The organism is Nocardia sp. NPDC051750, assembly GCF_044453135.1.
Lineage (GTDB): Bacteria > Actinomycetota > Actinomycetes > Mycobacteriales > Mycobacteriaceae > Nocardia.
The window spans coordinates 460304-574988 of the sequence record NZ_JBITCK010000006.1; the positions used below are offsets into that span (position 1 = coordinate 460304).

Annotated in this window: 102 protein-coding genes and 4 pseudogenes (1 of these 106 only partly in view); 56 read left to right on the forward strand and 50 right to left on the reverse strand. The window is 67.0% G+C overall.

Annotation, left to right across the window (positions count from 1 at the left end; genetic code table 11):
* On the reverse strand, positions 1–663 hold the 5' portion of the coding sequence (locus ACIA75_RS26920; RefSeq protein ID WP_397108716.1) for a TIGR03564 family F420-dependent LLM class oxidoreductase. The gene continues 249 nt to the left of window position 1, outside the view; the window shows 663 of its 912 coding nt (coding positions 1–663); the start codon lies at positions 661–663; the stop codon falls past the left edge of the window.
* A gap of 156 nt (positions 664–819) precedes the next feature.
* On the opposite strand from ACIA75_RS26920, the gene ACIA75_RS26925 reads away from it, so the two are divergent.
* From ACIA75_RS26925 to ACIA75_RS26960, 8 genes are all read left to right on the forward strand, one after another.
* On the forward strand, positions 820–1710 hold the full coding sequence (locus ACIA75_RS26925; RefSeq protein WP_397108718.1) for an alpha/beta fold hydrolase: 891 nt from the start codon (positions 820–822) through the stop codon (positions 1708–1710).
* Between the two features lie 317 nt (positions 1711–2027).
* Positions 2028–2915, forward strand: coding sequence for an alpha/beta fold hydrolase (locus ACIA75_RS26930; protein ID WP_397108720.1), 888 nt, complete (start codon positions 2028–2030; stop codon positions 2913–2915).
* 203 nt (positions 2916–3118) lie between these two features.
* A complete protein-coding gene (locus ACIA75_RS26935) occupies positions 3119–3454 on the forward strand; it encodes an Lsr2 family protein (protein ID WP_397108722.1) in 336 nt (111 codons plus the stop codon).
* Between the two features lie 249 nt (positions 3455–3703).
* On the forward strand, positions 3704–4771 hold the full coding sequence (locus ACIA75_RS26940) for an alpha/beta hydrolase (protein WP_397108725.1): 1068 nt from the start codon (positions 3704–3706) through the stop codon (positions 4769–4771).
* An 87-nt stretch (positions 4772–4858) separates the two neighbouring features.
* A complete protein-coding gene (locus tag ACIA75_RS26945) occupies positions 4859–5926 on the forward strand; it encodes a fused (3R)-hydroxyacyl-ACP dehydratase subunits HadA/HadB (RefSeq protein WP_397108727.1) in 1068 nt (355 codons plus the stop codon).
* A gap of 83 nt (positions 5927–6009) precedes the next feature.
* Positions 6010–6459, forward strand: a complete 450-nt coding sequence (locus ACIA75_RS26950; protein WP_397108730.1) for an SgcJ/EcaC family oxidoreductase — start codon at positions 6010–6012, stop codon at positions 6457–6459.
* Between the two features lie 72 nt (positions 6460–6531).
* Entirely contained in the window at positions 6532–6834 is a 303-nt protein-coding gene (locus tag ACIA75_RS26955) for a hypothetical protein (protein ID WP_397108732.1), read from the forward strand.
* A complete protein-coding gene (locus tag ACIA75_RS26960; protein ID WP_397108734.1) occupies positions 6824–7153 on the forward strand; it encodes a hypothetical protein in 330 nt (109 codons plus the stop codon). The genes ACIA75_RS26955 and ACIA75_RS26960 overlap by 11 nt, the downstream gene beginning before the upstream one ends.
* 10 nt (positions 7154–7163) lie before the next feature.
* On the opposite strand, the gene ACIA75_RS26965 is transcribed toward ACIA75_RS26960, so the two are convergent.
* Together ACIA75_RS26965 and ACIA75_RS26970 are read right to left on the reverse strand one after the other, a co-directional pair.
* Complete coding sequence (locus ACIA75_RS26965; RefSeq protein WP_397108737.1) at positions 7164–7295, reverse strand: hypothetical protein; 132 nt, start codon at positions 7293–7295, stop codon at positions 7164–7166.
* Positions 7296–7369: 74 nt separating this feature from the next.
* A complete protein-coding gene (locus tag ACIA75_RS26970) occupies positions 7370–7654 on the reverse strand; it encodes a hypothetical protein (RefSeq protein WP_397108739.1) in 285 nt (94 codons plus the stop codon).
* 387 nt (positions 7655–8041) lie between these two features.
* Here ACIA75_RS26970 and ACIA75_RS26975 point away from each other — a divergent pair, with 387 nt between their 5' ends.
* The 4 genes from ACIA75_RS26975 to ACIA75_RS26990 all read left to right on the forward strand — a co-directional run bounded on the left by ACIA75_RS26975 (position 8042) and on the right by ACIA75_RS26990 (position 14257).
* The gene (locus ACIA75_RS26975) at positions 8042–9823 is read left to right on the forward strand and encodes a thiamine pyrophosphate-requiring protein (protein WP_397108741.1); all 1782 of its coding nucleotides are present in this window, start codon (positions 8042–8044) and stop codon (positions 9821–9823) included.
* A gap of 406 nt (positions 9824–10229) precedes the next feature.
* Positions 10230–11492: a cytochrome P450 gene (locus tag ACIA75_RS26980; RefSeq protein ID WP_397108743.1), complete on the forward strand. Its 1263-nt coding sequence runs from the start codon at positions 10230–10232 to the stop codon at positions 11490–11492.
* A 169-nt stretch (positions 11493–11661) separates the two neighbouring features.
* Complete coding sequence (locus ACIA75_RS26985; RefSeq protein WP_397109112.1) at positions 11662–13011, forward strand: radical SAM protein; 1350 nt, start codon at positions 11662–11664, stop codon at positions 13009–13011.
* A 19-nt stretch (positions 13012–13030) separates the two neighbouring features.
* Positions 13031–14257 (forward strand): cytochrome P450, encoded by a 1227-nt coding sequence (locus tag ACIA75_RS26990; RefSeq protein WP_397108745.1) that lies wholly within the window; start codon positions 13031–13033, stop codon positions 14255–14257.
* 369 nt (positions 14258–14626) lie between these two features.
* On the opposite strand, the gene ACIA75_RS26995 is transcribed toward ACIA75_RS26990, so the two are convergent.
* From ACIA75_RS26995 to ACIA75_RS27015, 5 genes are all read right to left on the reverse strand, one after another.
* Complete coding sequence (locus tag ACIA75_RS26995; protein ID WP_397108748.1) at positions 14627–15823, reverse strand: zinc-dependent alcohol dehydrogenase; 1197 nt, start codon at positions 15821–15823, stop codon at positions 14627–14629.
* A gap of 115 nt (positions 15824–15938) precedes the next feature.
* Positions 15939–16169, reverse strand: coding sequence for a CsbD family protein (locus tag ACIA75_RS27000; protein WP_397108750.1), 231 nt, complete (start codon positions 16167–16169; stop codon positions 15939–15941).
* A 172-nt stretch (positions 16170–16341) separates the two neighbouring features.
* Entirely contained in the window at positions 16342–17214 is an 873-nt protein-coding gene (locus tag ACIA75_RS27005; RefSeq protein ID WP_397108752.1) for a sugar phosphate isomerase/epimerase family protein, read from the reverse strand.
* Positions 17211–18401 (reverse strand): dihydrodipicolinate synthase family protein, encoded by a 1191-nt coding sequence (locus ACIA75_RS27010; RefSeq protein WP_397108754.1) that lies wholly within the window; start codon positions 18399–18401, stop codon positions 17211–17213. The genes ACIA75_RS27005 and ACIA75_RS27010 overlap by 4 nt, the downstream gene beginning before the upstream one ends.
* On the reverse strand, positions 18398–19561 hold the full coding sequence (locus ACIA75_RS27015) for a Gfo/Idh/MocA family protein (RefSeq protein WP_397108756.1): 1164 nt from the start codon (positions 19559–19561) through the stop codon (positions 18398–18400). Before ACIA75_RS27015 ends, ACIA75_RS27010 begins: the two co-directional genes overlap by 4 nt.
* Positions 19562–19735: 174 nt before the next feature.
* On the opposite strand from ACIA75_RS27015, the gene ACIA75_RS27020 reads away from it, so the two are divergent.
* The 6 genes from ACIA75_RS27020 to ACIA75_RS27045 all read left to right on the forward strand — a co-directional run bounded on the left by ACIA75_RS27020 (position 19736) and on the right by ACIA75_RS27045 (position 25394).
* On the forward strand, positions 19736–20776 hold the full coding sequence (locus ACIA75_RS27020) for a LacI family DNA-binding transcriptional regulator (RefSeq protein ID WP_397108758.1): 1041 nt from the start codon (positions 19736–19738) through the stop codon (positions 20774–20776).
* 126 nt (positions 20777–20902) lie between these two features.
* A complete protein-coding gene (locus ACIA75_RS27025) occupies positions 20903–21775 on the forward strand; it encodes an ABC transporter permease (RefSeq protein ID WP_397108760.1) in 873 nt (290 codons plus the stop codon).
* 43 nt (positions 21776–21818) lie between these two features.
* Positions 21819–22859, forward strand: a complete 1041-nt coding sequence (locus tag ACIA75_RS27030; RefSeq protein WP_397108762.1) for an ABC transporter substrate-binding protein — start codon at positions 21819–21821, stop codon at positions 22857–22859.
* 17 nt (positions 22860–22876) lie between these two features.
* Positions 22877–23680 carry an ABC transporter ATP-binding protein gene (locus ACIA75_RS27035; protein ID WP_397108764.1) on the forward strand — a complete coding sequence of 268 codons (804 nt, stop codon included), beginning with the start codon at positions 22877–22879 and terminating at the stop codon, positions 23678–23680.
* Positions 23681–23721: 41 nt separating this feature from the next.
* Positions 23722–24879, forward strand: coding sequence for a glycerate kinase (locus ACIA75_RS27040; RefSeq protein WP_397108766.1), 1158 nt, complete (start codon positions 23722–23724; stop codon positions 24877–24879).
* Positions 24876–25394: a substrate-binding domain-containing protein gene (locus tag ACIA75_RS27045; RefSeq protein ID WP_397108768.1), complete on the forward strand. Its 519-nt coding sequence runs from the start codon at positions 24876–24878 to the stop codon at positions 25392–25394. The genes ACIA75_RS27040 and ACIA75_RS27045 overlap by 4 nt, the downstream gene beginning before the upstream one ends.
* 279 nt (positions 25395–25673) lie before the next feature.
* On the opposite strand, the gene ACIA75_RS27050 is transcribed toward ACIA75_RS27045, so the two are convergent.
* The 3 genes and pseudogenes from ACIA75_RS27050 to ACIA75_RS27060 form a co-directional block, all read right to left on the reverse strand.
* Positions 25674–26600, reverse strand: a complete 927-nt coding sequence (locus ACIA75_RS27050) for a siderophore-interacting protein (RefSeq protein WP_397108770.1) — start codon at positions 26598–26600, stop codon at positions 25674–25676.
* Positions 26601–26781: 181 nt separating this feature from the next.
* Positions 26782–27483: pseudogene (locus ACIA75_RS27055) on the reverse strand (mycofactocin-coupled SDR family oxidoreductase); the annotation flags it as partial.
* Between the two features lie 105 nt (positions 27484–27588).
* Positions 27589–28203 carry a TetR/AcrR family transcriptional regulator gene (locus tag ACIA75_RS27060; RefSeq protein ID WP_397108772.1) on the reverse strand — a complete coding sequence of 205 codons (615 nt, stop codon included), beginning with the start codon at positions 28201–28203 and terminating at the stop codon, positions 27589–27591.
* A gap of 223 nt (positions 28204–28426) precedes the next feature.
* Between ACIA75_RS27060 and ACIA75_RS27065 the strand changes: the two genes are divergently transcribed.
* A complete protein-coding gene (locus ACIA75_RS27065; protein ID WP_397108774.1) occupies positions 28427–29698 on the forward strand; it encodes a cytochrome P450 in 1272 nt (423 codons plus the stop codon).
* Between the two features lie 189 nt (positions 29699–29887).
* On the opposite strand, the gene ACIA75_RS27070 is transcribed toward ACIA75_RS27065, so the two are convergent.
* Positions 29888–30565 carry a TetR/AcrR family transcriptional regulator gene (locus ACIA75_RS27070; RefSeq protein ID WP_397108776.1) on the reverse strand — a complete coding sequence of 226 codons (678 nt, stop codon included), beginning with the start codon at positions 30563–30565 and terminating at the stop codon, positions 29888–29890.
* 110 nt (positions 30566–30675) lie between these two features.
* Between ACIA75_RS27070 and ACIA75_RS27075 the strand changes: the two genes are divergently transcribed.
* From ACIA75_RS27075 to ACIA75_RS27085, 3 genes and pseudogenes are all read left to right on the forward strand, one after another.
* Positions 30676–31398: a carboxymuconolactone decarboxylase family protein gene (locus ACIA75_RS27075; protein WP_397108778.1), complete on the forward strand. Its 723-nt coding sequence runs from the start codon at positions 30676–30678 to the stop codon at positions 31396–31398.
* 16 nt (positions 31399–31414) lie between these two features.
* Positions 31415–32245 carry a mycofactocin-coupled SDR family oxidoreductase gene (locus tag ACIA75_RS27080; RefSeq protein ID WP_397108780.1) on the forward strand — a complete coding sequence of 277 codons (831 nt, stop codon included), beginning with the start codon at positions 31415–31417 and terminating at the stop codon, positions 32243–32245.
* A gap of 103 nt (positions 32246–32348) precedes the next feature.
* Positions 32349–32876: pseudogene (locus tag ACIA75_RS27085) on the forward strand (aldehyde dehydrogenase family protein); the annotation flags it as partial.
* Positions 32877–32991: 115 nt separating this feature from the next.
* On the opposite strand, the gene ACIA75_RS27090 reads toward ACIA75_RS27085, so the two are convergent.
* Positions 32992–33378 (reverse strand): MmcQ/YjbR family DNA-binding protein, encoded by a 387-nt coding sequence (locus ACIA75_RS27090; protein WP_397108782.1) that lies wholly within the window; start codon positions 33376–33378, stop codon positions 32992–32994.
* Positions 33379–33594: 216 nt separating this feature from the next.
* Here ACIA75_RS27090 and ACIA75_RS27095 point away from each other — a divergent pair.
* A pseudogene (locus ACIA75_RS27095) lies at positions 33595–33693 on the forward strand (3-hydroxyacyl-CoA dehydrogenase); the annotation flags it as partial.
* 222 nt (positions 33694–33915) lie between these two features.
* On the forward strand, positions 33916–34290 hold the full coding sequence (locus tag ACIA75_RS27100) for a YciI family protein (RefSeq protein WP_397108784.1): 375 nt from the start codon (positions 33916–33918) through the stop codon (positions 34288–34290).
* Here ACIA75_RS27100 and ACIA75_RS27105 read toward each other — a convergent pair.
* Positions 34284–37100 carry an AAA family ATPase gene (locus ACIA75_RS27105; RefSeq protein WP_397108786.1) on the reverse strand — a complete coding sequence of 939 codons (2817 nt, stop codon included), beginning with the start codon at positions 37098–37100 and terminating at the stop codon, positions 34284–34286. The two genes, ACIA75_RS27100 and ACIA75_RS27105, sit on opposite strands and share 7 nt — an antisense overlap.
* Before the next feature lie 217 nt (positions 37101–37317).
* Entirely contained in the window at positions 37318–38088 is a 771-nt protein-coding gene (locus tag ACIA75_RS27110; RefSeq protein WP_397108788.1) for an SDR family NAD(P)-dependent oxidoreductase, read from the reverse strand.
* A 180-nt stretch (positions 38089–38268) separates the two neighbouring features.
* On the opposite strand from ACIA75_RS27110, the gene ACIA75_RS27115 reads away from it, so the two are divergent.
* Positions 38269–38781, forward strand: coding sequence for a VOC family protein (locus ACIA75_RS27115; RefSeq protein WP_397109114.1), 513 nt, complete (start codon positions 38269–38271; stop codon positions 38779–38781).
* Positions 38782–38805: 24 nt separating this feature from the next.
* Here ACIA75_RS27115 and ACIA75_RS27120 read toward each other — a convergent pair whose 3' ends face one another.
* The 4 genes from ACIA75_RS27120 to ACIA75_RS27135 all read right to left on the reverse strand — a co-directional run bounded on the left by ACIA75_RS27120 (position 38806) and on the right by ACIA75_RS27135 (position 43052).
* The gene (locus ACIA75_RS27120; protein WP_397108790.1) at positions 38806–39312 is read right to left on the reverse strand and encodes a hypothetical protein; all 507 of its coding nucleotides are present in this window, start codon (positions 39310–39312) and stop codon (positions 38806–38808) included.
* Between the two features lie 145 nt (positions 39313–39457).
* On the reverse strand, positions 39458–40315 hold the full coding sequence (locus ACIA75_RS27125; protein WP_397108792.1) for an ATP-binding cassette domain-containing protein: 858 nt from the start codon (positions 40313–40315) through the stop codon (positions 39458–39460).
* The gene (locus tag ACIA75_RS27130) at positions 40312–42114 is read right to left on the reverse strand and encodes a dipeptide/oligopeptide/nickel ABC transporter permease/ATP-binding protein (protein ID WP_397108794.1); all 1803 of its coding nucleotides are present in this window, start codon (positions 42112–42114) and stop codon (positions 40312–40314) included. Before ACIA75_RS27130 ends, ACIA75_RS27125 begins: the two co-directional genes overlap by 4 nt.
* Positions 42111–43052 (reverse strand): ABC transporter permease, encoded by a 942-nt coding sequence (locus ACIA75_RS27135; RefSeq protein WP_397108796.1) that lies wholly within the window; start codon positions 43050–43052, stop codon positions 42111–42113. Before ACIA75_RS27135 ends, ACIA75_RS27130 begins: the two co-directional genes overlap by 4 nt.
* A 643-nt stretch (positions 43053–43695) precedes the next feature.
* Between ACIA75_RS27135 and ACIA75_RS27140 the strand changes: the two genes are divergently transcribed.
* Both ACIA75_RS27140 and ACIA75_RS27145 read left to right on the forward strand, forming a co-directional pair.
* Complete coding sequence (locus ACIA75_RS27140; protein ID WP_397108798.1) at positions 43696–44388, forward strand: MspA family porin; 693 nt, start codon at positions 43696–43698, stop codon at positions 44386–44388.
* 62 nt (positions 44389–44450) lie between these two features.
* Positions 44451–45107 carry an MspA family porin gene (locus ACIA75_RS27145; protein ID WP_397108800.1) on the forward strand — a complete coding sequence of 219 codons (657 nt, stop codon included), beginning with the start codon at positions 44451–44453 and terminating at the stop codon, positions 45105–45107.
* 105 nt (positions 45108–45212) lie between these two features.
* Here the strand turns inward: ACIA75_RS27145 and ACIA75_RS27150 are convergent, their stop codons facing one another.
* Both ACIA75_RS27150 and uxaC read right to left on the reverse strand, forming a co-directional pair.
* Positions 45213–46505 carry a mannitol dehydrogenase family protein gene (locus ACIA75_RS27150; RefSeq protein WP_397109116.1) on the reverse strand — a complete coding sequence of 431 codons (1293 nt, stop codon included), beginning with the start codon at positions 46503–46505 and terminating at the stop codon, positions 45213–45215.
* A 32-nt stretch (positions 46506–46537) separates the two neighbouring features.
* Positions 46538–47962 carry a glucuronate isomerase gene (uxaC, locus tag ACIA75_RS27155; protein ID WP_397108802.1) on the reverse strand — a complete coding sequence of 475 codons (1425 nt, stop codon included), beginning with the start codon at positions 47960–47962 and terminating at the stop codon, positions 46538–46540.
* 183 nt (positions 47963–48145) lie between these two features.
* Between uxaC and ACIA75_RS27160 the strand changes: the two are divergent.
* Positions 48146–48655, forward strand: a pseudogene (locus ACIA75_RS27160) (lactate racemase domain-containing protein); the annotation flags it as partial.
* A 593-nt stretch (positions 48656–49248) separates the two neighbouring features.
* Here the strand turns inward: ACIA75_RS27160 and ACIA75_RS27165 are convergent.
* A complete protein-coding gene (locus ACIA75_RS27165; protein ID WP_397108804.1) occupies positions 49249–50334 on the reverse strand; it encodes a LacI family DNA-binding transcriptional regulator in 1086 nt (361 codons plus the stop codon).
* 223 nt (positions 50335–50557) lie between these two features.
* On the opposite strand from ACIA75_RS27165, the gene ACIA75_RS27170 reads away from it, so the two are divergent.
* Positions 50558–51163, forward strand: a complete 606-nt coding sequence (locus ACIA75_RS27170; protein WP_397108806.1) for a TetR/AcrR family transcriptional regulator — start codon at positions 50558–50560, stop codon at positions 51161–51163.
* 41 nt (positions 51164–51204) lie between these two features.
* Here the strand turns inward: ACIA75_RS27170 and ACIA75_RS27175 are convergent, their stop codons facing one another.
* Positions 51205–52203 carry a LacI family DNA-binding transcriptional regulator gene (locus ACIA75_RS27175; RefSeq protein ID WP_397108808.1) on the reverse strand — a complete coding sequence of 333 codons (999 nt, stop codon included), beginning with the start codon at positions 52201–52203 and terminating at the stop codon, positions 51205–51207.
* A 208-nt stretch (positions 52204–52411) separates the two neighbouring features.
* On the opposite strand from ACIA75_RS27175, the gene larE reads away from it, so the two are divergent.
* Positions 52412–53275: an ATP-dependent sacrificial sulfur transferase LarE gene (larE, locus tag ACIA75_RS27180; RefSeq protein WP_397108810.1), complete on the forward strand. Its 864-nt coding sequence runs from the start codon at positions 52412–52414 to the stop codon at positions 53273–53275.
* Complete coding sequence (gene larB, locus ACIA75_RS27185; RefSeq protein WP_397108813.1) at positions 53272–53949, forward strand: nickel pincer cofactor biosynthesis protein LarB; 678 nt, start codon at positions 53272–53274, stop codon at positions 53947–53949. The genes larE and larB overlap by 4 nt, the downstream gene beginning before the upstream one ends.
* Before the next feature lie 45 nt (positions 53950–53994).
* On the opposite strand, the gene larC is transcribed toward larB, so the two are convergent.
* From larC to uidA, 4 genes are all read right to left on the reverse strand, one after another.
* Positions 53995–55224 carry a nickel pincer cofactor biosynthesis protein LarC gene (gene larC, locus ACIA75_RS27190; RefSeq protein ID WP_397108815.1) on the reverse strand — a complete coding sequence of 410 codons (1230 nt, stop codon included), beginning with the start codon at positions 55222–55224 and terminating at the stop codon, positions 53995–53997.
* Positions 55221–55745 carry a gluconokinase gene (locus tag ACIA75_RS27195; protein WP_397108817.1) on the reverse strand — a complete coding sequence of 175 codons (525 nt, stop codon included), beginning with the start codon at positions 55743–55745 and terminating at the stop codon, positions 55221–55223. The genes larC and ACIA75_RS27195 overlap by 4 nt, the downstream gene beginning before the upstream one ends.
* Before the next feature lie 100 nt (positions 55746–55845).
* Positions 55846–57396, reverse strand: coding sequence for an ABC transporter substrate-binding protein (locus ACIA75_RS27200; RefSeq protein ID WP_397108819.1), 1551 nt, complete (start codon positions 57394–57396; stop codon positions 55846–55848).
* A 104-nt stretch (positions 57397–57500) separates the two neighbouring features.
* Complete coding sequence (uidA, locus tag ACIA75_RS27205) at positions 57501–59306, reverse strand: beta-glucuronidase (RefSeq protein ID WP_397108821.1); 1806 nt, start codon at positions 59304–59306, stop codon at positions 57501–57503.
* 131 nt (positions 59307–59437) lie between these two features.
* Here uidA and ACIA75_RS27210 point away from each other — a divergent pair, with 131 nt between their 5' ends.
* Entirely contained in the window at positions 59438–60061 is a 624-nt protein-coding gene (locus tag ACIA75_RS27210) for a TauD/TfdA dioxygenase family protein (protein WP_397108823.1), read from the forward strand.
* Here ACIA75_RS27210 and ACIA75_RS27215 read toward each other — a convergent pair.
* On the reverse strand, positions 60008–61201 hold the full coding sequence (locus ACIA75_RS27215) for a wax ester/triacylglycerol synthase family O-acyltransferase (protein WP_397108825.1): 1194 nt from the start codon (positions 61199–61201) through the stop codon (positions 60008–60010). The genes ACIA75_RS27210 and ACIA75_RS27215 overlap by 54 nt on opposite strands.
* A gap of 391 nt (positions 61202–61592) precedes the next feature.
* Here ACIA75_RS27215 and ACIA75_RS27220 point away from each other — a divergent pair, with 391 nt between their 5' ends.
* The 5 genes from ACIA75_RS27220 (at position 61593) to ACIA75_RS27240 (ending at position 67515) form a co-directional block, all read left to right on the forward strand.
* Positions 61593–62642 (forward strand): ABC transporter substrate-binding protein, encoded by a 1050-nt coding sequence (locus tag ACIA75_RS27220; RefSeq protein WP_397109118.1) that lies wholly within the window; start codon positions 61593–61595, stop codon positions 62640–62642.
* Between the two features lie 71 nt (positions 62643–62713).
* Complete coding sequence (locus tag ACIA75_RS27225) at positions 62714–63709, forward strand: FecCD family ABC transporter permease (protein WP_397109120.1); 996 nt, start codon at positions 62714–62716, stop codon at positions 63707–63709.
* Positions 63706–64491, forward strand: coding sequence for an ABC transporter ATP-binding protein (locus tag ACIA75_RS27230; RefSeq protein ID WP_397108827.1), 786 nt, complete (start codon positions 63706–63708; stop codon positions 64489–64491). The genes ACIA75_RS27225 and ACIA75_RS27230 overlap by 4 nt, the downstream gene beginning before the upstream one ends.
* A complete protein-coding gene (locus ACIA75_RS27235) occupies positions 64472–65806 on the forward strand; it encodes an MFS transporter (protein ID WP_397108829.1) in 1335 nt (444 codons plus the stop codon). The genes ACIA75_RS27230 and ACIA75_RS27235 overlap by 20 nt, the downstream gene beginning before the upstream one ends.
* Before the next feature lie 86 nt (positions 65807–65892).
* Complete coding sequence (locus tag ACIA75_RS27240; protein WP_397108831.1) at positions 65893–67515, forward strand: PQQ-binding-like beta-propeller repeat protein; 1623 nt, start codon at positions 65893–65895, stop codon at positions 67513–67515.
* 31 nt (positions 67516–67546) lie between these two features.
* Here ACIA75_RS27240 and ACIA75_RS27245 read toward each other — a convergent pair whose 3' ends face one another.
* From ACIA75_RS27245 to ACIA75_RS27265, 5 genes are all read right to left on the reverse strand, one after another.
* Positions 67547–68422 carry an SAM-dependent methyltransferase gene (locus ACIA75_RS27245; RefSeq protein ID WP_397108833.1) on the reverse strand — a complete coding sequence of 292 codons (876 nt, stop codon included), beginning with the start codon at positions 68420–68422 and terminating at the stop codon, positions 67547–67549.
* 144 nt (positions 68423–68566) lie between these two features.
* Entirely contained in the window at positions 68567–72751 is a 4185-nt protein-coding gene (locus tag ACIA75_RS27250) for a zeta toxin family protein (protein WP_397108835.1), read from the reverse strand.
* A 196-nt stretch (positions 72752–72947) separates the two neighbouring features.
* Positions 72948–73358, reverse strand: coding sequence for a YbaB/EbfC family nucleoid-associated protein (locus ACIA75_RS27255; RefSeq protein ID WP_397108838.1), 411 nt, complete (start codon positions 73356–73358; stop codon positions 72948–72950).
* A gap of 22 nt (positions 73359–73380) precedes the next feature.
* The gene (locus tag ACIA75_RS27260) at positions 73381–75075 is read right to left on the reverse strand and encodes a hypothetical protein (RefSeq protein ID WP_397108840.1); all 1695 of its coding nucleotides are present in this window, start codon (positions 75073–75075) and stop codon (positions 73381–73383) included.
* Between the two features lie 356 nt (positions 75076–75431).
* Positions 75432–76280 carry an SDR family oxidoreductase gene (locus tag ACIA75_RS27265; protein ID WP_397108842.1) on the reverse strand — a complete coding sequence of 283 codons (849 nt, stop codon included), beginning with the start codon at positions 76278–76280 and terminating at the stop codon, positions 75432–75434.
* A 129-nt stretch (positions 76281–76409) separates the two neighbouring features.
* On the opposite strand from ACIA75_RS27265, the gene ACIA75_RS27270 reads away from it, so the two are divergent.
* Complete coding sequence (locus tag ACIA75_RS27270) at positions 76410–76787, forward strand: winged helix-turn-helix transcriptional regulator (RefSeq protein ID WP_397108844.1); 378 nt, start codon at positions 76410–76412, stop codon at positions 76785–76787.
* A 154-nt stretch (positions 76788–76941) separates the two neighbouring features.
* Here ACIA75_RS27270 and ACIA75_RS27275 read toward each other — a convergent pair whose 3' ends face one another.
* The gene (locus ACIA75_RS27275) at positions 76942–77544 is read right to left on the reverse strand and encodes a TetR/AcrR family transcriptional regulator (RefSeq protein ID WP_397108846.1); all 603 of its coding nucleotides are present in this window, start codon (positions 77542–77544) and stop codon (positions 76942–76944) included.
* 221 nt (positions 77545–77765) lie between these two features.
* Between ACIA75_RS27275 and ACIA75_RS27280 the strand changes: the two genes are divergently transcribed.
* The 3 genes from ACIA75_RS27280 to ACIA75_RS27290 all read left to right on the forward strand — a co-directional run bounded on the left by ACIA75_RS27280 (position 77766) and on the right by ACIA75_RS27290 (position 80523).
* A complete protein-coding gene (locus ACIA75_RS27280; protein WP_397108848.1) occupies positions 77766–78479 on the forward strand; it encodes an SDR family oxidoreductase in 714 nt (237 codons plus the stop codon).
* A gap of 131 nt (positions 78480–78610) precedes the next feature.
* Positions 78611–79642 carry an NADP-dependent oxidoreductase gene (locus tag ACIA75_RS27285; protein ID WP_397108850.1) on the forward strand — a complete coding sequence of 344 codons (1032 nt, stop codon included), beginning with the start codon at positions 78611–78613 and terminating at the stop codon, positions 79640–79642.
* 23 nt (positions 79643–79665) lie between these two features.
* Positions 79666–80523: an alpha/beta fold hydrolase gene (locus ACIA75_RS27290; protein WP_397108852.1), complete on the forward strand. Its 858-nt coding sequence runs from the start codon at positions 79666–79668 to the stop codon at positions 80521–80523.
* Between the two features lie 79 nt (positions 80524–80602).
* Here ACIA75_RS27290 and ACIA75_RS27295 read toward each other — a convergent pair whose 3' ends face one another.
* Genes ACIA75_RS27295 through ACIA75_RS27305 form a run of 3 tightly spaced genes read right to left on the reverse strand, consistent with a single transcriptional unit; the run spans position 80603 to position 83577 of the window.
* The gene (locus tag ACIA75_RS27295) at positions 80603–81337 is read right to left on the reverse strand and encodes an SDR family oxidoreductase (RefSeq protein WP_397109122.1); all 735 of its coding nucleotides are present in this window, start codon (positions 81335–81337) and stop codon (positions 80603–80605) included.
* 11 nt (positions 81338–81348) lie between these two features.
* On the reverse strand, positions 81349–82371 hold the full coding sequence (locus tag ACIA75_RS27300; protein WP_397108854.1) for a phosphotransferase family protein: 1023 nt from the start codon (positions 82369–82371) through the stop codon (positions 81349–81351).
* Positions 82372–83577, reverse strand: coding sequence for an acyl-CoA dehydrogenase family protein (locus ACIA75_RS27305; protein WP_397108856.1), 1206 nt, complete (start codon positions 83575–83577; stop codon positions 82372–82374).
* A 159-nt stretch (positions 83578–83736) separates the two neighbouring features.
* Between ACIA75_RS27305 and ACIA75_RS27310 the strand changes: the two genes are divergently transcribed.
* The 4 genes from ACIA75_RS27310 (at position 83737) to ACIA75_RS27325 (ending at position 88484) form a co-directional block, all read left to right on the forward strand.
* On the forward strand, positions 83737–84624 hold the full coding sequence (locus ACIA75_RS27310; protein ID WP_397108858.1) for a TetR family transcriptional regulator: 888 nt from the start codon (positions 83737–83739) through the stop codon (positions 84622–84624).
* Between the two features lie 201 nt (positions 84625–84825).
* Positions 84826–86769, forward strand: coding sequence for a glycosyltransferase family 39 protein (locus ACIA75_RS27315; protein ID WP_397108860.1), 1944 nt, complete (start codon positions 84826–84828; stop codon positions 86767–86769).
* A gap of 681 nt (positions 86770–87450) precedes the next feature.
* Positions 87451–87987: a universal stress protein gene (locus tag ACIA75_RS27320; RefSeq protein WP_397108862.1), complete on the forward strand. Its 537-nt coding sequence runs from the start codon at positions 87451–87453 to the stop codon at positions 87985–87987.
* A 233-nt stretch (positions 87988–88220) separates the two neighbouring features.
* The gene (locus ACIA75_RS27325; protein ID WP_397108864.1) at positions 88221–88484 is read left to right on the forward strand and encodes an SHOCT domain-containing protein; all 264 of its coding nucleotides are present in this window, start codon (positions 88221–88223) and stop codon (positions 88482–88484) included.
* A gap of 162 nt (positions 88485–88646) precedes the next feature.
* On the opposite strand, the gene ACIA75_RS27330 is transcribed toward ACIA75_RS27325, so the two are convergent.
* The 4 genes from ACIA75_RS27330 to ACIA75_RS27345 form a co-directional block, all read right to left on the reverse strand.
* Complete coding sequence (locus ACIA75_RS27330; protein WP_397108866.1) at positions 88647–89069, reverse strand: DUF302 domain-containing protein; 423 nt, start codon at positions 89067–89069, stop codon at positions 88647–88649.
* Between the two features lie 4 nt (positions 89070–89073).
* The gene (locus ACIA75_RS27335; RefSeq protein ID WP_397108868.1) at positions 89074–89358 is read right to left on the reverse strand and encodes a DUF2892 domain-containing protein; all 285 of its coding nucleotides are present in this window, start codon (positions 89356–89358) and stop codon (positions 89074–89076) included.
* A gap of 43 nt (positions 89359–89401) precedes the next feature.
* Positions 89402–89668, reverse strand: coding sequence for a metal-sensitive transcriptional regulator (locus ACIA75_RS27340; protein WP_397108870.1), 267 nt, complete (start codon positions 89666–89668; stop codon positions 89402–89404).
* An 86-nt stretch (positions 89669–89754) separates the two neighbouring features.
* Positions 89755–91899 carry an MMPL family transporter gene (locus tag ACIA75_RS27345; protein ID WP_397109124.1) on the reverse strand — a complete coding sequence of 715 codons (2145 nt, stop codon included), beginning with the start codon at positions 91897–91899 and terminating at the stop codon, positions 89755–89757.
* 204 nt (positions 91900–92103) lie between these two features.
* Here ACIA75_RS27345 and ACIA75_RS27350 point away from each other — a divergent pair, with 204 nt between their 5' ends.
* The gene (locus tag ACIA75_RS27350) at positions 92104–92712 is read left to right on the forward strand and encodes a disulfide bond formation protein DsbA (RefSeq protein ID WP_397108872.1); all 609 of its coding nucleotides are present in this window, start codon (positions 92104–92106) and stop codon (positions 92710–92712) included.
* Here ACIA75_RS27350 and ACIA75_RS27355 read toward each other — a convergent pair.
* A complete protein-coding gene (locus ACIA75_RS27355) occupies positions 92670–94085 on the reverse strand; it encodes a wax ester/triacylglycerol synthase family O-acyltransferase (RefSeq protein WP_397108874.1) in 1416 nt (471 codons plus the stop codon). The genes ACIA75_RS27350 and ACIA75_RS27355 overlap by 43 nt on opposite strands.
* Before the next feature lie 88 nt (positions 94086–94173).
* Positions 94174–95556 (reverse strand): wax ester/triacylglycerol synthase domain-containing protein, encoded by a 1383-nt coding sequence (locus ACIA75_RS27360; RefSeq protein ID WP_397108876.1) that lies wholly within the window; start codon positions 95554–95556, stop codon positions 94174–94176.
* Between the two features lie 248 nt (positions 95557–95804).
* Here ACIA75_RS27360 and ACIA75_RS27365 point away from each other — a divergent pair, with 248 nt between their 5' ends.
* Entirely contained in the window at positions 95805–96731 is a 927-nt protein-coding gene (locus ACIA75_RS27365; protein ID WP_397108878.1) for a universal stress protein, read from the forward strand.
* Between the two features lie 39 nt (positions 96732–96770).
* Here the strand turns inward: ACIA75_RS27365 and ACIA75_RS27370 are convergent, their stop codons facing one another.
* The 4 genes from ACIA75_RS27370 to ACIA75_RS27385 all read right to left on the reverse strand — a co-directional run bounded on the left by ACIA75_RS27370 (position 96771) and on the right by ACIA75_RS27385 (position 100442).
* Positions 96771–97682 (reverse strand): universal stress protein, encoded by a 912-nt coding sequence (locus ACIA75_RS27370; protein ID WP_397108880.1) that lies wholly within the window; start codon positions 97680–97682, stop codon positions 96771–96773.
* Between the two features lie 17 nt (positions 97683–97699).
* Complete coding sequence (locus ACIA75_RS27375; RefSeq protein WP_397108882.1) at positions 97700–98587, reverse strand: universal stress protein; 888 nt, start codon at positions 98585–98587, stop codon at positions 97700–97702.
* Positions 98588–98644: 57 nt separating this feature from the next.
* Positions 98645–99622 carry an Acg family FMN-binding oxidoreductase gene (locus ACIA75_RS27380; protein ID WP_397108884.1) on the reverse strand — a complete coding sequence of 326 codons (978 nt, stop codon included), beginning with the start codon at positions 99620–99622 and terminating at the stop codon, positions 98645–98647.
* Positions 99623–99692: 70 nt separating this feature from the next.
* On the reverse strand, positions 99693–100442 hold the full coding sequence (locus ACIA75_RS27385) for an SDR family NAD(P)-dependent oxidoreductase (protein WP_397108886.1): 750 nt from the start codon (positions 100440–100442) through the stop codon (positions 99693–99695).
* A gap of 340 nt (positions 100443–100782) precedes the next feature.
* Here ACIA75_RS27385 and ACIA75_RS27390 point away from each other — a divergent pair, with 340 nt between their 5' ends.
* Positions 100783–101235 (forward strand): CBS domain-containing protein, encoded by a 453-nt coding sequence (locus ACIA75_RS27390; protein ID WP_397108888.1) that lies wholly within the window; start codon positions 100783–100785, stop codon positions 101233–101235.
* 13 nt (positions 101236–101248) lie between these two features.
* Here the strand turns inward: ACIA75_RS27390 and ACIA75_RS27395 are convergent, their stop codons facing one another.
* The gene (locus tag ACIA75_RS27395) at positions 101249–102781 is read right to left on the reverse strand and encodes an AAA family ATPase (protein WP_397108890.1); all 1533 of its coding nucleotides are present in this window, start codon (positions 102779–102781) and stop codon (positions 101249–101251) included.
* Positions 102778–105078, reverse strand: coding sequence for a phosphoenolpyruvate synthase (gene ppsA / locus ACIA75_RS27400; protein WP_397108892.1), 2301 nt, complete (start codon positions 105076–105078; stop codon positions 102778–102780). Before ppsA ends, ACIA75_RS27395 begins: the two co-directional genes overlap by 4 nt.
* Positions 105079–105418: 340 nt before the next feature.
* Here ppsA and ACIA75_RS27405 point away from each other — a divergent pair, with 340 nt between their 5' ends.
* The 8 genes from ACIA75_RS27405 to ACIA75_RS27440 all read left to right on the forward strand — a co-directional run bounded on the left by ACIA75_RS27405 (position 105419) and on the right by ACIA75_RS27440 (position 113986).
* Positions 105419–106372 (forward strand): 1-phosphofructokinase family hexose kinase, encoded by a 954-nt coding sequence (locus tag ACIA75_RS27405; protein ID WP_397108894.1) that lies wholly within the window; start codon positions 105419–105421, stop codon positions 106370–106372.
* A gap of 111 nt (positions 106373–106483) precedes the next feature.
* On the forward strand, positions 106484–107212 hold the full coding sequence (locus tag ACIA75_RS27410; protein ID WP_397108896.1) for a hypothetical protein: 729 nt from the start codon (positions 106484–106486) through the stop codon (positions 107210–107212).
* A 123-nt stretch (positions 107213–107335) separates the two neighbouring features.
* Complete coding sequence (locus ACIA75_RS27415) at positions 107336–108409, forward strand: CBS domain-containing protein (protein ID WP_397108898.1); 1074 nt, start codon at positions 107336–107338, stop codon at positions 108407–108409.
* Positions 108406–110196, forward strand: coding sequence for an acetate--CoA ligase (gene acsA / locus ACIA75_RS27420; RefSeq protein WP_397108900.1), 1791 nt, complete (start codon positions 108406–108408; stop codon positions 110194–110196). The genes ACIA75_RS27415 and acsA overlap by 4 nt, the downstream gene beginning before the upstream one ends.
* Before the next feature lie 2 nt (positions 110197–110198).
* Positions 110199–111197 (forward strand): pyruvate dehydrogenase (acetyl-transferring) E1 component subunit alpha, encoded by a 999-nt coding sequence (gene pdhA / locus ACIA75_RS27425; protein WP_397109126.1) that lies wholly within the window; start codon positions 110199–110201, stop codon positions 111195–111197.
* On the forward strand, positions 111194–112165 hold the full coding sequence (locus tag ACIA75_RS27430) for an alpha-ketoacid dehydrogenase subunit beta (RefSeq protein WP_397108902.1): 972 nt from the start codon (positions 111194–111196) through the stop codon (positions 112163–112165). Before pdhA ends, ACIA75_RS27430 begins: the two co-directional genes overlap by 4 nt.
* 1 nt (position 112166) lies before the next feature.
* Complete coding sequence (locus tag ACIA75_RS27435; protein ID WP_397108904.1) at positions 112167–113732, forward strand: dihydrolipoamide acetyltransferase family protein; 1566 nt, start codon at positions 112167–112169, stop codon at positions 113730–113732.
* Positions 113729–113986, forward strand: coding sequence for an acyl carrier protein (locus tag ACIA75_RS27440; protein WP_397108906.1), 258 nt, complete (start codon positions 113729–113731; stop codon positions 113984–113986). Before ACIA75_RS27435 ends, ACIA75_RS27440 begins: the two co-directional genes overlap by 4 nt.
* Positions 113987–114103: 117 nt before the next feature.
* Here ACIA75_RS27440 and ACIA75_RS27445 read toward each other — a convergent pair whose 3' ends face one another.
* Positions 114104–114568, reverse strand: a complete 465-nt coding sequence (locus ACIA75_RS27445; protein WP_397108908.1) for a flavodoxin domain-containing protein — start codon at positions 114566–114568, stop codon at positions 114104–114106.
* Positions 114569–114685 lie beyond the last annotated feature (117 nt).

Below are 114685 nucleotides of genomic sequence, written 5' to 3' on the forward strand. Positions count from 1 at the left end.
GACATCGTCGGTGACCAGTACGGGCAGCGCGCAGACGATCCGCGCCGCCGGCCGGCCCGCCTCCGCGGCCGCCGCGGCGATGGTCGGCGCGATATGGTCGCGGATCGTGGCCGGGCCGGTCATCCAGAGCACGGTCCCCTCGGTGCGACGCCCGGCCAGGCGCAACATCTGAGTGCCCATGGCCGCCAGCAGTACCGGAATCCGGCCCTTGTCGGGAATCCCGAGTTCCAGATTCCCGACAAGGGTTTCGCCCGTGTACGACACCGGCTGCCGCTGCAACAGCGGTTCGAGGATCGAGAGGTACTCACGCATATGGCGGGCGGGCCGTTCGAACCCGTACCCATACATGTTCTCGATGACGACGCGATGAGACAGCCCGACGCCGAGCGTCAGGCGGTCCGGACCCACCGCGAGCGCGGTGGTACGCGCCTGCTGGGCCAGCGCCCCCGGATGCCGCGGATAACTGGGCACCACGGCCGTTCCCAGTTCGATATCCGGCACCTGACTGCCCGCCACGGCGAGCGCCGTGAGCGCGTCGAAGCCGAAGATCTGCGACAGCCAGGCCGAATGGAACCCCTCGTCGGCGGTGCGCCGCAGTTCGCCGGTGAGCGTGCGCAGGGCATCGCTTCCGGATGGTTCACTGAGCAGAATGCCGATCCGCACGGCGGGCCTCCTGGTCGGTTGGTAGGACTGCTGGACCTCGATGGTTCCGGCCCGACCCTACCCCGCCACCGGGCCCGGAAACGTCCGCCGCGACGCGCCCGCCGACGCGCCCGTGACCTCCTCGACCCGCGAGCCCCGGAGGGGCATGCTGGGGCCATGGACGAGTTTGCGAGCTGGCGGTCGAACGGACAGCGTTTCACCCATCGCGGACACCAGATCTTCTGGCGGCCCGGCGGAACCGGTTCCTCGGGGGCCCTACTATGCCTGCACGGCTTCCCGACCGCGTCCTGGGATTGGCATCTGATCTGGCCGGATCTGTGCGACCGGTTCGCGCGGGTGCTGGCACCGGATCTGATCGGCTTCGGCTGGTCGGCCAAACCGCAGCATTACGAGTACACGATCATGGATCAGGCCGATCTCTGCGAACAGTTGCTGCGCGAACAGGGCATCGAACGATTCCACGTCCTGGCGCACGACTACGGCGACACCGTGGCTCAGGAACTGCTGGCCCGCGACGCCGAGCGCCATGCGGCGGGCGACCGGTCGCTGGTCATCGAATCGGTCTGCCTGCTCAACGGCGGGCTCTTCCCGGAAGCGCACCGGCCGCGGCCCATTCAACGCCTGCTCGCCGGTCCGCTCGGCCCACTGGTCGGCCGGTTCGGCAGCGAGGGGACCTTCGCCCACAGCCTGGCCGCCGTCTTCGGCCCCGAGAGCAAGCCGGACGCCGACGAGATGCACCGGTTCTGGCTGCTGTGGTGCAGTAAGCACGGAAAACGCAACGGTCACAAGCTGATGGGCTATATGGCGGAGCGACGGACCCATCGGGAACGCTGGGTGGGTGCCCTGGTCCGGCCCCAGGTGCCGGTCCGGGTCATCGACGGATTGCGCGACCCGGTGTCGGGGGCCCGGATGGTGCGCCGCTATCAGCAGCTGGTCGCCGAACCCGATGTGGTCGAACTGCCCGCCGTGGGTCACTACCCGCAACTCGAAGCGCCGCTGGACACCCTGAACGCATTCCACGAGTTCCACACGACGCGGGTCGGGTGACGCCGCCGGATACGTCTACCTGCGCGACTCCGCTGTCGTCACCGAAACGACGTGACCGGTCGGCCACGAGCGGATGGAACGTACGGCGCTGAGCTCATCGTCGGCACCGGGGCGCGGTTCGACGGGTACCGGCGGGAGCACTCGATCGGGTTCGGCCCGAGCGGTTCTCGGTGGCTCGCCCCACGGGCCGCGGCCCCCGCGGACTCTGCCGGCGAGCAATCACGGGTGCTACCGTCGCCGCTATCGGCGTGATATTTCCGGCGCCCGGGTGAGCCGCTCCGAGGCGGCCGGGGCACCGCAGCGTGAGGGGATGGCAGATGGTCGAGACGGAGTCCGTGTCCGGACCGGATCAGCACATCCAGGGGGTCTCGGAGTGGGTGACCACTCGCGACGGCCGCCGGTTGCACGCCATGGTCCTACCCGGTCCCCGGCCGGCCGAGGGGCCCGTCGTCGTGTTCGAGGCGGGCGCCGCGGCCACCCGCTCGTCCTGGGGTCTGGTGCAACCGGAGGTCGGCCGCTTCGCCCGCGCCGTGGTCTACGACCGCGCCGGCCTGGGTCGCAGTCCGGCCGACCCTGCGGGCCGCGGCCTGGACCGGATGGCCGGCGATCTCGTGGACGTCCTCGACCATTTCGGATCCGGTCCGTTCGTCCTGGCCGGGCACAGCGCCGGCGGAGTCATCATCCGGCTGGCCGCATCCCGCCGGCCGGACCGGATCGCCGGACTCGTCCTCGTCGACCCCACCGACGAGGCCGCCGACGTACTGTTCGGGTCCACTTTCCGGCGCGCGGAACGCGTGGTGATCGCGGTGAACGGTGTCCTCGCACGGCTGGGTCTGCTCCGCAGGTTCTTCGGCCGGATGCTCGACGCGGTCCCGGCCGACGTCCGTGCGGATATGGAACGTGAGGCGTTCACCACGGAGGTCGTCCGGACTCAGGCCGTCCAGGCCCGGACCTTCCTCGACGAGCTCGCCACCTGGCGCGAGACACCACCGGATCTCGGCGATATCCCGCTGACCGTCATCTCCGGCGGCCGCCCGGGCGACGGGATGAACGCCCGGGTCCGCGCCGTCGCCAATGCCTCACACGCCCGGCGTGCGGCCGTTCCCGGCGGCCGTCACGTCGTGGCCCACGACTCCGGCCATTATGTCCCGATCACCGAACCCGGAGTCGTGGTCGAGGAGATCCGGCGCTTGACCCAGCCCTGACCGCGGCGTATCGGTTCCCTCGGCGAGGGCCGTATCGGTCCGCTACCGGAAGGTTCGGCCGGCCACTACCCGGACCGGGCAGATCCCGGCACGCCCACGGTGACAGCGCCGCACGATCGACCGCTTGATACCACCGGTTCCGGTGCGCCGCTGGGAGATCGCTACGATAACGCGGATTATCTGCCCACCTTTCGGAGGACTGTATGGCGCGCAAGGTCATCGTTGAGCTGGTCGACGACTACGACGGAAAATCCCCGGCGGAGGAGACCGTCACCCTGGCTCTGGACGGTGTCACCTACGAGATAGATCTCTCGGCACGCAATGCCGGGAAACTGCGCGACATCGTCGAGGGCTGGGCGGCGCATGCGCGCAAGGTCGGCGGCCGGGCGACCAAGGGCAAGCGGCTCGATCGGGCCACCACCGACAGCCGCCAGACCCAGGCCATCCGGGATTGGGCCCGGCAGAACGGTATGGATGTATCGAACCGGGGCCGGATTTCCGCCGAGGTGACCGAGGCGTACAAGAAGGCTCACAACTGAGCCCGCGTTCCGGGTAGCGGCCACCGCGTACACCGATCGCGGATGAGCATCGGTCATAGGCGAGCTCGCCCGGACGGGTGATAGATCACAAAACGGTAACAGGGAACCCTCCGGCAGCGACACAGAGAACGGTATGCCGATGCCGTGGCAGGGCCACGCGATGTTCGGCACCGGTCGGAAAACACGCGGACGGCACCAGCCGACCACGTGCCCGGCCTGTTCGCACCGGACGAAAGGCCCTGTTCACTCATGCGATTGTCACCGGCGACGTTCGCCGCCCGCAGCCGCCGCAGATTCTGGCTCGCCACCGCCACGCTCGCCGTGATGATCCAGGCCGTCTCCCTGATCAGCGGCGGCGCCTCGACCGCACGGGCCGCCTTCGACCCCGCGGGGCTGGACATCTGGGTCCAGTCCAGCATGGGCGCGATCAAATCCCGCGTGTTCCGCGCCGCCGATGGCAACACATCGCGGGTGGTGTACGCGCTCGACGGTATGCGCGCCCGCGAAGACCTCAGCGGCTGGGAGATCGATACCGATATCGCCCGGGAATTCACCAAGTGGAACATCAACGTCGTGATGCCGGTCGGCGGGCAGTCCAGTTTCTACACCGACTGGAACGCACCCAGCACCTTCGCCGGAATTCCGCCGGGTTCCGGATCGGCGAACGGGTCGTCCTCGGGCTCGGCCTCCGGGTCCGGCGGGCTGCAGGTCATGTCCGCGGGCCCCGGCAAGTCCTATACCTACAAATGGGAGACCTTCCTGGCCCGGGAACTCCCCGCCGCGCTGCGCGACCAGCTGGGTTTCGCGACGCAGCGCAACGGCGTCTTCGGCCTGTCCATGGGCGGCAGTGCCGCGCTCACCCTGGCCGCGCAGTATCCGGACCGGTTCAGTTTCGCCGGTTCCTACTCGGGCTACCTGAACATCTCGGCGCCCGGAATGCGGGAGGCGATCCGGGTCGCCATGATCGACGCCGGTGGCTACAACGTGGATTCGATGGCCGCTCCGTGGGATCCGAAATGGTTGCGGATCGACCCGTTCGTCGCCGCTCCGCGCCTGATCGCGAACAACACCCGGCTCTGGGTCTCGGCGGCCAGCGGCCTGCCCACCGCGACCGACGGACCGACGGTGGGCACCGTCAACGGGATGGCCCTGGAGGCGCTGGCGCTGGTGAACACCCGGGCGTTCCAGGTCCGGATGGCGACCCTGGGCGCGGGCAATGTGCACTACGACTTCCCCGGCCACGGGATCCACGCCTGGAACAACTGGGCCGATCAGGCGCTGCGGATGCTGCCGGACCTCTCGGCGAATATCGGATGACGGCCTCCGGCGAATCCCCAGGCGGCGGCACTGCCTGCAGGGCACGTGCTCAGCACTGTCGAAAAACTAGCGGTAAGGTTTCCGGCCATGGGGTCTGACGAGGTAATCGCCTCCACGGGTGGCACTTTCGCCACCGCGGTGCTGGACGACGAACTCCCGGCGGGTTTGCGCTACCGCGCCCGCGACCACTACCTGGTCGGCCGGGAGAAGATCCGCGAATTCGCCCGCGCGGTCCAGGATTATCACCCGGTCCACTGGTCCGAGGACGCCGGTATCGATCACGGATACGACGGGCTCATCGCCCCGTTGACGTTCTTTTCGGTGCCGGGCTACCTGGCACAAGCCGAAATGTTCGATTCCGTGATGACCGGATACGACCTGAGCCGGATCATGCAGACGGACCAGGTCATCCGCTACCACAAGCCGATCCGCCCCGGCGATGCGCTGTCCTTCGAAATCCAGCTCGCATCGGTGCGGCGGGCGTTCGGTGGCGACCTCATGGACTTCGAGACCGTGGTCACCGATCAGCACGGCGCGCTGGTCCTCGTCTCGCGCACCGGCGTGGTGGGCCGCCCCGGCGGCGGGCCCGAGCTCGGTGATCTCGGCGCCGGTGTCCTCATGCACGGATTCCGGCCGGGCAGCGACCGGACCAGCTCGCTGCCACGCAGCAGCTCGGTCGCCGGCACCGCCGGTGAGCTACCCCCGGTACCCGGCACGGAGCTGCCGGTGAGTCGACACGTTCGCGCGTTCGGCACCGTCCGAGCCGGTGACGAGCTACCGCCCCGTTCGGTGCACCTCACGATCGGCGATCTGGTGAACTACGCCGGTGTGTCCGGCGATCCGAACCCGATCCACTGGAGCGCCGAGGTCGCCGGCACCGTCGACCTCGAGGCTCCCGTCGCACACGGGATGTTGTCGATCGGCACGGGCGCGGGTTTCGTCACCTCCTGGCTCGGCGATCCGGGTGCCGTCCGGGAATACGCGGTCCGGCTCACCAGTCCGGTGTACGTGACCCGGGAGGGCGCCGACATCGAGTTCACCGGCAGAGTGAAGGCCGCGGACCCGGTCAGCCGGACCGCGACGATCGCCCTCACCGCCCGGCACCAGGGACGCAGAATATTCGGCCGCGCCACGGCTGTCGTCCAGCTGCGCTGAATCCGCACCGTCCCGTCGGCTGTCGTCCGGCGCACACCGGGCGGCCTTGACCTCTACATATGTTCAGGTTCAAGACTGGTGTCATGAGCACGACAGCATACGAACCACCACTGGTCGAGGACACCACGGTCGACCACACCGGCGATATCGCCGCCATCGAACGATTGGTCGCCGATGTCGAGACCGGATACAACAACAACGATGCCGAACTGATGGTCAGCGGGTTCACCGCGAACGCGGTGGCCGGCAACGCGGTCGGCACGGTGATCACCGGACGAAATGCCCTGCTCGAGGCGAGCCGGCGCGGCCTCGCCGGATTCCTGAAGGACGAGTACGTGCGTTACGCGGTGACCGATATCGTCTTCCTCCGCGCGGACGTCGCGATCGCGCACAAGACCGCGCGGGCCACCACCGGCCGGGGCGACCTCATCGATCGAGATCCCGCGATGGTTGCCCTCTACGTACTCGTCCGGGAGAACGGACGCTGGTGGGTCGCCGCTCGCCATAACACACCGGTCCCCGCTGCCGACTGATCTCTCCTCCGCCCGGACCGGGCACCACCTCTGGGCCACGCGGGTAATACCGAGGTATTATCGTAGGAATCCGTGGAATACGGGCAGTACGAATGGTGGATCGGTGCGTACGAACTGCTCCACCGCAGCGACATCGAGCCCTGGGAAGTATTGGAGGTGCTGTATTCGCCGCGGCGGTGGCCCCGGGCAGCGACAAGCCGCGACGGACTACCCGCCGCAACCGTCTGGGGCCGAACGGACGACGGACGCGCCCTCATCGTGCTGCTGCGGTGGCTCCGCACCGACGCCCGGTGGCAGATCCTGCTGGCTGTACCGATGCGGCCCGCTCATATCGCCGAATACACCGCATGGGAGGCGACCCGAGATGATCGATAAAGAACCCGAACCCGGCTATCCGCGGTCACCCGACGCAGCCGAGGAATTCCTGAACACACTCACCTACCACGACGCCGCCCCACTTCCGCCGCTGCCGCCGACCAGCGACCACATCGAACAGGGCATGGTGGCCACGTCGTTCAAGTGGACTCCGGATATGCGCGACCGAGTCCGGCGCAAGGCCGCCGAACACGGCGTGACACCGTCCATCTTGATCCGCCAGTACATCGAGATGGGACTACTGGCGGAGCAACCCGAGCGCATGATCCCACTGGCCGACGCCGTGCGCGCCCTCACGAGCCTGCCGCATTCGGCCTGATACCCGCGCATCAGCCGGCGATCGCCACCCCCGGCACGCTGTCCGGCACCGGGCCGAGGGCACGCGGCGGTGCACTGAGCGCGTGCGCCGCACCGAGTCCGGCTCCGATACCCGCACCGATCGCAGCGAGCGGAGCCGCCATGAGAGCCGCGCCGTACGCGGCACCGACGGGTGCCGCGGGCGCTCGCCACCCGGAGTACCGGGTGGCGAGCAATATCAGGGAGCGGGCGGGGCAACGGTATTCGTGCAGAAGGGCTGACAAGGCCCCGGTGTCGGTGTCACCCGCGCCGGCCCGGTGTCGAAATCCGCCGTGCTGACCACAACCATCACCAGCAGCGCCACGCCCACAACCAGCCCGAAGATCAGCAGGGTGGGCCAGATCCAGGTCCGCATAGGCCTCTCCTTCACCACCGGCACCGGCACCATCGGGTCGGCCGGATCCACCAGACCTGTCGAATCCTCGGGGACCGGATCACGCTCGGGGCCGATATATTCGCCCATCACACACCACCTCCAATGGGTCTCCGGGGACGACTACCCGGATCAAGCGGTGATTCACGGCCGTTCCGAAATCGAAACACGATGCTGCGGCGAACTTCTCACTCACGGCGTAGGCCGACGCCTGCGCACCGATATGGCACTCGGCGGGTAGCGCGAATTCCGCAGGAGAATGCGAAACTCCCGTCGGGTGGGTCTCCACTGTGGTGCAGGAACATGCCGGGAGCGCGACCGTAGAGCTGCCGCAAGGTGGTCGCGTCACGCCGGTCGAGGATGAACAGCGATCGGGCGATGCCGGTCGGTTCGCCGCCCGTCCTGTCCTGGTTCAACAGGCCGCAACCGGGTAGGACGCCCGCGACGGCGCGTCGCCTACCAGAATCAGGAGGACTCATGTCGGTGCAGGTCGCGGATTACGTACTGCAACGTCTACGCGAATGGGGAGTCGAACAGGTGTTCGGTTACCCCGGCGACGGAATCAACGGCCTGGTGGCCGCCTTCGGGCGGGCCGGTAACGAACCCCGGTTCGTGCAGTCCCGCCACGAAGAGATGTCCGCGTTCCAAGCGACCGGCTTCGCCAAGTTCAGCGGCAGGGTGGGCGTGTGCACCGCGACCTCCGGTCCCGGCGCCATCCACCTGCTGAATGGCCTCTACGACGCCAAACTCGATCATGTGCCCGTGGTCGCCATCGTCGGCCAGACCGCACGCAGCGCGATGGGCGGCAATTACCAGCAGGAAGTCGACCTGCAATCCCTGTTCAAGGACGTCGCGGCCGATTATCTCGTCGAGGTGAACGTCGCGAGCCAGCTGCCCAATGCACTGGACCGGGCATTCCGCACCGCGATGACCCGGCGCTCCCCGACGGTGGTGATCATTCCCGCCGATCTACAGGAAGAGACGTACCTCCCGCCGGAACACGAGTTCAAACAGGTCCCGTCGAGTCCGCCCAGCAGCCAGCCCACCACCCTCACCCCGCCGCCGGCGGAACTCGAACGGGCCGCCGACGTGCTCAACCGCGGTTCCCGCGTTGCCGTGCTGATCGGGCAGGGCGCCCGCACCGCCGCCGCGGAGGTCGTCGAGGTCACGGAGCTCACCGGTGCCGGTATCGCCAAGGCGCTGCTGGGCAAAGACGTCCTCTCCGACGAACTCCCCTTCGTCACCGGAGCGATCGGGTTGCTCGGAACCCGGCCGAGTTACGAGATGATGCGGGACTGCGACACCCTGCTCATCGTCGGCTCCAACTTTCCCTACGCCCAGTTCCTTCCGGAGTTCGATCAGGCCCGGGCGGTGCAGATCGATATCGACGGCGCGCTGATCGGGATGCGCTACCCCACCGAGGTGAACCTGGTCGGCGACGCCGGAGCCACCTTGCGGCAACTGATCCCGCTGCTCCGGCGCCAACAGGACCGTTCCTGGCGCACCACGATCGAGGAGAACGTCGCCCGCTGGTGGGAGACGGTCGGGCACCAGGCGGCCCTGGAAGCGAAACCGATCAACCCCATGCGGGTCGTGACGGAACTGTCCGAACGTATCCCCGAGAACGCCATCGTCACCGCCGATTCCGGCTCGTCGACCAATTGGTATGCCCGCTGCCTGCGTTTCCGGGGTGAGATGCGCGGCTCACTCTCGGGCACCCTGGCCACGATGGGACCGGCCGTCCCGTATGCGATCGGCGCCAAGTTCGCCCATCCGGACCGGCCGGCCATCGCCCTCGTCGGTGACGGTGCCATGCAGATGAACGGCCTCGGCGAACTGATGACCATCGCGCGCTACCAGCACCTCTGGCAGGATCCGCGGCTTATCGTCTGCGTCTTCCACAACAACGATCTCAACCAGGTCACCTGGGAGCTGCGCGCCATGGGCGGCGCACCCAAATTCGAAGAGTCCCAGAGCCTTCCCGATGTACCCTACGCCGACCTGGCACACGAGATGGGACTGGAGGGTATCGCGATCGACCACCCCGACGATATCGCGGGTATGTGGGACCGCGCCCTGGCCATGCAGAGCCCCACCGTCCTGGATGTGCGCTGCGATCCGGAGGTCCCGCCGATCCCGCCGCACGCCGACTACGCACAGATCAAAGACCTGGGCAAATCCATCCTGCACGGCGACCCGGACGCCTGGCATCTCATGCTGCAGGGTGCGAAAACCAAAGCGCAGGAACTGCGTCCGTGAACGCTTTCACCGCATAACATCCTCAGTCGGCGCAGCGGCTCGCTCGGTGGCCGGCACCCCTGCCGCGGCGGCCACCGGTGCCGCAGCGTCGATTTCCGGCCCCGCTGGAATGTCCGGCACAAATCGGCGTCACCGGACTCGGTTCGGGAAATCCGCTCATCCAGGGCGCCGATGGGTCGCGGGCCCGAAACCCATGGCGGCTATTTCGGCGGAAATGTGACATTTAAAAGACCGGCGCCACCGACGATTTGCCCAGGCAGTGCCAGTGCAGCTCAGAGTGGCCGATCGCACTATGCTCTCGCTTGCGGCCGAACGGCCACACCAATACTCTTCCCACACAGAAGATGTCACAAATAGGACAACTTCTCGGATCTGTCGCTGTTGCATTTCATTGGAGTTCCCGGCATTGACCAAGTCCCTACCGTCGTCCGAAACCGGCACCGCCGGATGCCCGTTCTCCACGCCCGGCCCGACCGGCGCACCCCCTCGCGTTGCGCTGTACACCGAGGAATATGCCGCCGAACCGCAACGCGTCTTCGACCGGATGCGCAGCCGCCACAAGACCCTCGCACCGGTGGAGCTGGCCCCCGGCCTCCCGGCAACGCTGGTGATCGGCTACCACACCGCGATTCGTATCTTCAATGACCCCGAACACTTTCCGGCCGACGCGCGGTCGTGGGAGAAGTCCGTTCCCGCCGACCATCCGCTCATGCCCATGATGGGCTGGCGACCCAACGTGATGCGCAGCACCGGACCGGAACACGCACGCTATCGCCAGGCGATCACCGCCGCGCTCGACGGGGTCGACCTGTTCTCCATGCACCAGAACGTCGAAGCGGTGGCCACCCCGCTGATCAACGACTTCTGCATGGACGGCGAAGCCGAACTCATCGGCCAGTACGCCTTCCCACTGACCTTCCACGTGCTCAACGCCATCCTGGGTTGCCCACCGGATCTCGGACAGCACATAGCTGCCGGTATGGCTGCCATGTTCGAAGGCGGCGCCGCGGCCACCGACGCGGACGCCAGGATCAACGAAGCACTGTTCGAGCTGGTCGCGCTCAAGCGCGCCGAACCCGGCCGCGACATCACCTCCCGCCTGCTGGCTCACCCGGCGGGGCTGGAGGACTCGGAGATGGTGCACCAGCTGGCCGTGCTGTACGGGGCGGGAATAGAGCCGCTGACCAATCTGACGGTCAACACCCTGCTGCTCATGATCACCGACCCCCGGTTCACCGGCACATCGTCACCCGGTACGGCCCCGACGACCCAGGATGCGCTCAACGAGCTGCTGTATACCGACCCGCCGATGGCGAATTACTGCCTCAGCTACCCGAAGCAGCCGATCATGCTCGACGGTGTCTGGTTGCCTGCCGATCAGCCGGTAGTTATCGGCATGTCGGCCTGCAACAACGATCCGGCGATCCACTCGGGCCAATACACCGACAACAACGCGCATCTGGCCTGGGGTTCCGGCCCGCACACCTGCCCCGCCAGGTCGATCGGTTATATGGTCGCCCAGAACGCGATCGATCAGTTGCTCGACGCACTCCCCGAGATGCGCCTCGCCTGCCCGGTCGATCAACTGCGTTGGCGGCCAGGGCCTTTCCATCGCGCGCTCTCGGCGATGCCGGTGATGTTTCCGCCCTCTCCGCCACTCGGCCCGTGACCGCACCGCGGTGCGGCCGGACATGGCCGCACCGTGGGTGATTCATACCGTCGCGGGCACAGCGCGCCGCGACCTCACTGCACCGGTGTGTAGAATTCTCGCGCCGAATACCGTTGCGCCGGAATAATTCCTGACACCTTGGGCTGTGCAATGAAAAGCACCGGTGATCATGTGGGGGGATCGCGCCGTCACCGGTTCGATCGATAGAATCATTTCTAGCGCTAACGAGCCCAGTACCCCTAGACCGCTCCGTATCCGCATTCCCACCAACGACCTGCCGACCCACCGGTTCGGCAGCGCATCGGCAACACTGTCGGTTTCCGACATGTTCGTCTCGCCGGTGACCTTCAGCAGCGCGCACACCCTGCCGCATCGCACCGAGGAGTATGTCGTGTCTCAGCCCGTTTTTCTGGACGTCAGGCCCAGCAAGGAACGCATTTTAACCCGAGCAGTGGAACTCGCGCAAGAGGATCCGGCGTTGGCCGAACGTTTGATGCGCGTGAACGAAGAAGCCCGCGGTATTCGGACGGTGGAGGTCTGGGTCACCGACGCGTGCAACCTGCGCTGCAAGGGATGCTGGTTCTTCGAACACGATATGGACAAGCAGAGCATCGAGATTCGCGATCTGGACACGATCCGCGCGTTCGCCGAACACCTGCGCGATACCAAGAAGATCACCAGCACACTGCTGATCGGCGGTGAACCGGCACTCGTCCTGGATCGGGTCCGCGTGTTCGCGGAGACGATTCGCAATGTCACGGTGGTGACGAACGGGACACGGCCTATTCCCTACGACGGACTGGAAGACCTCGCCATCGCGGTGTCCCTGTGGGGCGGCGGACCGGTGGACGACGAGTTGCGTGGTCACGGGCCCAACGGCCGGCGGATCAGCGGGTTGTTCGGCAAAGCACTGCGCACCTATGCCGGCGACCCGCGTGCCACCTGGGTCTACACGCTCAGCGAGGCCGGGATGCCGTACCTCGAACAAACCGTCGAGGCCATCGCCGACAACGGCAACCAGATCAACTTCGGTTACTACAGCGACAACGGCACCGATCCCACGGCGCGCCTACGCAATGAAGAGCACGTGATCCGGGAAATGACCCGGATGCGAGAAACCTATCCCGATACCGTGATCGGAGACCCCTACTACTACCGCACCCTGGTCACCGGCCGCACACATTGGGGCACCTTCGGTGCGGAAACCTGCCCCAGCATCAGCAACGATCACCCGGCCCATGCCCAGCGCCTGACCGAGGGACACCCGATCGTCGGCCGCTTCAACGCCTACCGGACCGACCACAGTGTTCAGTACTGCGCCACCACCGGAGACTGCGACAACTGCCGGGACAGTCAGGCGGTATGGAGCTGGCTGCTGGTGAATATGCATCGCTTCCTCGGCGATCGCGACCAGCTCGACACCTGGGTGACGCTGGCCGAGAACTTCTACCGTCAGTACCACTGGTCCAGCTACCATCCGGCCCGGCAGGCACCCGCGGAATCGGCGGTCGGCGCCTAGCGTCGGGCGATACGCAACCATGGCAGCACTGTCTCTGGAGAAGGCGCGGCTCTTCTCGGATGTCCTTCGTGGTGACCCCGGTGCCCGGATCCTCTGGGCCCGGCCCGGGGCCGACCGGCATCGGCAATACGAGAAGGTCCGCGCCCGAGGCGCGCTGGCCACCAGCCGCCGCGGCCTGCTGTTCACCGCCTCCCATGCGCTGAGCCACCAGGTGCTCACCAGCAGCGACTTCGGACCGGCGCCCATCGGCGCGTCGGCCCGCCGCCGCAACGCGACCGGCGACACCACGCTCGTCCATCCGGTCGACGACTCCTTTCTGAAGCTGGAACCACCCCGGCACACGGAGCTGCGATCCCTCGCCGCTCCCACCTTCCACCGGCGCGAACTCACCGATCTCGGGCCCCGGATCGAGAAGATCGTCGAGCACCGCCTGAACGAGTTGCCCCGCGGCCGGGTCACCGACCTGATCACGAACTATGCCGAAGCCGTTCCCATGGCGATGATCTCGCACATTCTGGGCCTACCGGACACGGAGGCTCCGCGTTTCGCCGCCTGGGGAAACGTGCTCGCCTCGCTGCTGGACGGCGCCCGGACAGCGCAGGAACGGCAGCGTTCCCGTGCACTCGTCACCGAAATGACTGCGTATTTCAAGGACCGGCTGGACCACGTCGACCCGCAGAGTGCCGGACTCATCGCCGGTTTGGCACGCCAAGTCCCGGCACAGCTGTCCCTGCGTGAGGCCATCGCCACATGCAGCATGCTGCTGGTCGGCGGTTTCGGCACCACGACACATCTGCTCGGGAATGCCCTGCACACGCTGCTGCGGCACCCCGACCTCCGGCCGGCCGACGGCGATTACACCTCGGTGATCGAAGAATCCCTGCGTCACGACACCCCCGTCCAGTATGTTGTCCGGGTCGCGAAGACCGATACTCGGCTCGCCGAGCGGACCATCCCCGCAGGAACGCCGATCGTGCTGCTCCTCGCCGCCGCGAATCGTGATCCGGAAATCTTCACCGACCCGCACCTGTTCGATCCGCAACGCCGGGAACCGCATCGCCACCTGACCTTCAGCGCGGGGATCCATTTCTGTATCGGCGCCGCGCTGGCCCGTGCGGAAGCCGCTATCGCCGTCCAGCGCTTCTTCGAAAGGTATCCGAACGCCCACATCGCAGGAAAAGCCGCTCCCCTGCCTTCCCGCGCGCTTCACGGCTTGCGCCGGCTGCCCGTCGTCCTCGACCACTGATGTGAGGGTGGGACACCAAAAGCCGCAGGCCGCTGCCCATCCCTCGCGGAAATCCTTGCGCAGGATGTTGCCGTGGTTACTGAATTTGCTTGTTCGGCAATCATCCGTGAGCCATGACGGGCTCACCCTCGTGTACAGGCGAGCCCGCCCGCCACGGCGAGCCTGGTGGCACCTGTTCCACGATCCAGCAGCCGCCGGGTGCGTGGCGTCATGCGGAACGAGCCCAGGGTTCCTCCGACTCCCGAGCACGTGCCGTACCCGTCGGCGCCCGAGCGTTCGGCGGTTCGAGTGCACGGCCGCACCTGGGCGGCACAGGTCAGCGCACAACCGACAACCTCGCCGCGACCGGGCTTCCAGGACATACTGCAGTCACACGAGATGGGCAGCGGGGTCGAGGACCACCTTGACAGCTCCGTCGGACTTCTCCTGGAACATCTTGTAAGCCTCCGGGGCCGCAGTGAGCGGGAGCCGATGTGTGGCGAAGGAATCCACACCGAGCGGATCGTCGTCATCGAGCAGGGGCATGATGTCGTCGACCCATCGGGTGACGTTGGCTTGGCCCATACGCAGCTGGATCTGCTTGTCGAACAGCACCCGCATCGGCAGCGGATCGACCATCCCCCCGTACACGCCGATGAGAGATATCGTTCCGCCGCGACGGACGATGTCGATCGCGCTCCGGAAGGCCGCCAGCCGATCGATGGCAGCGGTGTCGCTGAGCTTTTCGGCCACGGCGTCGGGCAAGTGCGCGACGGATCGTTGTGCCATAGAGCCGAGCGGGGACCCGTGGGCTTCCATTCCGACAGCCTCGATCACCGCATCGGTTCCTCGGCCGTCGGTCCGGTCGCGGATGACGTCGCCCACCTTGTCCCCGACCTCGGCGAGGTCGATGGTCTCGATCCCCCGTGCTGCGACTCGGGCCAGTCGTTCGGGGACCAAGTCGACACCGATCACCCGAAAGCCTCGATGCGCCGCGACTCGGCACGCCATATCACCGATCGGGCCCAGCCCGAGTACGGTCACCGACCCGCCGGCCGGAACAGCGGCGTATTCCACCGCCTGCCACGCGGTGGGCAACACATCCGACAGATACAGGAATCGCTGGTCTTCCGGGCCATGCGGCACCTTGACGTGCGTGGCGTCGGCGTACGGCACCCGCAGGTATTCCGCTTGCCCGCCCGGCACTTGCCCGTAGAGCTTCGAGTAACCGAAAAGCGCCGCACCGCTACCCTGTTCCGAAACCTGCGTCGTCTCACACTGGGTCGGCAGGCCCTGCTCGCACATATAGCAACGGCCGCAACTGATCTGGAACGGTACGACCACCCGGTCACCTTCGCGCAGGGATTCCACCCCGCTTCCGACCTCTTCGACAATGCCGATCGGCTCGTGGCCCAGCACATCGCCCTTGCTCATATACGGGCCGAGTACTTCGTACAGATGCAGGTCGGACCCGCATATCCCCGATGACGTCACGCGAATGATCGCATCGGTGCTTGCCTCGAGCCGCGGATCGGGCACGGTCTCGACTCCGACATCGCGCCGGCCCTGCCATGTCACAGCCTTCATCGCGTATCTCTCTTCCGTCTCGCGGCGACCGCTCGACCCGGTCGGCCGGGCGGTTCCTGGATCTGGTCGGGCCTCGGCCACCGGAGACACCGGCGGCGATTCCTCACCTACGCCACTACCCGGGCAAAGGCTGCCCAATCAGCGCCGGCGCAATGCGGGCCTTCTCTGCTTCGGCTTCCTTCTGTGCGACCTCACGCTGCGATTCGCCCTTGTCCTGCTGAGCAATGCCTTCGTCACGCAGCTCGTTGTTGCCCAGGACGGTGCCGCCGACTTCCTTGGCTTTACCCTTCACGCCTTCGACAGCGCCTTCCAGTTCTTCCCGGGGGCCACTCTGCTTTTCGGCCACGATATCTACCTCCGAATGCTCGTTTGTTCGGGTGGACACCAGCCGCTTACCCGGGACCCCGAGCTTCAATCCGGGCACCCATGGGCGCGATATCGAGGTGCTCCGGCTCGCCGAGGAGCCTGCACCTGAAGAAGCCCTCCGGCGCTGGTCAGGATGGTTTTCGTGGTCCGGTTCAGTCGACGAGGGCGGGAAGGACCAGGTCGCGGTAGCGCTGCTTCATCGTCTCGATCACTGCGCGGCCGTCGCCGGCCCAGATATCCGCATTGAAGATCTCGACCTCGACGTCGCCGCGGTAGCCGGCGGCGCGGACCCATCGGCCGATGGCCGTGAAGTCGATCACGCCGTCACCCATCATGCCGCGGGACAGCAGTGGATCGGCGGTCATCGGGTTCAGCCAGTCACATACCTGGTACGAGCTGATCCGTCCGGCGGCGCCGGCCTGTGCGATCTGTTCTTCGAGGGCCGGATCCCACCAGATATGGAAGGTGTCGACCACGACGCCCACGACCTCGGCCGAATGCGGCTGCGCCATCGTCAATGCCTGGGCCAGTGTGGAAATCACGGCCCGGTCGGCACAGAACATGGGGTGCAGCGGTTCGAGGGCGAGCCGGATGCCACGCTCGGCCGCGTACGGGACCAGTAGTGCCAGCCGCTCGTCCACTCGCGCCCGCGCGCCGGCGAGGTCCCGGTCGGGCATACCGCCCACCACCATCACCAGTTCCCGCGTGCCCAGTGTCGCCGCGTCGTCGATGGCGCGGCGGTTGTCGTCGAGTGCCTCCCGCCCGTCGCCCGGCTCGGTCAGGAAGCCGCCGCGGCACAGACTGGAGACTCGCAACCCCGCATCGGCGACGATCTTGGCCGCGGCGGTGGCGCCGATTTCGTCGACCCGATCGCGCCACAGCCCGATCGCGCCCAGCCCCGCCCGGGCGGCACCGTCCACCGCCTCGGACAGGGTCCACCGCTTGGTCGTCGCCGTGTTCAGCGACAGCGACCGGAACGGATCGGCCGGATCGAAGGCACTCTGCTGTGCCGCAACAGAAGTCATGAAGTCAATCCGTTCAGTTCGAGGTACACCCGCATGCGGTGCGCGGCGAGTTCCGGGTCCGACAAGAGTCCGGCCTTGTCCGCGAGCCGGAATAATTCGGCGAGATGAGTCACGGAACGGCCCGTGGACAGCCCGCCCACCATGGAGAATCCCGATTGCTTGCCGTTGAGCCAGGACAAGAACGCGATACCGGTCTTGTAGTAGTACGTCGGTGCGGCGAAGATATGGCGTCCGAGTGCCTGTGTGGCGCCGAGGATATCCGACGCACGCGTCATATTGCCGTTGTCGATTTCCTGTAGCGCGGTGGACGCGGCGGGGTAGATCGCCGCGAAGATTCCGAGCAGTGCGTCCGAATGTCCTTGCGTATCACCGATGATCAGCTCCGGGTAGTTGAAATCGTCGCCCGTATACAACCGCACACCATCGGGCAATGCGCGGCGCAAGGCGATCTCGTGTGCCGCGTCGAGCAGTGAGACCTTCACTCCGTCGATCTTCGATCGATTGTTCTCGATGAGCGTGCGGAAGGTCTCGGTGGCGGTATCGATATCGGCGCTGCCCCAGTATCCGTGCAATGCGGGATCGAACATGGTGCCGAGCCAGTGCAGGATCACCGGCCGGTCCACGCCGGCCAGCAACTTCTCGTAGACGGATACGTAGTCGGCGGCCGATCGGGCGACCCGGACGAGCGCCCGCGAGGCCATCAGGATCACCTGAGCTCCGGCGTCGGTGACCACGTCGATCTGCTCACGATAGGCGTCGACGATCGTGGCGAGTCCGGCCGGCCCGGCGGGGAGTCCGGCGAGGTCGAGCTGATCGGTTCCGGCTCCGCAGGCCAGCCGGCCACCGGCCGATGCCGCCTCGGCGCCGGATCGCCGGATCAATTCCGCTGTCGCCTGCCAATCGAGGCCCATTCCACGCTGTGCGGTGTCCATGGCATCGGCGACACCGAGTCCGTAGGACCATAGTTCGTGCCGGTAGGCCAGTGTCGCGTCCCAATCGACGGCCGCGGGCGCACCCGGCGTATTGTCTGCCGTGGCACGCGGGATCACATGCGCGGCAGCGAAAGCCACACGCGAGGTGATCGGTCGCGTGGGCCGCGTCCACGCACCCGGAGCGCCGAGGACGTGCGGTTCGAGCCGGCCGTCGACGGGCAGTACGACCGACACGCCCGTGGATGCCGCGGTCACAGCGTGACCTCCGGGATCTCGATCCGGCGGCCTTCGGCGGAGCTGCGCAGGCCCAGTTCGGCCAGTTGCACACCGCGTGCGGCGGAGAGCATCCCGTAGCGGTGCGGTCGTCCGTTCACCACGTCGGTGAGGAACTCCTCCCACTGCAGCTTGAACCCGTTGTCCAGATCCGCGTTGGCCGGCACGTCCAACCACTGGTCACGGAACGGCTCGGTGACCGGGAGATCCGGATTCCAGACCGGTTTCGGAGTGTGCGAGCGATGCTGGGCGACACATTTGCGCAGACCCGCGACCGCAGATCCGTGCGTCCCGTCGATCTGGAACTCGACGAGCTCATCGCGGTACACGCGCACCGCCCACGACGAGTTGATCTGTGCGATAACCCCGTTTTCCATCTCGAAGATCCCGTAGGCGGCATCGTCGGCGGTGGCCGGATACGGCGTGCCCTGTTCGTCCCATCGCGTGGGGATATGGGTCGCCGCCTTCGCGGTCACCGCCTCGACCTTGCCGAGCAGGCCCTCGAGTACGTAGTTCCAGTGACAGAACATATCGACGACGATGCCGCCGCCGTCCTCGGCCCGGTAGTTCCAGCTGGGCCGCTGGGCGGGCTGACCGTCGCCCTCGAAGACCCAGTAGCCGAATTCGCCGCGCAGCGAGAGGATCCGGCCGAAGAAGCCTTCGTCGACGAGCCTGCGCAACTTCACCAGGCCGGGCAGGTAGAGCTTGTCGTGGACAACTCCCGCGGTGACGCCGGCGTTCGCGGCAACCCTGGCGAGTTCGACGGCCTCGGTCAGTGTTTCGGCGGTGGGTTTCTCGGTGAAGACGTGTTTACCCGCCTTCATCGCCGCGGCCAGCGCCTCGGCGCGGCGGGAGGTGACCTGCGCGTCGAAGTAGATGTCGATCGACGGATCGGCGATCACGGCGGCGGCATCGACGCTCCATTCGGCGACCCCGTGCCGTTCGGCGAGTTCGGCGAGCTTGGTGGCGTTGCGGCCGACCAGGATCGGCTCCACCTGAACACGGGTACCGTCCGGGAGTTGGAGCCCACCGCCGTCGCGGATCGGCAGGATGGATCGCACCAGGTGCTGTCGGTAGCCCATGCGTCCGGTCACGCCGTTCATGGCGATGCGGAGCGTGCGCTGCGGAGTGGAATCGGGCATGACTGGGTGCCTCTTCTGATGTGCGTGGCCGACGACCGTGAAATGGGTCGTGGAAGGTGCGGATCGACCCGCACCTGGCGAGTGGACGAGTCAGCGTCGGAATGCGCTTTCCAAGCTATGCTAGTCCCGAAGTCCGGTCAACCCCACGCGCACGAGAGAACGAGGCACGAAGCCATGGCGGCTGTGAGATTGCAAGATGTCGCGACCCGGGCGGGCGTCTCCCAGGCGACCGCGTCCCGGGTGCTCAACGGCTCGTCCCGCGTGCCCGGCGAAGGCGTCGCCGACCGGGTTCGCGCCGCCGCCGCCGAATTGGGATATGTGGCAAATGCCCAGGCCCAGGCCCTCGCGCGATCCTCGACCGGACTCATCGGACTCGTCGTGCACGATATCGCCGACCCCTACTTCTCCTCGATCGTGCAGGGCGTCCAGGCGGCGGCGCGCCGAGCCGGCAAACTCGTCCTGCTGTCCAGTACGCAACGCGATTTCGATATCGAACGCGAAGCCGTGAGCACCTTCATCTCACACCGCGCCGATGCGATCATCCTGGCGGGTTCGCGCCAGAGCGGGGATCTCGACCGCGATCTCGAGAAGGACTGTGCGCGGTATCTGGACAACAACGGCAAGGTGGTCGTCATCGGGCAACCGCTGCCGTTCGGCGCCGCCGTGGAACCCGAGAACCATGCGGCCTCTGCTCAACTGGCGCATGCCCTGCTCGAGCAGGGACACCGGGATTTCGCCGTGATCGGCGGTCCGGGCAATATCAGGACCGCTGTCGACCGGCGCAACGGCTTCGCCGAAGCTCTCGCGACGCAGGGAGTGACACCGCTGGTGGAGATCGCGGGCGATTTCTCCCGCGACGGTGGTTTCAGCGCCGCTCGCCGCCTCGCCGCCGCGCTGGATCTGCAGCCCGGACAGGCCGGCGGCATCGCGCCCTGCGTTTTCGCCGTCAGCGATGTGATGGCGATCGGCGCGATCGCGGCATGGCGTGAACTCGGCCTCACGGTGCCCGATGATGTCTGCGTCGCCGGGTTCGACGATATCCCGACGCTGCGCGACCATGTGCCCAGCCTGTCCACGGTGGCACTGTCGCTGGTCGAGATCGGCGAACGGGCCGTCACGCTCGCACTCGACGACTCGGCGACAGCCTCGCATGCCCACGAGTTCGTGCCCGGCCACGTGATCCTGCGCGACAGCAGCATTTTGCGACGAGCCTGACCTGGGACAACCCGAAACCCTTGACACTGTGCGCCCGATCACACTAGCCTCGGACCCAGCGTCGGAAAGCGCATTCCCGGCGGGTGTAGTGCGAACCCCGCTCCACTACTAGCTTTAGGACTCCAGATGGCGGTAGTCACGTCCGTCGAGGCCGGTTCCTCCGCACCGAAAGCGACGCAACCCGTTCGCACTCGGCGCCGGAAACTCCCATCCCTATCCACCCTGTGGTCGACCGTATGGCGGCCGCTCGCCCTGGTGGCGGTGCTCATCGTCGCCTGGTGGGCCGTCACCGAGTTCGAACTCGTCGAGCCATACATTCTGCCGTCGCCGGCGGATACCTGGCGCACCGCGGCCGACAACTCGGCATATCTGCTCCAGAACACCTGGGTCACCACCTACGAAACGGTGGTCGGCTTCGTTATCGCCGCGCTGATCGGCGAAGCCGTCGCGCTGGTGATGATCTACTCCCGCGGCGTCGAGCGCACGATGTACCCGCTCATCCTCTTCGCTCAGGTCATCCCCAAGATCGCGATCGCGCCGCTGTTCATCGTCTGGCTCGGGTTCGGCACCAGTCCCAAGATCCTCGTGGCCGTACTGATGGCCTTCTTCCCGATCGTCATCGCCGGTATGGCCGGGCTGCGCTCGGTCGATCCCGAAATACTCGAGCTCACCTCCACGATGGGCGCGAGCAACTGGAAGACGTTCGTGAAGGTGCGGTTTCCGGCATCACTGCCGCAGTTGATGTCCGGACTCAAAATCGCCGCCACCCTCGCGGTCACCGGCGCTGTCGTCGGTGAATTCGTCGGCGCGAACGAAGGGCTCGGCTACGTGATTCTGCAAGCCAACGGCAATATCGACACCGCGATGCTGTTCGCCGCCCTGATCATCATGTCCATGCTGGGCATCATCCTGTTCGCGATCATCGAAATCGCCGAACAGTTCCTCATTCCCTGGCACGCCTCGCGCCGCTCCACGGCTTCGGCCGTCGGCGCGGTATGAGCCTGTCGAACACCCCTATCAGTGCCACAGCTGGAGAACTCGCATGAAATTCCGAACTCGTACACTCACGACGATCGCCGCCGCCGCGGCCGCCTCGCTCCTGGTATTGACCGGCTGCGGGGGCGGAGGTAGCCAAGCGAAGGACCCCGGCACCGACGGGGAGACCACCGCGGTATCGCTGATGCTCAACTGGTACCCCTATGGTGAGCACGCTCCCTTCTACTACGGCGTGCAAGAGGGCATTTTCGCCAAACACGGCATAGATCTGACGATTTCGGCCGGCCAGGGCTCCACCAAGACCGCGCAGGCCACCGGTTCGAAGCAGACCGATTTCGGCTGGGCCGATACCCCGGCAGTCCTCAGCAATATCGACAAGGGCGTCAAGATCAAGAGCGTCGGCGTCTTCCTCCAGACCACGCCGTCGGCAGTGCAGGTATTCGCCGATTCGAATATCCGGACGCCGGCAGATCTGGCCGGTAAGACCATTGCCGTCTCCGCCGGCGACGCACCGACCACCACCTTCCCGGTCTATCTCGACAAAGCGGGTGTTCCGGCGGATCAGGTGACCCAGCAGAGCCTCGACTCCGCGGGCAAGATGTCGGCGATGCTCTCGGGTCGCGTCGACGGGCTCATCGGATTCGCGCACGACCAGGGCCCCACCATCGCGAACAAGAGCGGAAAAGAGGTCCGCTATCTGCGGTATTCCGATCAGGGCCTGAGCTTCTTCAGCAACGGCCTGATCGCGAACCAGGCCACCATCGAATCCTCGCCCGAGCTGGTACAGGCCATGGTGGATGCGACCAGCGAGGCCTTCGCCGCCGCGGTTGCGAAACCCGAGGCCGCGGTCGCGGCGATGGAAGGCAAGGATCCGCAACTGCCGCCGCAGGCGGTGCTGCTCGAGCAGTGGCAGCAGACCATCCCGCTCCTCAGCACCCCGGAGACCGCCGGTAAGGCGCCGGGCACCAATTCCGAAGCCGATTGGCGCGCCACCGTCGATGTCCTCAGCGGTGCCGGACTCCTCGACAAAGCCGAGGACCCGGCCAAGTACTGGGAGTCGACGTTCGCCCCCACCGGCAAGCCCTGACCGGAACAGGTGACGATATGAGCACACCCACCGACACTCTCGCCCGCACCGACACCGCCGTCGCGGTAGCCGATCTGAGCGTACGGTTCTCGTCCAAACGCGGCGAGGTCACCGCGCTCCACGAGGTAGGACTCCAGGTCCGCCGAGGCGAATTCGTCTCGATCGTGGGCCCGTCCGGCTGCGGCAAATCGACGCTGCTGAAGGTCGTCGCCGGCCTCACCGATCCGAGCGGGGGCAGCGTCGAACTCGGCGGCGCCCCCGTACGCGGGCCACAGCGCAATATCGGCTACGTATTCCAGCGCGCGGCACTGCTGGAATGGCGGACCGTCCGCAAAAACATCCTGCTCCAGGCCGAGATGCGCGGCATGAACAAACGGGCGGCCGAAGCCGAATGCGCGCGCCTCATCGAGATGACCGGGCTCACCGGATTCGAGAACGCCCTGCCGCACGAACTCTCCGGCGGTATGCAGCAACGGGTTTCGCTGTGCCGGGCCCTGTTGCACGAACCGGAAGTGCTGCTGATGGACGAGCCGTTCGGCGCACTGGACGCGCTCACCCGGGAACGGATGAATATCGAGCTGCACCGTATCTGGCGGGAAACGGGCACGACGGTCCTGCTGGTCACCCATTCGGTGGCCGAGGCCGTCTACCTCGCCAACCGGGTGGTCGTGATGAGCCCGCGGCCGGGCCGGATCGTCGAACTGCTCGACGTGGACCTGCCCGCGCACCGGGAGTACGCCACGACGATGGAGCAGCCGGAGTTCATCAGGGTCGCCAACCGGGTCCGGGAGCTGCTCGGCTCGGCGGCGCACGCGGACTGATATTCGATCCCCCGCCCACTCGCTGACAGGAAGACGACCGCGTGAAGGTTCTGGTTGCCCCGGACAAGTTCAAGGGAAGTCTCTCCGCATCCGAGGTGGCCGACCGGCTGGCGGAAGGTTTGGCGATGGCGGGGGTCGACAGTTACCGGATGCCGCTGGCCGACGGCGGTGACGGAAGCGTCGACGCCGCGGTCGCGGCGGGGTTCGTTCCGCATCCGGTGACGGTGGCGGGGGCGGCCGGAACCCCGAGCTACGGGCGGATCGCCGTCTCCCCCGGCACCGCGGTGGTCGAGGTCGCCAACACCTGCGGCCTCACCACCCTGCCGAGCGGTCGCCCGCTGCCGTTGGACGCGAGCAGCCTCGGTATGGGACAGGCAATCTCACAAGCGATGCGATTTCGGCCGCGCCGATTGGTCCTCGCCCTCGGCGGCAGCGCCGGCACCGACGGCGGAATGGGACTGCTGGCAGCCCTCGGCTACACCTTCGCCGATGCGAGCGGAAGGCGACTACGCGGGTGCGGACGCTCTCTGGGGCGAGTCCATACGGTCGACTCGTCGCGGGCCGTGAAGCTCACGGGCGTCGAGATCGTGGTCGCCGGCGATGTCACCAACCCCCTGCTCGGACCGCACGGTGCGGCGGCGGTGTACGGGCCACAGAAGGGGGCCACCGACGAAGAGGTCCGGTTTCTCGAGGCCGGGCTGAACAACCTCGTCCAAGCGTTCGCCCGCAGCGGCTACCCGGAGGCGACGACGGCCGCGGCGGCGGCCGGAGCGGGTAGCGCGGGTGGAATCGGCTTCGCCGCGCTACTCCTCGGCGCCGAAATTGTCTCGGGCGCCGACTACTTCCTCGATCTGCTCGGGTTCGATCGCCATCTACCCGGTTGCGACCTGGTGGTCACCGGGGAGGGAAGTATCGACGAGCAGACACCGAACGGCAAACTACCCACGGTGGTTGCCCGCCGCTCATATCCCGTTCCGATAGTCGCTGTTGCCGGTCGGAGCACCCTGCCCCCGAACCGGTGGGGCGCGGCAGGATTTACCCGTATTCATACCTTGGGCGACTACACCGACCGGGATACCGCCGACGACCCCGACCTGACCCGGCAGCTGCTGACCCGAATCGGCCGGCAGATCGGATATGCCGCGGCCTACGATCCCGACGTTGTCGTCGACAACGAGCAATCGCGTCTCGGCGGTTGATCAGGAGCGAACAGGGCGCCGACCATTCACTTCCGTCGAACGACCTGCTGATGGGAGCCGGCCGATGCTTCGGCTCCGGCGACGCCCGTGCCATCCGGCGCCGCGACGGATTCACCCGCGCTGTGGGCGAACTGCTACCGGACGAACCCGTCCGCATCGTCGACCTGCCGGACCGCGATATCTCGATGGACACCGGTGTCGACCTGCTCGACGCTGCCCTGGAACGCTTCCCGGAAGCGACAGCGATCATGTTCGCCACCGATGTCCTCGCCACCGGCGCCGTTCTCGCGGCACAGCGCCGTGGGATCGCCGTGCCGGATCGCCTGGCCATCACCGGGTTCGGCGATTTCGAGATGTCCCGGCATCTCAACCCGGCCCTCACGACAGTGAGCGTCGATGTCGGCACAATCGGCACCAAGGCCGCCGAACTGCTGCTGGCCCGGTTGGCCGGTACCGCGATCGAGTCGGCCACCGTAGACGTCGGCTACCGGATCGTCACCCGCGAAAGCGCCTGAGCACCAGCACCTCTCGTGACTGCGAGTGACCCCGGGCCGGCGGTGGGCGATGATATCGACGGCACAGAACGGCAACGATCGAAATCGGGCACTTGCAGGGCCTGCTAGACCTACTCGCCTCGGACATGAGGCTCCTGGGTGACAGCAGAAGGCGGCCCCGCAACCGATCGTGGGGCCGAAGCGGTGGCCTGGCCCGCCTGCTGACACAACGTCGAGATGGCGGTCGCCGGCGCGCCGTGCGAGACCTCCCCGCCGGGCCCGGGGTCATCGCCGCCGAGGTCAGCGCGAAACCGCCCGGGACCCGAGCACGAGATCATGACCGGCGTCGCCCAGGTCGATGGACTCGGCCAATGCCGGATCGCGGATATCGGCACCGGTAGTGGCAGCATGCCGGTAGGCGATCAGGTTCACGGAATCGTTCTCGGTGCTGGTGATCCCGCGTTTCCAGTAGGCCCGGGCGAGGAGGTCGGAGCGGTCGACTCCCCATACACCGACGGCATGCGCACGGATATCGCGAACCTGGGCCGCCTCGGCAGCGATCCAGACTTGGGTGCGGCGACCGCCGGCTATCGAGTCGGGGGTGTGGTCCAGGGTCCGGGTGATATCGGCGAGGTGGTGCAGTGTCAGATTCGGATGCGCCGGAACGAGTTCGATATCGGCAGGATGCGGAGTGGCGACGTAGACCGATACGGCACGGTCCGGGGCGAGACCGTCGAGGATGGCGGAGATGGCCGGGAGTGCGGTGCCGTCGCCGATCAGCACATGGTCGCGGATTCCGGCACCGACCGCCCATTCGGGTCGCATCCCGGACAGCGATACCGGGTCACCGGGGCGCGCGGCGGTGAGCCAGTCGATTCCCACGCCGTGGTCGTGCCGGGCCACATCCATGGTCAATCGGCGTGCCCGCGGATCGAATGCGCGGACGGTAAAGGCACGGAGCACCGGCTGCACGGTATCGGCGGGCCATTCCGGAATCCCGGACTCGCCGCGCACCGGTGTTGCCACCGCGGAATCCCGCGCAGGTGGCAGCATGAGTTTGAACGCGTCGGCCGGATGCGGGTCGTGATATTCGTCCAGATCCGGTCCTTCGAGGACGACGCGGGTGTAACCCGGGGTCAAGGGCTCGATCCCCGCGACGAACAACTCGAGCGACAACAACCGCCGGCCCTGTGACCGTTCCCAGATCCCGGCCTTGATCGACTCCACCGCACCCACCTCTCGACAATTAGGGTAGGTAACCCTAATTACCGATGGTAACGCAAACTCACGTGCACCTGCGAAACACACGAGGTGTCTCGCCGTTTTCACCTCGGCGTCGCGACGCCGACAGCAGTGGCCGGCGTCGCCACACCCCCGCGCAACTGCCCGGCAACAGGGCCACGGCTCGCTACTTCAGGAGACTTCCCGCGTCGACCGGTAGTGGAAGTCCGGTGATGTAGCGGGCTTCGTCGGAAGCGAGGAACAGTACCGCGTTGCTGATGTCCACCGGTTCCACCCAGCCCACCGGCAGGACGTGCATGAGCTGGGCAACGGGGGCGAAGTCGTCGGGGCCGGGGTTCTCCAGGTCCGGCCGGAACAGTTTCATCGTTCCTTCGTTCATGAACATCGGAGTGTTGACATTGGTGGGCAGCACCGAGTTCACCCTGATGAAATGCTGGCCCAACTCCACGGCGAAACTGCGCATCAAGCCGACGACTCCGTGTTTGGCGGCGATGTAGTGACCGGTGTTCGGGTAGGCCTTCAGACCGCCGACCGAGCTGGTCAGGACGATCGACCCCCCGCCGACGGTCAACAGGTGGGGCACACCGGCTTTCACCGTTTTCCAGACCCCGGAGAGGTTGATATCGATCATGGTCTGCCAGTCGGGTTCGCTGGTCTTGTCCAGGGTTTCGCCACCGTTGCCGATACCGGCGTTCGCAACGATGACATCGAGGCGACCGAGCTGTTCCACCCCGTTGTCGAGTGCGGTTTTCAGGGCGTCGTAGTCGCGGACGTCGACCTGTTCGGTCACGATCCGCCGGCCGTGATTCTTGACCAGATCGGCGGTCTCGGCCAGATCTTCCGGTGTCGACGGGGCGATATCGTCACTGCCGAACGGCCACCACGCAGAACCGGTGGCCGCGGAGATCGACCAAGATTTGATCGATCGATAAAACTGTGACACCGGCGGCGGGAACTGTCAACGACGAACCGGCTATTCAGGGTGGCGGGCGCCTCCGGCGGTCGCGACCGGCGGCCGATACCGGCTCATCAGGTCCTCCACGAAATCACGCAGTTCGTCGTGCCCTTGGCGCATACCCACAGCGCCCTCGTTGCAGAGGATCCGGGCCGCGCCGGTGAGCAACATCGATACAACGACGGGCGGGAACTGGGAGAGGTCGACCCCGCACGAGCGCAGGACGAGGGTGACCGCGGCGGTTTCGATATCGCGGACACGTTCGGCGAACACCTTCAGCTCCGCTCCCACCGCCTTGCGATGATTGGCCAACGCCATGAACTCGGTGTTCAGCTGGGTGAACCGGGCATCGGTGTTGATCTCCCACAACACCTGCAGCGGATCGTCGGCGGTGAGCGCCTGCCGCATCCGGTCCAGCACCTTGTCGCCTCCGGCACGCATTACCGCGACGAACAGGTCGTCCATCGTCGGGAAGTAGTAGTACACCAGGGTCGATTTCACCCCGGCCACGGCCGCGACCCGCCGTGAGGTCGCCGCGGCGTACCCCTCCTCACGGATGATCTGAGCGGTCGCCTCCATCAGCCGCAGCCTGGTCCCGGTGCCGTCGGCTTTGGTGGCACGCTTCGTAGGCATTCAGTGGCACCGCCCGAATTCGCGGCCGACCGGCCCCTTCGCGAAGGGGGCCGCAATCCTTGACTGCCCGAAATGCCACATGGTAACCATGGTGCACTCTAACATTTTATCGATCGATCAACTTTCGAGGAGGGCGGCGAACGTCCACCTCGGGCGGATCGACGAGACAGCGAACGGTCCGGCGGCGTCATCGCGCGGACCTGCATCGAAAGGCCGCGAGCCGATGACCGACCTTGCCGCACGGGATTTCTTCTCCGACGAAGCCATCGCCCAGGACCCCTACGAGTACCTCGACCGGCTGCGCAGCCGGAACCCGGTACTCCGGGAACCCCATTACGGGGTTGTCGCGGTGACCGGCTACGAGGAGGCCAACGAAGCCTTCCGCAACACCGCGGACTTCTCGGCGTGCATCTCCATCGGCGGCCCGTTCCCGCCGCTGCCGTTCGAGCCGGCCGGTGACGATATCTCCGCCCAGATCGCCGCACACCGCCATCTGTTCCCGATCTTCGAGCACATGGTGACCATGGACCCGCCAGATCACACTCGCGCGCGGTCCCTGCTCAATCGCCTGCTCACCCCGAAACGGCTGAAGGAGAACGAGGACTATATGTGGCGGCAGGTCGACCGCCAGCTCGACGAATTCCTGGACGCCGGACGGTGCGAATTCCTCGGCGACTACGCGAAACCGTTCGCCACCTTGGTGATCACCGACCTGCTCGGCGTACCCGAAGCCGACCGGGAGCGGTTCCGCGAGACCCTGGCCGGCGACGACCGGTCCGGCCGGCGCCCGGGCGCCCTGGACCACGAACCGGTCGGCCGCAATCCACTGGAATGGCTGGACGAGACGTTCAGCGCCTATATCGCCGATCGCCGCCGCACCCCCCGCACCGATGTCCTCGGCACCCTGGCGACCACTCACTACCCGGACGGCACACTGCCCGAGATCATCGACGTCGTACGCCCCGCGACATTCCTCTTCGCGGCCGGTCAGGAAACGGTGACGAAACTGCTCAGTTCCGCGGTACGGGTGCTGGCCGAGCGGCCGGATCTCCAGGAACGGCTCCGCGCCGACCGTGGTCTCGTCGGCAACTTCATGGAGGAAGCGCTGCGGATCGAAAGCCCGACCAAGGTCGACTTCCGGCTCGCCCGCCGGTCCACCTCCCTCGGCGGTGTCGATATTCCCGCCGGCACCGTGATCATGCTCTGCATCGGCGCCGCCAACCGCGATCCCCGCAAATTCGACGAGCCCGGCGAATTCCGGCTCGACCGCCGAAATGCCCGCGAGCACATCGCCTTCGGCCGCGGTATCCACACCTGCGCCGGAGCGCCGCTGGCCCGGGTGGAGGGTCAGGTCACCCTCAATCGGATGCTCGACCGGATGCGCGATATCGCGATCGACGAGAGCGCACACGGCGCCACGCACCATTTCGAATACGAGCCGACATTCCTCCTGCGCGGTTTGCGCGACCTCCACATCACTTTCGCCGTCGCCTGAACTCCCGACGGCGATCCCCGGCAGGAAGCCGTCCCACCACAGGATGCGGCCGGCCCCTGCCCGGCTGCCCGGCTGCCCGGCTGCCCGGCTGCCCGGCTGCCCGGCTGCCCGGCTGCCCGGCTGCCCGGAACGCATGGCCGCTCAATGTATTTCGTCGAGCGAAGGTGACTCGGCGCGGCCACAGTGCCGTTACGGGAGGGTACGCAGCGTGGGTCGTTCGAGCCCGGAGGTTTCCACTGCGGCCAGCGTCTCGGCCGACGGCGGTGTCGCAAGCTGGGCCACCAGGGTGTCGAGCAGTTGGCCGACATGCACCGCGAACGGCGCGACCACCGACCCCATCCGGCGCATACTGTGCCGATCCGCGCAGATATGCAGGCAGATCGCCGACGCCTGATGAATGCGGATATCCCGCAAGGGCTGGGGAACATGCTCGATCAGAGCCCCGACGCGGGCGTAGTAGGCGCGTTCGGAGTCGCGGTGGGTGGCGGGCAGTTTGTCCAGCGGGTGCGTCTCCCGCACGAGCTGCTGGAGGAACGACAGGTAGTAGCAGTTGTCGTCCTCGGCCAGTTCCATCAGCGGCAACTGGTGGGCTTCGACGACGCGCCGCAGATCACCCGCCGGAACCCGGGCCTCCAGCAGCCGGCGGCGCCGTGTCAGATCCTCGACGCGGTTAAGCAGGATCGCCTCGATCAGGCCCTGTTTGGACCCGAAGTGGTACTGCACCGCCGATTTGTTGCCCATGCCGGCTTCGTCACCGATCCGGCGCAGCGGTACTCCGTCGAGGCCGTGTATCGCGTAGAGCCGTTCCGCGGTGAGCACAAGCTGCTGCTTGGCGGAGAGGCCAACGGGGGGTGCCGACTCGGTCATGGGTTCATCAAACCACCCCCTGGACTTTCTAAGGCATACGCCTTAATGTCAGATCACTCACATTACTTTTAAGTAGTTAGGTAGACACTATGGGGAGCTACCGGTCCGTGATGACCGTCGAACCACCCGAAGCGGGCACCCCTTTCCAACGCGCGGCCCACGATTTCGTCATCGATCAGGTGTGGTCGCGTCCCGGGTTGCCGCGGCGCGAACGGCGCTGGGTCACCCTGACCTGTGTCGGCGCGGCGGACGCACCGCAGCCGATCGAGGACCAGGTCTTCGCCGCCCTCAACAGCGACGACATGACCATCGACGAGATGCTGGAATTCGTCCTGCATTTCGCGGTCTACAACGGCTGGCCCAAGGCGTCGCACCTGGAAGGCGTCATCCGCCGGCAATGGGCCCGGGTGCAGAGCGAACGGGGACTCGATGCCGCGATCCGGCCGCCGGACAATGCCAGCCTGGGCTCGACCGATTGGACCGAACGAATCGCGGAAGGCACCCGCGAATTCATCGACGTCAACCTGATTCCCGCCCCCACGCCGGAAACCCCCTACATCCACGCCGGAATCCTGAACTTCGTCTTCGGCCACGTCTGGCAGCGGCCCGGGCTGAGCCGGCGTGATCGCCGGTTCATCACCGTCGCCTCCGTCGCCGTCTGCGATTCCGCGCTGCCGCTGGCCTCCCATGTCGGCTCCGCACTGGAATCCGGCGATATCACCAAGGCCGAGATGGACGAGGTGGTCCTGCAACTCGCGGCCTACTCCGGTTTCGCCAAAGGCGAGGCCCTGCATTCCACGGCCGAAACCGCCTGGGCCCGGCTGGGTCACTGAGAAAGGAAACACCACCATGTCAGGACTGGACGGACGCGTCGCGTTCATCACCGGAGCCGGTCGCGGCCAAGGCCGCGCCCACGCCGTACGCCTCGCCCGCGAAGGCGCCGATATCATCGGTATCGATATCTGCGCGAACGTCGACTCGATGACCTACCCCAATGCGAGCGAAGCCGATCTCGCCGAAACCGAGAAGATGGTCCGTGATCTGGGCCGAACCATGATCGCCCGCAAGGCCGACGTCCGCGACTACGACGCACTGAGCGCGGCCTTCCAGGACGGATACGAGCACTTCGGCCGTCTCGACATCATCGTCGCCAATGCCGGCATCATCCGGATGGGCCCCGAATCCGACGATTTCCTCGCCGACTGGAACGATGTCATCGATACCAACCTCACCGGCGTCTACCACACGATCCGCGCCGCGCTCCCGGCCCTGCGCGAAGGTGGCCGCGGCGGGTCGATCGTCATCACCAGCTCCACCGCCGGGCTCAAGGCCTCCCCCTCACTCAACGCCAGCGGCAACGCCTACGCCGCCGCCAAACGCGGTGTCGTCGCACTGATGCAGGGACTCGCCGGCTACCTCGCACCCGAATGGATCCGCGTGAACACCATCCACCCGACCGGTGTCGCCAGCGGGATGACCCTCAACGACGCGATGCGCGAACTGATGGAACAGGCCGCCGCCGGCGGCCAGAACTCGATCTCCGGAATGCAGAACGCCCTCCCCCTGCAGATGCTCGGGCCGGAGGACATCGCGGGCGCCGTCGCCTACCTCGTCTCCGACGAAGCGAAATTCATCACCGGCGTCCAATGGCCCCTGGACGCGGGATTCATGATCCGCTGACCACACCGACGACAGAGACCGCCATGACCTCCAGCCCCGCCACCCCGATCCCACCGGAGACTCTGCCCACCGGCCTGCTCATCGCGGGCGAATGGCTCCACGGTTCATGGAGAAGTTCCTCACCGTCGTCACTTCCGCCACCGTCGGCGACCCGTTCGACCCGCTGACCCTGGTCGGTCCCGTGGTCAGCCGAGCCGCCACCGACCGGATACTGAACACCATCGACCGCGCTGTCACCGACAGGACGGGAGAACTCGTCACCGGAGGTCGTCGCGTCGGTGGCGACCTCGCCGCCGGCTACTACATCGAACCCACCGTCTTCGACGCCGTAGACAACCGGTCACCGCTCGCTCGAATCGAAACGTTCGGCCCGGTCGTCTCGGTACTCCGATTCTCCGACGAAGAACAAGCCGTCGCTCTGGCCAACGACACCGATTACGGACTCAACGCCTACGTCCAGACCCGTGACCTGACCCGTGCGCACCGGGTCGCCCGCCGACTCGCCGCCGGATCCGTCTGGATCAACAGGAACAGTGACCTTTCTCCGCCGAGCCCGTACGGCGGGTACAAACAGAGCGGCACCGGCCACGCCGGCGGACTCGAAGGACTACACGAATTCCAGCAGGTCAAAACATCCGCGTCGCCATGCGTTGACCTCAGGCCCCGCGCGGGTCAGTGGAGACGGGATACCTGCCTGCGAACCGCCCGGCCGCCGGTTTCCGTTTGCCTCTCGGAGTCTGGAATGCTCATGGTTCGCCCCGTGCGAATCGGTTCGGGTCCACCGGCCGCTGGACCTTCGGAAGCTTTTCCACCACCAGCAGATACGATTCCGTCACCAGATCGTCGACCAGCGCCGCGTCGATGTCATCGCCCGGGGTCAAAGTGATCCAATGCAGCTTGTTCATGTGATAGCCCGGCGTGATGTGCTCGTAGGACTCCCGCAACGCCTTCGCCTCACCCGGCTCGGCCTTCACCGTCACCATGGGCTCGCCCGTCACCTGCGTGAGCAACATGAAGACCTTTCCACGGACTTTGAAAACGTCCCAGTCCGGACCGAACGGATGCTCCAGACTCGCGCCGGGTAGCTCTCGAGCCCGCGCCGCCGCCCGCTCCAGCTGTTTCGTTCCCCGCATACCACCGCCCTTCCGATCACAGGTTGCCGATCGGAACGCTTGTTCAGCGTGGTCATGCGGTTCCGAGGCGCCGATTCAGCCCTCCGGTCGACAGCGTCGGAGGTTGTATCGCACCCACCATTATCCCGGCCGACACAGTTCGCGTCGGACCGGCACGGCCTTCGACGCCAACAAAGCCGTAAAACGCGTCAAACGTTGCCGGAAGACATCAGATAATCCCTCGGTGCACAGGTCCCGCATCCGTCTCGACTCGGAGATCCAGCCGAGTTCGGTGCGCTGGTACGCCACATCGTCGAGAACCCGATGCTCAAATAGCCGGCTTCGGCCGGGCCCGGCAAGACCGGCAATATGACCGATATCGACTTCTTTGCTGATCGGGCAGACTGAGGCCCGCCGCCGGCGAACGAGCGCTGATGCGTGAGCGAATCCGGGCGGTTCGTCCGGTGCCGTCCCCGCGACCGCCACGGCAGATCCCGGGCGTGGATACCCGCGCCCGTCTCGAAAGAACCCGTCGATCCGCGTTGAAGGAGAATCCGAGTGCCGCAATACTTCCTGACCCTGCCCCATGACACCGCCGAGGAACCGACGATGGAATCCATGCAGGATATGGACCCCGCCGAACTCGAAGCGATGATGGCCGCTGTCGAGAAGTTCAACAACGACCTCGTCGCCGCCGACGCGCTGGTCACTGCCGGCGGGCTGCATCCGCCCTCGACCGCCATCACCGTCGATGCCTCCGGAGACGTCCCGTCGCACACCCGGGCGCCCTTCGTCGAGGCCACCGAGTACGTCGGTGGCTTCTGGATCATCAACGCCGACGACGAATCCGCCGCCGTGGCCTGGGCCGAACAAGCCTCCGCCGCACTGGGATCACGCATCGAGGTCCGCGCACTTCAAGAAGCACCTCAGTAGAGATGTGATCGTGGCAGCCTTTCCGTCGCCGGCTCAGTTCTCCCGCTCGCGGCACCCTGGTTGTTGCCGGCTTCGGTCAGCAGAATACGGGTGAGTTCGGCGCGGGAGTTGACTCCGGCCTTCTGGTACATCTTGCGCAAGTGGTAATCGATCGTCCGGGTGCTGAGGAACATCTGTGCCGCGATGTCCCGGTTCGTATAACCGTCGGCGACGGCTTCGGCGATCCGCGCTTCCTGCGGCGTGAGTTGCACGGCACCGGTGGCAACGCGGGGTTGGATGCGTACGCCGGTGGCGCGCAGTTCTTCTCGGGCGCGATCTGCCCAGCGGTCGGCCCCCAGCAGGTGGAAGGTTTCCAGGGCGGCGTTGAGCGGCGCACGGGCCTCGGACTTGCGCCGGTTGCGGCGCAGATACCGGCCGAAAAGCAGTTGTGTTCTGGCCGTCTCGAACGGTTGGTCGGTGTGCTCATGTAGTGCCAGTGCGCGACGGAAATCGGCTGCCGCGTGTTCGGGCGGGGCGAGTAGTGCGCGGCATCTGGCGGCCAACGCGCCCAGCTCCGGTGTGCCGGCAACCTGCGCCCATCGGGTGAACAGTGCCAGTGGTTCGGCGGTCATGTCGATGTGATCGGACTGAACCGCCGCCTCGACCAGGTCGGGCACGTTCACCACGGTGACGCTGAGGTAGGAGCCGCCGGCCGGCGGCCGGAAGCGCAGCAGAGCCTGTTCGGGCCGGCCGGACGCAAGTTCGAGCAGACCGAGTGCGCGCTGGACGAGGACGACGATACTGACCATGCCGTGGTCGATCGCGTCGGCCATGACGTGACCGGCGAGCGTACGGGCCGCCTCGTCGTCGCCGCGCAGCGCTGCCAGCATGACCTGAGCGCCGCGAAACGCCAGGTGTGCGTTCCGCTGTCCGGTTTCCTCCGTCAGCCGGCAACCTTCCTCCGCGAACGCTTCCGCCGAGCGGAAACGCCCGCTCTCCAGGTCGTCCATGACCACCCGCCACAACGCCCAGGACAGGGGCACCGGTGCCCCGAGGCGTCGAGCATGGCGCATCGCGATCCTGCTCAGGTGCCGCCCGCGCTTTCGGTCGCCGAGTTCCCAGAGCATCCCGGCGGCCCAGGCTGCCGGACCCGGATCTGTCAGATGCGCTGCCGCGTCCAGGTCGCCGGGCGCCAATCCGGCTTCCTCTCCCTTCAGTGTTCGGCAGGTGCCGCGTAGCAGCCGGCCGAGGATCTCCCATACGCCGGTGCCGGTGAAATCGTGCCGTTCGACCACGTTCGACAACTCCGCCCACGCATCCGCCGCGTTGGCGGCGAAACCGGCCTCCCAGAACCGCATCAGCAGCGGGATCGCCTGGTGCGAGCCCGCTTCCAGCGCGCCGGGCAGGACCGGGCGCAGCATCGCCAAAGCGTCGGCGGGCCGACCGATGTGCAGTTCCAGCGACGCCCGTAACAGGGTTGCCCGAACGCGAAGGGGCTCGGCCGAACTGTCCGGTTCGAGGCCCTCCAACATCGTCTTGGCCCGGTCGAAATCCCCGCCGTGCCACCACGCTTCCGCGGATTCGAGCCTGCGCCGGGCCCGGCACAATCCGGGGTCACCCACTTCCATTGCCCGGGCGAGGAGCGCGGCGGTGGTGGCGGAACTCGACCGGGCGGCCCGGCTCGCTGCTTGCTCCAGCTCTCGGGCAACATCCTCGTCACGGCCCTCCACCGCCTGTCCCAGATGCCACGCACGAAGTTCGTCTTCGTCATCTACCACGGCGGCCAAGGCTCGATGGGCATTCCGCCGATCCCCGGCTGTGGCCCCGTGATAGACGGCAGAGCGAATCAGCGGGTGCCGGAACACCACCGTCGGCCCTTCCACGGTGACCAGGTCGTCGAGGTCGCCGAGTCCGTCGACAGCGGATTCGAGATCGGCATCGAACACAGACGCCGCCCGGCGCAACACGTCCCACCGGAGATGGCCGTCCGCGGCGATCAACAGCATCAGCCGCTGTAGTGGTTCGCTGTGACAACGAACCCGGCGCAGAAAGGCCTGCTGCAACTCCTCGACGAGTGGCAGGGGCCTCGGTGGCACGCGCGCACCGGCGACTGTGGCCGGGAGTTCGCGGATCGCCAGCGGATTGCCCGCAGTGGCCTCCAGTACCACGTCGCGCTGTGACGGAGTCAATCGCGTACCGACCTGCTCGACGAGCAGCTGACGTGCCGACGATCGGTCCAGGCCGGCCAACGGCAGGTCCACGGCGCCCGCAAGTTCGAGGCGGTGCCCTTCGTCGGAGCGGGCTGCCAGCACCAGTGCGATCGGCTCGGTGTCCAGTCGCCGTGCCACGAACCCGAGGACGTTGATCGACGCGTCTGCGGCCCAGTGTGCGTCGTCCACGAGGCAGAGCAGCGGGTTGTCCTCGGCCAGCTCCGACAGCAGCGACAGCGCCGCCAAGCCGACGAGGAATCGGTCCGGGGCAGGTCCATCCGTCAGCCCGAACACCACCCGGAGGGCGGCTGCCTGCGGTTCGGACAGCCGATCGAGCAGCTCGAGCGCAGGTTTCAGCAGATGGTGCAGGGTCGCGTAGCCGAGGTCGGATTCCCATTCGACGCACGTCACATGTAATACGCGCATATCTGCGCCAGCGCGGGCAGCATCATCGAGCAATGCGCTTTTGCCGATTCCCGGCTCCCCGTGGACCACAGCGAATCCGCCGTTGCCTGCCCGTGCCCGTGCCATCAGGGCCGCCAGTGCACCACGTTCCTTCTGCCTGCCATAGAGGTTCGCCGCGGTGTCCGGCCCCGGCGGTGAGGAGCGCGAAATCGTCATCGGGGTGTGGGTCTCATCATTCTTCGAAAGTCGCTGTTCGGGCACACCGAAACCGACACCGATCGCATGAGTTCCGAGCACCGGACATCGTCCCCGTTGTCCGGTGGACCGAACATGCGGTACCGGTGTCCGTGATCCGACCGCGTGATCGTACCGAACCCGGCCGCCACCTACGCCTACGAAACCCCGCCTGGTGAGCCTGGGGTGACAGCCCCCGTCAGGGCATGCCACCGTCGGAGCGCAGCGTGGCCCCGGTGGTGAAACTGGACGCGTCCGAAGCGAGGAACAACGCGGCACCGACGATTTCCTCCGGGCGTCCCGGACGCTGCAGCGCGTGGGCGGCGAAGGGATTGTCCTCGGGCGCGAGATCCTCCAGCTTCCAGCCGGCGGTGGCCTCGGTCAGATGCGGGCCTGCCATCAAGGTGTTGACCCGCACCGCCGGCCCGAATGCCAGCGCCAACCCCTCCGTCATCGCATTGAGCCCGGCTTTGGCGGCCGCGTACGGGACGATCGACGGCCGCGGCCGGATCGACCCCGAGGAACTGACATTGATGATCGAGCCGCCACCGGCGGCGACCATCCGCTCCCCCACCAGAACCGACAGCCGGAACGGGCCCTTCAGGTTGAGATTCAGCACGGAATCGAACAGCTTCTCGGTCACCGTACTCAGCGAATCGTAGACCGGCTGCATACCCGCATTGTTGATCAGCACATCGACTCTGCCGAAACGAGCGTAGGCGGCATCGACCAGACCGTCGAGCTGGTCCCACCGGCCCACATGCGCGCTGTAGGGCAGCACGGCCCGTTCGGTTTCCCGCTCGATCTCCGCGGCCGTAGCCGCGCAACTCTCGTAGTTCCGGCTCGCGATCACCAGGTCCGCACCGCACCGCGCGGCCGCGAAGGCCATTTCACGCCCGAGCCCCCGGCTACCGCCGGTGATCAGTACCACCCGTCCGCTCAGATCGAACAGCCTGTCGGCATAGCCCATGACACCTGCACCTCGAACTCCGGCCGGGAGGCCAGGCTCTTACCGGCCAGACCTCAGATTGAAACTCTTTGTTTCAAGAATGCTATTCTCACCACAGAGATTGCCATACTCTCCAGAGCGTTCACAAGCCATAGCGCTCACCAGCGATTCGAGAGGCCGATGGAAAGTTCGAGCGTGCCGGTGCAGTTACCCGGCCCAGTACGGCAGATCGGCTACGTGGTCGCCGATATCGAGGACCAGATCGACTCGTGGCTCGGGCTCGGCATAGGTCCTTGGTACGTCCTACGCGGATTGTCACAGCGGTCGCTCTATCGCGGATCACCCTGCGAAGTGACGGTCACGCTGGCGTTCGCCCACTCGGGACACCTTCAGGTCGAGCTCATTCAGCAGCATGACGACGCCCCGAGCATCTACACCGAGTTCCTCGATGGCGGAAACGGTGGCTTTCATCAGCTCGCTTGGTGGGCAGACGATTTCGAGGCGGCACTCGAATCGATTCACGCCGCCGGCCGTCCCGTGGTCTGGTCGGGCGGAGGCCCCGGGGGCGCCCGTTACGCCTACTTCGAACCGCCGTCCGGTCCCGCACCGATCATCGAGGTCAGCGAATACACCCCCGGCACCGCCCAGCTCGCCGCGATGGTCCGAAACGCCTGCGAAGAGTGGGACGGCAGGGATCCGATCCGCTCCCTGTGAACAAGCAACCAGACACGCGGGTCTTCATCCGCGATCACCGCCGGCCGAGAGTTCACATCGGCGGAACCGTTCGACTGTGTCGGTGCGAATCGGTACGCATGCGGCGCTCAGGGCCGCGCATTTGAACGCACGGGCAGCCGCGGTGAGTCGATGCCGCACCGGTATCGCATGTGCCCGGAACTCCCCCGGCCAGCGAGTTCCCCACAATGTCACCTCCTGCGCCAGCGACTTGTCGAGGAGCCGGAGCATTCCCTCGTGGACGCGCGTGTCCGAGGTGAGCAGTCCGGCGTCGACGGCGACAGCCTGTGGTCTGGCTCCGGGCTTCGCGGACGTCAGGCCGAACTCGATATCCACCACGCGTACGCCGAGGATGTCCAGTGGGCGCGTATCGGCGCAGTCGGCGACGAGCACGGTCACGTCCCAGCCGGACATCGCCCGGTCGAACAGCCATCCCCCGGCGTCACGCACCACCGTGCCGGCGGTCGGCGCGAGGGCCACCAGTCGCGGCCGCAGTGTTCGCCTTCGGGCCACGCCATTGTCTTCACCCTCGCCGGAGTACACACGCCAGGCGTTTCGACCGGCAGGGCCGGCTGACAGATCGACCACGATATTCGCTCCCATGGTAGTAACCGGTATCGGCCGCGCTCGAATTCACCCGGACGGGAACCCGCCCGGGTCATTCGGCAGCTGACCGGCCCGGGGCAGGGCCGGTCTGTTCCGCCAGCCGGCGACGCTCGGCCCGGCGGATCCGCTGCCGCACCGGGTCCGCGACCGGGGCGGCGAGCAACAGGCGCTGCGTATACGGGTGGTCCGGGGTCGAGGTGACGACCCGGGCAGGGCCGGTTTCCACGATGTCGCCCCGGTACAGCACAGTGACACGATGGCTGATGTGCCGGATCACCGCCAGGTCGTGGGAGATGAACAGGTAGGACACACCGGTCCGCCGCTGTATTCCGTCGAGCAACTCCAGGACCCGTGCCTGAGTGCTGAGGTCCAGCGCCGACACCGGCTCGTCGCAGACTATGAGTTTCGGCTCGGGAGCCAGCGCCCGGGCGATGGCGATCCGCTGGCGCTGGCCGCCACTGAACTCCCGGGGCAGCCGAGCGGCAGAATTACCGGGTAAGCCGACCTGATCGAGCAATTCGGCTATTCGCGATCGCGCGATTGCCGGCGCGATTCCCTGTACCACCAGCGGTTCGCTCAAGATCTCACCGATCGTGAGGGAAGGGTTGAGCGAGCTGTAGGGGTCTTGGAACACCACCTGGATTTCGCGGGCCAGCTGCCGGCGGCGCTTTCCCTTCACATGCGTGATATCGCTGCCGCCGAACCGGATGGTACCGGCGTTCGCGGCGGCCAGCCCGAGCACGGAGCGGCCGATTGTCGACTTGCCGGAACCGGATTCGCCCACAAGTCCCAATGTTTCGCCGACACCGACCGTCAGCGAAACGCCGTGCAGCACCTCCACCGGCCGCGCCCGCAGACCACGGCCCGGATAGGTAACGCGCAGATCGTTCACTTCCAGCAACGCGCTCATCGCACCGTCTCCCTGATCGCCGTGGTCTCGTCCCCCGGTTCATTGCCGGGCTGTTCGCCGCGCACTACGGTGTCGTCGAGAATGGAGTCGAGCAGCGTCCGGGTGTATTCGTGCCGTGGACCGGCGAACAGCTCCGGTGTGGTCCCGGTTTCGACGATCGCACCCCGCTGCATCACCGCCACGCGATCGCACAGATCCGCCACAACGCCGAAGTTGTGCGTTACCAGCAGCACCGACATATTCAAACGCTGCCGCAGGTCGTGGAGTAGATCGAGGATCTCGGCCTGAACGGTGACATCCAACGCCGTGGTCGGCTCGTCGGCGATGAGCACCCGCGGCCGTGCGGCCACGGCGCCGGCGATGAGGACCCGCTGTGCCATACCTCCCGAGATCTGGTGCGGATAGGAATCGAAAGTCCGTTCGGGATCGGTGATTCCCACCTGGTCGAGCATCGACAGCACTCGGCGCCGCGCGTCCCGCCGCGGCATCGGCGTGGCCGCTCGCACGGATTCCACGAGTTGCGCTCCGACCGTGAAAGACGGGTCGAGATTGCTCATCGGCTCCTGTGGGATGTAGGCGATCGTGCGCCCGCGGAGCGCCCGCAGTTCCCGCTCCCGCAACCCGAGCAGTTCGCGCCCGTCCAGCTCGATGGAACCGCTGGTCACCACGGCTTCGCCGGGAAGGACACCCAGCACGGCGAACGCGGTTTGCGTTTTCCCGGAACCGGACTCACCGACCAGACCGAGCGTCTCGCCCTCCGCCAAGTCGAAACTGAGATCGCTGACCACCTCGCGCAACTCGCCGGTCGGTGCCGGATAGGAGATGCTCAGATTCCGCACCGCCAGCACGCCGCCGGAACCGTCCACAGGCGATGAACGTGCCGTCGGCCCGGGCGCCCCGGTGAGCCGCGGTGGCCGGGGTTTCGTACCGCCTTCGAGGGTGTCACGCAGCGCGTTGCCGAACAGGACCAGTGCCGAGGTGATCACCCCGAGGAGAATGCTGGGCCAGACCAACTGCACCGGTTCGACGTACATATTGGCGAATCCCTCGGCGATCATCGCACCGAAGCTCGGTGTGGTGCTGGAGCCCACTCCGAGGAAGGCGAGTCCGGCTTGCACATTGATGGCGGTGGCGGCCAGGAACGCGGAGGCGATGATCACCGGTCCACGTACGCGGAACAGGATGTGCCTCGCCAGGATCCGGTGGTCCGGTAGCCCGGACACCCGTGCGGCATCGATGAAGAGCTCGTTCTTCACCCCGAGTACCTGGTTACGCACGATCCGGTAGATGCCCGGAGACAGTATGACGCCGAGTATCGCCATACTGGCCCGATAGTCGCCGTGGGTGACCGGCATCAGGATGATCAGCAGCAGGAGTCCGGGAAAGGTCATGAACAGGTTGAACACCCATTCCGTGGCGCCTCGGACACGGTCGCCGAAGTATCCGCCTACGAGCCCGAAGGTTATTCCTATGGCAAGTGCGATCCCCGGTGCGATGAGCGCGGAAACCACGCTGGTATTGATCGAATGGAGAAGTCGCGCAAGGATATCGCGGCCGTCCTTGTCGCCGCCGAGAAGGTAGCCCGGGCTACCGGGGTCGGCATTGATGGCATCCAGCGACGCGGCGTTCGGCTCATGTGTGGCAATTACCGAGCCGATCACTCCCGACAGCACAATGACCAGCAGCAGCCCGGCGGTGACGACTGCTTGCGGATCCCGCGAAAGTCTGTGAAGTACGGAGGTCCGTTCGACGGTACCGGGCGAGGCGGCAGTCTCCGGACCGGAGAGCTTCGTGCTCAATGGATCCTCGCTTTCGGGTTGAGCCAGCCGTTCAACAGATCGACGACGAGATTGACCCCCACGACCAGCATGACCACGAAGGTTGTCACGCCCATGATGACCGGCACATCACCCTGTAGGGAGGCGTTGAAGGCATAGCTGCCGTACCCGGGGAGGGCGAAGATGTTCTCGATGATGAGAGCGCCGCCCACCATGGTGATGAATTCGAGGGACAGGACCGTCAGCGCGGGCCCGACCGCGTTGCGCAGGGCATGCCGGAGCACGATCGATCGCATCGGTAGCCCCCGTGTCCGCAGGGTGCGGACGTAGTCCTTGCGCAATTCGTCGATCATCGCGCCACGCACCTGCGCGGTGAGGCCGGCTATCCCGGCCACCGTCAGCGCCATCACGGGGATGGCGATGGTGCTCGCCCACCGCGCGGGATCGTCGCCGAAGCGCGCGAAACCGGTAGCCGGAAACCAGCGCAGCCAGATGGCGAGCACATAGACCAGAACGATGGCCAGCAACAGGTTCGGCACCAGCAGGCCGGTCATCGAGATTCCTTGGGTGATCCGGTCGATCGCACCCCCCTGGGTGGCTGCCAGCACCCCGAGGGTCAGGCTCACGACCGCGGTGAAGAACACGGCGACCACCACGATGGACAGCGTGACACTCAACCGTGCGGTGACCGCGGATTCGACCGGTTCGCTGGTGAAATAGGAGACGCCGAAGTCACCACGCACGGCGTGCAGCAGCCAGTCGCCGTACTGCACCGGCAGTGGCCGGTCCAGCCCCATCGCGGCCTTCCGTGCCTCGATGGTCTCCGGGGTGGCGGCCGGACCGAGCAGGCCGGCCACGACGTCATCGAAGGTCAGGCTCAGCATCGAGAAGGTGATCATCGTGACGAGCAACGCCAGCACAACACCGGCGGCGAGGCGACGTCCGGCATATCCGATCATCGTGGGGCCTCGTTCCCAGGTCCGCGGACGCCGGCAGCACCCGCCACCGCGCCGGTCGGTTCGGTGGGCCGGCCTGCCTTGTCGTCGGCGCGCCTCGTAAGCCGATCCGTCTCCGGGCGGAAAGTGTGTGCGGGGCGCCGTCCGGCCACAGGTGGTGCGGGGCGGCGAGCGAAAGAGGAGCAGGTGGTTCCCGCGTTCCGAGCAGCGAGGGAAGGCACGAGCAACCGTGGACTGGGCGGTTGATCAAACATATGGGGCGAACTTCCTTGTTCTGCGATGTGGGTCCATTACGCGGCCGGAGACCCCGGTCACACAAGGAGTTGCCGTGTGTTGCCATGCCTGGGCAGCGCACCGGACAGCCGTCCAGCTCCCTGCGCCACGCGCCCACCCGCGCCTTACGGCAACTCGCGGCAACTGGTTGCCCCTGATCCCACCCGTCATCAACCATGACCACACCATGTGACGGGCGCCACTCGATCCGGCAGACCGCTTTCCGGCGGCGCGGCGCTCAGCCCGGAAAAGACAGCCCATTCAAGAAAGTCCGGGAACTTCGCCCGTCACGAGCTTCCGGCATCATCCGCCGGAACAGGCACTTTCCGATCTCCGGCACGACCGGTTTCCCATCGAGATGAGGGTCCAGCAGATGAAAGCAACTATCCCGGACCGCGCGCGCACCGCCGCATTCCGTAACGGCGCACGCCTGGCAGGAATCGGTACGGCCGTCACCGTGATCGTCGGCCTGTTGTCTGCCGGCGCGGCCGACGCCGATACCTTCGTACCGCTGCCCGACGGACGAACGGATGCCCCCGGGGCCACACTCACCCGGACCGCCGAGCGGGCTGTCGTCTCTCCTTCGATGGCAGCCAATGGCGCGGGACGGGTGGTGTGGGTGTCCGGCACCGTCACCGCCGATGTCCGCGCCACTCCTACCGTCGAGCGCCCCGGTCCGTACAGCAGCCCCGGGAATCAGCCCGGTACCAACAACTCCTCCACCCACGGCGCCAGCCAGGTGAACACGGGCTACATCGTCGGCTGCCAGGTCAGTATCGGCGACAAGGCCATCTCCGCGGGCCTGTCGGGCAATGTCAGCACCAATGGGGGCGGCTTGAGTGGCTCCGCGGGTATCCAGCTCGGTCCCGGTGACGTCGGGTTCGTCCGTGTCGGCTTCAAGGACGTTCTCGGGCCGGGCGTTTACAGCCTCGGCTACCGCGATGTCGAAATACAGATCCAGGGCTGTGGCGGCTACGCCCAGGCCCGCTCCTACACGGTCCTCGAGATCATCGGCGACCACTATTCCAAGACCACTCTGTACGGGGCTCCGTTCAGCATCGGCTGATCAGAACGCATCTTCAGCACAGCTCTCGGCCTGGCCGATTCGAACCCGGAGGGGTTAGCACCATGATCCACCACAGGAAATCCACGCTCATCGGGCTTGCCGCCACGGCAATTCTGGGATTCGCGGCCACCGGTGTCGCCGAAGCCGACACCTTCGTCCCGTTACCCGGCGGCAGCGTCACCGAAAGCCTCGGCGACGGCACCACCGTCACCGTGCGCATCGCCGCCGAATCCGCCACGATCAGCCCGTCGCTGGGCGCGACACCCCTGCATCGCAATGCCTGGGTATCGGCCAGCGCGCAGGTCGAGCTTTCCGCACCGGCCCGCACGGCAAAGATCAAACCGGGGTATGTCGTCGGCTGCCAGGTCAATATCGCCGGCGGCGGGGCGAACGGCGGCGCGAACTACAGCTCCGATTGGGCAGGCCAGAGCCCCTCGGCCGGCGGCAGCCTCGGCGGAAATCTCAGCCTCGGCCCCGGACAGGCGAAAAAGTTCTACCTCCTCGACCTCGAGGCGCCCGATGCCTTCGGCGCGGAATCGCATCGGAATTTCGCATCGTTCCGCGGCACCACCGGTAGCGTCACCTGGAGCAACAGTACGATCGGCCTCGCCGGCTGCGCGGGCTACGCGCAGGCCCGGGCATTCGTCGAGGCGGAGGTGGAGACCGGGACCGCCAAAGAGGTCGTCACGGTATGGGGTCAACCGTTCAGCCTCGGCTGACCACCACCGATCACCTCGTTCGAGGGGTGGACGTGTGGATTTCCTCGTTGCGGAACCCAGGGTTCCACGAGTGCCCGTCCACCACCCGGAACAGTTCCGGCGCGGTCATACTCTGCCGCACAAACGTTCGGCTTCCCGGACGACGGCCGCCATCAGGTCACTATCCGCGCCGAGTGCGGGATCCAGGCGGACCAGGGCGGACCGAACTTCCGGTCGCCCGGGCGCGCGGATATCCGATAGGCCGGCACCGCGCGCCCCGACATGGCATGCCCAGCCCGCCAGCGCCCGGACGGCTCCGGCCGGCAGGCGCCCGGCTGCCCGTTCTCGGCGTAACACCGGCAGGGTCCGCACCGGGAGCTTCTGCGCACCGTCAACGGCGATCTGGGAAAGATGATGCTGTATACGGTGATTCGCGAAACGGCCGATCAGCTCCGTTCGGTACCGATGCAATTCTCCTGCCGGGAGATCGATATGGGGTGTCACCTCCGACCACCACTGTTCGACCCAGGCCCGGCACACCGGATCCGCCACGGCGGCCGCCACGGTTCGATGTCCACGCAGCGGCGCGGTGTACGCGAGTAGCGAATGAGCACCGTTGAGCATCCACAGCTTTCGCTGTTCGTAGGCGGCGATATCCCGCGTGAAGACGGCACCCGCTGTCTCCCAGCGCGGGCGACCGGCCGGGAACTCGCCGCACAACACCCACTCGTGGTACGGCTCGGTCACCACCGGTGCCGCATCGTGGTAACCCGTGACGGATTCGGCCAGTAGCGAATCCTCGCCACCGCCGGCCGGCGTGATTCGGTCCACCACACTGGTGACGAAGGAAACGTTCGACTCTATCCACGTCGCGAGATCGGGAGCCACATATCCGGCGAACTCCAGGACTACCCGTTTCAGAGCCGGCCCGTTTCCGGGCAGATTGTCACACGGCACCACAGCGATCGGGCCGGCCGCCGCGGCGGCCCGCGCCGCCAGCCCTGCCACCAGGCGGGCCACCGCGGTGGCCCCCGGCGCATTCACTTCGGTGCGAAGTGCCGCCAGGTCGGCCCGCACCGACGGGTCGGAGTGATCGAGACCGCCCTCGGCGTTCCGGGTGTAGCCGGCCTCGGTGACGGTCAGCGACACCACGCCCACCATCGGCTCCGCCAGGTAGGTCTGCCAGGCAGAATGGTCGGTCGCCCGGTGGGCCCGGGAGATAGCGGGGACGATCTCGAATTCGTCCGTTCGACCTCGGGTGATCAACGTGTACAGCCCACCTTGGGCATCGAGTCTCGCGGCGACATCCGAACCGCGGCCCGCGAATGCGGCGATTCGCCATTCCGCGGCGTCCGAGGCCCGTGCGGTGTACCAGGCTTGATGGGCGCGGAAGAAATTGCCCAGCCCCAGGTGGATCATTCGCACCGACGCGGCGCGCCCTGGCCGCGGCGTCACAGCTTGAAGACCCGGCGCGGCTGCTCGCGCACGAGCCCCCGGAGTGCGGATATCGCCTCGTCCTCGGACAGCTGATGCCGGGCGACCAACTCGGCCAGCCGGCTCGCATCGAGCCGCCGGGCCATATCGTGCCGAGCCGGCACCGAGCAGAAAGCGCGAGTGTCGTCGACGAACCCGGCGAGTTTGCCGAATCCGGCGGTCTCGGTGACCGCCCGGTGGAAGCGTCCGATCGCGTCCGGAGCATCGAGGAACCACCAGGGCGCACCGGCGAACACAGTGGGATAGAAGCCTGCCAGCGGTGCGATCTCCCGGGAGAACGCCGTTTCATCGGCGGTGAACAGGACGAGATTCAGATTCGGATGGGTACCGAAGTTCTCCAGCAGACTGCGCAGGGCGTCGGTGAATTCCACCCGCAGCGGAATATCGTGTCCGGTGTCCGCGCCGAAGGCCACCGCGGTCGGCTGGTGATGATTTCGGCGGATCGCGGGATGCAGCATCATGGTCAGGCCGTCCTGCGTCGACATCCGGGCCATTTCGAACAGCATATGTCGTCGGAAAGCCGTCGCCGCCGCCTCGGATACGGTGCCCGATCGGGCATCACGGTAGATGCGGCGCGCTTCGGCGGGCGTCAGAGGATCGGCGCGCACGTCTTCGTGACTGTGATCGCTCGCAGTGGCACCGTGGGAAACGAAGTAGCGCCGACGCTCCTCGAGCGCCGTCACGTACCCGACATAGTCACCGGTGTCGACACCGGTGGTGGCGGCGAGCCGGTCGACGTCCCGGTTCCATTGCGGCTGCGCGGGTTCGAGATAGCGGTCGGGCCGGAAGGTCGGTACCACCCGGCCCGGCCACGTCGGATCCGAGCGCAACTGTCTGTGCGCCGACAGGTCGTCACAAGGATCGTCGGTGGTGGCCAGGACATCGATGCCGAACCGTTCGTACAACCGCCGCGGCAGGTATTCCGGTTGCCGCAAGCATTCGGCGATCCGGTCGTAGATCGCATCGGGCCGTCCTCGGCCCGGAAGTTCGGCGATATCGAATATCCCGCTGAGCTCGCTCTCCAGCCAGTAACGGACCGGTGTTCCCCGGAATACCCACCAGTGGTCGCAGACGATCCGCCAGATCGCGCGGGCCTCGGCTTCGTCCAGGATCTCCCGCCCGACCCCGAGTGCGTTCAACGGCACCCGATGCGCGTGCAGCAAACGCGTGACGTAGTGGTCCGGCGTGATCAGCAGGCTCACCGGGTCGGGAAATGGTTCGTTGTCCGCCAGCAGCCGGGCATCCACATGACCGTGCGGCGAAATGATGGGCTCGTCACGCACGGTCGCGTGCAGGCGGCGCGCCAGTGCGCGAACACCGGGATCGGCCGGGAACAAGCGATCCGGATGTGTTCCGCGGGACGTCCGCGAATGAGCAACCATGTCCGCCATGCTGTGCGGAACCGGTGGTGACCGACAACCCCTTGCCCCGAGTTGCCGCAGTACGTTGCCGATTCGCGCGCCGGCGTGCATCGTCCGACCGGACCATGCGAAGAAAGCGAGGGTGTGACCGTGCGTTGCGTATCCCTTACCGGCCACAACGGCGCCGACCTGTCCGAAGACGATGTGCGCGCCTTTCTCGCGGAGCGACTGGACGGGCTGCACCTCGACGGGCGCAGTATCTGCCTCGTGGTTCCCGACGCGACCCGCAGTTGTCCGCTACCGATGCTGCTGTCGATTCTGCACGCCGAATTGTCCGGGCGCGCGAGCCGGATCACCGTTCTCATCGCGCTCGGCACCCACGCGGCGATGGACGAGGACCGGCTGGCCACCTGGCTGGGTTATCCGGCCGGCGGTTGCGCGGACCGCTACCCGGGTCTCTCAGTCCGCAACCACGAATGGTGGGATCCGGCCACTTTCGTCACCGTGGGCCGGATACCGGCCGATCGCATCGGGGAACTGTCCGACGGTTTGCTGCATATCGACGTGGAGGTGCGGATCAACCGGGCAGTAGTGGAACACGATACGACGATTGTTCTGGGACCGGTCTTTCCCCACGAAGTCGTCGGATTCTCCGGCGGGTACAAATACTTCTTCCCGGGGCTGTCCGGCCCGGAGGTGATCGATGTATCGCACTGGCTGGGCGCCCTGATCACGAGCCGGGACATCATCGGGACCACGGGCATCACACCGGTCCGGGCGCTCATTCACGAGGCCGCTGCTCTGGTACCAGGCGAACACCATGCGCTGTGCCTGGTGGTGCAATCCGGCACCGGACGCTTGCGCAGCGCGACGTTCGGCGACCCGATCTCCGCCTGGGCCGCCGCGGCAGCGATATCGGCGGACACTCACGTACGCTACCTCGACGCACCGGTACGTCGCGTACTCTCCCTGATCCCGGCGAAGTACGACGATATGTGGACGGCCGCCAAGGGCTTCTACAAGGTGGAACCGATTGTGGCGGACGGCGGGTCCGTTGTCCTGTACGCCCCGCACATCTCCGTGATCTCACAGATGCATCCGGAGATCGAGGAGATCGGCTACCACACCCGCGACTATTTCGTGAAGCAATGGGACCGTTTCCGGCATCTGCACTGGGGCGTACTCGCACATTCCACCCACCTCCGCGGGGCAGGCACCTACGACGAGCACACCGGCGAACAGTGCCGGGTCACCGTTGCGCTGGCCACCGGCATTCCGGAACACCGTGTGCGAGCAGCGAATCTCGACTACGTCGACCCCACCACGGTGGAACCCGGACTCTGGGAAGCTGACGCCGATACGCTGGTCGTGCGCGAAGCCGGCGAAGTCCTCTTCCGGCTGCGTGGACCGGCCGACCCACGCACGACCAGCTGAGAGGTCAGCGAGACCACCGGAGACGCGGGCAGCGGTTCCGCCTTCATCGCCCGCTCCAGCTCCTGGAACGCGGCGGTACCCATCGCCCGCAGCGGCGTCGCCACCGTCGTGAGCGGCGGGGAGCAGAAATCCGAGCCGAAGACATTGTCGAACCCGATAACGCTCGTCCGGTCGGGTACGCGGATGCCGGCCTGCCCGAAGCCCCGGAGCAATCCGATGGCCAGCAGGTCGTTGTAGGCCAGCACCGCCGACGGCACCCGGCGCGCCATCGCCTCGGCCGCCGCCAGCCCACCCGACACCGTCGGCAGATTCGGTCCGGTGCGGGCCACTCGCAGCCCCAGTTCACCGGATACGTCGAGAATCGCGCGCCAGCGGGCACCGTTGACCCACGATGCCTCGGGCCCCGCCACGTAGGTCACCGATCGATGTCCCATTTCGGACAATTGCCGGAGGGCTGCTTCGACACCGGAGGCGGTGTCCGGCACAACCGATCGAGTCCCGGCGACGACCCTGTTGAGGACTACGGTGGGCCGTTGGGCGGCCACTGCTCGAATCGCCCGGTCGGACAGGCGGGAGCTCGCCAGCACGATCCCGCCGACGGCGGGCAGGAGACGGTCGAGCAGGGTCCGTTCGAGGGATTCCGACTCCTGGGTGTCCGCCAGCATCATCGTGTAGCCGGCCGCACCGGCCGCTGCCTCGACACCGCGGATTATGGCGAAGAACACCGGATTGGTGACATCGGAGACCACCAGCGCGACGGTGGACGACGCCCCGTTCTGCAGCGCACGGGCCAGGGGGTTCACCCGATATCCGAGGTCCGCGGCGACCTGGTGGATTCGTGCGGCGGTCGCTGCGCTCACCCGGCCGGGCCGTGCGAACGCCCGTGACACCGTCGACGGCGCAACCCCCGCAGCGGCGGCGACATCGTAGATCGTGGGTGCGCGCCCGGCTTTCTCCATGATGTGGGTGACGCTAGCCCCGCGGCGACCTCGGTGGCAACCGATTGCCATGTGCGGGCAACTGGCGGCAATCCGTTGCCCGGACGATCGAAGTCCCCGCTGAATGATCGGTACCGATCGTCCATGCAGACTGGATCTGCCGAGATTCCCAGCTCCGGGTGAAGGGCGCACAATGAACGACAACCGCGACAACGAGGTTGGGATCGGGGGTAGCGTCGGCCCGGTGACGACTCGACAACGGCGTGGCCCTTACCGTAAGGGGCTCGAACGGCGGGAACAGATTCTCGAGACCGCACTGAGTGTTTTCGCCGAGTACGGCGACCGTGGTACTTCGCTTCAGGAGATCGCCGACAGGGTGGGAGTAACCCAGCCGGCGCTGCTGCACTATTTCGGGTCGCGCGAGGAGCTGCTGCTCGCGATCCTGCAACGGCGCGACGAACTCGGGATCGCGATCGCCCGCCGGTCCGATGATCCGATCGCCGCCGCCACCGACTCCGTACGGCGCAAGCTCGACGAGCCCGGCATCATCAAGTTGTTCGTCGCGCTCTCGGCGGCAGCTACCGATCCCGGGCATCACGCGCACAGCTACTTCGTCGATCGGTATCGCACCATCGGGGCCTCGGTAACCCGGTCACTAGAGGACGGCAGCCGGGACGGGTGGGTACGCGACGACGTTCCCGTCGAGCACATGGCCCGGCTTCTCCTCGCGGTGATCGACGGTCTACAGCTCCAGTGGCTCATGGATTCGTCGATCGATATGACGGCGATGGTCGACACCTTTGTCGCCATGTGCTCCCGCCGCACAGACCCGGGCGGTGACCGGGCCTGATGGCACAGCCGGCCGCCGGCCGTCTCCAGGCCGGTCCGCGGTCACCCGCACGGTCCGGTGGATTCCCGGACGACGAGTTGCGGCGGTACCGAGACCACCGCTCGCGAATCGGCCGATTCACTGCGGACCAGGTGATGCAGTTCGCGAAACGCCGCCGCGCCCATCGCGCGCAACGGGGCGGCTACGGTGGTCAGCGGCGGCGAACAGAAGTCCGAACCGACGACATTGTCGAAGCCGATCACGCTCATATCGTGCGGTACCCGCATCCCGTGGCCGCGCAGTCCACGCAGCAGGCCGATGGCGATCAGGTCGCTGTAGGCGAGTACGGCGCTCGACGACTGGCGCAGTACCGCTGTCGTCAGATCCCGCCCGCCCGACATCGTCGGTGGACACGGCCCGAGTCGGCTCACCTTCAAGCCGAACTCGGCGGAGAGATCCTGCACCGAACGCCATCGCATACCGTCCACCCAGGACGCCTCCGGTCCGGCGATGTAGGTCACCGACCGATGCCCGAGTCCGGCCAGGTGCCGGAGCGCGCCGCGGACGCCGACGGCGGTGTCGGGCACGATACAGCGCATCCCGGCAACGATCCGATTCAGTACGACGATCGGGCATTGGCTCGCAACCGTGCGCACGGCGCGGTCCGGGAGACGTGAACTGACCAGTACGACCCCGTCGACATCCGGAACGATGCGGTCCAGCAACTTGCGCTCCAGCATCGCGGATTCTTGTGTCTCGGCCAGCAGAACCAGGTAGCCCGCCTCCGCCGCCGCGGCTTCCACACCGCGAATAGTGGCGAAGAAGCCCGGGTTCGTCACGTCGGGAACGACGAGTGCGAGGGTGCCGGTCCGGCCCTTCGCCGGTCCGACCGTCCGCGGGGCGGTCCGGTAGCCCATTCGCTCAGCGACTTCGTGGATATGTGCCGAGGTCGCCGCGCTCACGCGGCCCGGCCGGGAGAAGGCGCGGGACACCGTCGACGGTGCGACACCGGCCTCCTGCGCGATGTCGTAGATGGTCGGTGAGGAGGTCCGCTGTCGCACCGGTTTCGTGGCCGCGGCGCCGCGTGCATACTCAGAGGCACCAAAATTTAGCACTACAAGAATTTAGCGGGCCAGGACTGCGCGGGTGGCCACTTTGCGTGGACTCCGCAACGGGAAAACAAGTCAGGGCAACCGCTTGCCGCCTCTGGGCGGCCCGGGTCTGAATAGGCGAACACACGGAGTTACCGGATGTGAGGGAGAACGGCATATGAGCCAGCGGCACATCGCGGCACCGATCCGGCTTTCCGGCGCACTCGTCAGGGCCGAACGCAGGGTCGCCGCCCGGTTACGGCACTGCGGACGGCTCGGGGTGGCGATCTCGGGGGGCGTCGACTCCGGAGTGCTGCTGGCGCTGGCCGTACGGGAACTGGGCCCGGACCAGGTGGTAGCGATTCTCGGCGTATCCCCGAGCCTCGCACAGTCCGAACGCCGCAGCGCACACGAACTCGCAGCCTTTCTCGGCGTCCGCATCGTCGAATTGACGACAGATGAAGGGGATGCGCCCGCCTACCGCGCCAACGGTCCGGACCGCTGTTACCACTGTAAACATGCACTGTTCCAGGGCATCACGGCCACCGTCCTGGACCAGGAGTGCCTGGAAGCCGTCGCCTACGGCGAGAACGCCGACGATCTCCGCAGACCTGATCGCCCCGGCGCACGGGCGGCCACCGAATTCAATGTCCTGCGTCCGCTGGCCGAGGCAGGCGTGGACAAGATCACCGTCCGCAAGCTGGCACACGCTCTCCAATTGCCGTGTGCGGACAAACCGGCCGCACCGTGCCTGGCGTCGCGGATACCGCACTTCGCCGAAGTCACCCCGGAAAAACTCGCACAGGTCGAACGCGCGGAAGAAGCGCTGCGATGCTTGGGCTTCCGTGACCTCCGGGTGCGACATCACGGCGATATCGCACGTATCGAACTATCGGACGACGAGTTCGAAAAAGCCGCCGTCGAGCCTGCCCGCACCCGGATCCGTGCGGCGATACAGGCGGCGGGATTCCGCTTCGTCACCGTAGACCTCGGGGGCATTCAGTCCGGCGCGTTCACCCTGCCGCTGGTGGAAATCCGGTGACTGCGTCCTGGCCGGCACCACCGATCTTCGCCCGGCTCGACCACGACCGCGCCGACCGTCGCGGATACCCGGAGGCCATCTACTGTCGCGGCAAGACGGTTGCGCAGCTCACCGCCATCGCCGCCGAGGTCCGTGAACACCCGCATACGGCGACATTGTTCACCCGGGCCGAGCCCGAGCAAGCCGAGGCGATCCGGAGCGTACTTCCCGACGCCGTCCACCACACCGACGCTCGTCTGGTCGCCTGGCCACCCGGGCCCCCACAAGCGAGCGGGGGCCGCGTCGTGGTCCTCACCGCCGGCACCTCCGACCTGCCGGTAGCCCTCGAAGCACATCTCACCGCGACCTACCTCGGCCGCGAATCCGAGCTGATCGCCGATGTCGGAGTAGCCGGACTCCACCGAGTACTCGCTCATCTCGAGGTGCTGCGCCGCGCGCGAGCGCTCGTGGTGGTGGCCGGTATGGACGGCGCGCTTCCCAGCGTCGTGGCCGGCCTGGTCACCGCGCCGGTGATCGCCTTACCGACCTCGGTCGGATACGGTGCGGCGTTCGGGGGTATCGCACCGCTGCTGTCGATGCTCAACTCGTGCTCGCCCGGTGTCGGTGTGGTGAATATCGACAACGGTTACGGTGCAGGACATCTCGCTGCCCAGATAGCTGCACCGTTCACCTGACAGGGAAGGAGTCTCCACGCCCTTTCCGGGGGCCCGGACTGCCCTTCATTCGGCCGGACGTATCGGCTTCCCCGCGAAGGGAAGGGGCGCTCCCGTGACCAGCCCGCCGGCAACGGCTACCGCACCGGCTTCATCGAGGACCGCGCGAACCGGCCGGCCCGTTTCCCGGGCTACCGCGAAGGCGTCCTCGAACTCCACCGTCGCCTGGTCGATACAGCCGCGCCTGCCGGCGACCTTTATCCGTACCTGTCCGCCATCCACCGGTACCGGTACCCAGGTCCGGGCCAGCTCGGTTTTCCGGACCTCGCGGTACCGCACGCCGATCGTGCTGGTCTCGGCGAAGAGCACTTCCGAAGCGGCAGTCACAGCCCAGGCCGGAACAAGCGCGGTGACGGTGTGAGCCGGCCTCCCCTTCTTCATCAGAACAGGAACAAGCCAGGCATCGTCGGCTCCGCTGTCCAGCAGCCGCTGCACCACCACCGGCCATACCCGGGGGTCGAGATCATCGATATTCGCTTCGATCAGCACCCGTGTGGTCAGGCTTTCCCCGAAGTCCGCGACGCCGGAGTCGACGACGATCCGGACCACATTGGCGCGGCCGGGAAAATCGCGGGTACCCGCACCGATACCCACAGCATCCGGCCGCATATCGGGGATCGGACCGCATTCGACGGCAAGCGCGGTGACCAGCGCGACCCCGGTCGGCGTCGCCAGTTCTCCGCTTCCACCCGCGTGGATTCGCCATCCCCGTGTCATGGTCAGGACCGCGGGGACGGGCACCGGTATCTGCCCGTGCGCGGCGCCGACCGTTCCGGAGCCGACCGCGATCGGGCTCACGACGACCCGGTCGATACCGAGGTGATACAGGGCGGCGCAGGTTCCGACAATATCGGCGATCGCGTCGAGCGCACCGACCTCGTGGAAATGCACGTCATCCACCGTGGTGCCGTGGATTCCCGCTTCGGCCTCGGCGAGCCGTCGGAAAACTCGGAGCGAGCCGGCTCGGACCGCCTGCGGTAAATCCGCACGTTCCAGCATCTCCCGGATCCGGGACCAATGCCGGTGTGGCGGATCATCGACCAGGACCACCGGGTCGATTTTGCAGGCGCGCATCCCCGCACGCATCACCTCGGTCCGCCGCAATTCGACCGAGCCGGGGACAACGGCATCGATCGCCCGCTGCACCACCTCCAGTGGAGCACCGGCATCGACACAGCCGGCGAGCAACATATCGCCGGCGATTCCGGCCGAGGCATCGATCCATGCCAGGGTCATCGGCCGGCCCGCCGCGCTTCGATATCGGCTCGTGCCCCGCGATAGGCTGCGACCGCTTCGGTGACGACACCGGCGACGGAGTTGCTCACCTGGACGACGCGGCCGAATTCGTCGGATTCCAGCGGCTCGAGGTCCGCGAATTGGGATTCCAGCAGCGAGACGGGCATGAAATGATCCGTGCGCGCCTGTATCCGGGCGGTGAGCAGGGCCATCGATCCGGCCAGGTGCAGGAACCACACGTCGCCGCCGGTACGCAGTACGTCGCGATATCGGCGTCTGAGCGCCGAGCACGAGACGACCCCACCGCGCTCGCCCCGGTCCGCAATCCAGGAGGCGGTCGAACGCAGCCAGGGCGCGCGATCCTCATCGGTCAGCGGGATACCGGCGGCCATCTTCTCGACGTTCACCGGCGGATGAAAGGCGTCCGCGTCCGCGTAGCCGGTACCGAGCCGCTCCGCGAGCCGGACCCCGACCGTCGTTTTACCCGACCCGGACACCCCCATCACGACGATCACCATCATGACGTCCGTTCGAGACTGTCTGCGGCGGAAACCCTCTCGGCTCCCGGCCGAAGGTGGGCAACCGTCCGGACACGAGGTCGGTACTCGATTCGAGGGCCGCTCACTGCGCGAGCCCGAACTGCCGGACGGTCGAGATGATCCGTGTCCCGTCGCCGAGCAGAACCACGCCGTCTTTGGTCACCCAGTGGCGCGGTACCGCGAACAGCGGAGCATCCCACGCCTGTTGCACCATGAATGCACTGATCTGCCGCGCAATTGCCGCGCTCGAGGTCTCGTCGAGCTCCCGGTTGTACCTGTCGATCAATGCGGTGAGTTCCGGACTGCGGCTGTCGAACGGATTTCGCGGACTGTCCACCAGATACCGCCACGCCAACTCCTGCGGAAAGACATTGACCCCCTCGACGGCGACGTACATCGGATACCGTTTCGAGGACAGCACCGCGTTGGTCTGCTGCGGCGGAATCGGCTCCCAGGTCACCTCGATCCCGATCGCGGCCAGCGACTGGGTCACCGTCGGCACGAATGTTTTGGAGTAGTAGATCTCCGGCATGGTGACGGCGAACCCGTTCGGGTATCCGGCCTCCGCCAACAACCGCTTCGCTTCGTCGACATCGAACGAATAGGTCTTCTCGAGAGCCGCGTCGTAGGCGGGACCGTCCGGGTTGAACGGCTGGCTCGTCGCGGTCCCTTGGTCCCGCAACAGCGTCTCGATGATCCGCGAACGATCGAACGCGAGATTGATGGCTCGGCGCACCCGCAGATCGCCGAGCGGTGGCAACATTTCGCCGGCCCGGTCGACCAGTGCCACATAAGCGAGCGAGTTCGCCTCGATCCGGAACTCCGCGAAGCCGGAGGCCTTCAATCTGTCGACATAGGCGCCCTCCACACTGCCGACATTCAGTTCCCCGGACTGGAGGGCGTTGAGCGCCGCGGTGCGGTCCGCGATCACCCGGACCTCGACGGTCGGAAAGGGCAGGGCGGCGGCGTTCCAGTAGTCGTCACGACGCTGGAGAACGTACTTCGAACCGTGCACCGTCTGCTCGGTGTCCAGCGTGTAGGGCCCTGACGCGACCGGGTTCAGCGGGGTGCGCTCGGTGTTCACCGTCGCCGGATCGGCGATCACCCCTGCGCTCGAGGCCAGTGCGGGCAACAACCCCGCGTCCGGCCGGGCGAGTTCCAGCACCACGGTCAGCGGGTCGGGCGCATGGACGGCGGCCACGTTCTTCAGCAGGCCCTGAACCTGGCCGGGCGTCGCCTTGGTGCGGTCCATCGTCGCTTTCACCGCGGTCGCCTCGACAGGAGCCCCGCTGCTGAATCTCATCCCGGGGCGCAGGCGCAGGGTCAAGGTCTGCGCCCCGTCGGTGTATTCCCAGCTCGCAGCGGCGTTGGGCTGCAACTTTCCATAATTGTCAGTCAACAGCAGGGTGTCGTAGACGGCGCTCCAGATAAGGGCCGGCTCGCTCTCGGAGAGGTGGGCCGGATCGAACGAATTGGGGGCGCCCAGAACGGAGATCGCCAGCGTCCCCTCCGGGACCGAACTCGAGCCCATCTGCCCGGCACATCCGGTGGTGAGGGCCGCACCCGTGATCAGAACGGTGGCAAAGGCGAGGATTCGCGCGAACAGCGTTGGTCGTGGCACTGGACCGGACATATGTCGAACTTCCTTCTGCTGTGACGTGCGTCAATTACGCGTTCTCGCCCCACGAACCCACAAGCAGTTGCCGCGGGTTGCATTGCGTAAAGGTGTGCGGGCCGTCAGCTCGGGTCCGCACCGGCGGCATCCGGCTTCCGATTCCGCAGTGTTGACCATCGAGCCCGCAGCGCATGGGCGGCCGCCTTGGGCCGGCGGTCCCGCGTGAACACGCCCTTCTTGTTGCCGTCTACACGGTGTATTCCCGGCCCGGTCGCGAAGTCGGCGAAATTCCATACGTGCTCCCCGACGAATGCCGGGCAGCGGTCGAAGACTCGATGATGCATCTCGAGGTGAGCGACCTGGTACTCCTCCGTCCAGCTGTTGCCGAACAGCGAATGCAACCCGGCCGCGGTGTCGGCCCCGTACTCCCCCATGATGATCGGCTTTCCGTACCTGGCAACCCACCGGCGCAACTCGTCTTCGAGTTTCAGCTCGGCGCTCCGCAGATCACCGTTGTCGATGTACCAGCCGTAGTAACGGTTGATCATCACAACATCGAACAGGTCGGCGATCAGCTCGTTCTCAGGTGTCGCGAACATGTAATTGGCATACGTCACCGGCCGCGACGGATCCAGGCGGCGAGTGAGCGCGACGAGCGGTTCGAAGTACTCGCGCGAACCTTGTTCATTCGTCGCCGGCTCGTTCGCGATCGACCACATGACGACGCTGGGGTGGTTCTTGTCCCGGGCAATCAGTTCCCGGAGGTGCTGCTCATGCGTGGCCCTCGTGGCCCGGCCGTAAGTCTCTTCGGAAAAGGTGGGTTTCGGCGCACCGCCCAGAAGTCCCCCGGTGACGTAAAGGTTGAGGCCCACGGCCGCGGTCTCATCGATGACCACGATGCCGTGCCGGTCCGCGAACTCCAGGACCTCTTCGGCGTACGGGTAGTGCGATGTACGGAACGAGTTGGCGCCGATCCATTTCAGGAGTTCGAAATCGTGTACGAGATATGCGGGATCATGGCCTTTGCCGCGCACCGGCGTATCTTCGTGCTTGCCGAATCCGGTGAAGTAGAACGGTTCTCCGTTGATCAAGAACTGCGTCCCCCGGACCTCGACCGTCCGCACGCCGACCGGCACGGGATACTCGTCCACTACCACACCATCGACGACCGATTCCGCAACGAGTGTGTAGAGGTAGGCCGCGCCGGGCTGCCAGAGCCGCACATCCGTAACACGCAGAGTGCCGGACGTCCCCTGAGAGATGGCTACTTCCCGACCGCTCTCGTCGAGCAGGCTGACGCGAAGCTCGCCCTCGCCCACAGCAGTAATCGAGTAGTCGACGAGCCCGGTGGCACCATCGACATCGGTGACCACCGTGACATCGTCGATATGGGATCCGGGCGTGCTGTAGAGCCAGACCGACCGCGCGAGTCCCGCGTAGTTGTAGAAATCGTGGTGATACTTCTGCCGGCGCCGCCCATCCTCGGTGATCTCGATATGGCCCGGCGGAATAGTGGTCTCGGTCAGTTCTCCGCTGACGCCCACGGTGAGCCGGAACTCCTGGCCAGCGGTAACGAGATCGGTGATATCCGCCTCGAACGGCGTGTAGCCGCCGGAATGCTCCACCACCAGGACATCCCCGACATACACCTTGCCGTGGTGAGTTGCCGCGTCGAACCGCAGGTTGATCCGTTCCCCGGCCCAGCCGCGCGGGACCCGTGCCTCGCGCTGGTACCACACCCAGCCCACATGGTCACGAACCTCGGGATCGAGGAAGAGGTCGTTGTAACTGGCCGGCACCGGAGCCTCGTACGCGGCGTCGAACGGCCGCTTCCACGGTTCGGGCGAGAGACGGGTATCGATGGCGAAGCGCCACATACCGTCCAGGTTCACCAGTTCGCGAGTTGCGGTGACTCGAGGTTTGAGCATCGAGATCCTTTCCGGGGTCTCCCCTATCCGGTGGGAGACATACGCCAGCGAAAACGAGCCCAGAGAAACACGGTCACGAGACGGCCGGCAAGCGGTTGCACGGACTTGCCGCAGCATTCCTCAGCCGCCCTGTGAATCCTTTCGGGCTCCGCGTCGACGAAGTCGAACGACACCGGTGGCCGCCCTTTGTCACAGCGGCCATACGGCGCGGCAATTTCCTCTGGCATATCGACGGCGCCATCCGCCGCACTCCGCAACAAGCGACCCTGCTCACCGCACGTGAGGTCGACGAGGCCGGGGGCGACACCGAATTCGCCGATACCTACCTGGCGTACGACGCACTGCCGGACGAGGAAAAGGCCCGGCTGGACGGGTTGCAGGTGGTCCACAGTTTTGCCGCCGCCCAAGCCCGCGCCAATCCGTCCGCCACCGAGCAGGAGCGGCAGGCATGGGACCGTGTCCCCACCAGAACCCATCCACTGGTGTGGACCCGGCGAAACGGACGCCGGTCATTGCTCGTGGGAGCGACCGCGGGCGAGGTGATCGGGATGGCGCCCGAGGAAAGCCGCACGCTGCTCGATAGTTTGCTCGACTGGTCGACGCGACCGGAGTTCGTCTTGCATCACCGCTGGAGAAGGGGCGATCTGGTCATCTGGGACAACACGGGAATGCTGCATCGCGCGATGCCGTTCGAACCGACCTCACGGCGCCTGATGCACCGCACAACCCTCGCGGGCGAGGAACTGGTGGCCTGACCCGACGGTGCACGAGCCCCCCCGGAAGAGGTGGCCCGGCACATTGGTTGCCAGCGCGGCGACACCACGCTGCGGAAACCGGGCCACGGCGCGCAGAGTCCAGGCCACGGCGGCGAACGGCAGCAGATGCGCCAGCCCCAGAACCGTGTGCTCGGCGCCCGCCGCCCCGCCGGCCTTCTCGTGCCGCATCCGCTTGTGCACGGTGCGCAGGCGCTCCACCGGGTCGGCCCGGTCGACCGGAAGATACGGCAATACCGCCGAAACGCGATTGTCCATAACGTATTTCGCATGCTCGGCCCGCATGGATACCGGCACCAGGATCCGTAATCCGGATGCGGTGGGTTCCTCGCCGCGGCGTAGCAACAGCTCGCGGTACCCGGCGGCGAGTACCGCCAGGACCACATCGTTGACGGTGACGTCGTAGGCGCTGCCGATCTCTCGCACCGACCGCAGCGGTAACCGCACCGCAACGTATCGGCGCTGGTGACCGAGCGGTCCGTTCAGCGACGACTCCGGGGCCGGTCCGACCACGGCAGCGCCGACCGGAACGAGGCTGCGAACCGTGCCGAGCACCAACCCCGGCACCGCCATCGGCAACGTCAGCATTCGAGAAATCCCCGGCCGTCGGCGTTCACGGCGGACGGCGGGCGCATCGGCCGCCGTGGCCGCCGGCCACGGATCGCAGAGCTTCTCGAACACACCGACGCCGGACACCCCGTCGACCAGACTGTGATGGGCCTTCATCAGCAGTGCCCAGCGGTCGCCGGCCAGCCCCTCCGCCACGGTGCAGGACCAGAGCGGACGGTCGCGATCCAGGCGTTCTTCGATTTCCGCGGCCACCAGCTCCCACAGTGTCGTCTCGTCGGCCGGGGAGGGCAGCGCGGTCCACCGAAGGTGGTGCGCGATATCGAACCGGGGGTCGTCCTCCCACACCGGTGCGGTCAGATCCAAGGGTGTCCGGCGCACCCGCTGTCGCAACCGCGGCACCGCGGACAACCGCCGATTCAGCGTTTCGGCCAGCCGGTGCCGCGGCGGCGGCTCGCCGGCCATGATCGCGACGACGGCGATACCCAGGCTGACCCGGGGATCGGCGTCCTCCAGTTCGATGAAGCCCGTATCCAGCGGCTGCAACTCGGTCATCTCCGCCGGTCCTTTCCTGCGGGGAGGTCGAAGCAGGACAGCGGGGCCGTCCTGCGGTCCGACCGGGTGCTACCAGCTGTCCGAGAGCCGATAGCCGTGCGCCTTATCGGCCTGATCGATCCGTTGATCGACGACTCCCCATTGTCTCGCACCCCGCCCCGGGTGGACCAGAGGCGATACTCATCGATACGACACCGGCCACCGATGCCTGACCCGAGGCCTGTGGCCGGTCCGCAACCGACCGACTCCGAGCAGCGACTACACCCCTGCAATTAGGGTAGGTTTACTTATGCTAGCGTTCGCTGGCTTGCTCGGTTCAGGTTGCGGTTTCCGCCTCAAGTGATCGCGCGGAGCACCACCTGTCGCAGAGAAGCAGAAAGCCGTGACGAACGTGAAAATTTCCGTGGGCCGGATCGGTCTCGTGGCCGTCGCCGCCGTGCTGGCGAGCACACTCGTCGCCTGCGGGCAATCCGAGCAGGTCGACGACGTCGGCACCGTATCCGCCGGAGAAGGCAGTACCACCTACCCGGTAGTCCTCGATAACTGTGGTGAGACGATCACCGTCGACGCGGCACCGCAACGGGTCGTATCACTGGATCAGGGTTCGACCGAGATCCTGCTGTCGCTCGGTCTCGGCGACCGCATGGTGGGAACCGCCTCGTGGACCGATCCCATTCGCGAGAACCTGGCCGCAGCGAACGCGTCGGTTCCGCGCCTCGCGGAAAACGCACCGACCTACGAGGTCGTCCTGGGAGCCGATCCCGACTTCGTCACCGCATCGTTCGGCCGGCATTTCGCACAAGGCGGCGTCGCCGAGCGGAACCGTTTCGAAGAGACCGGGATCGGGACGTATCTGTCGCCGACCGACTGCGATAACGGTGTGAGCGTCAACGGTGGCGGGAAGCGCACCACACCACTGACGATGGATTCGCTGTATCAGGAAATCCGTGAGCTCGCCGCCGTCTTCGATGTGAACGACCGAGGCGCGCAACTCATCGACGAACTGCAGAGCCGCGAGACCGCGGCCCTGGCCGGCCTCGAGAAGTCGAAGGTATCGATGGCGTTCTGGTTCGCCGATACCAAGAGCCCGTACGTCGCCGGGGGGCTGGGTTCGGCGAACCTGCTCGCCACCTCGGTCGGTGCCACCAACGCCTTCGCGGAGCTGACCGACGACTGGCCCGCGGTCGGCTGGGAAACCGTTGTCGAACGCAATCCGGATGTCCTCGTCCTCGGCGATCTGCTGCGCAACCGCTTTCCCGGGGACCTGCTGGCCGACAAGATCGCCTTCCTCGAATCCGATCCCGTCACGCGCAACCTCGACGCCGTGCGAAACAAGCGCTACATCGCCCTGCACGGCGCCGAGATGAACCCGTCCATCCGGGCCGTCGACGGACTCGAGAAGATCGTCGCCGGGCTTCGTGACGGGCAGGTGCCCAACTGACCGCCACCCGCGACCGCGCCGGCACCGTCGTCCCCGAACGGGCTCGGCGGCGACAATGGGTCGCCGGGTCGCTGATCGCAGTCGGCGGGGTCGTCGCGCTCACTCTGTCGGTCCTCGTCGCCGTCACCCTGGGCCCGGCGGACATCTCACTGGTGAACGTCCGTGACGTCCTGCTCAATCACCTGGGTCTCACCGATATTCCGGTGCGGGCGGCGAAGAACGCGATCGTCTGGGAGGAGCGGCTCCCGCGCGCGCTGGTGGCTGCCGCGTGCGGTGCGGGGCTCGGAATCTGCGGCGTGATCATGCAGTCGCTACTGCGCAACCCGCTGGCGGACCCGTTCGTCCTGGGCATCTCGTCCGGCGCGTCGACAGGTGCCGTCATCGTCGGTGTTCTCGGCGTGGGCAGCGCCGCGCTCGGTTTGTCCGGCGGTGCGTTCATCGGAGCGCTGATCGCGTTCGGGCTGGTGCTGCTGCTCGCCCGCCTCTCCGGCGGCAGCAACGACCGAGTCATTCTCGCCGGTGTCGCCAGTACGCAGCTGTTCTCGGCGCTGACCTCGTTCGTCATCTTCGCGTTCGCGGACTCCGACGAGACCCGCGGTGTGATGTTCTGGCTCCTCGGCTCGCTCGAAGGCGTCCGCTGGGACGACGTCCGGCTGTGCGCGGTGGTGGTATTCGCCGGGACGGCGGTGTGCCTGTACTACGCGCATGTCCTGGATGCCTTCTCATTCGGCGACGAGGTCGCGGCATCGCTCGGCATCTCCGTCGCGAAGTTCCGGCTCATGCTCTTGGTGTGCACGGCGGTCATGACCGCGACCCTGGTCAGCGTGGCCGGAGCGATCGGGTTCGTCGGGCTCGTGCTCCCGCACGCGGCGCGTTTCCTGCTGGGGCCCCGGCACAGCCGGCTGGTTCCCGCGACGGCACTACTCGGGGCAGTCTTCATGGTGTGGGTGGATGCCGTGTCCCGCGTCGCCTTCGCGCCCACTCCCCTGCCGGTGGGTGTGGGCACCGCACTAGTCGGCGTGCCCGCGTTCATCGTCATTCTGTCGCGGAGGAGGAGAGTCCGGTGACCCTGCACGCGGATACCGTCAGCTGGAACCGCGGCGGTGCGCTCGTTGTCGACGGAGTCACGGTGACTCCGGCACCGGGCGAGACCGTGGGCCTGCTCGGTCCGAACGGGTCAGGGAAATCCTCGCTGCTGCATCTGCTCAACGGTGTCGTACGCCCGACCGCGGGTGTTGTCACCCTCGACGGCGACGACCTGTCCACCATGCGGCGCAAAGAGATTGCGCGCGCGGTGGCCGTCGTGGCCCAGCACGCCGACACCGACCTCGACATCACGGTCGGTGACGTCGTACGCCTCGGGCGCATCCCGCACCGGACAACATTCGGCGGGAACCCCACCACCGACGACGCCGCGGTGGCGGCCGCGCTCGAGCACACCGGCCTCACCGCGAAAGCGAGCCGGCTCTGGCACCGGCTTTCCGGTGGGGAGAAGCAGCGTGTCCAGATCGCCCGCGCCCTCGCTCAGGAGCCGCGCGAGCTCCTCCTGGACGAGCCGACCAATCACTTGGACATCCATCATCAACTGGAGTTGCTTGCGCTGGTCACCCGGCTGCCCGTCACCAGTGTGATAGCCCTGCACGACCTCAACCTCGCGGCCATGTTCTGCGACACCGTCGTCGTTTTGAAAGAGGGCCGGGTCGTGGCCGGCGGGAAACCCGCGGAGGTCCTGACCCCCGAACTGATCGCCCAGGTGTACAACGTCCGCGCCGAGGTTCTTGTCGACCAGTCGAAGGGACGGCTGTCGATCCTGTTCGAACCGGGTCCTGTTGCCGTCGCCGCGCGGTAACGGCCGGCCGGCCTCGCCACCGCCCGGCGCGGCGGCACGTACTCCCCGTGCGCTCGGCCGCCGATGGTCGCTGCTGACCGGCCTCACGGCGGCGACCCCGACCGTCCGGCTGCTCGTCCTCACGCAACTCGCGTTCAATATCGGCTTTTTCATGGTGTTGCCGTACCTGTCGGTGCACCTGACGGAGGATCTCGGCCTGCGGGCGGCGTTCGTCGGCGTGGTACTCGGGCTCCGCACGTTCGCCCAGCAGGGCCTGTTCTTCATCGGAGGCTCGCTCGCGGATCGGTGGGGTGTGAAACCCGTGGTCGTCGCCGGTTGTGTGTGCCGGATCCTCGGATTCGCCGGGTTGGCCTTCGCCGGGTCGGTGCCCGGAATCGTGGTGGCGACCGTCCTGACCGGATTCGCCGGCGCGCTGTTCTCCCCGGCAGTCGAGTCCGCCCTCGCCACCGCCGCCGGAGACGCCGAGGACGGCGGCCAGTCCAGAAAGGACGTTTTCGCGCTCTTCGCCGCGTACGGTCAGATCGGCACGTTCATCGGCCCGCTGCTCGGATCGCTCCTGCTGGTGGCCGGTTTCTCCGCCGCCTGCCTGGTTGCGGCCGGCGTCTTCGCCGTAATCCTGGTCGTCCATCTGCGGCGACTCCCCACGCAGCCCGGCGCCCACGCTGCCGAAAGATGGCTCGACGGCTGGCGGGAAGTGGCCGGGAACAGAACCTTTCTGCTGTTCGCGGTGGCGATGAGCGCTCAGTTGGTGGCGTACAACCAGCTGTACCTGCTGTTACCGCTGGAGCTCGACCGCACCTGGGGGTCGCAGGCGCCGCTGGGCTGGTACTTCGCCCTGGCGTCGATATTCGTCGTCATCGCCCAGCTACCCATCACGCGGCGGGTGCGCACCGCCGCGGCCCTGCCCGGGGGTCTCATCGTGACGGCCGCCGCATTCGTCGTGATGGCGCTCCTGGCGCCGCGGCAACTCCACGGCGTCGCCGCACTCATCCCGCCCGCCGTGTTCACTCTCCTCCTGACACTGGGACAGATGACTACCATGCCCCTAGCCCGAGACCTGGTGCCACGCATGGCCGCTGAACGCCGTCTCGGGTCCTACTATGGGCTTTTCGCCTCGATCGGTGGACTCGCCGTCCTGGTCGGCTCGGTGCTCACCGGAGTCTTGATCGACATGTTGCCGGCCACCGGCTGGGGGCTCGCCGTGCCGTGGTGCGCCGTCGCCCTGGTACTACTTGCGAGCTCTCTGGTGTTGAAGCTCCGACTGCGGTCCCATGATTCGGCGCCCCCCGACCTACCGCGCGGCGCCGCCGGATAACATTTTCGACAATTCGCCTCCGGACCGAGAATCCCCGGCGTCAGGAGTGGGACGATTCCATCACCATAAACGGAAAGATTCTGGCGATGATCTTCGCGGCTCGGGCATTCGGACTTCGGAAGAAATCGTTCCTGCGCTCTGTGATCCTCGTGGCCGTCGCTTTCTTGCTGTTGCCGATGTCCGGCGTAGGGAACGCCGCTCCCGCTGCCGGCGCCGACGGTGACTGGCCGATGTGGCAGTTCGACCTCGCCGGTTCCCGGCACAATCCCCACGAGACCGCCCTCACGCCGGCCACAGTGCCCTCGTTGCAGTTGAAGTGGGCGTTCGCGTTTCCCGACTCGATCGCCGCTTCCAGCCAGCCGGCGGTCGTCGACGGAACCGTCTATGTCGGTGGTCGCAACGGGACGTTTTATGCGCTGGACGCGTACACGGGTGCGACCCGGTGGTCGTTCCGGGCCGAGACGCCCCTCGGCGGAAACCTCCCGACGTACGGGCTGCGCAACGGGCCCGCGGTCGTCGACGGAACGGTCTACTTCGGCGACAACTCGGCCAGAATGTGGGCCCTCGACGCGAAGACCGGTGCCCAGCGCTGGGTTCGGCAACTGGACAACCATCGTTACGCGATCATCACCGGTTCGCCCCTCGTGTTCGAGGGTCACGTCTATGTCGGTGTGTCCAGTCAAGAGCTGGGTGCCGCCACCAGCGACCTGTACCCGTGTTGCACCTTCCGGGGAAGTGTTGTGGCGCTGAACGCCGCGACCGGCGAGGTGCAATGGCGGCACCACACGATCCCGGCACCGGAGCCGACGCCCAGTGGATCACCGCCGTTTGCCCCCAGCGGTGCGCCGGTGTGGTCCTCACCCACGATCGATCCCGAGTCGCGCACGCTGTACTACACCGCCGGCAACGCCTACACCGGCTATCCCGAGGGTGCGGAAGCGATCGGCGCACTGGACATCGACAGCGGAACCGCCCGGTGGGCCCGGCGGATGACTCCCGGGGAAGCCCCCTGGAACGGCCGCTGCACCTACCCGCCGCCGGGCGGCAACTGCCCCGAACCGGGCCACGATTTCGACTTCGGTTCGCAGCCGAACATTTTCGAGATAGGTGACCGGTCGGTCGTCGGCGCGGGCCAGAAGAGCGGTGTCTACCATCTACTCGACGCCGTCACCGGCGAGATCATCTGGCAGACCAGATTGAACACGCCGGTACCGGTGCTGCCTATCCCGGGCTCGGAATCGCTGCAAGGCATTCAATGGGGCGCCGGCTATGACGGCCACCGCCTATATGTCGCCACGTATCAGGGAACGCCGGGCACACTGTTCGCGTTGCACCCGGCGACCGGCGAGGTCATCTGGAGCACCCCGAACCCCGCCCACGGTTGCCTGTTCGATCCACCGCCGCTACCGATGCTTCCGCTGTGCCAGCTCGCCATGCCGAACGCTGTCTCGTCGACACCGGGCCTGGTCTACGAGGGCAGTCTGGACGGAAAGATGCGCGTCTTCTCCGCCGAGACCGGTGCCATTCTCTGGGAATACAACACGGCACGGCACTTCCACACCGTGAACGGGGTGCCGGGCGCCGGCGGCGGTATCAACGGGCACGGCGCCGTCGTCGCGAACGGAATGCTGTTCACCAATTCCGGTTACGGCCGGCAGATCACCACCGGTATGCCGGGCAATGTCCTGCTGGCCTTCGGTCTTCCCTGACCTGCTCGGTTCGAGCGAGCAACCACCGGGCTCACCGCCGCGACGGCAGCACCCGCACGATCCCCGGCCGCGATTTCCGGCCGAGCCCACCGAGCATGAGCTGCGCTTCGGGTGCCCGGGTCCCGATCGGCGGTCCCGGCGGCCACCAGTCGTCGAGCTCGGTCAATCCCGGCTCGACGAGTTCGAGCGACCCGAACAGAGCACGAATCTCTTCCGCGCTCCGGAACCGTCCCGATCCCAAACCCGCCTCCAGATGCGCACCTTCGAGCCGGCGGGCCAGCGCGTGCAGCTCAGGGCGTGCGGGACCGGGATCGTAGTAGTGGCTGATCGCCACATACGACCCGGCGGGCAACAGGTCGATATAGCGGGAGACAATCGCGGCCGGGCACTGCTCGTCGGAGATGTGGTGCAGCACCGCGCCGAAAAGGACCCCGACCGGTTCCCGCAGATCGAGATAACGCCCGGCCGTCTCCAGCGTCGTCGCGACATCGGTGAGATCGGACGGCAGGCACCAGGTGTTCTCGTTGCGTTCCAACATCGCCCGCCCATAGGCCGTACACAACGGGTCGTTGTCGACATACACGACCCGCACCTCCCGGCGCCCGCATTCCTGCGCGACGACGTGGAGCGGGTCGCGAGTGGGCAGCCCGGCACCGAGATCGAGAAACTGGCCGATCCCGTTGCGCTCCGCCAACATCCGGACAGCGCGGACCAGCCATCGCCGATTCATGACATGAACATCGCCTTGCCGCGGCGCAATTCGCCTGATTCGCTCGAACGCCCGGCGATCCACCTCGTAGCAGTCCTTGCCGCCCAGGCTGTAGTCGTAGACACGGGCAACGCTGGGCCGGGCGAAGTCCCTTCCCACAGAGTGGGTCCCGATCGGTGCGGCGCCACTGGCCACCATCACGTCTCCTCACAAACCGGGCGGTCGCCCCTCATACAAGGCACCTCGACGGTAACACGGCAACATCGATTATGGCTATGTTGCAAGCGCGGTGCGGACGAGCGTCGCCTTCCACCCGGTCGGACTCGGCAGCCCGTCGTCGGCCTACATCGCAGGCCGGGACAACTTGGGCTCCGCGCGGACTCGCAACCCATCGATCTCGTTCACCAACGGGGCCCAGCGGGCACGGTCCTGAGCCACCTTCGAGTTCACGAGCTCACTCAATCCGGCGATTCGTTCCTCGAACGACCTGCACTCTTCTCTTGTCCACTCCCGATTTCTTTCGTCCTCCAATACCGCCCGGGCACGCGGCGGATCGTGCCACTGCCCATCGGGGCCCCGATGGTTCTCGTACAGGAGGTCGGTGCGGGTGCGTATTCGCAACGAATCCACTGGAACAGGCTTTGCGGATTCGACCAGCCCGACCAGCTCCGAAGAGCCGAGATACAGCCTGTCGTGCGTCCGGCGTGTGAGATAGCGGCCGAACCCATCGACTTCCCGGCCGTACACGAAGCGTTCCAGCCGAGCCAGGTCACTCTGCTCCCTCGGCAGAGCGATAACTTCCATAATCGTCCGACTGCGGCTTTCCGCTATTCGCTGTATTCGGGCGAGCGTACCCCGGGGATCCGAATTACCGCCTTCCAGAAGCACATTGTGCGACAGTGGTATCAGGAACTCCTCGAACATGTTGCGTAACTTCTGCGCCGCCGGAACCAGGTAGTCGTGGGCCGTGAAATCGTTCTCCCGATAAAGGCGGGAGTATGCTGGATGGAATTTTTCGAGCTCGTCGGCCTGAATCAATGCCGCACCACCCCGGTCGGCCAAGCGATCGCAAATCTGGTCCACCAGTGTCGATTTCCCCGCACCGGGCTGTCCGCCGACCACGTAGAGGACAGGCTCTTCCACCTGTTTCAGGGGACGCCCCGGCCGGTCGGTGAGGAGCGCCGGCTTTACTTGCTCGTCGAATAGCGACCGGATTCGGCGATCATCCAGCTCGAATTCTCCGGTGCGGGGCAGAAACTCGGGCTCCGTCGTCGCATAGTTGGCACGGCTGCGCGAGTGTGGACCTCGCCCCGGAGCGCCCTCCGCAGGAGGTGCTTCCGTCGCGATGTCCGATGTATTCGCCGCCGGTGTATCGGTCGGGTCGGACACGCCGATGGGGCCGGTGATCTGTCCTTTCTCGCGACCGTCCCTTGACAACCCGTCGCGCCCCGGGAGTCCGAAAAGGCCGGAGACCGATTCATACAGATCTGCGACCGTGCTGTCCGGTGCTCGGAAAATCGCTGCATCCATCAATCCGACCAGAGTCAGTCCCCCTACGGTTTCGTAGAGCGAGTGATGTGCCGGCAGCAGGATGGAGAGAATCGCTCCCGCGAAATCGAGCTTCGGAACATCCGCAGGCATGATCCAGAGGAATTTCGACGCGATTCTCGCCGCAGTTCCCGAAACCCCGGAGACAACGGGAACTCCACGCTCGACCGCAGCCTTCCGGAACCATGCACTGTCGCTGTCGAATTCGAATCGTGCCGTACCCGGCCGCCACGGCAGCGGAACAGCGAATCGCTGCGGGTCGAGTCGCAGCGCGGCGGCGGCGTCCACGGGACCTTCCTCGTGGTATGCCAGTATGCTGTCCACGACGGCGTGCCCTGATTCATCTCTCAGCCGGCGGCCGTGCTCGTCGTACCGGTAGAGCGGAATGACATTGCGAAATGCGCGGTCCCCGGCGGCGAGCCGAGTTTCCAGCGTTCTCACGTCGACTTGTCCCCGAGCGTCACGCGGTAGCGGCAGATGTGGGTCGAGCCGGGTCTTCCGGAGCGCGACCAAGCCGCCGGGAATCGCTTCCAATTCCCGGACCGACAACGGCATACCGAGCAGACTCCAGTCTTGAACGGTGAGGCTCAGACGTGCTTGCTCAGGTATCTCACGCAACATTCTGTCCGCGCCGCTGTGGGTGATCTCCTCGCGTATTGCGATGAACCCGGGATCGCTCATGGCATTGCGCCCCTGGCGGAGATCTGCTGCGACGATCGGCACGTCCGGGTCGCCGCCGGTGATCGCTGCACGCAGCCGGTTCAGCGCGGCGGTGTTCAGCCCCAGCCGCTGTGCTCGCTCGTTCCAGTCCGGTTGGTTGAGCAATCTCGACAGACCGTCGTCCAGCGTCGTGCCCGAAGGGTTCGGCAGCTCCCGGCTGCGCCACATCGCATTCTGCACCGCGGCCATCAGCTCACGCACATTGCCGTCTCGCCGCAACTCGTCCAACGGCACAGACCGCAATACCATTCCGCCCGAAATTGTCTCCTCGGGCATGTAGAAGGCATTGTCGATCTGTTGGCGAGTCGCTTGCGGATGCAGGGCCGAAAGGACTTCGCGCAACCGGTCGATCACCGCGATGACGACCTGTCTGGTCTCCGGTCGGTGAAAGAGCACTCGGGCCAGCTCGGACTCGTCCTGGATTCGCCGGTGCCGCCACCCTCGCTCATCGGCCGGCGGACTTTCCCCGGGCATCGGTGGGCTCGTTTCGCCCTCCCGACGGGCCACGGACGGCTCGTCGATATCCCTGATCCCCGGCACGCGACGCGATTCCTGCCCGAAGAGCCGATCACCGTCATCACGTTCCCTCGCCGGTCCGGCCGGAGCGTCGCCCGCTCTCCGAGCATCGGAGCCATCGGGTACGACCATCGATTGCTCGCGCCCGGCGACCGGCTCGGCCCGGGCCGGATCGGTGCCCTCGGCGGAACCGCCGTCGGCGGAATTCCCGGCTCCGGTGAGGACGGCCGGGTATGGGCTCGTACCGGGCGAGTACCAGGGACTGGCGAGGCGAGGCGGCGTGGTGGTCGGGGCGCTGACGGCTTGGCGTGGGATATCGTCCGGTGTGGTGGTGACGTCGGGTGGCGTCGAGCGGGTGCCGGCACGAGATGGAGTGGTGGGGGCGGAGCGCTCCGCAGGGTCACCGTGCGCGGCGGGGCGGGGGTGTGAGTCGACGCCGGGATAGGCGGTGGTGCCGGCTTCTGCCGTGACACCGGGGGCGGTGTGCCCGGGGCTCGGAACTGTTGCCGATCTGTCATCGGGCGGGAGCTGATCGGTTGCTGCCGTTGCGGAATCACGGTCGGTCGTGGTTTCTGCCGTCCCGACGACCGATTCCGCAACAGGCTGTACCGGACTCGCCGGGCCGGCCGGCGACCTGTCGGCGGGATGGGACGAGGAATGTGGAGAACCGGTAGCGGCGGTGCCGGGAAGGTGGGCACGGCCGGACGGACCCGATACGCCCGGGTCCAGATCACGAGTGAGTATTTCGCTCAGGTCACCGGGTTTCGGGGGCCGGGCAGTGCGGCCGGGCAACCCAGCCGGCGGCTGCGGTGGGATAGCCGAATGGCCGATAGTGTGCACACCCCCGGACAGCAGTCCTTCCAAAGCGCCGCTGACCGCGCCCAGGTAGAACTCCGACCCGTCGGGGACCGCGGGGTCCCCGCTGTACGCACTCGCGGCCACCGCGCCCCCCAAGGTGCCGGTCAACCCACCGGCTACCCCGGCCGCACCACCGGCCAACAGCATCGCTACCGCATTGGCACCCCGGGTCCCGTTCGCCTGTAATCGCGCCAATGCCCCCGTCACCGGCCGCGTGTACAGCACTCCCGCGCCCAGACCGCCGGCCGCGCCCCCGGCACCGGACACCGTCACCGTCTCCCAGTCGATCCTGTCCCGCTCCCCTCGATCCTGCTGCCACAGCTGGCCGGCCCAGGTGACGCCACCGCCGAATACCCCACCCACCACGATGCCTTGACCGATCAATGCCGTACGCGACGCCGACAACCGGGCACACAGCGCCATCACCGACTCGATCAACTGCAACCACGCCAGTTGCCATTCTTTTCGTGCGGCCGCCCGCACCCCGGCGGCCGCAGCCATCCCGCCCACGGGCATCGCCAACGACGCCAGCAACTCCACCACCAGCGCCGAACCCATGACAATCCAGGTGAACTGCCCCAGCTCGATGGCGTTGGCCGTCTCGCGGCACTCCGCCGCCTTGCTCTCGCAATACACAGCCAGATCACGTTTCCGGACCGCCGATCCGGCCAGAGCCCGTTGCGCCTCGGCCGCTGTGTCACCGGTCAGACACCCCGGCACGGAGGATGCCACGCCCTCGAGCCCCTCGGCCTCCGAAAGACACCCTCGTGCTGCCCGCTCCCAGGCATCGCCCCCAGCCCGCAACGCGTCCGGGTTTCCTCGCGGAAACGGGCCGAGTACCTGCTCGCACACCCCCAGCGGAAAGCCCTCCGGCAGAGCGACCAACCGACTCACCTCGACATGACCATCGACCCGACAACAGACTCGACACCGGCGGAGCACAAGGTCTCACGCCTCACCCGGCCGCCCATCACTGAGAAACCCAGCCCTCAACGCCCGCCGATGCTCCGGGGACAAGTAATACCGATCCGGCCGGCGGATGGACAAGCCTGGATGTACGTCATCGTGCCGGATTGCGGTGTCAGGACTCGACGGTTGACTCATGGCCTGCTGCCGAGGTTCCCGGAACGAGATCGGAGAGATCGGGCATACCGCCTGCGAGTCCGGCCAGCGGCGCCACCACGGCAGCGGCCCGCTCCTTCGCCAGCCGGGCGGCCTCACGCGCGGTATCGGTGAGCAGCCCACTCAGCTGTCCGGCGGTGCCGCGCATGGCTGCCGGGGTCACACAGATCTCGAGTACCGCCCCGGCCGAATCCACGATCACGTGCACCGAGCCGTCGGATGTGGCGGCCTGAACCCGCAGATCGGCCAACTGCCGCTGCACCTCCGCAACCTGTGTCTGCTGTTGCTCGTAGGCATCCAGCATTTCGTGCATCCGCGAGCGCAGAGCACGAGCGGCCGAACCGTGATCTGCGAAATGGTTCCGGTCCATATCGACATCCTTTCGAGCCGGATCAGGCATCCGCGCGGCGCGCCGGAAGACGCAGCCGGGTTCCCTCTCGGGCGGTGTCCACCAGCAGCCGGTGCAGCGCAACGGCAGGCGCGCTTGCCCGATCCGCGCGTAGCTCGACCTCCGTGAACGCCTCCACCAACGCGGCGGCCGGGTCGAATCGTCTGGTAGGGGAACATCCACTGAGCTGGTCGCGCCAGTGCCGGTAGCCCCTGACTATCCGGCCGAGCGGACCGCTCGCATGCTCCGGTCCTGCGATTCGCAAGTATTCGGCGATCAGTGTGCGCTGAGCCCGCCGGTGGGCCGCGTAGTGCCCCTCGGCGGCCAACGCGCGGCCGAGTTCCCGGACCAGGTTCGCGTAGAGCGGGCGTTCCGTGGAACCGGGCGCCGGGCGACGGCCTCTTGTCGCCACCTCGATGGATGCGACCCTGGTGGCAGGGTCGGTGGTCGCGGCCCGGTCGAGCACGATATGCGCCGCCCGGATTTCCGGTCGGCCGGCTCCGGAGACGATCGGCCGTTCCAGCCGGGCGGGCAGCGCATCGTCCAGGTCGGCGATTTCCAGCCCCCGCAGGTCGATGTGGTGATGCCGTTCCAGCACGTGGTCGACGGCCGTGGCGATCTCCTGTGCGATCGGTTCGTCCAGTCCAGCTGTGTCGAATCCGATGATCCGGAGTCCGTGCCGGGCCCCCAGTTTTCCGAGTATGCGCAGAGCGGCAGGATCGGTTACCGGTTGCGGGGCCACTTGCACCGGCTGAGGGCTCGTCTTGTGCGGTTTCGGTGTGACGGCCGCGGGCCGCTGATCGTGCTTGCGCCTGTCGCTGCGTCCCGGTGGGGTGCCGCGGGGTGCGCCGCCAGGGTGGCCGGGTGGATCGGACCGAGGTGCGCTGCCCTGGTTATTCGGTGCCGAAGTGTTCGACGCGGAGGCGGGGGCACGACGACCTTCGATGGGTGATTGCGCGGCCGGCGTGTGCCCGGACCACGGCGAGCGGCCGGGACTGCGGTCTCCGGGTGCGGACCGCTCGCTACCCCGGATTGCCTGTCCTGGCGGCTTTTCCGTACGGACGGGGTCGATCGCAGATCGGGTGGGAACCGCCGGTCCGGTTGGTGGGTAACTCTCGCCGGGACGGCCGTCTACCGGCCCGGGTGGAGCACCGATCGCGGATTCGCCCGCGCCGGTTGCGGGTTTCGCCTGCGAAGCGGAGACCTGGGATTCCACCGCATCAGCGGCCCCGGGTGTAGCGGCGGGAGGCGCCGGCGGCGTCTCCCGGTCGAGGTCGTGAGGAGTATATGCAGGACGGAAAGATGCTGGAGGGCGCATCTGGTCGCTTGCCGACCACACGTCGGCGTCCGGGAACGGTGACTCCGGCGCTGCGGTCGCATCGCGCACGGACCCCGCACCGGTATTGTCCAGGTCTTCGAAAAGCGAGAGTGTTCCGGCGAACAGTGCACCCATGTCGCGGAGGGCTCCGGCACTGCTCTCCAGGGCGCCGACACCTTCGTCAGCGCTCGGCACGTAGTACTCCGCGAACGCCCGGCCCATCTCGTCATCGCCCCAGGCGGCCGCGGTTTCGTTCATTCCGGCGGCGGCAAGCCCGTCCCGCAGGTCGTGGGCCGTGCGGGCCGCACTCTCGGCGATATCACGCAATTCTCCGGTCAGGGCGCGCACAGCGTCCGGATCGATACGAAACGACTGGCTCACATTCGCCCTCCGCGCGGAATTCACGACTTGCCCGTCACATCTTGCCCCGCCGCGCACGGGCAGGAAAGGTTCGCCGTGGCCGCGGCCGACGTGGGTCTTGCGCCATAGCCGATTGGGCGCAGCGGAACGCGGACCACCGCCACACGGTGATCGTCGATACCGGAACAGCGACGGCCACCGGGGCGGACACACGCGTAATATCGTGCGCCGCCTGCACTTCCGCTCCGCCGGTTGAAATCGGCATACGGCTCACGGCCCCCTCGACACCGAGCGGAACTGCCCGCCTCGACCTGTGACTGCGTCGCCGATCGGCCGGAGAGCAGCGCCCGTGCTGCCCTCCGCGGCACATCTTCGGGTCAGCGCGCAAGGACCAGCGCGGCCGGGGTACTGGCATGCCCGAGGAGCCGCTGCAGATCGCCGCTGTCGGTGTCGAGGGCACCGACAGCGATGCCGGCGTCGGTGGCGGCGAGAAATGCGGCCATCGGCGCGGGCACTCCCCCGTTTTCGAGGACCTTCGCATACTCGTCGGCAGGCAGGTCCTGGTAAGCGACGGACTTGCCGACAATGCCCGACAGGACCTCGGCGAACTCCTTGTAGGTCAGCCGTTCGTCGCCGCCGAGTTCGTAGACCTTGCCGGCTTGGTCGTCGGCGAGCAACACCTCCGCCGCGGCCTCGGCGTAATCCTTGCGGGCGGCGCCGGCGACGCGGCCGGTGCCCCCGGAACCGAACAGCGAGCCGGTGGCCTCGGCGGTGTCGACGGCGGAGGCATAGTTCTCCCAGTACCAGCCGTTGCGCAGCAATGCGACGTCCAGCCCGGATTCGGTGAGCAGATCCTCGGTGGCCTTGTGTTCGGCAGCCAACGAGAGCGGGCTGCGCTGCGCGTCGAGCAGGCTCGTGTAGGCGACGAACCGCACGCCGGCAGCCGTCGCCGCGTCGACGACGTTGCCGTGCTGTGCGATGCGTTGCCCCACCTCGCTACCGGAGATCAACAGCAACTTGCCGACACCGTCCAGCGCAGCGGTGAGGGCGTCCCGATCGGTGTAGTCGGCGACTCGCACCTGCACGCCCCGTGCGGTGAGATCGGTGGCCTTCGCGGCGTCGCGGACAACCGCGACGACAGTGGACGGATCGACGCCGCGCTCGATCAGCGCGGCAACGACCAGGCGTCCGAGATGACCGGTGGCACCGGTGACAGCGATGGTCATGGAACTCCTCAGTGTGAAGGTGGGGAAGTGTGAAAGCGGGGAACGCCGCCATCAAATCACTTACTAATAGTAAGTGCAACCATTTGGGTAAGTTACTTATGCCGCGTTCGTCCGTGTATCCTGACGTGCGTGACGTCGCAACCCGCACTCGAAGCGAACGTGTTCGCCCGCGCGTGCGCGTCCCGGCAGGTACTGCAGAACGCGACCGGCCGCTGGGGCGTGCTCGCCCTCGCCGCCCTGGGCGAGGGCCCGCATCGGTTCGGCGAACTGCGCCGGCACGTCGACGGGGTCAGCGAGCGCATGCTCGCACAGACTTTGCAGCAACTCGAGCGCGACGGATTGGTATCCCGCCGGGCCGAGAACACCATCCCACCCAAAGTGGAATACAGCCTCACGCCCCTGGGCGCACGCGTCGCCGAGCATCTCCTCGGACTGATCGACGTACTCGAATCGAATATCGCCGAAATCGCTGCCGCACAACAGGACTACGACAGCACCCACAAGTAGCACCGGGCCGCGCCGATAATCGCGATCGGCACACCAGAAACGAGGTGGCAGCGCGCGGGTACCCCTCAGGACCGAGCACGGCGCAGCTCCGATCTCAACGTCCGAGTCGGCACCCTGCCCCTTCGACCCCCGGCCTCGACATTGCGCCCACCGATCAGCGTGGCAGGAGAGCAGACACCTGCCCCCTGATGTCCTCCACGATCTCGTCGACGCTGTGCGCGATGTTGGCGGTGGCAGCCATGGCGAGAAACATTATCGCGGACACTATATGCGCCCGCCTTGTGGCGTCGGCCTCCTCGACCCGCCCGTTTCGGCGCAGTACGGCGGCGATCGCTTCCTCGGTCTGCCCGACGACAGCGAGGGCATCGCGGTGGTGGGGCTCCTCCGGGTCGCCGAAGACCATCTCCCGCAGGTAGGTGCGCCCGTTGTCGATCTGAGTGCGGTTGCACCCCACTATCGGACGGATGATCGCCATCACCGCGTCGAGCACGTCGGGAATATTCTCGGCAGCTGCCCGGCCCCGCTCGAGCGCTTCGATGTAGTGGGCGTTCTGCACGAGCAGAAGCAACTCACCCTTGGTCTTGACGTACAGGAACACCGTCCCGGTACCGACGTCGGCCTTGTCGGCGATCTGCTGGGTGGTGACCTCGTCGACGCCGTATTCGGCGAAGAGTTCGCCGGCGGCGGCGGTGATGCGGTCGAGCTTCTGCTGCTTGTTCCGCTCGCGCCGTCCGACCGGCTGGGGGACGAATGACATGGCGGGTGCCCTTCGGAATAAATAATGACTGCACTCAGTTTTGAGTATAGTCACTAACGATAGCGGTCCAGATACGTGCTCTCCAGATCTTCCCATCAAGAAACGTCCACCCGGACACGTGACGCCGGCGACCGGCTGACCCCGAGCCGGACGGCCGACAACCCAACCCCTCGACCGGCAGCACCCATAAGTCCGCGACCCCGCACAAGAAAGAGCGTGACATGCCCACACTCCATGGAGCCGTCGTCCTCGTCACCGGAGCGAACGGTGGCATCGGGACACACTTCGTCCACGAAGCCCTCGCACGGGGCGCCGCCAAGGTTTACGCCACCGCCCGCAACCCCCGCGACTGGAATGACGAACGAATCGTCCCACTCGTCCTCGATATCACCGATCCCGCGTCCATCAAGGCCGCCGTCGCCGCCGCGCCGGACGTCACGGTGCTCATCAACAACGCCGGCGCTTCGGTGGCCGGCGCCGGTATCCTCACCCATACCGATGAGGAGATCCGCACCAACGTGGAGACCAATTTCCTCGGCCCGCTCTTCCTCGCCCGCGCCTTCGCCCCGATCCTGAGCAGCAGGGAGGAGTCGGTCATCATCGACATCCACTCCCTGCTGAGCTGGTACGCCGTTGCCGGTATCTACAGCGCCACCAAGGCAGCTCTGTGGTCGGCTACGAACTCTCTGCGCCTCGAGCTCGCCCCCGCAGGCGTCCATGTCGTCGGTGTGCACGTCGGTTACGTCGACACCCCCATGGCCGCGCACACCACCGCCCCCAAAACGCAGCCCGCGGACCTGGTGCGGACCGTATTCGGCGCCGTCGAAGCCGGCGAGTACGAGGTTCTTGCCGACGAAGCTTCCGCTCGGGTCAAAGCGGGACTCAGCGCACCCATCGAGGCGCTGTACCCCCAGCTCGTGGCCACCGATAGCTGAGCAGCACACGGCGTCGTGCAGCCGCCGAACTACCCGCCGGCATCGACGAATCGAGAGCTCATCGCCGAACCGGCGATGCCGAGCACGAGACCAGCACATACCCGTCCGCAGACCAGAAGGAGTCACCAGCCATGCGAGCATTCGTCGTCACCGCCTACAAGCAGCCCCTGCGGGAGGCCGACGTCCCGGAGCCGGTAGTCGGCGAGCACGACGTCCTGGTGCGGGTGCAGGCGGCCGGGGTGAACCAACTGGACGAAAAGATCCGGACCGGCGAGTTCAAGCGGATCCTGCCGTACGGACTGCCGCTGATTCTCGGTAACGATCTGGCCGGTGTCGTCCTGCGGGTCGGAGCGAAGGTGCGATCGTTCGAGCCCGGCGACGAGGTATACGCCAGGCCCGGCAAGGACCGCATCGGGACTTTCGCGGAGCACATCGCCGTCGCGGAGGCAGACCTGGCCCACAGACCGGAATCGGTCAGCGTCGAGGAGGCAGCTTCCCTCCCCCTGGTGGCGCTGACCGCGTGGCAGGCACTCGTGGAGCGTGGCAATGTGCAACCCGGGCAGAAGGTCCTCATCCACGCCGGATCCGGCGGTGTCGGGTCGATCGCGATCCAGCTCGCCAAAAACCTCGGCGCGACCGTCGCCACGACGGCCGGCGCCGCCAACGCCGACTTCGTCCGAGAACTCGGCGCCGACCATGTCATCGACTACCGCAGCCAGGACTTCGAACAGCTACTGCACGATTACGACCTGGTACTCGACAGCCTGGGCGGAAAGAATCTGGAGAAATCGCTGCGAGTGCTGCGGCAAGGCGGCAAGGCAATCGGAATCGCCGGCCCCCCGGACCCGGCCTTCGCCCGCGAACTCGGCGCCAACCCCGTGCTCCGTCTCGCGATCACCGGCCTCAGCAGCAGTATCCGCCGCCGAGCCCGCCGGTTGGGCGTGGGCTATGAGTTCCTCTTCATGCGTGCCGACGGTGACCAGCTCCGCCGGATCACCCGTCTGGTCGACGACGGCGCGTTGCGACCCGTGGTCGGGCGGGTCTTCCCGTTCGACCAGACCCCCCAGGCCCTCGAAGCGCTGAGTAAGGGCGGCATCCGCGGCAAGGCTGTCATCAGCAACACCGGGCCCGTCGCCTCCCCAACCAACGGCACCCACCCCTGACACCCACAGACCGGAGGAACACCATGACCACAGACAACGACCCCGTCATCGCGTCCTACGCGAAGGCGCCGACCCACACCATCACCGCAGGCGGCGTCACCTACGCGTACCGAGAGCTGGGGCGGATGGGTGGGATCCCCGTGGTTTTCTTCGTGCACCTCGCCGCGACTCTCGACAACTGGGACCCCCGGATCATCGACCACATCGCGAAGAACCACCACGTCATCGCCTTCGACAACCGCGGTGTCGGCGCCTCCACCGGGACAGTCCCCGACAGCGTCGAGGCAATGGCCGACGACGCCGTAACCTTCATCGAGGCCCTCGGATTCGACAAGATCGACATCTTCTCGTTTTCACTCGGTGGCATGATCGCCCAAGCCCTCGTACTCGAACACCCCGAGCTCGTCCGCAAGCTCATCCTCACCGGGACCGGCCCCGCCGGCGGGAAGGTCATCGACAAAGTCGCCCGCACCACCTACTACGACATCCTCCGCGCGACCCTCACCCGGTCCGATCCCAAGGAATTCCTGTTCTTCAACCGCAACGTCACCGGCAAACGCGCCGCCCGCGCCTTCGTCGAACGCCTCGACGAGCGCACCACCGACCGAGACGCCCCGATCACGGTGAACGCATTCCGGACGCAGCTGAAAGCGATCAAGAAGTGGGGCCGCTCCACACCGGCGGATCTGTCGAAGATCACCCAGCCCACCCTGATCGCCAACGGTGACAACGACCGCATGGTGCCCTCGATCCTCTCCGAGGATCTCCACGGTCGAATCGACAAATCCGAGCTGATCATCTACCCCGACTCCGGACACGGCGGCATCTTCCAGTTCCACGACGAATTCGCACCCACCGCCGCGGAATTCCTGAACCGCTGATACGCAGACCGCGGCCCGATAACCACAGGTTGACCGCGGCGAGAGAGACTGCACGGCAATAGTTCGTATGCGTGCGAAATTACGCGCGGTAGCCGTCGGTACCGGCCCGCGATATCACGATATTGGGTACGACGGCCCGCGACGACAGCCGCAGCAGCGAATCGACCATCTCCACCACATCGTTCACCGTGAGCATCCGCTCGGGCGGGATCCGATCATGGATCCATGCGCTCATCTCGGTGTCGACGTACCCGGGCGCGATCGTGGTACCAGTGACGCCGTTGCCCGATTCCTCCGCATTGAGGGTCGCGATCAGCGAGATGAGTGCTGCTTTCGCCGCACCGTATACCGCTAATCCGGCCTCGGCGTACACACCACTGATCGACGAGAGCGCGATGACCTTGGCACCGCACGCGGGCTCGGCGGCCGCGCCGGCACGCAGCATCGGGAGCGCGCCCTGGATGAGTTGCACCGGCGCGCGCACATTCACGGCGAGGGTCTTGTCGAATCGGCGCATCGACGAATCGGCGAGCGTGCCGGCGGTACCGACCCCGGCATTGAGGACAAGCGCCGACATCGTGACGAAGCGCTCCGTGTGCGTGGCGAGCACCCGCTCCACGCCCTCCGGGTCGGACATATCCGCGGCGACGGGCACGGCATCGGCGGCGCCCGCCGCGCGCAGCTCGGCGGCGGCGATTTCGAGCTGGTCGGCGTCACGAGCGGTGATCGTCAGGGCATAACCCTGCCGGGCGAGCCGCTGAGCAATTCCCCGGCCGATACCGCGGCTGGCGCCGCTGACGAGGGCGGACTTCACGTTGGCTCCAGTCAATTTCGGCCTTCCTTCAGTGCGCGCAATCCGGCCGCCATGAACTCCGGAGTCGCCTCGGCCGCTCGCTCGGCGGCAGAACCGGCGTCGGAGCCGCGCCGCGCCCGGTGCGCGATACCCTCACCGATCACGCCGAGTTTGAAATTGGCCAGGGCGAGATAGAAACCCCAGTTCCCGAGGTCACGACCCGATGCGCTGGCATACGAGTGCGCGAGCGCTTCGGGTGTGGGCATCCGGTCGCTCGTCCACGCGGCCCGGGTACCCAGTACCAGGTCGAAAACCGGCGAACGGTACACGCACATCAGCGCGGCGTCGGTGAGGGGATCGCCGAGGGTGGACAGTTCCCAGTCGACGACAGCGCGCACCCGGCCGGGATCGGCCGAGTCGAGGATGGTGTTGTCGATCCGGAAGTCGCCGTGCACGATCGCGGCGGCCGATTCACGCGGTACCGCCTCCGATAATGCCGCGTGCAGCGTTGCCACATCGGCGACTTCCCGGGTCTTGACCCGCTCCCATTGGGAGGCCCAGAGTCGCACCTGGCGAGTGAGAAACCCTTCCGGTCGGCCGAACTCGCCCAGGCCCACCGCCGCGGGGTCCACCGCGTGCAGCTCGGCGAGCACCCGCACCAACTCGGCGGCGGCCGCGTCCACTTGCTCGTCGCTGAGCGTGGCGAGGTCGTCCTGGTCGCGGATCACGGCTCCGTCGACGAATTCGACCACGGTCATCGGTGCGCCGAGCGCGGTGCCCTCCGCGTCGAACGCGATCGTTTTCGCCACAGGTACCGCGGATTGTTGCAGCGCGTCGGTCACCGTGTATTCGCGCGCCATATCGTGCGCGGAAGGGGTGAGCCCGGCGACCGGTGGGCGCCGCACCACCCACCGCGAAACATCGTCGGATGCGGCGAAGGTGAGGTTCGACCGACCCCCGCTGATCAGTTCCACTCGCAAGGCACCGCGCACCTCGACGCCCTGCTCGCGCAGGAAGCGTTCCAGTGCCTCGACGTCCATTCCCGGCAGGTTCATTCATTCCTCCCGCAGAGCGCGTTTGGCGGCGCCGACCGCTCGTTTGGCGATCGCCCACCGATGCACCTCCGAGGGTCCGTCGTAGATCCGGAACGGACGCACCTCGCGCGAGAGCCGCGCCAGCGGGAGGTCATCGGACACGCCGAGGCCACCGCACATCTGCATACTGCGGTCGACGATGCGGAAGATCGCCTCGGCGGCGAAGGTCTTCGCGATCGAGGTGGCGTTCGCGGCCGGTTCGCCGCGGTCGAGTTCCCAGCAGGCCCGGGTGAGCAGAGCACGGGTCGCGGCGATATCGATCTCGTTGTCGGCGACCATCTTCTGGATCATGCCGAGATCGCCCAACCGCGAACCGAAACCCTCCCGCTGCGCCACCCGGGCCACGGCCACATCGTGTCCACGACGGGCGGCGCCGAGCCACCGCATCACATGGGTCATCCGGGCGGGACCGAGACGCACCTGCGCATATTCGAAACCGCGGTCCACCTCCCCCAGCACCGCCGACTCCGGAACCAGCAGATCTTCGAAGAACACCTCACAGTGGCCGCCGACCATCGAACGGTCCAGGGTGTCGAGGTGACGCCCCACCCGGATGCCCGGGGTATCGGCCGGTGCCAGGAACATCGTCGCCCCGCCCCGCTGACCGGGTTCACCCGAGGTGCGCGCCATGATGATGAAGAAGCCCGCACCGTCGGCGCCGGTGATGAAATATTTTGTGCCGTTGATCCGCCAGCCGCCCTCGGCCCGCACCGCGCGAGTGGCCAGCGCGGAAGGATCGGAACCGGCGCCGGGCGCCGGTTCGGTCATCGCGAACGCCGAACGCACCTCGCCGTGCGCGAGCGGAGCGAGGTACTGCTGCTTCTGCTCCGGGTTCGCGATATGGGCGAGCATGTGCACATTGCCCTCGTCGGGCGCGGCAATGTTCAAGGCCGTCGGCCCGAACAGGGAGTATCCCGCTTCCTCGAAAACGGGCGCCCGGTCGCACATCCCCAGCCCGTGACCGCCGTATTCGATCGGCGCGTGCGGTGCGAACACACCCGCCTCGCGAGCCGCCTGCTGCAGTTCCTCGCGGAACCGGTCACCGCCGGCCGCGGCGATATCACCGTTGTGCGCATCCTCGAGCGGCAGCACGTGTTCACGGACGAAGCTACGGGTCCGGTCGACCAGAGCTTGCACCTCGGCCGACAGGGACAGATCGATCGCCACAGGCCCACTCCTCCATCCAGTATGCCGAACGAACGCTCGGCTGTTCACTCACACGCAGAGTTACATGCGGCAATAATCCCTGTCAAATCACCATTGGTGACTCACAAGCTGTGTTCAGATATCCTGAACACCATGCAGGTTTCCGGCCATGAACACACAGTGGGCACACGCACGCGGCAAGCCCGGATCGCCGCCGGTCTATCGCTGCGCGCGGCGGCGAAGAGCCTCGCCGTCAGCCCCGCCACGCTCAGCGCCATCGAGCACGGCAAGACCGGTGTTTCCATCCCCCGGGTGCAGGAGCTGGCCGCTCTTCTCGGCACCACAGTGTCCTGGCTCATCGGCGAGCACGATGCGCCCGCAACCAGCGGTCCACGACCGGAGGTCCGCCACGACACCGGCCCCGGTCCGGACAGCGATCCGCGCCGAGCCTGGCGCGAATTCCCACCGCTGGACATCGACCCCGTACTCGCCGCCGCCATCGACTCGTTCGTCGAGACCGGGTACCACGGCGCCACCATGCGATCCATCGCCCGCCGCGCCGGTATGAGCGTGCCCGGCGTCTATCACCACTACCACGACAAGCAACAACTTCTGCTCCGCGCGCTCGACCTCACCATGGACGAACTGCACTGGCGAGTACGCGCGGCCCGGCACGAGGTGGGCCCCGGCCCTGCCCGCGTAGCCCGTGTCGTCGAAGCGCTCGCCCTCTTCCACACCCACCGCCGCAAACTCGCCTTCATCGGCGCCAGCGAAATGCGCAGTCTCACCGCGGAAAACCGGCTCCGGATCACCGCCTCCCGCGACAAACTCCAGTACCTCCTCGACGAGGACATCGACGCCGCGGTCCGCGAGGGAAATCCGATCACCGGCCGCGAAAGGATCGCCGGCCGCGCCATCGCCACGATGTGCACCTCGCTGCCACAGTGGTTCCGCCTCGACGGTCCTGCGACACCCGAACAAATCGCCACCGATTATGCCGATTTCGCTCTCTGCCTACTCGGCCTGCAGGACCGTTCGTCCCCAGACCCGATCAGTGATCCGCCCTGAGAATCGCGAACCGCCAGCCGAGTTCGTAGTCAATGGTGACGAGCGCTCGCGCAACGCCGTCTCTGCGAGCTACAAAGAGCCGATGCCCGGGATCATCCGGCGGCTCGTTTCCCTGCCAAGTCCTCGAGCGAGGCCTGGATTCACAGAAAGTTCCCAGCTCGGGCCCAGGGGCCGCGGATCATATTGAGCCACAGTGCTCGCATGACCGATACCGTAACTGCGCCGGATCCAGGATTCGGTGCACGAACCGACCCACAGCGCGACACGACCGGTGGGCACCGGCGGCGCGATCGATGGCAATGGACCGGCCTGGCCCTGTTGCTGCTCGGGACTGCCGCCACCTATGTGTGGAACCTGTCTGCGAACGGCTGGGCCAACCCCTTCTACGCCGCCGCGGTCGAGGCGGGAGCGACGTCGTGGAAGGCCCTTTTCTTCGGTTCGCTCGACGCGGCTAACGCCATCACCGTGGACAAGACACCGGTGTCGCTGTGGCCGATGGAACTGTCGGTGCGCCTCTTCGGCATGAACAGCTGGAGCATGCTGCTACCGCAGGTTCTTCTGGGAGTCGCCTCGGTGGCTCTGCTGTGGGCCACGGTACGGCGGCATTTCGGTCCTGGAGCGGGACTGCTGGCCGGACTGCTGCTGGCCGTGACACCGGTGGCGGCACTGATGTTCCGCTTCAACAATCCCGACGCGCTGCTGGTGTTCCTGATGCTCGCCGCGGTGTGGGCAATGAGCCGGGCACTCACCGACGGACGCTGGCGATGGCTGCTCTGGTGCGGCCTGTTCGTCGGCCTAGGTTTTCTCGCTAAACAGTTGCAAGTGCTGCTCGTACTGCCCGCGCTGGCGCTCACCTACCTCATCGCCGGGCCACCAGCGTTCGGTAAGCGCATCGCGCAGTTGTTCGCCGCGGGCGCTGCCATGGTAGCGGGCGCCGGCTGGTGGTTGCTGATCGCCCAGCTCTGGCCTGCCGACCGGCGACCGTACTTCGGTGGTTCACAACACAACTCGATCATCGAACTGACCCTGGGATACAACGGCCTCGAACGGCTCGGCGGCGGAGACGGCCCTGGCCCTGGCCCCGGCGGACCTGGCGGCCCGCCCCCGGCATTACCCAGTGGCCGAGGTCCTTTCACCGATAGCGGAATCGGCCGACTGTTCAGTACTGCTGTCGGCGGCCAGATCTCATGGTTCATCCCGGCCGCGTTGATCCTGGTAATCGCCGCACTCGCTGTGTGCGGGAGGTCGCGACGCACCGAACCGCGGCGGGCCGTGCTGATCATGTTCGGCCTGTGGGTGCTGCTAACCGGGATCGTCTTCAGTTTCATGAAGGGGATCTTCCACGAGTACTACACCGTAGCGCTGGCCCCCGCACTCGCCGGCACGCTCGCTGCTGCGTTGGCGCTGCTGTGGCCGGATCGCGACCGCTGGTGGATTCGTCTGTCACTGATCGCGGCCGTGGTGTCGACCGCGGTTACCGCGTGGACGGCATTATCCCGGACACCCGACTTCCTGCCGTGGCTGCGCTGGGCGGTCGCCGGCGCTGCAGTTCTCGGGGTAGCCGCCCTGGCCGCCGGACCACGGGGCAAACCGGCAGTGGTTGCGCTGGTGACTGTCCTGGTCACCGGGCTGGCCGGGCCGGTCGCCTACACAATCGAAACTGTTCTCATCCCACACACGGGCTCTGTACCACTCGCGGGCCCACATACCGAACGCTGGATACCCGGCCCTCCGGGCGCTACCGGTCCCGGCGGTCCGGGACCCCGGACCACAACCCTGCCCGGCGGACCCATGCCCGCCGCCGACGCCACAGTCGTGGCACTGCTCGACCGCGACGCCGATTCCTACACCTGGATCGCGGCAACCGTGGGATCGATGCAGCAGGGGACCTACCAGTTGGCAGCCGACGGACAGATCATGGCGATCGGCGGATTCGCCGGAGGCGATCCATCGCCGACACTCGAGCAGTTCCAGCGGTATGTCGCCGACCACGCGATCCACTACTTCATCGCCGGCGATTTCGGCGGCGTCCCCGGCTTCACCGAGGGCAACGAAGGAGCACAGATCACCAACTGGGTCACCGCGAACTTCACCAGCACCGATATCGCTGGAATCACCCTCTACGATCTCACCGCTCCGAAATGAGGACCACGGCGGTCACCGCGCTACCGGTGACCGCCCGCCAGGGCTCTGCGACAGGTCTGAATCCGAGGTTCCGACCTACATGTCTGCAAGCTGGTCGGACCAGGCGACCCCCAAGGGCTGTGGCGGCTCCACGGTGATCGGGACACATCAGCGTCACACCCCGGCCTGCTCAGCAGTCACAGTCACCGCCCGCGGCTGAGGTCATGTGCGGTGATGTCGAACGAGACCGGGGAGGCCGGCTACTGGGCCGACCACGGTCTCGAACATCGACTGGGCGTGCCCACACTCCCCGTGGCCGGCGCACCACGATGGCATGCTGGGTGGACCGGCGGGCACGAAGCTGCGGCGCGGCTCGCGACACGCACCCTCGTTCGTGACCGATGTCAGGCAGTGCGCCGGGCGACCATGCCCCACCACATCGCTGTCGAGAGAACAGCCAACGGATCGGCGAACGGCGTGGTGGCCTATCGGCAGGGTCTCGACCGGCCTGGCCGTCGGCGCACGATGACGACGGCATGGATCACGCTGACCGGCAGCGCCAGGCGGGTTCGAGCTGATCGTGGTTATCGGGTTCTGCGGCGGGTACACCACCGCAGCCGCCAACGCCTCGGCCATCCGTATCCCATTCTCGCCGCGGGCGGGGCCGGGACGGCGCCGACCGGAATCCGAAGGAAGGAACAGATGGCCGACGAAACCGGGAATTACTCTTTCTCCTCGGAGGCAGATCCGAGCCGGCGAACTCGTGTGCGCATCGATGGACCCTTCGACCCCGGCGCGGCACGCTGCCATCTGATCGTCGGCTTCGATCGGCACGCCGCCGGCCACGCTGCCTTGGGCTATGCGATCGACCTGGCCGCCAAGCTCGATGCCTTCCTGCATGTCGCGCACATCGTCGACACCGGCGACCTGCCGATCGACCCCGACTCTGCCTACTGGGAACAAACCATCACCGACACCCTCGAACAAGAACGCCGAGACGCCTGGACCTTGCTCGAACACGCGCCCGGCCCCTGGGCCTACTACAGCCGGCCCGGATGCCCCGCTCACCTGCTGACCGACCTCGCCGACACCCACGACGCCGAAATGATCATCATCGGCACTTCCCGCGGCGGGCTCGCCGCACTGCTACAACGGTTCACCGGCGAATCGGTGACGGCACAGCTGCTCCACCACGCTCAGCGTCCGATCCTGGTGGTTCCCGAGCCCAAAGCTCAATAGCGCGGTTCACGGTCCCTCGTGCAGCAGAGTGCAACGAACCGCGGCACGCGTCACCATCGGCGTCTGACGACGGACGTAGCCGATGCAGGGGTGGCAAGGCCACTCGCAGCACTGCCTTGTGCCCCGTGAGCTGGGGCCTTATGGACCTCCGGTGACCGACTCGAGGCACTGGCCGGACCGCGCGTGCCCGACAACGCTCGATGGCACAGGACGATTTCGACCAAGGAGCCTCGATGTACTGGTACGGGCATGGCATGAACGGCTGGGCTGTCGTCTTGATGGTCGTAGTGATGGTTTTGCTCACCGGGCTGATCACGGTTGCCGTCGTCGCGATCATTCGCACAGTGACGATCTCGCCGCGGTTCTGGGCAACGTCTTCACTGCCCGGAACGAATGCCGAGCATCTGCTCGCGGACCGATTTGCGCGCGGTGAGATCGACGACGAGGAGTACCGCCGACGCCTGCACACCTTGCGTACCGGCCCTCCCCCACATTGACCTCGCCACCGCACACACGGGCGACGCGCAGCGGGCGATGCCGATCCCGAGTGAATCGTCACCGGACCGTTTCACGCGCCGGATGTGTCGTTCAGCTGGGTGGCGGTTCTGCCCCACGGTCATCGGGCCTGGTCGACTATTGGATAAGAACGGTATGTCTTGTCAGTGCGGAGTTGCGTGCAGCGAGTCGATCGCAGCCCGAAGTTTTGTCGAAGCCTCGTCAGCGACGGCTCCCAGCGATGGTTCTCCGGTGACCTGAACCATGACGTTCGGGTTCATCGCTTCGACGAATACATCGGTGTCGTTTGCGGGATCACGGCGAACGATGACGTTGCACGGCAGCAGAAGCCCGATCTGGCGATCGATGTCGACGGCGCGGTGGGCCAGCGGTGGATTACACGCGCCGAGTATGAGGTAGTCCTCCATCTCGTGGCCGAGTTTGGCCTCGAGGGTGGCGCGCATATCGATTTCGGTGAGTATGCCGAACCCTTGCTCGGACAATGCTGCGCGCGTGCGTTGCACGGCGTCGTCGAAGGTGGTGGCCAGGGTCGTGGAAATCGCGAGTGCGGTAGTGGTGTCGGTCATCTGCTCAACTCCTGTTCCGGTGGGTGGCTGTGGCCGCGCGGATTCGAATGCGCAGGTTCGGGCAGGTGGTGGATCCCGCGGGGACGCCGAGACGTGTCATGATCAGGGTGGCCGGGCACCAGCCGACCCCGCTGTAGAGCAGCAGGTTCGCTCCGACGAGCATGGTCAGGACCAGCCACCACGGCGACAGCGCGGCCGCCAGGGCGGTACTCACCAGGACCAGGAATCCGGCAAGCAACGGGACCAGGCGGTCGATGGTCCATTCGTGGTGGCGTTCAAGGGTCGGCATTTGTTCGTCCGTCCTCTGCTGACGGTTCCTGGGCGCGCTGGGGTCAGGCCAGCGCGAGGAACAGTTTCTCCAGCTCGTCGACTGTCATCGGGTTGGTGTCCGTGGTCTCGCGATCGAGGCATTCGCGCAAACCGGTGGCGACGATCTTGAACCCGGCGCGATCCAGCGCGCGGGAAACGGCCGCTAGCTGGGTGACCACGTCTTTACAGTCGCGCCCGGCCTCGATCATCGCAATGACACCCGCGAGTTGTCCGTGGGCGCGGCGCAGCCGGTTGAGTACGGGAGCGATGGTGTTCTCGTCGCCGATCATGGTGTGCTTCTCCTTTTCACTTCCCCCACCCTGACTATACCCCCAGGGGTATTGCAACAGGGTGAGGTGGGGGAAGCACGCGCCGGTCAGTGGTGAGCGAAACTGATGCGCGGCAGGAGTCTGCGCAGCCAGCGAGGTGACCACCAGGCACCGTGGCCGGTCAGTCGCAGAATGACCGGAAGCAGCACCAACCGCACCACGAGAGCGTCGAGCAGGACTGCGACGCCGAGGATGATGCCCATCTCCTTCGGGGGCAGCGGCTGAGCCAGGGCGAAGGTGAAGAACACCGCGACCATGACCGCGGCCGCCGCGAAGATCACTCGCCCGGAGTGCGCCAGTCCGTCGATATGGGCGGCTTTCGGGTCCTCGGTGTTCTCGTAGTGTTCTTTCGCGGTGGCCAGCAGGAACACGGTGTAGTCCATGGCGATCGCGAAGATCATGGCGAAGAAGAACACCGGGCCCCACCCGTCGAGAAATCCCTGCGGGGTGAAGCCGAGCAGACTCGCGCCGTGACCGTCCTGGAAAATCAGTTTCGCCACACCGAACGCGGCGGCGGTCGACAGCAGACTGACCAGGGTGCCCAGCGCCGCGATGAGCGGAGCCTGCAACGCGACCAACAGCAGCACGAAACCGAGTACGAGGATCACCCCGACGATGATCGGCAGGTAGGAGTCGAGCGCCTGCTGCAGATCCAGGTTCTCCGCGGGAGCGCCACCGACAATCGCCTGGTCGGGTAGCCGTTCCCGCAGGTCGCCGAGGATTGTGCCCATGCGGTCGTCGGAAGGGTCGACCTCCGGCAGGGCCTGCAGCATCACCAGGTCCGATCCGTCACCGGCGGGCTGGGCGGGAGTGACCATCGCGACGCCGTCGGTAGTCGCGGCCAGGCGCCCGGCTTCGTCCGCGTCCTCGGCGGGGGCGATGATCTGCAGTGCTCCCGGTGCGCCGGGGCCCAGCTGCCGTTGCACGAGTTCGTATCCCTGGCGCACCGGGGCGTCCGACGGCACGACCTGGATCGAGGGCATCGCGACCTTCAACCCCAGCACCGGAATCGACAGCCCGATCAGCACCGCGAGCGCGGCGACCGCGAACGGCCACGGATGGTTGTGCAGTATCTCGCCCCATCTGGCGAAACGCGGGGACCGGTGCTGCTGCCTCTTCGCGTACGGGAGCGAACCCGCGTTGATCTTGGTACCGAGAACACCCAGTGTCGCGGGAAGCAACGTCAGGGTAGCGGCGAGTACGAACACCACCGCCAGCATGATGCCGACAGCCATCGTGCGTACCGCCGGAGCCGGAACGAGCAGCACCGCCGACAAACTCACCAGCACCGTGATACCCGACAACACAACGGCCTTGCCTGCGGTGTCCATGGTCTCGGCGACCGCCCGCCGGGTATCGGCGGTTCTGGTCAGCGCGTCCCGGAAGCGCGCGACGATGAACAGGGCGTAGTCGATCCCGAGCGCGAGGGCGAACATCATCGCAAAGTTCATCGCCCAGACCGAGATGGGCGTGATCTGGTTCAGCAGCACCAGCCCACCGGCGGAAGCCACCAGACCGGCGACGGTCAGCAGCAGCGGCAATCCCGCCGCGACCAGCGAACCGAACGCCAGCACCATGATCGCGAGCGTCACGGGCCAGGAGAAGAGTTCGGCCTTGATCATCGCGTCGTGATTGGCTTTGTTGAAATCACTCCAGAGCGCGGATGCGCCCGTCGGATAGACCTCCACTCCCCCGCCGGACAACGCCGTCAGGGCCGCCTTGTGGTCGTCGACCGCCCGGACCATGTCATCTGTGGATGCGTTCGCGCCTGCGATGAGGATCCCGGTGTGACCGTCGGGGCTGATCGTCATTCCCGGCTGCGGTGCGATCACGGGCCCGAACCGGTCGTCTCCGGCGAACACCTGAGCGACCTCGGCGATCACCCCGGCCATCACCGGACCGTCGACGGTCTCGGTGCCGGAATGCACGACCACCTGCACAGCGGCCGAGGAGTTCCCACCGAAATGCTGCTCGGCGACTTCACGTACCCGCACCGACTCCGACCCGTCGGCCTGCCAGCCCGCGCCCGCGAGCGAGGTGAACACACTGGGCGCAGCCGCGCCGAGTGCGATCAACACAACCAGCCACACCCCGAAAACCAGGCGCGCGCGCCCGGCCATGGTCGCACCCAGTCGCGCGAGCGGTCCGCCCGCCTGCGGGAGCGATGGTTGCGGGGCGACCGCGGTCACCATGCGCGTCGCCGCACCGGCTTCTCGGTTCTCGGTTTCTTCGCTCATCGGCACCTACCTCCATCGATATACCCCCCGGGGTATACATCGCGACCGACTATACCCCAGGGGGTATATTGAAGTCATCGGGCTCCTCGAGCGTCACACTGCGCGGAAGCATCGAACGAGCTGTCCCGGCCCGCGAGCCGCACTGAAGGAGGAACGACCATGATCGCGATCGATCTGTATCTGGACCCGGTGTGCCCGTTCGCTTGGGTGACCTCGAGCTGGCTACTCGACAGTGCGGCGAGCACACACCAGGTCACCCTGCGGCAGATGAGCCTGGCGGTGCTGAACGAAGGCAACGATGTCGAAACCGGCCACCGGCCGATGCTCGAGCGCTCGCGCCGAGTCGGCAGAATATTCGCCGCGGCGGCCGAAAGATACGACGAGGCCGTTTTCGCCACGCTCTACCGGGAATTCGGGTTACAGCTCCACCTGAAAGGCCGGCCGGCGGAAGCCGCATCGATCAATGCATTGTCCTGCGCCGGACTCGATCCGGCGTTGACCGGCGCACTCGACGACGCGGCCTTCGATCCTGCGGTGGCCCGCGCTCATCGAGCGAGTCAGGACGCGCTCGGTGGCCCGGGCGGCAGCCCGATCATCTCGATCGCCGGGCGCGGGTTCGCCGGGCCGGTCCTCACCGCGCCGCCGCCCCCTGACCGTGGCCGCGCCCTGCTCGAGGCTCTCCTCACCACAGCCACAGTCCCGGAATTCGCTGCACTCCAACGCCCCTACCAGGGACCCCCGTCCTTCTCCCCCGCCGAAGACCGGTGAGTCGCCGACCGGTTCTTTCCCGCTCGATCCGGCCGCCGAGAGAAATCGCCACCACGGCCGGCACGGCCGGCGAGTTCACCGACGGCGTGTCGGATCCCGTCCGCCAGCACGTCGATATCGGGGGCCGTATCGTAATCACCGGTGATTCCGAACACCAGGTGATCGTGGTAGCTGAGAATCGCGATCGCGGTCCGCAAGCGCATCGCGATCGGCACGGCGGGCACCAGTTCCAGCACTCTATGTCCTTGAAGAGTGAGCTCGTGCCGCGGTCCGGGCACATTGGTCGCCAGCGCGGCGATACCGCGCTGCGGAAACCGCGTGGCGAGCCGCAGCGTCCACGCCACCGCGGCGAACGGAAGCCATTGCGCCAAACCCAGAATCGTATGCTCCGCGCCCGCCGCACCGCCGGATTTCTGGGCCTGCATGGTCGTGTGGATGACGCGGAGGCGGTCGACAGCGTCGGTCCGGTCGATCGGCAAGTACGGCAGAACCGCCGAGACCCGGTTGTCCAGGACGTATTTCGCGTGCTCGGCCCGCATGGACACCGGCACCAGTATGCGCAGTCCGTGCGCGATCGGTGTCTCCTCGCGCCTCAGTAACAAATCCCGGTAACCCGCGGTGATCGCGGCGAGGACCACGTCGTTGACAGTGACCCGGTATTTCGCGGCGATATCGGCGACCATCGGCAGCGACACCCGCACCGCGGTATACCGACGCCGATGCCCGATCGGCCCGTTGAGCGAGGACACCGGACCCGGTTCGACTACAGCCGCACCGATTGGAACCAGACGGCGAACCGTATCGAAAGCGATTCCCGGCACCGACACCGGAAGCTTCAGCAAGGACGAGAGTTTCGGCGGCCGGTGCGCAGGACGCGCAGGCACTCGCTTGCCGGCACCCGCCGGCGCGGGATCGCAGAGGTTTGCGAAAACCGCCACGCCGGAGATTCCGTCCACCAGGCTGTGGTGTGCCTTCAGGACCAGTGCCCAGCGGTTCTCCGCGAGCCCCTCCACCACGACGCACTGCCACAGCGGGTGGTCACGGTCGAGACGCTCCTCGATTTCGGTGGCCACCAACTCCCACAGCGTCTTCTCGTCGCCGGGTCGTGGCAGAGCCGTCCAGCGAATATGGTGGGCGAGGTCGAAGGCAGGGTCGTCCTCCCACTGCGGGGCGGTCACATCGAGTGGGGCGCGGTGTACTCGCTGCTTCAGCCGGGGCATCCCGTCGAGTCGCCGCCCCAGCGCCACAGTGAAAGCGGCGCGTGGAGGCGGCGGACCGTCGAGGATCGCGACAACCGCGATACCGAGGCTGATCCGCCTATCGGCGTCCTCCAATTCGATGAAACCGGTATCTAGTGCCCGGAGCTCGGTCATGACGCACTCCTGTCACGTTGAAATCGCCGCGCCGTCGGCACGCCGCCGGTAGCCGGGACACAGACATCCGATCGCGCGGTCACCGTCCTCACCTGGCAGCGGTATCCACGCCGGAACCGAGTGCCAGCACGGCGCGGAACCCGGAATCGAGGCAGGCGGTGAATTCCGGCAGATCCGGCACCGCCGCCGTATCGGCATTGATTCCCACACAACATGTTCCGAGGTAGGAGATCAGTGTCGCGTTGAAGGCGGTGCCGATCGTCGGACCGAACGCATGCATGCTCTCGACCTCGGCACCCGCGAGATAGAGCGGGACCGGTGAGCCCGGTACATCGGAGGCGACGAAGTCGACATGCTTCAGCATCTGCGCCAGCGCACCGCTGGGCAGGCGGTTGAATACTGCGGCCACCGCGTTGGACAGCGGAATGGCGGGTTCACGACGCCAGCGGTCGACAAGACCGTGCACCAGCCACATCAGGTCCAATACCTCGTCGGTATGGACGGGAATACCGAATCTGGCCAGGGTGATCCGGTTTCCGCCGATCGGATCGTCGTCGGCGCGAATACTGATCGGGACCGTCACCCGCAATTGGTCTATCGGCGCGTCGTATCGAGCGTGGTAAGTACGCAATCCCAGCAGCAGGGCGGTCAGGAAGGCATCGTTGACGGTACATCCGGCCGCGAGTGCGGATTCGGTCAACGGTTCGAGGGGTACTTCGAGTACCGTCAACCGCCGGCTGAGGCTGCGTTCGGTCATCACCGGAGACATCGTGGTGACCACGGGACGGGTCAGGCGCGCGAGGGAGGAGGCGAGGGCCGCGCCGCCACGCGCGGCCGCGACCGGGTTCCACGCCGCTCGTCCGATCGTCGCCATCGCAGATACTCCGCCGCGCACCAGCCCGTACCCGGTCGACCAGTTCCACGCCAGCGTATCGACGACCCGTCCGGCGCTGGATCCGTTGAGTCCGCGGACCGGTCCGCGTTCTGTCCCCTCTCGGGTGACGTCCAGTATCTGTCCGGCGATCTCCATACCGCCGACCCCGTCGGTCAAGCTGTGGTGCACCTTGAGAACAGCCGCCGTCCGGCCTTCGGGCAAACCGGTCAACAGGGTCAATGTCCACAATGGGCGGGCCGGGTCGAATGCCGTCATCACCTCGTTCCGGGCGAACTCGAGCACATCAGACCGGTCCGCCGCCCCCGGCAGCGCGGCGCGGCGAAGATGCCAGGACAGATCGAAATCAGGGTCCCGTTCCCAGCGGGGCGGCGCGAGACCCAGTGGCACCGTGGACAGGATGTGCCGGAACCGCGGGACCACCCGGGTCCCCCGGTCCACTACCCGCAGCACCCTGTCCCACTGCGGTTCCGTGTCGAGAACGAGCACCGAGACGATGGTCGAACGGAGCACGGGATCCTGTTCCATGCTCCAGGTGAACAGGTCCGACTGGGTCATATGGGAGGTACCGGAACCCATCCTCGGCTGCTTTCGTCGTCGTGGGCGATCGGTAAGAACGCTGTCATCCCCACTGTTCCCCCGCCGTCCGATCCAGAGCAGAGGCGAAGGTCACCGATCTCCGGAGCCGGAACCACCGGGCCGGGTTGCCCGGCGGACCGGTATCGCCTTTCGGCCCTCGGGTTCATGACAAACGACAGGCGTGCGGGGCGGCGACGGGCTTCTACGCTACGAATACTGCGCCGCGTCGAGCCGAAGGGACCCACGACATGGCGACCCACCGGATCGACCGACCACACAATCTGGCCTCCGCCGAGGTCATGGTGGGCACCGACGGTTCCGCCGCCTCCCATCGGGCAGTGCGCTGGGCCGCGGAAACCGCTGCCCAGCGTGGCCGGACCCTCCGCATCGTGCACGGGCTCGATCTCACCGCCGCCGCGGCCGCCCTGGGATCCTACGACGTACTGGCTCCCGGCGTGATCGACAACATCCGCCGCTGCGGAGCCGAGCACCTCGCCTCGGCGGCGCACCTGGCCAGGGCAGTCGCCCCCGGCCTCCGGATCCGCACCGAGGTCTGCGAGGCAGAACCCGCACGATTGCTCATCGCGCGATCGGCCGACGCGCATATGGTCGTTCTCGGCGCGGCCGGCGATATCGGCACGTTCGCCCACCTCGGATCCACCCTGCTCGCGGTCGTCGCCCACGGCCACGGCGCGGTCGTAGTGGTCCGGCATCGCGGAGCCGACCTCCGGCCCGGCGGCGGATACCCCGTGGTGGTGGGTATGGACGGCAGCCCCCGGAGCCAGGCCGCCGTCGCGGCCGCATTCCATGAAGCATCGGAGCGCAAGACCCGGCTGGTGGCGGTGCACACCTGGTGCGACCAGCGCTTCGACCGCTTTGCCGGATACCCGAATACGATCACGGACCCAGAAGTCGCGGCCGCCGCACAGACCCTGCTGTCCGAGCAATTGGCAGGCTGGCAGGAGAAGTATCCGGATGTCCCCGTCCTCCGCAAGGTCTACCCCGCCGGACCGATCCACCAGCTGATGGAGTGGTCGAAGCTGGCGCAGCTGGTGGTCGTCGGCAACCGAGGACGCGGCGGATTCCGGGGCCTGTTGCTGGGATCCACCGGCAATGCCCTCGTCCAGCACGCGCACTGCCCGGTCATGGTCGCCCATACCGAACTGCACCGCTGATCACTGCTCGCGGCCGGCGAACCGTCCCGCGCCTCCGGCTCATTGTGTGTCCCGCGCGCGGACGATGATCATCGGAGTGTCCACGGCGTGCAGCAACGCGTTACTCGTCGATCCGAGCAGCATGCTCGTGAATCCGCCGCGCCCGTGGCTGCCCACGACGACCAGTTGCGCGTCGTCCGAGGCGTCGAGCAGCGAGCGCACCGGCCGGTCAGCGGTCACGATCCGCGTGACGGGGACGTCCGGATACCGCTCGCCATACCCGGCGAGGTTCTCGGCCAGCTCCGCCTCCGCCGATCCCCGGGCGCTGTCCCAGTTCCGGACCGGGATATCGAGTCCGCTGGTATCGCTCCAGGCGTGCAGCGCAGTCAATCCGACCGTACGGCGCGCCGCCTCGTCGAAGGCGAGTTCCACCGCCGCGACGCTGTTGCCGGTGCCGTCGACGCCCACCAGCACCGGCCGGCCGGCCGACACCACGTCCAGTGGTGTGTCGGCGTGGATCACCGCGACCGGGCAGTGCGCGTGGCGGGTGACCGCCGTACTCACCGATCCGAGCAGGCCCCGCTGGAAGGCGCCCAGGCCACGGCTGCCGACCACCAGCATCCGCGCCGTGGACGATTGCGCGATGAGCGCGGGCGTGATGAGCAGATCGGTCGCCTCGGTGGTGACGGCGGGTTCGCCGCCCGGTGTCGCTGTCCGGGCCACGCGCGCCGCCTCGGTGAGGATTCGCTCGCCCTCATCCCGCATCCAGCGCAGATCGTCTTCGGTCGCGATCGCATCGGGTCCGAAGCCGGACGGTATCGCCCACGAATTGACGAGGTGCAACCCGCAGCCGTGCAAACCTGCTTCGACAGCGGCCCAGGCAACCGCCCGGTAGGAACTCGGTGAGCCGTCCGCGGCCGCGACTATCACCGGCTCGGAGTGTGCCTTCGGACCGGATCCGTGGTCTGCCATGGCTTTCCCTTTCCCTGTCAATTCCTCATGGGCCGACCGTGCACGACCATGAGCGGGCATTCCGCCGCGTACAGCAGCGTGACCGTGGTCGCTCCCAAGACGGTGCCCGGGACTCCGCCCCGTCCGCGGCGACCCACAACCAGCAGCTGGGACCACGCCGATTCGACGGTCAGCGTCCGCGCGGGGGCATCGGTCCGGACAACCCTTTCGACCTCCACCTGGGGATACCGCCGGGCGGGACCGGCCATCCACCCGCCGAGCAGAGCTTCGTCGGTGGGACGCCTGTCGGCGGGAATCTCGATTCCGCTGGTATCGCTCCAGGCGTGCACAGCTACCAACCCCACCCGGCGACGCGACGCCTCGGCGAAAGCCGTCTCCAGCGCGACCAAGCTGTGCGGGCTGCCGTCCACCCCGACAGCGACCGGTTTCGTCCGTGAGACCGGGTCGGTGCCGGACTGCCCGGATACGACTGCGACCGGGCACTGCGCGTGCGCTGTCACCGCGGAGCTGAGCGAACCGATAACCGTCGGGGCCACCCCACCGCGGCCGCGCCGGCCGACGGCCAGCATCGCCGCGCTTGCCGAGCGGTCCAGCAGGGTCGGAGTGATCAGTTCGAAGGTCACCTCGGTCGTGATCGGCACCGAATCGCCGGCCGTCGCGCGAGCTGCTCGTACCGCTTCGTCCAGTACCCACTCCCCGTTTGCCCGCAGCCACTCGATCTCCGCCTCGGCCGGCACCGATGCCCCCGAGCGCGGCGGCAGTGCACACGAAGTCAGTAACTGCAGCGTCTGCCCCCGCAGCCGGGCTTCCAGTCCGGCCCATGCCGCGGCACGCAGCGACGGTAGCGAGCCGTCGACGCCCACCACGATGGGTGTGCCGGTCTCCTCGGCCGGGGGCTCTGCCATCGGTTGCTCCATCCTGGGCCGGCCGCGCGTCATCGTCTTCACCCACCGACGAGCGATCTAGCGCAGGGGCCCGATCACCTCGTCGAGCGGGCGGCGCGGTGAGACCGGGATATCGTCCGCGCCCGCCGGCGCCGAGCCGATCCGGACGACCAGCTGCGGATAGCCGATGTCCTCGAGAACCCGGCCGCGCACCATCTCCCGGGTATCGGGCAGTTCGAAGGGTTCGGTCATCGGGCAGGTCGCCATGCCGAGCATCGTGGCCGTCAGCAGCACAGCGCTGCCCGCTTCCCCGGCCCGCAGCCGGGACAGGCGATCGTCGGAATCGGTATGGATCAACAGGAGGCTGCCGCCTTCGGTCATCTCCCGGACGCCGGATTCGCGCAGTGTGGCGCCCGCGAACTCGCGCGTGAGCGGATCCGCGGCCACGGGCACGGCATTGCGCGCGGGCACACCGTCCGGTGCGGCGTGATGGCCGCTCCACATCGAGAGTTCGGCCCGGTAGTCGGGGTCGGTCCGGTGCTTTTCGGCCGCCCGGGCGAAGGCCGCCACCAGAACCGGACGGTCCGCGTCGGCGGTGATCTCACGGATATCGGCCCCCTGCTCGGTGGCCGCGGCCGCGAGCGTGGCGAGATCACCGGCCGGGGTCTCCCGGGCCGAAACCCGGCGCCGGTCGGTATGTCTGCGGTTTATCGCACGCGCCAGCTCTTCGTCGTCCGCGGTCGGAGTCGCGCGGGCGAATTCGATCGCCGCGAGGTGCGCCGGGTCCGCGGGGTTCGGGAGCCGGTGGACGATGGTTCGCCACCCCATGGATCTGGCCGCGACGCGGAAATGGTGCAATGCCACTCCACAGCTGAGGATCTCGTCGCGTCCGTCGGGGTCGGTATGCGGCAGCCGCCGGCTGTCGTCGGCATACAGGTGAACGGTTCGATCTCCGACCCGCCACTGCCACGGTTGGGTGTTGTGCACCGAGGGTGCCCGGACGGCCAGCGCCAGGGCGGCACGAACGGCCTCGGTGTCCGGATGAATCCCGGCCATGATGGGTCCTCGCTCTCGGATCGGCGTCTTGTCGCGGCAGTTCCGGTCGTTGCGGATGGCACCGCCTCGGTCACGACGGTGCGGGAAGGTTCAGGACCTGTCCCGCGGTGGCGCCACCGTCCAGGACGAATTCCGAACCAGTGGAGAAGGTCGCTTCGGTGATCAGGAAGCGGACCATCGCCGCCACCTCTTCCGGTTCGCCGAAACGCGGCAACGGCTGAGCCGCGGCAACCGATTCGTCCATCGCCTCGGTCATGGGGGTGTGAATGGGGCCGGGGTGCACCGAGCACACCCGGACACCGGCCCGGCCCAGTTCGAGGGCGGCGGCTTTGGTCAGCCCACGCAAACCCCATTTGCTGGCGACGTAGGCACCGAGTCCCGCATACCCCATCAATCCGGCCGTCGACGAAATGTTCAGGATGACTCCGCCGCCCGCCGCGCGAAGCCTGGGCGCCGCGTAGTGCATACCCAGCCAGGCGCCGTAGAGGTTCACATCGACGACATGACGGAAAGCCATCGGCGATTCCGTTTCGACCTCACCGAAATCGAGGATTCCGGCGTTGTTGACCAGGATCGCCAGCGGCCCGTACACGGCCTCGGCTTCGTCGAGAACCCGCCGCCAGTCCGCTTCGTCGGTGACATCGAGCCGTTGGAACAGCGCGTGAGGTCCCATCGACTCGGCGAGTGCTGTACCGGCGGGTTCGAGCAGGTCTCCGATGACGACATCGATATTGTCCTTGGCCAGGGCGCGGACGATGGCGGCACCGATACCTCGGGCGCCGCCGGTGACGAGCGCGCTGCGGCCGGTGAATGCACTCATCTCTGCACCTCTCGTCGCCGGATCCTCCGTCCTCAGCCTCCCGTTTTCGCACGCCCGCCGAGACAGTCGAAAGTCACCTGTCCTGGTGTCCTCCGGCAGCAGATGACGCCTCGCCGCCGGATCCGGCTCGGGCGGCCTGCTATCGGGACTCCCGTGCGCGGCGATCGGATTCCGCGGACGCCAGGTGCTCTGCCCATAACCGGTGCAGCGCCGTTGCGGAACCACCCATTCGGCTTCGACTACAGAAGACCTGCCGCAGAGTACTTAGTCCCCTGACGCCGCCCGATTCCGGCGGCGAGGATGGGCACATCACCGAGAATGTGACATCAGGGAGGCAACCATGACGACCGCGCAGGCTGTGATGCACGAAGAAGTGGCCCATATAGGGGTGCGTGACACGCTGGACGTCGCGGCGCAGCAGATGCGGCAACGCGGCATCGGCGCCCTGCCGATCTGCGACGGCGAAGGCAACCCGGTAGGCATCGTCACCGATCGCGATATCGTCGTGAACTGTGTCGCGCTGGGGCACAACCCCGCGACTGCCACCGCTGGTGAGTACGCCCAAGGGGATGAGCTGCACACAGTGGAGACCGGTACCGATATCGGCGAGGCTCTGGCACTGATGGAGCGCTACCAGATCCGCCGGCTCCCGGTCACCGACCACGGCCGGCTGGTGGGCATCATCACCGAAGCCGATCTGGCCCGGGAACTGCCGGAGCAGGAGGTCGGCGAGTTCGTCGAGGCGGTATGCGAACCGCACTTGCCCGCCCAGGCCGAAGCACCCACGGCATAGCTGTCGTCACCGCTCATGGGTTCGGGCCGCGGGTGACCGCAGTGGCCCGCACCGCAGCTCCGCTCATCGGCACTGCTGTCCGGTCCGCGCCGGCGAGATCGTCCCACACCCGGCAGGCCGCGGTCACCGACAACACCCGAGGCGCGTCGGTGTCGACATCCACCGCGTCCGGCCAGGGGTCCACGGTATCGGTCAAGGCGGTGGCAATCTGCGGGGTTGCCTCGGAGAGACTGTTCCCGCGGTGCCGGATCCGGTCGAGCGCCACGGTGGCCGGACAGACACAGCGTATCGACCCGATACGTGCGCCCGCGGCCGATGCGGCCGTCTCGGCGAGGTCTCGCCTTGCGGCGTCGAGCCAGCTGGCGTCGAGAATTACCGAGACGCCGGCACCGAGCAGCGTCTGCGCCCGGCGCACAAGCTCGGTGTAGACGCGGTCCTTGTTCACGAGAGAGTAGGCGCCCCGATCGTAGACGCCACTTTCGCCTGCGATATCGCCGGTGGACCGTAGCTCCCGGCGCAGCCCGTCGCTGGACAGCACTGCGGCCCCGGTCCGCGCCGCCAGTCCGGTGGCCAGCGTGGATTTGCCGGAGCCGGGCAGACCGCCGACGAGGACGAGTCGCACCGCCGACCGTCGCAGATGCCCCACCGCGATCCGGAGATGCCGATGCGCGCGGTCGACTGCGGTGGCATCGCCCTGCCCGGCACGGATCGCGTCGACCTTCGCACGGACCAGCGCACGGTAGGCGATGTAGTGGTCGGCCAAGGATTCCGGGGCGGTGTCGCCGGATCGTCGACGATATTCCCGCACAAGGCTTTCCGCCTGCCCGGGGTGGCCCAGGAACTCCAGGTCCATAGCGAGGAACGCGATATCGTCGAGGCAGTCCACGTAGCGCAGCCGATCGTCGAAATCCAGGCAGTCGAGGATCCGGAACCCGTCGGGCAGTTCGAAGATGTCCTCGGCGAGGAGATCGCCGTGGCCGTCGACGATCCGTCCCGCGGCGATGCGGGTCTCCAGTAGCGGCCGCCGGCCGGACAGGTACCGCTGCGCCAGTGTCCTGATCGTGTCGAGCACCTCCGGGTCGAGGACATCGACCCGCTGGTGCCGCATACTCGCCAGCAGGTCGTTCCACCGCTCCACCAGCGCCTCGACGGTGCCGGACAGGTCGATATCGGGTCCACGCGGGGCCGTGGCGTGGAAGGCCACCAGTAATTCCACCAGGCCCGGCAGGTCGGGAGATCCGCCCGAGGAGGTCTCGAGCCGGTTGGACAGCCGGGACTCCTCGGGCAGGCGGCGCATCACGATCACCGGTTCGTCCGGCCCACCGGTGGGGTCGGTGAGGTGGGCGACGCCCAAATAGATATCAGGGGCGAGCCGGCGATTCAGTTCGACCTCACGCGCGCAGGCCCGCTCTCGTAATTCCGTGGTGCCGAAGTCGAGGAAATCGGTCGTGATCGGTTTCTTGGTCTTGTAGGCCCGGTCCCCGCAGAGCACGACAACACCGGTGTGCGTTTCCCGCAGCTGCACGTATGTTCGCCCGGCGGTCATCGCGGACCGGTGGCCGCACGGGCGTGGTCGAGAAGTAACCGTCGCTCGGCGGCATCGATCGCCCGACGCGCGGCGGGAACCGCGTCGGGCGTGACCGATACGGAGGTGATCCCCATCCCGATCAGTTGCTCGATGAACTCCGGGTGACTGGACGGCGCCTGCCCGCACAGCGAGGAGGTGATCCCCAGGGCGCGGGCCGCGGACACGATATTCGCGATGGCGTCCAGCACAGCGGGGTCGGATTCGTCGAACAGCGGGGCACATTCTGCGGAGTCGCGGTCGACTCCCAGGGTCAGCTGGGTGAGATCGTTGCTGCCGATCGAGACTCCGTCGATACCCAGGCCGACGTATTCGGGGAGCCAGTAGCGGACCGAAGGGACTTCGGCCATCACCCAGCGATGCATGCCGCGCTGGTGGCGTAGCGGACCGGCGTCCACCAGTTCCAGGCACGCTTCGAGTTCCCACCGGGTCCGGACGAACGGAATCATCAAGTGCAGGTTGTGAGTTCGTTCCCGGACCTCGGCCAGCGCAGCGAGCTCCAGCTGGAACACCTCGGGATCCTGGGTGTAGCGGTAACAGCCGCGGTAGCCGATCATCGGATTGTGTTCGAGCGGCTCGTAGCGTTCCCCGCCGACGAGTGCCCGGAATTCGTTGCTGCGCAGATCGGTTGCGCGGTAGACCACCGGACGCGGGGCGAACGCGGTGGTGATATCGGTCAGGGCACCGACCATACGGTCGAGGAACGCGCGCTGCTCGCCACGAGCGATCACTTCGCGCGGATGCATATTGTCCAGCGCCCGGGTCAGCAGTATCTCGGCGCGCAGCAATCCCACGCCGTCGGTATCCGCGGCCGCGGCCCGCTGCGCGGCTTCGGGAAGGGCGATGTTCACATACAGCCTGGTCGCCGTGGGCGTGAGTGGCGCGTAGACGGTAGCGGCCCGATCGGCCGGCGCGGTGAGTACGGGAGCGCTGGTGGGCCTGCCCGCGCGGACCTCACCCGCCGAGCCGTCGACGGTGACCGTGTCACCGTCGGTGAGGGCGGTGGTGGCCGATCGTGCCCCGACCACGCAGGGCACACCGAGTTCACGGGCGACGATCGCCGCGTGACAGGTCATTCCGCCGCTATCGGTGACCACGGCGGCTGCCCGGTTGATGGTCGGCAGCCAATCCGGGTTGGTCATCGGGGCGACCAGGATCTCGCCCGGCTGGAGGGCGTCACCCTGGTCGGGGGAGGACAGTACGCGCACGGTTCCCCCGGCGGTGCCGGGCGCGGCGCCCAATCCGCGCACGAGCACCGTTGCCGGCGACAGGTCGGGGGAAGAAGCAGGTTGTGGTTCGCGCAGAGTGGTGATGGGACGGGCTTGTACGAGCCACAGTGAGTCTTCGTCGTAGACCCACTCGACATCTTGGGGCCGGCCGTCGTGATGCTGCTGTACCGCCATCGCGAGCTGGGCCACCTCGACGGCTTCGTGCTCGGTCAGGACCGGCGTCGCTTTGTCGTCGTCGGCGAGTTCGATGCGGCGGTCGCCGTCCGGTCCGGCGACGATGGCGAAATCCTGGTGGCCGGGCCGGTGTTCGAGTAGATGAGGCCCGGCGGTGTCGAGAATGTAGGTATCGGGACGGGTGGTCCCGGACACCACGACCTCACCCTGCCCGCGGGCCGCATCGATGACGATCCGGTCCCGGCGGCCGGTGGCCGGGTCCGCCGTGAACGCGACCCCGGCCCGGCGGGCGTCGGCCATCTGCTGCACCACCACAGCCATGGCCGGGGTTTGGTACATGCCCCGGCGGGCGCGATAGGTCAGGACCCGCGGAGTGAAAAGGGAGGCCCAGCAGTCGAACACCGCCTCGACAAGCTGATGTTCTCCGCGCACGTTGGTGCGGGTGAGGTTCATCCCGGCGAACGAGGACGTGGCGCTGTCCTCACCGACCGCTGAGGACCGGACAGCCACCCGCGGATCCTTGCCGAGGGCGTGGTAGGCGGCGAAAAGAGCGGATCTGGACGAGGAGTCGAGGGCGCAGGCGTGCACGAGTTCACGCATGCGCCGGCACAGAACGTCCACCCGGTCGGGGTCGACGGCTTCGGCGGCTCGCAGGGCTTCGGCGTGCAAGGAGGAGATTTCGGCGCCGTGCGCTCCCTGTCCGATCACCTGTTCGTAGCAGGAGCGCAGTACGACGAAACCCGGCGGTACCGGGAGGCCGACGGATACCAGTTCACCGAGGTTGGCGCCTTTACCACCGGCCTCGTCGGTATCGGCCAGGCGCAGTTGATCGAACGCCGCGACATAGGCACCCATCATCGGCTCCCTTCGTTGTCGGCGAGAGGACAAGCGGCTCCCCGCTCCATCCGCGCAGGAACTATGGGCGCGGGTGTCTGCGACTACATGGGTTCAGGGTGATCGATACGTGGTGTGCCGGATCAGAGGCATCGTGCCCGGGCCTCCGGGACCTACGACCTCTCTGATACAGCGCCGGGCGAGCGGAGTGGCCCCGGCGGGGCCGGGTCCAGGGATTTCGGTCCTTCCCGGCACCGATCCGGGTCCCTGCGATCGAGGACCCCCGCCCCTACACCAGAGAGCCGTTCGAGCGTGGAATCGGCGTATCCACACGCTCGACTCGACGCTTCAGGAGCCGCCTGTGCCGCAGATTGTCACCGTGACGATGAATCCGACGATCGACCTGTCCACCTGCACCGACCGGGTGCTGGCGACGGAGAAGATACGTTGCGCACAGCCGCGTATGGACCCGGGCGGCGGCGGCATCAACGTCGCGCGCACTGTTCTCGCGCTCGGTGAACCGGTGCTGGCCGTGCTACCCGCCGGCGGGCCGACCGGTGACGTGTTGCAGGGATTGCTGGAGCGTGCCGAGGTACCGCGACGGGTCATCTCGATCGGTGGATCGACACGGGAGAGCTTCGCGATCACCGAGAACAGGTCCGGGCGGCAGTTCCGTTTCGTCCTGCCCGGACCGACGCTGACCGGCCTCGAGTGGAACGACTGCCTCGACGCGGCGGTGCACGCCGCACGCTCCGCACACTATGTGGTGGCCAGCGGAAGTCTGCCCCCGGGCGTACCGGCCGACTTCTATCAGCTGCTGGCCGAGCGAGTCGCACAGTCCGGGTGCCGATTCGTCCTCGACACCTCCGGGGAAGCACTGCGCCGGGTTCGGCACAGCGTGTTCCTGATGAAACCGAGCGCGCGCGAACTCGCCGAATACACCGGCCGTGAACTACCCGACCGTGAGAGCCAGGTGACCGCGGCGCGCGAACTGATCGCCGCCGGCGTCAGCGAGTTCGTTGTGGTTTCGCTGGGAGCCGACGGGGCACTGGCAGTAGGCCCGGACTCGTGGGAGACCTTGCCCGCGACACCGGTTTCGATCGCCAGCGCGGTCGGTGCCGGAGACGCGATGGTCGCGGGCGCGACCGTGGGATTCGCCCGGGGGCTGTCCCGGACCGAAGCAATGCAACTGGGTATCGCGGCGGCCTCGGCCACCTTGGTGACCGCCGGAACCAACCCCGGCCACCCCGACGTCATCGGCCGACTTTTCGGTGCACCCACCACGGCCTCGGTACCGGCGGCACGGCACGCGTAGTCGGGACCAAGGACCGGATACCCGGGACCATCGGCCCTGACCTGTGCGGACCGGTGTGGATGGACTGGGGGTGTGACGAATCACTTCCACAAAGGGGCTCCTATGCGCTCGGTGTCGATATCCGTTGCCGCCGCGGTCACCGCGGCCGGAGCCCTGCTGCTGAGGCACCGAATGCTGTCCTGGGGCGCGACCGGCGAAGAGGTCTCGGCGAGCTATCCCGGCGACGACTTCGTCGGACGGCCGCGTTCACGATCGACCATGGCCACAACTCTTCCCGCTCCCCCGGCAGCGGTCTGGCCGTGGCTGGTTCAGATGGGCGCCGACCGAGCCGGTTGGTACAGCTGGGACCACTTGGACAACGCAGGCCGTCCCAGCACGTCCGAGGTCGTCGAGGAGTGGCAGGATCTGCGCACCGGCGATCGGATCCCAGCGACCGACGACGGCCGCTTCTTTTTCACCGTGGCCGCGGCCGAATACCCGTCGACCCTGGTGCTACGCAGCGATTTCACCCTTCCCGGTGGTCATCCGCTCGAACCCGCCGAACCCGACCCGCCCGCCTTCGCGCGCGGCGTATGGGGCTTTCACCTGCGCGAACTCCCCGATCACCGGACGCGACTGGTGGTCCGGACGGTCGGCCGGGACGCACCCCGGGCGCTCACCGCGGTGTTCGACACGCTGTTCGGCGAACCCGCTCACCTGATCATGCAGGCACGCCAGTTCCACAACCTGGCACGGCGGGTGCGATCCGCCGTGGCAAGTGACGCCGCGACGTCCGAGGCGGCACCGGACACCGACACGGAAACCCGGCCGCCCGCGCACACCGACCGATCGAAAAAGTGACTTTGGTACCGGGGCACGAGGGTTTTCGCCTGTGGAGGAGAGAGGCCGGCCGGACCCACACTTGTTCCGTGGATGCTCCGGTCGCCGAGATCGAGATCGCCGGCCGGTGAGAGGAGCCGTGCCATGAGACATATGACAGTCGCCGAAGTGATGACCGCAGATGTCGTCGGCGTCGACATGGACACCTCCTTTCACGATGTCGTGCAGACACTGGCTCGGCATCGGATCAACGGCGCGCCGGTGCTCGATGCCGACAAACACTGCGTCGGCATGGTGACCGAAGCCGATCTCCTCGCCCGGCAGGCACGTCTCGGTGGCCCGATCCCGGGCACCGTGTGGTCGGCGGTGTGGCGGAAGATGTTCGCCCGCAAGAGCGAGGCGGTCACCGCAGGGCAGCTGATGAGCGCACCGGTGGTCACGATCATGTCCGAAACCAGTGTGTCGGCCGCGGCGGCCACACTAGCCCGGCACGATCTGCACTCCGCCCCGGTGATCGATGCCCGCGGACACCTGGTCGGCATCGTGAGCCGCAAAGACGTACTGGGTGTGTATCTGCGCCCGGACGCCGAACTGGCAGCGGTGATCCGGGACAGCGTGCTGCGCCGCGGATTGCAGCTGCCGTCCAGCGCGGCCTCGGCCGAGGTACACGACGGTGTCGTCACGCTGAAGGGCGCGACACAGCCGAGCATGATCGGACTGATCGGTGCACTGGTCGCGGCCGTCGACGGTGTTGTCGGGGTGCGCAATCTGCTCATCGCCGATACCGCCAGCGCACTGATGCATGTGGGTGTGCACAGCCTCACCGCTCAGGAATCGGTCGCCGCGGCCGCACGACGGATGCGCGCCGCGAATATCGGGTCGTTATTGGTCCTCGACGAAGCCGGGGCGGTGACCGGTATCGTCACCGATCGCGATCTCGCGCTGCGCTGCGTGGCCGACGGTATGGACGCGGAACAGACAGCAGTCGGCGCCGTCGCATCGGGCGATGTCGTCACGGTGGATGCCGACCGCCACGTCGGCGAGGTCGTGGCGACCCTGCGCGAGCACAGGCTTCATCGCGTACCGGTCGTCTCGCACGACCGCCCGGTCGGGATCGTTTCCGAAGCGGATATCGCCCGCCGGCTTCCGCGCGATACCTGCGGGAAACTGATGGCGGATCTGCACGCCCCACAGCAGACCGGGACCACCCGAAAATGATGGAGTACGAGCCGGCTCGCTGGGGTTCTATCGAGAAGCCCGCCGCACAGCGGACGCAGGCGAACCTGACCGATTACGGTCGCGCCCGCGCCGACTTCGATTGGGACACCGCGGCCCGCGAACTGGCGATGCTGCCCGGCGGCGGCCTGAACATCGCCTACGAGGCGGTCGACCGCCATCTGGATACGCCGCGTGCCCAGGCGCCGGCATTGCACTGGCTGCGTGACCCCGCCGGCCGTGTCACCTTCTCCTATTCGGATCTGGCGATATCGAGCAACCGGTTCGCCGGTGTCCTGCGCGAACTCGGTGTCGCCCGCGGCGCACGCGTGTGCACCCTGCTCGGCCGCAGTCCCGAGCTGTACATCGCCGCGCTCGGCGCCTGGAAGGCCGGGTGCATCGTCTCACCGTTGTTCTCCGCCTTCGGTCCGGAGCCGGTTCGGCAGCGTATGGCCATCGCCGGAGCAGAAGTGCTCGTGACCAGCCGAGCCCACTATCGGCGCAAAGTCGCGCCGATCCGCGACGGTTTGCCCGCATTGCGTTATGTGCTCATCGTCGATGCCGAGACAGCCGAATCCCCTGATGGTCACCTCGTCGACCTGCGTGCGGCCATGGCCGCGGCCGCGCCCGAGTACACCATCGTGCGCACCGAGCCCGAGGATGCCGCGCTACTGCATTTCACCAGCGGCACCACCGGGACGCCGAAAGGTGCGGTGCATGTGCACAATGCGGTGCTCGCGCACCGGGTGACCGCACGCTATGCCTTGGATCTGCGGGGCGGCGATATGTTCTGGTGCACCGCCGATCCCGGCTGGGTCACCGGAATGTCCTACGGCGTGATCGCGCCGCTGAGCCTGGGCGCCACGCTGGTCAGCGACGAGGCCGAGTTCGACACCCGGCGCTGGTACGACATCCTGACCGCCGAAGGCATCACGGTCTGGTACACCTCCCCCACCGCGCTGCGCATGCTGATGCGGCATGGAGACGACCTGCCGCCGGGAACCGATCTGTCGCATCTGCGTTTTATCGCCAGTGTCGGCGAACCACTCAACCCCGAAGTCGTGGTGTGGGGCGAACGAGCGTTGGGCAAGCCCGTGCACGACAACTGGTGGCAGACCGAGACCGGCGCCATCATGATCGCCAATTTCGCTGCCGAACAAGTCCGGCCGGGCTCCATGGGCCGGCCCCTGCCCGGTATCCATGCCACGATCCTGCGCCGCGGTCCCGGAGGCCGGCCACTGGTACGCGGGGTCGTCCAGGAAGCCGACGCCGGCGAGATCGGCGAACTGGCGTTGCACACCGGCTGGCCGTCGATGTTCCGCGAGTACTGGCAGCAGCCACAACGCTACGACAAAACCTTCATCGGACCCTGGTATCTGTCCGGTGATCTGGCTCGCCGGGACGCCGACGGCTACTACTGGTTCGTCGGGCGCGCCGACGATGTCATCAAGTCCGCCGGACACCTGGTCGGACCGTTCGAAGTGGAAAGCGCGCTGATGGCGCACCCGGCTGTCGCCGAGGCCGGTGTCATCGGCACCCCGGACCCGGTCGCCGGGCAGCTCGTCAAGGCTTTCGTCCTGCTGCGCCCCGGCTACACCGGTTCCGGCCAGTTACACGACGAGTTGCTGGCCTTCGGCCGTCGCGCCCTGGGTGCCGTCGCCGCCAAGGAGATCGTCTTCGTCGACAGCCTGCCGCACACACGCAGCGGCAAGGTGATGCGGCGGCTGCTGCGGGCCCGGGAACTCGGGTTGCCCGAAGGTGATGTGTCGACCTTGGAGGCCCCGCCATGACCATGACCGAATCCCCGGCCGGAGCGGCACCCGCTCGTACCGACCCCGCCCACCGGATCGAGCTCCTGCGCCAGATGATGCGTATCCGGCGTTTCGAAGAACGCTGTATCCAGCTCTACAGCACCGAGAAGATCCGGGGATTCCTGCACCTCTATATCGGCGAGGAGGCCGTCGCGGCGGGTCTCCTGAGTGAGATCGACACGGGCGACGCGGTGGTCTCGACCTATCGCGAACACGGACACGCGCTCGCGCGCGGCATCCCGATGACCGCATTGATGGCGGAAATGTTCGGGCGCAGTACCGGATGCAGTGGCGGCCGCGGCGGTTCCATGCACCTGTTCGACGCCCAGCGGCGGTTCTACGGCGGAAACGCCATCGTCGCCGGCGGTCTGCCGCCGGCGCTAGGTCTCGCGCTGGCGGACGCACTCACCGATACGCCCCATGTCACCGTCTGTTTGTTCGGTGACGGCGCCTTCGCCGAAGGCGAATTCCACGAATGCGCCAACCTCGCCGCCCTCTGGCACCTACCGGTGCTCTTCGCCTGCGAGAACAACCAATACGCAATGGGCACCGCATTGCGCCGGGAACACGCCAACACCGATCTGGCCCTCCGCGCGGCCGGCTACGGAATGGCATCGTGGCCCGTCGACGGTATGGACGCCGAAGCAGTCGCCACAGCGACCCGCCGCGCGGTCCAGTCGATCCGGGGCGGCGGCGGGCCCTGCTTCCTGGAGTTCCGTACCTACCGCTTCCGCGCGCATTCGCTCTACGACGCCGACCGCTATCGCGACAAAGCCGAGATAGAGCAATGGAAGACCCGTGACCCGATCACCCGGCTGTCCCGGCAACTGCGCGATTCCGAAATCCTCGACGACCGCAGGTATGCCGAGATCGAAACGGAGATCGACGCCGAAATCGACACCGCCATCGGCGAAGCCGAGGCCGCACCACTGGAACCCGTCGCCGACCTGACCCGCCATGTGTACGCGGAGCGGCTATGACCACCACCTATCGGCAGGCGTTGACCGACGCGCTGCGTGAAGCCCTGGACCGCGATGAGCGGGTGTTCCTGATGGGCGAGGATGTGGGCGCCTACGGCGGCTGCTTCGGCGTCAGCCGTGGCCTGCTCGACGATTACGGGCCGCACCGTATCCGTGACACTCCGCTGAGCGAATCGGCGTTCGTCGGTGCGGGCATCGGTGCGGCGATCGCCGGCCGGCGCCCGATCGTGGAGATCATGACCGGCAACTTCAGCCTGCTCGCGCTGGACCAGATCCTCAACAACGCCGCTACCCTGCGGCATATGTCGGGCGGGCAACTCGGTGTGCCGCTGGTGATCCGGATGGCCACCGGAGCCGGTCGCCAACTCGCCGCACAACATTCGCACAGCCTCGAATCCTTCTACGCCCACCTGCCCGGCCTGCGCGTACTGTCCGCGGCCACCGTGGCCGACGCACGAGGCATGCTGTGGCCCGCCCTGCAGGATCCGGATCCGGTGGTGATATTCGAACCGATCGCCCTGTACAACACCAGCGGCGAACCCCCCGGCCCGGATACCGTCACCGAGATCGATACGGCCGCAGTCGCCCGGCCGGGCAGCGACGTCACCGTCGTCGCCTATGGGGGCACCCTGCACACAGCGCTGGCCGCCGCCGACCAGCTCGCCGAGGCCGGCATCGACGCAGAGGTGATCGATCTGCGCACTCTGCGACCGCTCGATACGGCCGCGATCCTGGAGTCGGTGAGCCGTACCCATCGTCTGGTGATCGTCGACGAGGGCTGGGGCCGGGCCGGGATAGCCGCCGAGGTCGCCGCGGCGACCGCGGAGCACGCCTACTACGACCTGGACGCACCGATCCGGCGGGTGTGCACCGCCGACGTGCCGATCCCCTATGCGCGACAGCTCGAAGAGGCGGCCCTGCCCTCGGCCGGAGCCGTCGTCGAGGCGGTGCGCGAGGTGGTGAGCTGAGATGGCCGAATTCAGGATGCCGTCACTGGGCGCCGATATGGTCGAGGGCACCCTGCTGCACTGGTATGTGCGGCCCGGCCAGGTCGTCCACATCGGAGATGTGGTCGCCGAGGTCGACACCACGAAGGCGGCGATCGAGGTGGAAAGCTTCGACGACGGGATCCTCGCAGCGATTCTGGTACCCGAAGGCGCCACGGTTCCGGTAGGAACGCCCCTGGCAACCATCGAACCCGCCGCAGGACCGTCCGGCACATCACCGCCCGTCGAACGTGCCGACGGTGAAACCGCGCCGGAAGACACCCCGTCAGGTACCCAACCGGATACAGCCACCACACCGGCAGCCGATCACACCGGCCCCGCCCCGTTGCCGCCGCCCACTGCTGATGCGCGACCCGGTGATCGTGGGATCTCACCGCCGGCCGGTGGCGGGACGGGAAAGAAGACCGGGCACGACCTCCATGCCACTCCACTGATCAGGAAACTGGCCGAGGAAGCCGGAATAGATATCGCCACCGTCCACGGTTCCGGTCCCGCGGGCCGCGTCGTGCGCGCGGATATCGATCGGATCAAAGCCGCCGCAAGCTCGAATGAACCGAGCCCGGAGACCGAGAGAAGATCAGCTCGTCCTGCACCCACCCCCAGCACAGTCCGCGGCGGCCGAGCTGCGCAGGGCGCACCGAAGACGTATACGGGCCGCGCGTCGGGGTACGCCCGTCGTCTGGCCTCCGCATCAGGTATCGAGTTGAGCGGTGTGCAGGGCTCGGGCCCCGACGACGCGGTACGCGCACGAGACGTCCCTACCGGCACATCCGAGCGACCCCCGCCCGATACCGTCCACCCGCGACCGCCGCGGGACGTACCGGGAGACAACGCGACCGCGGAAACCCCCCGGCGCTCCCCCGCGACTGCCCGCCAGATGATCGCTGCGGCGATGACACGGTCGAAACGCACTGTGCCCCACTACTATCTGTCGAGCACTGTCGATATGGACGCTGCGATGCGGAGGCTACGGACAGTCAACGGGCAGAAGCCGGTACCGGAGCGCATCGTGTCATCGGCGCTGCTGCTGTGCGCCGCGGCCCGCGCGGCGCGCTCGGTGCCTGAACTCAACGGCTTCTGGCTCGACGAAGAATTCCGGCCCGCACCCGATGTGCATGTGGGCATGGTGGTGTCGCTGCGCGAGGGCGGCATCCTGGTGCCGACCATTTCCGACGCCGACCACCTGTCCGCCGCCGCGATGATGCGGTCCGTACGCGATGCGGTAGCGCGGACCCGGGCCGGCCGGCTGCGCTCCCGTGACACCGTGCAGGCCACCATCACCGTAACCAGCCTCGGCGATCTGGGGGCGGACGCGGTCTTCGGCGTGATCCCGGTCCCACAGGTCGCGATCGTCGGATTCGGTGCCGTCACCGAAAAGCCCTGCGCGGTCGCCGGAATGGTGGGCGTCCGCCCACAGGTCACCGCCACTCTGTCCGCCGACCACCGGGCGAGCGACGGGGCCGTAGGGGCGCGTTTTCTGCGCTGTCTCGCCGATCACCTACAAGATCCGGAGGAGTTGTGCCCATGACCACTGGAATGGCTTCCCGCGCGGAAGCAGTCGCTCTTGTCCGGCAGTCGCTCAGTGGCTTCGTCACCGACGCCGAGCTGGCCGAGCTGGGCGAGACACAGCCGTTGCGCAGCACACTCGAACTCGACTCGATCGACTTTCTCACCTTCGTCGAACGGCTCGCCGCAGGCAGCAACCGAAGGATCGATGAAGACGACTACCCACGCCTGTCGACAATCGAATCCTGCGCGCAGTTCCTCACCGAAAGCCGTTAGGGGGCACACCGTCCGCCGCGGGATCAGGGATGGATAACATGTGTGCCCGCCGCGGGCAGGCCCAGCGAGTTACCGATTCCGGTGGCCCACCCTTGAATGGCGGACCAATCCCGCAGATCACCGTAGCGGCCACCGCCCATGAGACGGTAGAGCGTTCGTGCCTTCCGGGATACGCCATGACGCTCGTAGACCCCGGCGAAGGCACGATAGTCGATAGTCACGGGCGTGTACCGCATCACGCAGGGCCGCGATCTTCTCGGGAACAACCCGCCCGATGCGCCGTCCGACCGGACCGCGTAACGCCGGTCCGAGCCCGACACCGAAGAGGCGGACATCGGTTGCGGCCAGCTCCGCGCGATTACGGCCGATATAGTCCACGGCCGCAGGCAGGAAATCCATATTGTGGATCGCGCTGCCGAGGATCACCATGTCGAAGCCGGCGAGGCCGGGTGCGTAACCGACCTCGCGCAAGTGCACCTCGGCGCCGCGGTCTGCCAGATCAGCGGCGACGAACTCGGCGATATCGCGGGTGGAACCCTGTTCCGTGGCGTAGATGACCGCCACCTTCCTGGTCGGAGTCATGACCCGAGTGTCGCCCGCTTCCGGACGCCTCCAGCAGAGTCGACCGGCCTCTGCCTCGGGGACCATCGACCCGCCGGATCCGCCCCGGGCGTGAGATCCGGGCAATCGGCTGTGGTC

What these genes read in the sequence shown, in the direction of transcription:
- ACIA75_RS26925 (WP_397108718.1), top strand. Translation starts at nt 820, where the DNA reads ATGGACGAGTTTGCGAGCTGGCGGTCGAACGGACAGCGTTTCACCCAT.
- ACIA75_RS26930 (WP_397108720.1), top strand. Translation starts at nt 2,028, where the DNA reads ATGGTCGAGACGGAGTCCGTGTCCGGACCGGATCAGCACATCCAGGGG.
- ACIA75_RS26935 (WP_397108722.1), top strand. Translation starts at nt 3,119, where the DNA reads ATGGCGCGCAAGGTCATCGTTGAGCTGGTCGACGACTACGACGGAAAA.
- ACIA75_RS26940 (WP_397108725.1), top strand. Translation starts at nt 3,704, where the DNA reads ATGCGATTGTCACCGGCGACGTTCGCCGCCCGCAGCCGCCGCAGATTC.
- ACIA75_RS26945 (WP_397108727.1), top strand. Translation starts at nt 4,859, where the DNA reads ATGGGGTCTGACGAGGTAATCGCCTCCACGGGTGGCACTTTCGCCACC.
- ACIA75_RS26950 (WP_397108730.1), top strand. Translation starts at nt 6,010, where the DNA reads ATGAGCACGACAGCATACGAACCACCACTGGTCGAGGACACCACGGTC.
- ACIA75_RS26960 (WP_397108734.1), top strand. Translation starts at nt 6,824, where the DNA reads ATGATCGATAAAGAACCCGAACCCGGCTATCCGCGGTCACCCGACGCA.
- ACIA75_RS26965 (WP_397108737.1), bottom strand. Translation starts at nt 7,295, where the DNA reads ATGGCGGCTCCGCTCGCTGCGATCGGTGCGGGTATCGGAGCCGGACTC.
- ACIA75_RS26970 (WP_397108739.1), bottom strand. Translation starts at nt 7,654, where the DNA reads ATGGGCGAATATATCGGCCCCGAGCGTGATCCGGTCCCCGAGGATTCG.
- ACIA75_RS26975 (WP_397108741.1), top strand. Translation starts at nt 8,042, where the DNA reads ATGTCGGTGCAGGTCGCGGATTACGTACTGCAACGTCTACGCGAATGG.
- ACIA75_RS26985 (WP_397109112.1), top strand. Translation starts at nt 11,662, where the DNA reads ATGTGGGGGGATCGCGCCGTCACCGGTTCGATCGATAGAATCATTTCT.
- ACIA75_RS26990 (WP_397108745.1), top strand. Translation starts at nt 13,031, where the DNA reads ATGGCAGCACTGTCTCTGGAGAAGGCGCGGCTCTTCTCGGATGTCCTT.
- ACIA75_RS26995 (WP_397108748.1), bottom strand. Translation starts at nt 15,823, where the DNA reads ATGAAGGCTGTGACATGGCAGGGCCGGCGCGATGTCGGAGTCGAGACC.
- ACIA75_RS27005 (WP_397108752.1), bottom strand. Translation starts at nt 17,214, where the DNA reads ATGACTTCTGTTGCGGCACAGCAGAGTGCCTTCGATCCGGCCGATCCG.
- ACIA75_RS27015 (WP_397108756.1), bottom strand. Translation starts at nt 19,561, where the DNA reads ATGCCCGATTCCACTCCGCAGCGCACGCTCCGCATCGCCATGAACGGC.
- ACIA75_RS27020 (WP_397108758.1), top strand. Translation starts at nt 19,736, where the DNA reads ATGGCGGCTGTGAGATTGCAAGATGTCGCGACCCGGGCGGGCGTCTCC.
- ACIA75_RS27025 (WP_397108760.1), top strand. Translation starts at nt 20,903, where the DNA reads ATGGCGGTAGTCACGTCCGTCGAGGCCGGTTCCTCCGCACCGAAAGCG.
- ACIA75_RS27030 (WP_397108762.1), top strand. Translation starts at nt 21,819, where the DNA reads ATGAAATTCCGAACTCGTACACTCACGACGATCGCCGCCGCCGCGGCC.
- ACIA75_RS27035 (WP_397108764.1), top strand. Translation starts at nt 22,877, where the DNA reads ATGAGCACACCCACCGACACTCTCGCCCGCACCGACACCGCCGTCGCG.
- ACIA75_RS27060 (WP_397108772.1), bottom strand. Translation starts at nt 28,203, where the DNA reads ATGCCTACGAAGCGTGCCACCAAAGCCGACGGCACCGGGACCAGGCTG.
- ACIA75_RS27065 (WP_397108774.1), top strand. Translation starts at nt 28,427, where the DNA reads ATGACCGACCTTGCCGCACGGGATTTCTTCTCCGACGAAGCCATCGCC.
- ACIA75_RS27070 (WP_397108776.1), bottom strand. Translation starts at nt 30,565, where the DNA reads ATGACCGAGTCGGCACCCCCCGTTGGCCTCTCCGCCAAGCAGCAGCTT.
- ACIA75_RS27075 (WP_397108778.1), top strand. Translation starts at nt 30,676, where the DNA reads ATGACCGTCGAACCACCCGAAGCGGGCACCCCTTTCCAACGCGCGGCC.
- ACIA75_RS27080 (WP_397108780.1), top strand. Translation starts at nt 31,415, where the DNA reads ATGTCAGGACTGGACGGACGCGTCGCGTTCATCACCGGAGCCGGTCGC.
- ACIA75_RS27090 (WP_397108782.1), bottom strand. Translation starts at nt 33,378, where the DNA reads ATGCGGGGAACGAAACAGCTGGAGCGGGCGGCGGCGCGGGCTCGAGAG.
- ACIA75_RS27105 (WP_397108786.1), bottom strand. Translation starts at nt 37,100, where the DNA reads ATGACGATTTCGCGCTCCTCACCGCCGGGGCCGGACACCGCGGCGAAC.
- ACIA75_RS27110 (WP_397108788.1), bottom strand. Translation starts at nt 38,088, where the DNA reads ATGGGCTATGCCGACAGGCTGTTCGATCTGAGCGGACGGGTGGTACTG.
- ACIA75_RS27125 (WP_397108792.1), bottom strand. Translation starts at nt 40,315, where the DNA reads ATGAGCGCGTTGCTGGAAGTGAACGATCTGCGCGTTACCTATCCGGGC.
- ACIA75_RS27135 (WP_397108796.1), bottom strand. Translation starts at nt 43,052, where the DNA reads ATGATCGGATATGCCGGACGTCGCCTCGCCGCCGGTGTTGTGCTGGCG.
- ACIA75_RS27140 (WP_397108798.1), top strand. Translation starts at nt 43,696, where the DNA reads ATGAAAGCAACTATCCCGGACCGCGCGCGCACCGCCGCATTCCGTAAC.
- ACIA75_RS27145 (WP_397108800.1), top strand. Translation starts at nt 44,451, where the DNA reads ATGATCCACCACAGGAAATCCACGCTCATCGGGCTTGCCGCCACGGCA.
- ACIA75_RS27150 (WP_397109116.1), bottom strand. Translation starts at nt 46,505, where the DNA reads ATGATCCACCTGGGGCTGGGCAATTTCTTCCGCGCCCATCAAGCCTGG.
- uxaC (WP_397108802.1), bottom strand. Translation starts at nt 47,962, where the DNA reads ATGGTTGCTCATTCGCGGACGTCCCGCGGAACACATCCGGATCGCTTG.
- ACIA75_RS27165 (WP_397108804.1), bottom strand. Translation starts at nt 50,334, where the DNA reads ATGGAGAAAGCCGGGCGCGCACCCACGATCTACGATGTCGCCGCCGCT.
- larE (WP_397108810.1), top strand. Translation starts at nt 52,412, where the DNA reads ATGAGCCAGCGGCACATCGCGGCACCGATCCGGCTTTCCGGCGCACTC.
- larC (WP_397108815.1), bottom strand. Translation starts at nt 55,224, where the DNA reads ATGACCCTGGCATGGATCGATGCCTCGGCCGGAATCGCCGGCGATATG.
- ACIA75_RS27195 (WP_397108817.1), bottom strand. Translation starts at nt 55,745, where the DNA reads ATGATGGTGATCGTCGTGATGGGGGTGTCCGGGTCGGGTAAAACGACG.
- ACIA75_RS27200 (WP_397108819.1), bottom strand. Translation starts at nt 57,396, where the DNA reads ATGTCCGGTCCAGTGCCACGACCAACGCTGTTCGCGCGAATCCTCGCC.
- uidA (WP_397108821.1), bottom strand. Translation starts at nt 59,306, where the DNA reads ATGCTCAAACCTCGAGTCACCGCAACTCGCGAACTGGTGAACCTGGAC.
- ACIA75_RS27215 (WP_397108825.1), bottom strand. Translation starts at nt 61,201, where the DNA reads ATGACCGAGTTGCAGCCGCTGGATACGGGCTTCATCGAACTGGAGGAC.
- ACIA75_RS27240 (WP_397108831.1), top strand. Translation starts at nt 65,893, where the DNA reads ATGATCTTCGCGGCTCGGGCATTCGGACTTCGGAAGAAATCGTTCCTG.
- ACIA75_RS27245 (WP_397108833.1), bottom strand. Translation starts at nt 68,422, where the DNA reads ATGGTGGCCAGTGGCGCCGCACCGATCGGGACCCACTCTGTGGGAAGG.
- ACIA75_RS27255 (WP_397108838.1), bottom strand. Translation starts at nt 73,358, where the DNA reads ATGGACCGGAACCATTTCGCAGATCACGGTTCGGCCGCTCGTGCTCTG.
- ACIA75_RS27265 (WP_397108842.1), bottom strand. Translation starts at nt 76,280, where the DNA reads ATGACCATCGCTGTCACCGGTGCCACCGGTCATCTCGGACGCCTGGTC.
- ACIA75_RS27275 (WP_397108846.1), bottom strand. Translation starts at nt 77,544, where the DNA reads ATGTCATTCGTCCCCCAGCCGGTCGGACGGCGCGAGCGGAACAAGCAG.
- ACIA75_RS27280 (WP_397108848.1), top strand. Translation starts at nt 77,766, where the DNA reads ATGCCCACACTCCATGGAGCCGTCGTCCTCGTCACCGGAGCGAACGGT.
- ACIA75_RS27285 (WP_397108850.1), top strand. Translation starts at nt 78,611, where the DNA reads ATGCGAGCATTCGTCGTCACCGCCTACAAGCAGCCCCTGCGGGAGGCC.
- ACIA75_RS27290 (WP_397108852.1), top strand. Translation starts at nt 79,666, where the DNA reads ATGACCACAGACAACGACCCCGTCATCGCGTCCTACGCGAAGGCGCCG.
- ACIA75_RS27300 (WP_397108854.1), bottom strand. Translation starts at nt 82,371, where the DNA reads ATGAACCTGCCGGGAATGGACGTCGAGGCACTGGAACGCTTCCTGCGC.
- ACIA75_RS27315 (WP_397108860.1), top strand. Translation starts at nt 84,826, where the DNA reads ATGACCGATACCGTAACTGCGCCGGATCCAGGATTCGGTGCACGAACC.
- ACIA75_RS27320 (WP_397108862.1), top strand. Translation starts at nt 87,451, where the DNA reads ATGGCCGACGAAACCGGGAATTACTCTTTCTCCTCGGAGGCAGATCCG.
- ACIA75_RS27325 (WP_397108864.1), top strand. Translation starts at nt 88,221, where the DNA reads ATGTACTGGTACGGGCATGGCATGAACGGCTGGGCTGTCGTCTTGATG.
- ACIA75_RS27330 (WP_397108866.1), bottom strand. Translation starts at nt 89,069, where the DNA reads ATGACCGACACCACTACCGCACTCGCGATTTCCACGACCCTGGCCACC.
- ACIA75_RS27335 (WP_397108868.1), bottom strand. Translation starts at nt 89,358, where the DNA reads ATGCCGACCCTTGAACGCCACCACGAATGGACCATCGACCGCCTGGTC.
- ACIA75_RS27340 (WP_397108870.1), bottom strand. Translation starts at nt 89,668, where the DNA reads ATGATCGGCGACGAGAACACCATCGCTCCCGTACTCAACCGGCTGCGC.
- ACIA75_RS27345 (WP_397109124.1), bottom strand. Translation starts at nt 91,899, where the DNA reads ATGGTGACCGCGGTCGCCCCGCAACCATCGCTCCCGCAGGCGGGCGGA.
- ACIA75_RS27350 (WP_397108872.1), top strand. Translation starts at nt 92,104, where the DNA reads ATGATCGCGATCGATCTGTATCTGGACCCGGTGTGCCCGTTCGCTTGG.
- ACIA75_RS27355 (WP_397108874.1), bottom strand. Translation starts at nt 94,085, where the DNA reads ATGACCGAGCTCCGGGCACTAGATACCGGTTTCATCGAATTGGAGGAC.
- ACIA75_RS27360 (WP_397108876.1), bottom strand. Translation starts at nt 95,556, where the DNA reads ATGGGTTCCGGTACCTCCCATATGACCCAGTCGGACCTGTTCACCTGG.
- ACIA75_RS27365 (WP_397108878.1), top strand. Translation starts at nt 95,805, where the DNA reads ATGGCGACCCACCGGATCGACCGACCACACAATCTGGCCTCCGCCGAG.
- ACIA75_RS27370 (WP_397108880.1), bottom strand. Translation starts at nt 97,682, where the DNA reads ATGGCAGACCACGGATCCGGTCCGAAGGCACACTCCGAGCCGGTGATA.
- ACIA75_RS27375 (WP_397108882.1), bottom strand. Translation starts at nt 98,587, where the DNA reads ATGGCAGAGCCCCCGGCCGAGGAGACCGGCACACCCATCGTGGTGGGC.
- ACIA75_RS27380 (WP_397108884.1), bottom strand. Translation starts at nt 99,622, where the DNA reads ATGGCCGGGATTCATCCGGACACCGAGGCCGTTCGTGCCGCCCTGGCG.
- ACIA75_RS27385 (WP_397108886.1), bottom strand. Translation starts at nt 100,442, where the DNA reads ATGAGTGCATTCACCGGCCGCAGCGCGCTCGTCACCGGCGGCGCCCGA.
- ACIA75_RS27390 (WP_397108888.1), top strand. Translation starts at nt 100,783, where the DNA reads ATGACGACCGCGCAGGCTGTGATGCACGAAGAAGTGGCCCATATAGGG.
- ACIA75_RS27395 (WP_397108890.1), bottom strand. Translation starts at nt 102,781, where the DNA reads ATGACCGCCGGGCGAACATACGTGCAGCTGCGGGAAACGCACACCGGT.
- ppsA (WP_397108892.1), bottom strand. Translation starts at nt 105,078, where the DNA reads ATGGGTGCCTATGTCGCGGCGTTCGATCAACTGCGCCTGGCCGATACC.
- ACIA75_RS27415 (WP_397108898.1), top strand. Translation starts at nt 107,336, where the DNA reads ATGAGACATATGACAGTCGCCGAAGTGATGACCGCAGATGTCGTCGGC.
- acsA (WP_397108900.1), top strand. Translation starts at nt 108,406, where the DNA reads ATGATGGAGTACGAGCCGGCTCGCTGGGGTTCTATCGAGAAGCCCGCC.
- pdhA (WP_397109126.1), top strand. Translation starts at nt 110,199, where the DNA reads ATGACCGAATCCCCGGCCGGAGCGGCACCCGCTCGTACCGACCCCGCC.
- ACIA75_RS27430 (WP_397108902.1), top strand. Translation starts at nt 111,194, where the DNA reads ATGACCACCACCTATCGGCAGGCGTTGACCGACGCGCTGCGTGAAGCC.
- ACIA75_RS27435 (WP_397108904.1), top strand. Translation starts at nt 112,167, where the DNA reads ATGGCCGAATTCAGGATGCCGTCACTGGGCGCCGATATGGTCGAGGGC.
- ACIA75_RS27440 (WP_397108906.1), top strand. Translation starts at nt 113,729, where the DNA reads ATGACCACTGGAATGGCTTCCCGCGCGGAAGCAGTCGCTCTTGTCCGG.
- ACIA75_RS27445 (WP_397108908.1), bottom strand. Translation starts at nt 114,568, where the DNA reads ATGACTCCGACCAGGAAGGTGGCGGTCATCTACGCCACGGAACAGGGT.